Here is a 115,343-nt window from a genome sequence, read left to right as displayed (position 1 = left end):
TTCCAAGTCGACAAAGTTTTGCACATTCGGTAGCTTATCCGAGAATGGCTTGCCGAGTAACTCATTATCTTTAGCTGTCTTAAAATTTTCTCCGTTGATCCACATAATATCGATACTGCCTTCGTTTTTTCCTGCTGTCTTTTCATCCAATACTTGCGTTAAGATTTCTTTAGTATCTGTCACCGGAACTCGGTTCAAAGTGATGTCATAAGTCTCTTCGACTCGAGGAATCACCCAGTTATCAAAATACTGGTTGATGGAATCGCTTCCTCCCCACATATACAGGTTCACTTCTGTGCCCTTCGCTTGTTCTTCGAATGTCGACCATTCTTGATTGAGGTCAATTTCCTGTTGTGCAGTTTGTTCAGAGCAACCTGCGATAACTAGAACTGCGAGAGTTCCGTTTAGCACTACTTTTTTCATAAATCTCCTCCCCCATCTGCTTGTTTCGTCATACGCTTTTTTAATAACCAACTAGCCAGTGTAAAGAGTAAAACGACAAGGATTGCTGCTGAGATGACGCGCCAGTCTCCATCGAGTAAACTTCCACCCAAAAAGTTATAAGCGATCGTCCCTGGTAACATCCCTAAAATCGTGGCCGTGATATATGCCACCCATTTGACTCTTGCGGCTCCAGCCACATAACTGACCACATCAAAATTTAAAAATGGAACGAGACGGAACCACAGTACATATAAAAACCCGTTCGTCTCCATTTGTTGTTGAGCAGCTGCCAAGCGTTTTCCTGGGACAGCTTTTCCCCAAAGAGCACGGAGACGCTCGGCCATAATGTACCCTACAACAGCGCTTAAAGTGGCCCCAATTAAAGTGTAGAGCGTCCCAAACCAAGCTCCAAACAAAATCCCTCCCGTTAAGGTTAGAATCGATGCAGGAAAGAAAATGAGTGGCCGCAACGCATAAATCACGATATAGAGGACAGGCGCCCAGGGACCTAACGATTCAATCCATCCAGAGAGTTCTTCTGCAGAAAATGCGGGAACATTGTTCACAATAACCGCTACTAGTAGAAATCCGGCCAGTAAGCCGATGACAAGCTTTTTGGAGCGTGTCATTTTTGTTCATCCAAGTAGCGCGATCGAATACTTTCTAGTCGTTTTCGATTGACGCCCGCATCAGAATAGCCAATACGAGAACCAGAACGGACATGGATCACCTCTTCGCCTTCGACTACTGCAAACTCTAAATCATCTTTAAAGCGCATGAGTTTCGTAGTCGCTACTGCATGGATATATCGAGGTTCTTGCTTCATCACTTCAATCTCGTCAAAAGAATCTAGTGTCTCAACGAGACGTGCAATAGATTCACCTTCTGAACCTTGGAATGGGAATGGTTCAATGTAGCCAGACTCTTTATCAGTCTGTGAAGAGACAGCGTTTGGAGTGCTTGGTAAATCGCGCAATTTTCCATTTTCAGCACCTAAATCTTTAGGGGTTGCCCACATTTTCATCATGCCTCCTGTAAGTAAAATTCCTGTTAGAGCTGCTCCTACTTTCCAATTCATCTTAGTCACTCTCCTTTTCACGCCACTTCGTCACTTGTTTGATGATTGGCTTATTCAGTAAATTGTCGACTGCAATTTTTTTCCCGAGCTTCACGAGAACTTCGCTATATGTCGGATAGGGATGGATGACACTTGCCATCTTGCCCATATTGATGTCGAGCATTTTAATCGTTTGAATCTGGCTGATGATTTCACCTGCCCGGTCTCCGATAACACTCGCACCTAAAATATCGCCCTTTTTATCTAAGATGAGCTTCACACTACCTAAGTTCTCTGGCTTCGTCTTTGCGCGGTCAAGCTCGTCAAATGAGTGCGTATATACACGGATAGAATCTCCGTGCTTCTCCCGTGCTTCTTTTTCTGACAAGCCGGAATGTCCGACCTCTGGATCTGTATAAGTACACCAAGTGACATTCGCATAATCAATTTTCCGACGGATCGGCAAGATAGCGTCTTGTGCCGCCGTGATTCCTTGAGCATTCGCCATATGAGATAGCTGATAAGGTCCAACTACGTCTCCGATTGCGTAGACGCCTTTTACGGTTGTCTCCATATGGTCATCCACTTTGATTTTCTTAGCATCAAATTCGATTCCTGTTTTTTCAATACCAAACCCTTTTAGCGTAGCTTGTCGTCCAAGTGCCACTAAAATTTTATCTGCCTGGATTTCGAAGGTGGTTCCTTCTTTTTCGACAGTCAAATAGATTTTCCCTTCCTGTTCTTTTACAGACTTCGCTTCTGTGTTGACGTAGACTGTGACGCCTTCGTCTTCTAGACGCTTTTTGATCATGGCGGCATGTTCTGGCTCATCGTTAGTTAACAGTCCTGGAGCTTTTTCAATAAGGTGCACCTCCGTTCCAAGGCGGGCAATAGCCTGTGCCATTTCACTTCCAATAGGACCTCCCCCTAAAATCAGTAGCGAATCTGGTAATACGTCTTGCTGAAAGAGGTTTTCATTCGTCAAATAAGGCACGTCTTTCAATCCTTCAATAGGTGGAACTGCTGGTTTTGAACCTGTCGCAATAATGACCTTTTTGGCTTCAATTGTCTCTCCGTTCACAACAAGATGGTGGGCATCTTGAAATTCTGCTCTCCCTTGAATGAACTCAATTCCCGCTTTTGCGAGTACTTCAGGAGACTCATTTTCATAAACTTGTTCCATGACGTGGCGAACTTCTTCAAGTATTTTTGCAGTATCCGCACGGTGCTCCGGAACGTGTTTTCGAACATGATGTATTTCTTTTGCTCGGTTAATCAACGCCTTACTAGGGATACAGCCAGACCATGTACATTCTCCACCTGGCTTGTTTTGGTCGATTAAGATCACTTTTTTTGAAAATCCTGCTCCGGTGAACGCAGCGGTCAGTCCTGCTGCTCCAGCCCCAAGGATCACTAAATCTGCTTGTTTTGTCATCTAAGGTACCACCTCTCTTGTCAAATGTGTGTATAATGTAATCTATACCATAATTCCATTGGAAAGCGTGATGAATATGCTTGATACCCATGCACGAAAATATGTAGATCCGTTTATTGACCGCACCGCTACCTCGCTATTAAAAGTTGGTCTCACGGCTACTCAAGTAACTCATATAGCATTCGTGATTGGTGTCACATCGGGGATCTTTATCTATCTTGGCCAACCTTTCCTCGCATTAATCGTTTTATGGCTCTCTGGATTTTTAGATGCTGTCGATGGATCCATGGCTCGAAAGACGACATCATCTGCTTGGGGTACATTACTAGACATCAGCTATGACCGAGTGGTAGAGATCAGTGTGATTCTCGGACTAGCGTTCTTGTATCCAGACTCGATGTGGGCTCTTTTATTACTAGCGTGCTCTATCATCTGGGCGATGACCATTTTTTTGACAGTCGGTGCTTTGACTGAGAAAAAAGGGATGAAGTCGTTTTATTATCAAGCGGGCCTTGCAGAACGAACTGAAGGATTTATTCTTTTCTCACTTATGATTCTATTCCCTAGTTATTTGACTTTACTCACCCTAGTTTTTCTGGCGGTAGAATTATTTACTGCGTTTCAAAGACTGAGTGAAGCAAGAAAGATTTTAAAGGACGGTGTCTGATGAAGACGATTGTATTAGTAGGAGCTGGACATGCCCACCTTCATATCATCAAGGCATGGCAAAAAGAACCTCTTCCGGGTTGCAGACTTGTAGTCATCTCTGCATCGAAGTATCAATATTATTCGGGGATGTTCTCAGGGTATGCGGAAGGCCTGTATTCAGAAGAACAGACACGTGTCTCTCTCGTTCCGTTCTGCCGAATAGCAGGAGCTTTATTTTATGAAGATTCGATTGAACGTGTGGACTCGCGCGTACGCACACTCTTCGGAAAGAGCGGGACAAGTTACAGCTATGACATCGTGTCATTTGACATAGGATCTACGATTGACATACCTGAAGCATTTCAAGATGTGTCTCCACAAGTAAAACCGACCCATGAGATGATGGACACTATCAATAAAATCCGGTCGACTGCTCATCCCATAATAATTGGAGGCGGGGCCGCAGCTGTTGAGATGGCTCTTTCGATACAGCACTGGCGGATGAAAAATGGTTCGACGACTCCTGTTCAACTCGTGAGCGCTTCTCCCCTTCTAAAAGGAACTGGAGCAGAATCCGAACTCCACAAAGTGGTCCAGCAAGCAGGAATATCATTGATGGTAGAAGATGAAGTAATTCGAATGGAAAATGAAACTGTACATACAAAGAACGGGAATGTATTGGAAGCGACCACTCTATTTTGGTTAACTGGCGCCTCCAGTTTTTCGATATTTCGTGACAGTGGCCTTTCCACGACAGATGGTTTTTTGAATGTCACAAGTACCTTGCAGTCCACAGATGAACCGACAATCTTTGCTGCGGGTGACTGTGCGCATTTCACTGCGTCCAAAACGAGCCTTGCCAAAAACGGAGTACATGCCGTCAAGCAAGGCCCTATTCTTTGGTACAACTTACAGGCACTAGTTGGGAACCAAAAGTTGCGAGTCTACGAACCAAAGTCACCGCAACTCTCCATTCTTTCTATTGGAAACCGAGAAGGCCTTCTGCTCTATGGCAATTGGCACTTTAAAGGAAAGCTTGCTTGGCGGATCAAGCATCAAATCGACACTCGTTTTATGAATAAGTACAAATAAAAAGAGAAGGTGGAATTATTCCGCCTTCTCTTCGTTCTGTTCTACTGCTAATTCTTCAGCTTCACCTCCAACTTCCACTGGAGGTGTAGGTTGCACTTGGATTTTACCAAGCTTTTTGATCAAAAAATACGCACAGCCAAAATTACAAAACTCTAAAATGTAATCATGGATTGTTCCGATTTTAGTATCGAAAGTAGCTTTTGGATTTTTGTCTTCATAAAACCCCCGAAGTCGTAACTGACCATAGCCCCAATCTCCAAAGATGTAATCGTACTTTTGGAGAACATCACTATAGCGTTCTTCTAAAGTTTCTTGATTAAATCCTTCTCGGAACTCTTCGACCACTTCATATTGATAGCCATCTAAATGAATACGTGTCAAACGCGTCACCTATTTCTGTAAAGCGAGTTCTTCTTCACCCGCCGCTTGTCGTTGTTTCGCTGCTGCATTGACTTGCTCATCCGCATGATAACTGCTTCGTACCAGAGGGCCAGCCTCGCAATGAGAGAAGCCTTTTTCCATAGCGATTTTGCGTAGTTTCCCAAACTCATGCGGTGTGTAGTATTTTTGTACTTTTAAATGTTTTTTCGTTGGTTGCAAGTATTGTCCAATTGTCATGATGTCCACGTTGTTTGCACGCAGATCATCCATCACTTCAATAATCTCTTCCCATGTCTCTCCAAGACCTAACATTAGAGAGGACTTCGTTGGAATCTCTGGCTGCATCTCTTTAGCGCGACGTAAGAATTCCAGTGACCGATCATAAGTGGCACGTGCCCGGACTCTTGGAGTCAAACGACGCACTGTCTCAATGTTGTGGTTCAAGATGTCTGGTTTCGCATCCATCAAAGTGCGTAGGTTTTCTTCTACGCCTCCCATATCTGATGGAAGCACTTCTACCGTAGTAAATGGATTTTTACGGCGAATCGCGCGTACCGTTTCAGCAAACACTTGAGAACCACCGTCTTTTAAATCATCTCGTGCAACTGCTGTCACTACAGCATGCTTTAAGTTCATAATGACGACACTGTCTGCTACACGTTCTGGCTCGGCAAGATCCAGTTCAGTAGGTAAACCTGTCTTCACAGCACAGAAACGACATGCACGTGTACAGACGGCTCCTAGGATCATAAACGTTGCCGTACGTCGTGTCCCCCAGCATTCATGAATGTTTGGACAGCGTGCTTCTTCACAGACTGTATGTAAATTGTTTTCTCGCATTAGTTTCTTAAGACCTGTATACTCTTCGTTCGTATTCAGTTTGATTTTCAGCCATTCGGGTTTGCGCTCGCGCTCCGATGTGGGTTTACAAGATGTCATTGCGGTTGCCTCCATCCTTCTGTCTATCCTGATGTCAATATATCATACTTTAGACTTCCTCACAATTCACGCTGCTACTAAAAATACCAGCCCGGGGGCTGGTATTTAATCAAGCAGTTTGCGCTTGTGCTTTTTCTTTTGCTGTCCAAAAAACAAATAATACAACGAGTAATAAAACCACAACACCAAGGCCGATCCAAGCAGAACCCGTGAAGCCTAATACCAGATAACCTATAGTTGCAATCACCGCGCTGATGATGGCATAAGGAAGTTGTGTTGTCACATGATCATACAGATTCGAACCTGCTCCTGTCGCTGACATGATGGTCGTGTCTGAGATGGGTGAACAGTGATCTCCGAATACGGCTCCTGCTAAAACAGCAGATAAAACAGGAAGTAGTAGTTCAGGATTCACAGCCATCGCAATATCTGCCCCGATAGGAATCAAAATACCGAAAGATCCCCAAGACGTTCCAGTTGAGAACGCCATGACAGCCGTCAATACAAATAATAGTGCTGGCAAAATCCACTCAGGAATGTTGTTGTTATTGACTACGCCCGCTAAATATTCTCCCGTTTGCAGTTCAGAGATCAAATACGTCAATGCCCAAGCAAACACTAAGATTAAAACTGCTGGCATCATCGAACGAATTCCGGAGATGAACGCAGTTGTAATGTGAGTTGCATCTGCCTCAGGGTTTTTACCAAACTGGCGGAGATACAAGAACAAGGCAACAGCCACTCCAGAAAGTCCACCGATTAAAAGTGATTTTGGAACATCTGTATTTTCAAAAATCGTGAACAAGTTCCATGAACCACCTGCCTGATTACCAGTTACAAGCATGGCCCCAATCGTTGCCACGATAAGCGTGACAATCGGAATCACTAAATCTGTCACTTTTCCGTGATTGTGTACCGGGAATTCTTCTTTCAATTCTCCAGCAACATCCTTCTCAGGATCGTATAGCTCCCCTGTTTCAAGCGCGCGTTTTTCATGAGACTTCATAGCAAACAGATCAAAATCAGTTGCAGCAACAAAGAATACAACCGCTAGTGCAGCTACTACATAATAATTCATTGGAGCCATCAATACAAAGGCTTCAAGCGGTGTGTATGCCACAATCGCATACGTTGTGAAAATCCCTCCAAGAAGACTGATGAGATACGCTCCCCAGCTAGAAATAGGAGAGACTACACAAACAGGTGCTGACGTGGAGTCAATAAAGTACGCAAGCTTCGCTCTTGAGATTCTATGAGAATCCGTGATTGGTCGAGCAATCTGGCCTACTGCAAGAGCATTGAAGTAGTCATCGATGAAAATCAAGATTCCGATGAATGCAGTTAATAACTTGGCACCTCGGCGCGTCTTTACTCGCTTCATCGCCCATTCAGCAAAAGCTCTGCTGCCTCCAGATAACGTTACAAGTGCCGTGATAACTCCTAAACTTAAAATAAATAGAAGAATAAAGACGTTATACGCATTGAATCCTTCATCCCAGAATGACAACTGGAACGCTGTCCATAATGATTTGGCCGACTCTACCGGCGCAAATTCGTGTAACAATAATGCTGCCGAGACAATCCCGACTCCTAGCGATAACAGTACTCTTCTTGTAATGAGTACCATAGCTATTGCCAAGATTGGCGGCAATAGTGAAAAAATAGTGCTTTCCATTGGCTTTTCTCCTCCTTTTAGGCGGAGTTACAGATTTAAAAGTGAAACAAAAAGCCAGCCTAAAAACTATCTTTAGGCTGGCTAACACGGGAATTCCCTTAACTGTCTCAACTGACTGTAGCTCTCCATTTGCCGAATGCAAATGACAGTGTTATTTTTATTCAAAATAACCCCAATAGAAGGTGGTGACGACACACTTCCATTTCGGCAAAGCTTCCTTTTTAACACGATCTTAGCTGTCAAACTCCCGTATCATACTCTTAAGCTCTGCGGCCTCTACCTAGATAATATTCAATTCCTTTTAAGCTTAACAAGAAATGAAACGTCTGACAACCCCTTATTTCTCTTCTGCTTTCAAAGGCACCTCAACTGACAGCGCACCATCTTGCCCTTTATTATAAATCTGCGGAACCTAACCTTGAATTAAACCCATTGCCACGGGAATTTTTTGTTCCACCGCCGTGATTTTACTTGCAAGAGGGACAATGACCTGCACATTCACTTGTAAGAGAATACTGATTTCCACATAAGCGTTGTTAATGCCAAACTCCCGTATAGTTGATTCTACTATAGATTGAACGTTTCCTACTACATGAAAGCGAATGGGAATCTTAGGTCCCAAGTTTCCTATGATGGGTAAGTTCGCTGCTTGAGCAAGTGGAACAAAGAACACAACCCCGCCTTCTTCTTGCATCAGGTCTTCTGCATATTGTTCGTTTGCACTTCTGCATACCGCAAATAAGTGGGAGTCAAACGTTCATTGAACCAGTAAATCTGTGCACTCACCAACATCACAAAGACTACTATCCAAATCGTGAATTTTGGATAAACAAACCACCGTTTCAGACGAGGCTTTTGGATCACGGTATAGCTTCTTTATCTACTATATGCTCAGTTCTTGTCTTGTGATGAATAGGCGATAAAAACATCGCGAATCGTCTCGGGCATAAAATAGATTTTTGGAAGCTCTTTAAATCGAGGGAAGAAGTAGCCAAAAGTGAACATATCTACTGTAACAAGCTGATAGTGCTCTTTAAGCTCTAATGCTCGGTGATTCACGTAATAGGTATCTTCTCTCTTCTCAAAGTTTCGGAACAATAATTTACCGAGCTGTTTTCCACGAAACCCTAATCCCCTTACTTCCAGAGTGGGCCATTTGTTATTTTGCGCTACCTGATAGGCCTCGATGAGCTCCGCTCCAGACAATGTGACGACACAAGGATTAATGGGATGTGGAAGCAGATCATGCATCGCCTTGGATGATACGTCACCAGTATCGAGGTTTGTCAGTAACAATCCCGCAGGATAAAGAGCACAATCAGCACCTGTATATGATAACAGCGCATCTCCCAGACGGTCACTAAGATCTGTAGCTTGTTGTAGGCTTGCCTTCAGAAATTTTTCATTAAAAAATACAGGACCACTTAATAACTGTTCCCCTTCGATTTGCCAATGTTGAGACGCTGCTTCATTTTCTTTTGATATATGCAGCGGACTGTTTTGCACATCTACTAATCGTGTGGATGTCACTGGACCATTCTTTTCAAAAGCTACTTGTGCAACTCCTAAAAACTGACCCCATTTGCCTCCGGCAGCTAGAGATGTTTCCTGAATCTTAAAGTTATCTGGGTACTGATGATGTGTATGAGCCCCTAAGATTAAATGAATAGCTGGGAAACGGCTAACCAATTCTTCTTCGTGCGACCGTCCTATATGCGCCAAGCAGATAAGATAATCCACTTGATCACTTAACTGGTTCACAACTTCAGCAGCAGCTTCTAAGGGATCTTTCACATGCCACCCAAGTTGTTTGTAATAGTCATCATAAGCTGCCGTCACTCCAAAGATACCAATTCGTCTGTGGAAGGAGGTCTCATGAATGACGAACGGTTTTACCCAGCTCGGACGATTGCCTTCAGTATCAAAAAAATTCGCAATGACCACTTGAAAGTCAGCTTCTTCATATAAAGACTCCAACTGTTGGTGAGAAAGTGTGATGCCTTCATTGTTGCCTATCGTGACGTAATCATAGCCCGCCTGGTTCAACAAGAGAACATTTCCTTTTCCTTCAGTAGCCTCTGTATAAATATGAGAACGATCAAGATGGTCTCCAAGGTCCATAACAAGCAGGTCATCTTCTGCCGGTAGCTGTTGTTTATATAATTCCATCTCTTTTAAAATTGTTGGCCAGTTTTCTAAGTGACTATGTAAGTCATTCGTATGTAAAATATGGAGCATCGACATGTCTTCACCTCCTAGTAAATCCCTTCAAAGATAGAGCGGATTCCAAGTAGTAACAATACGATTTGTAGCACGACGACAAGACTGTCTGAATTTAAGCGGTGATTTAAATATGCTCCGATTTTCGCCCCGATATAGGCAGCAGGTACGACGGGAATCGTATAGATCCAGGGTACGTTTCCTAATGAAATATGGGTGACTGAGTTGACAAGAGCAGACAGAAACACCATGAACATGGAAGTGGCTACTGCCACATGTGGTGGGAATAAGAACAATAACAGCATTGCTGGAACTAGCATGGAGCCTCCACCAATACCAAATAGTCCTGAACTAAAGCCTATTCCAAACGTTAAAAGAAGAGCAAACCAAATTGGATAGCCATAGATATAAGTACCCGATGCATCCGTAAATGTCGTCTTTCTTCCGTGACGCACAAACCACTGAACGGGTTTCAAATACTTTCTCACGAGTAACAACAAGGCAAGAAAGACCATCATGATACCAAAATACAATTGGAATGAAGGCAAGTCGAGTCCTCTGTTTACAAATGCACCGATCACGGTTCCAGGAGCGCTACCGGCAAAGAAGATGGCTCCGCTTTTAAAATCAACGGTTTTCTTCTTCATATACGCAATCGTCGAAGAGAGTCCCGTAAAAATCATCATGATCACAGAGAGTCCTACGACCGTCTGTGGTGTGATGCCATCTATAAAACCTGCAGCTCCTAAATAGACGATGGCAGGAACTAAAATCACCCCGCCTCCAAGACCAACTAAAGCTCCCACTACCCCACTAAAAAGCCCTGCAATTACTAAGACTATCCACTCCATTACATGTCTCCTCCAAACAAATCAAGTTGTTTCGGTGCCAATCCTTCAAATGAAACAGCTAGTTTTTGTTGGAGCTGTTTAGCATTCGCAGCAGCGTGTCCCCCAGAGTTATTGTTGAACAACACCATCGTCTGCTTCGCTTTTGAATCTACTTGTTGAACAATTTTTGCTAGTTCCTCAAGCTCGGCGTTATTGTAGTCATAAAGATAGCGGATTTCTCGCCAGTTTTTTCGATTTACAGGTGCTTGCCAAGCGGCCACATTGCGTCCATGAAAGCGAAACAGCGCTTTCTCTGCTGTCACTTCCGGAACGAGTGGAATACTTCCTTCACCTGATTGTGGTTCATCACAAATACTATGAATAAAATCATGCTCTCTTAAAAATTCGAATGTTTTGTCTCGGAATCGCTCTTCATACCAAGACTGGTGTCTGAACTCAATTGCCACATCAAATCCGGCTAATTCTTCACGAAGCTGTCTCAGTACATCGACATTTTCTTTTGTACAATCGAACCAAGGTGGGTACTGGGCTAGAACTGCCCCAAGTTTACCCGCTTCTTGATAGGAACTAAGAGCGAGCCGGTACGCTTCAAACGCCTCTTTCAAGGAATCGAAGGGACTGTCTCCTCGTAGATGACCCGTTAGTTGCTGATAGGTTTTCACTATGAATTGAAAGTCTTTTGGAGTTTCTTCGATCCATTTGTCATTGTTGCGTTTAGGTTGGACTGCATAAAACATTGCGTCCAATTCAACGATAGGGAAATGAGCGCTATAGTCTTGTAACTTTTGTTTTGCATTTCCCTGATACAAATCTGGATGGTCTCCCCATCCCGTTAATCCGATTTGAATCATAGACTCACCTCTTTGTATTTAGTGTACCACTTCCTTTCCCTTCTCCGCTCTCTTTCACACTAGGTTTACTGTCTAATAAAACGGGTACTATTTCAATATAAGTAATGCACATCTCGTAACTCATGCTAAGTGTTCTTTCTTGAAGGAGCGTTTGGCGGGAGGTGACAAGATGGAGAGATTCTATGGAATCGATGCACTACTTGACTATTTGAATCAGCAAAGTGACGAACGGTTTTCAGAAGCAGAAATTTTATTTCTGATCGAAAAACGTCTGATACCGCATTATGTGTCTTTTGGTAAACGCTATTCTTTCCAAAAGGAATATATAGATAGCTGGCTCAATTCGTACAGTAAACAAAAAACTCTGTTTCCCGGGTTCTAGTCCGGGAGCAGAGTTTTTTTTTAGATCTTATTTCTTTCCTGGAGGCGTCACTATTACTTTGAAGGTGACGGTTTGTCCACCGTATGCCGCTGTTACCGTTGTCTCGCCCGGCCCTCGTGCGCTGAGCACTCCATTTTTAATCGCTACAGCATTCTTTTTCGTGAAGGAATATGTCGCTAAATTAGTAACATCCTTTTCTGTTACTGTCTCCCCCACTGTTGTCTTCTCAAAAATCTTGAAAGTAGTAGATTTACCAGGAGCAAGTTTAATCACTTCATCTTCTGCCACTAGTGTAACTACTGGCTCCGGCTCTTCAAGTTCTCGTTCAAACACTAACGATGTTTGAGAATTACCAGCTGCATCCGTGACTGTCACAGAAAGAGCTGTTGTCGTTTCTGTCACTGGTAATGTAAAGGTACCATCTTCGTTTAATAAGAAAGCTTCTGGAGCTTGTTGCTCTCCGTTTTCAGATAGTGTATAGCTTGCTTTCAATTTGTCATTCAGTTTGTAGTCTAAACCGTATAGAGCCAATACTTCATTGTAGTCAATGTATTTATCCATGACTTGTCCAATGACTTCTTCTCCATTAAGTTCAGCACTAATTTCAGGCTTCGTGGTTTTTACAATGAATGGTCCGTCATAAGCTTGTACTACCTCACCTGGTGTTAATCCAGTAAAGTCAATCGTATATAAGCCGTCTGGAATCGTAGTAGCTGGAGCAGCCCCCCATGGTTTATATTGTCCTCCAATTTGTAACGTATACGAGCCAGCTGCAAGTGAAGCACCTGAATGGAGATAACCAATGTACCCATCTCCATACTCTCCACCTGTAGGGTTTTCGATATCCCAAATTTCAATAAAGTTTGTTGTGACAGGTCCTGTTAATGTGAAGGCTAATGAAGAGCTATCTTTTATACCATCTCCATTGAAGGAAACATCTTTTTCTGATAAGCGATAATTTCGAATCTCAGTTCCTGCTGCTTTTGCGAAATCAGCTGCAAATGGAAGAGAAATTTCAGTCGTATCATTTTTCAAGACGACGTACCCTAAGATTTCATCACCAGCTTTTGTAGTAGCTGCTGATGCAGTCAATGTCACGTTTAATGTTGCTTCCCCGTCAACTGTCAATGTCGGCTGATCAACAGTTACTTTTGCATCACCAAATGTTTTTGTTGTTTTCACTTCAACGGAATACGTTCCACCATTTCCTGTGAAGTCTTTTACTTGTACTTGTTTTGTAACCGAAAGATTTTGATCTAATGAACGCGGTCCAAATGTAATTGTCCCTTTTAAGTTCTCAACAATCGCTCCAGTCGCATCCACTACAGCTGTATCTTGTGCATACGCTAAAATTTCAGGGTGCGCAGCTGCATAAGCATCAACACGTCCTGCTCCTTGCGAGAACACATCGTATTTTGTTGTATCTAAGATTTTAGCCGTATTGGAAAGCGCGACTTTCACATCAAATGCATTCCACTCAGGATTAGCTTGTTTAACTAGGGCAGCAATTCCTGCAATGTGAGGTGTCGCCATAGACGTTCCTGTTTTGCGATCGTATGCTTCTGCATAGCTCACTTCTGGGAAGTCGGCTTTGTACATCGGGATTGTTGACATGATATTTGTTCCTGGTGCTGTCACATCTGGTTTGATATCAAAGTTTGGTGTAGAGGGGCCACGTGAACTTGATGAATTCACATCATCCCCCGCAGTTTTTGTGGTTGTGAAATTGTTGAATGTCACTTTCCCCTCACCTGCTGTCAATGCTGAACGGATTTCAGTTGCATCTGTTAATGACATGTCAAATGTCGGAAGAAACCCGAATGAATCTCCTAAAAACACATTCGAAGGACCTGGTGCACCTGTTCCACCAGCAAAGTTATGAATAATTGTTGCTACTGCCCCGTTTGCTTTGGCATTTGCAATCTTATCTACAAACGGTAATTCTCCTCGCGCAATAAGCGCTACTTTGCCTTCAACATTTAAACCTTCAAAATCTTTTGGCGAACCAACACCTGGTACCGCAATAATCTCAAATTCGCCATCAAGCTGTTGTGCTAAATTTTGACCAAACGTCGTACTCATTAGATTAAGTTTTTTTGAATAATTGTAGTCTCCTACAGTAACACTCACTGTACCTGCATGCATTGTTTCTGGGTTTGTCGTATTTCCTACAGCTATTCCAAGTCGCGCTGTTGCAGGTGTTCCCATTGTGCCACGATTCGGGCCAGAATTACCTGTTGCAATAACACTGATCACGCCTGCCATCATTGCATTATTAATAGCAAAAGATCCAGCGTCAGTTTCAGAGTTCGCACCTCCACCAAGCGATAGATTGATAACATCCATATCTTCGACGACTGATGTCTCAATTGCTTTGACGATACCAGATGTTGCTCCACTTCCATATGCTCCAAGAACACGGTATGCGTACAAGTCTACTTTAGGAGCAATCCCTTTGATTCCAAAGTCATTGGCACCGATAGCAGCAATTGTACCTGCTACGTGTGTACCGTGAGACGTGTAGAAAGAACTACCATTTGCATTGAATTCTGGGACATTAGCAGGTCGCTCAGAAGGAAGTGTCTCTGAAGCATCATCGTCTGCTCGCGGTGTTGCATAGGTAGACGAATGAAGAATAAAGTTCTTTCCGCCTTTGTAGATGCCCGCAAATTCTGGGTGATCTGCATCGATTCCTGTATCTAGAACTGCGACTTTAATGCCTTGTCCTTCTAATCCTTCATTCCACAAACGCTCGATACCTAAAAATGAATTACTCGTATTCATGAGCGCATCATAAGATTGTTCCTCCGATACGACTGTCTCACTAGCCTCTGAAGCATACACAGTAGCATCAGGCTCAACTAATGTAACACCTTCAATTGTTAGAAGTTTTGGAAGATCTCCCGCTTTTACAGTAGCTGCAAATCCATTTAATACTGTATCAAATTCATAGATTGTATCAAACGCAACATTTTTAGCCGCGAATGCTTTTTTTACTTTTGTTTGCTGTGCTTTTACATTTGCCCGTACTTCATTAGCGCGTGCATTCGAAAACTTTTGTCCGCGTAGTTCACTTTTCCCTTGTTGCAAGGATACTGGGGCTTGTGATAAATGGACGATGACGTCAACTAGCTCGTCGTCTTTCAAATTCTTTAAGCGATCATCAAGAACTGGTCCATTTTGTCTAAGTCGCTCTTGTTCAGCAATTGCTGCCTTTAACGCTAATGTACTTTCTGATTGCCCGAGTGGCTTCTGCTGTACCGTAGTAGCTGAAGCAAATGGAACAAACAAGCCAAGTACCATGACGAAAGCAATAAACAAGGTGAAAATCTTCCTACTTCTGATTTTTCTCAATCTTCATTTCCCCTTTTTCAAAAGTTTCACAAGGGTTTCTTCAAACCCTATGTCTCCACTAATTTAACATGGTTTCATCAATCAATTTCGATGTATTTTATGTTTTCAGAAAAATGAGAAATGATGAGTAGCTTATCGAAACGTGTTCGACAACTTAAGACCTTTTTAAATAAAATTTCGTTATTTAAAGTGTTCTATTGGACTCAGACTAAAAAAATCCCCACCACAAATTGTGGCAGGGAAATTTATCAATTAACCGATAGAGCCTTCCATCTCGAACTTGATAAGACGGTTCATCTCTACTGCGTATTCCATTGGAAGTTCTTTTGTGAATGGTTCGATGAAGCCCATAACGATCATTTCTGTCGCTTCTTCTTCACTCAAACCACGACTCATCAAGTAGAACAATTGCTCCTCTGAGACTTTAGAAACTTTCGCTTCGTGCTCAAGAGAAATATTGTCGTTCATGATTTCGTTGTAAGGAATCGTATCTGAAGTCGACTGGTTATCCATAATCAATGTATCACACTCGATGTTAGCACGTGCTCCGTGTGCATTGCGTCCAAAACGAACGATACCACGGTACGTTACTTTACCACCTTGTTTCGAAATCGATTTCGAAACGATAGTAGAAGACGTGTTTGGTGCTAAGTGAAGCATTTTAGCTCCAGCGTCTTGATGTTGCCCTTTACCAGCTAAAGCGATTGAAAGGGTCATACCGCGAGCGCCTTCACCTTTTAAGATACATGCTGGATACTTCATAGTCAGTTTCGATCCGATGTTTCCATCGATCCATTCCATTGTACCGTTTGCCTCTACAACAGTACGTTTCGTTACTAGGTTGTATACGTTGTTAGCCCAGTTTTGAATCGTTGTGTAACGGCAATACGCATCTTTTTTAACAATGATTTCAACTACAGCAGAGTGTAGAGAATTCGTTGTGTAAACAGGTGCTGTACATCCTTCTACATAGTGCACTGATGCGCCTTCATCAACGATGATGAGTGTACGCTCAAACTGCCCCATGTTTTCAGAGTTAATGCGGAAGTAAGCTTGAAGTGGTGTATCTACTTTAATACCTTTTGGTACATAGATGAAAGAGCCACCTGACCATACAGCTGAGTTTAATGCAGAGAACTTGTTATCAGAGGCTGGAATTACAGTACCCCAGTACTCTTTGAAGATATCTTCGTTTTCACGAAGAGCCGAATCTGTGTCTTTAAAGACGATTCCTAGATCTTCAAGTTCTTCTTTCATGTTGTGGTAAACTACTTCAGATTCATACTGAGCAGAAACACCTGCTAAGTACTTTTGTTCAGCTTCTGGAATACCTAATTTATCAAACGTACGCTTGATTTCTTCAGGTACTTCATCCCATGAACGCTCTGTCTGTTCTGAAGGCTTTACATAATAAGTGATCTCGTCGAAGTTTAATTCGCCAAGCTCTCCACCCCATTGTGGCATTGGTTTTGCGTAGAAAATTTCCAATGCTTTTAGACGGTAGTCAAGCATCCATTGTGGCTCCTCTTTCATACGAGAAATTTCTTCAACAATTTCACGTGTCAAACCGCGTTTAGAACGGAAAATCGATACGTCTTTGTCATGGAAGCCATATTTGTAATCGCCGATTTCAGGCATTTTTTTAGCCATAGTTTATTCCTCCGTTCCTTGATTTTGGTGTTGTACTCCTTTTTCCATTGCTTTCCACGAAAGCGTCGCACATTTGATACGTGCTGGAAACTTAGATACACCACTTAAAGCTTCAATATCTTCTAAGTCAATTGAGTCATCATAGTCTTTGCCTGTCATCATGTCTGAAAAGATTTCCGAAAGCTTCATAGCTTCTTCTACCGTTTTCCCTTTGACAGCTTGGGTCATCATCGAAGCCGAAGACATCGAGATAGAACAGCCTTCTCCGTCGAATTTAGCATCACGAATGATGCCATCTTCCACTTGAAGAGTCAAGTGGATACGATCTCCACATGTTGGATTGTTCATATCAACTGTTAAGGCTTCTTCTCCAAGCGACCCTTTGTTACGAGGGTTCTTGTAATGATCCATAATGACTTGGCGGTATAGTTGGTCTAAGTTTGTATTAATAGACATCGTTGAAATACTCCTTTGCTTTCTGCAGACCCGCTACAAGACGATCAATATCTTCTTTTGTGTTGTACAAGTAGAAACTTGCACGAGCCGTCGCAGAAACGTTGAGCCACTTCATTAATGGCTGTGCACAGTGGTGACCGGCACGCACTGCAATTCCTTGCATATCTAAGACTGTCGCTACATCATGTGGATGCACATCATTTAAGTTGAATGTAACAATTCCAGCCCGCTTAGACGGATCTTTAGGGCCATAAATCGTCAATCCTTCAATTTTAGACATCTGCTCCATAGCATAAGCAGCTAGTTCATGTTCATGTTGTTCGATAGCTTCTAAACCAATCGATTCTAAATAATCAATGGCAGCAGCAAGACCGATAGCACCTGCTATGATAGGAGTTCCCCCTTCAAATTTCCACGGGAGCTCTTTCCATGTGGATTCTTGAAGATCGACGAAGTCGATCATCTCACCTCCGAATTCTACTGGCTCCATAGCTTCTAAATGGCGCTGCTTTCCGTAAAGAACACCAATTCCTGTTGGACCACACATCTTGTGACCAGAGAAAGCGTAAAAATCACAATCCAAATCTTGTACATCGACTTTGATATGAGGAGCAGCTTGTGCCCCGTCTACTACCATTACTGCACCATGTTCATGGGCAATCTTCGTGATGTCTTTAATTGGATTGACGACTCCGAGGACATTGGAAACGTGCATAACAGAAACGATTTTCGTTTTCTCTGTGATGGCTTTCCGTACGTTCTCAATAGTGATCGTTCCGTCTTCTTCTAAGTCGATGTATTTCAACACAGCATTTTTCCGCTTCGCAAGTTGCTGCCAAGGAATAATGTTAGAGTGGTGTTCCATATAAGTGATAACAATTTCATCACCTTCGGATACATTCGCATCTCCGTAGCTTGCCGCTACAGTATTGATCGCTGTAGTCGTACCACGCATGAAGATCACTTCTTTAGTGGAAGTAGCTCCAATAAAGTTGCGAACTTTCTCACGAGCGCCTTCATAGCCTTCTGTGGCACGATTTCCAAGTGTATGCACTCCGCGGTGCACATTGGAATTATCTTGCTCGTAATATGCTTTAAGTGCATCAATGACTACAGTCGGTTTTTGTGAAGTGGCGCCACTATCTAAATAAACGAGTGGATGTCCATTCACCTCTTGATTTAAAATGGGAAAATTGCTGAGGATCGTCTGATTCATTAGCGCACTTTCCTTTCAATGACCTCCGTGAGCTGCTTTTTAACACCTTCAACTGGAAGTGCTCGTACTACAGGCGCTAAAAAACCATGAATGATTAAGCGCTCTGCTTCGTGCTTCGAGATACCGCGGCTCATTAAGTAGTACATTTGCATTGGATCTACTCGGCCAACAGATGCAGCGTGACCAGCAGTTACATCGTCTTCATCAATCAAAAGAATCGGGTTTGCATCTCCACGTGCTTTTTCTGATAACATCAAGACGCGTGACTCTTGTTCAGCGTTTGATTTAGAAGCGCCGTGTTCGATTTTACCGATACCGTTGAAGATAGAAGAAGCTGAATCTTTCATAACTCCGTGCTTCAGAATTTGACCTTCTGAATTTTTACCCCAGTGGATGACTTTAGTTGTAAAGTTTTGTTTTTGATCTCCACGACCAACAACAACTGTTTTTACATGGCCTTCGGAGTTGTCGCCAACTAAGTGCGTTACGTTTTCAACAATTGTATCGCTATCATTCATTAAGCCTAGTGCCCATTCAATGACTGCATCACGGTGTGCTACACCACGACGGTTTACATAAGCTGTATAGCCTTTAGCTAATACATCAACTGCTCCGTACGTAATTTTCGCATTGTCTTTTGCAAGTACTTCAGAAACGATGTTGGCTTGGCCAGTCGCTGTTTCGAAAGTAGACAAGTAATTTTCAACATATGTCAATTTGCTGTTTGACTCTGCTACTACCAATGTATGGTTGAATAGAGAAACAGACTCGTCATCTTGTACATAAATAACTTGAACAACTTCATCCATTTCTACATTTTTAGGAATGTAGATGAATGCTCCACCATTTAATAGAGCTGCATGGTAAGCAGTCAGTTTGTGCTCATCTGGTTTCACAACATCTGTCATCAAGTATTGCTTTACAAGATCGCCATGATCACGAATAGCCGTGTGGATATCTGTAACGATGACACCCTTGTCTTGAAGTTCCTGTGAAACAGAAACATAAGCTGGTGTGTTGTTGCGTTGAATATATAGAGTTTTTTGGTTTTCTGTATCAATTAGAGACTGGATGTCTTGTGGTAGATCAGCAAGTGTAGAATAGCCTTCGCTCTCTACTGTGTGTGCTGAGAATGAAAGAAAGTCCCAGCTCTTAATGTTTGTCTTATCCGGTTCAGGCATTGGCAGGTCCGCTGCTTGCGCAAGTGCAGTTAAGCGGAAATCTGTCATCCATCCCGGTTCTTGCATTTTTTCAGAGTAAGCGCGAATGACTTGCTCTGTTACTGCTAAAGTCGTTTCAACCGTCATGCTGACTGTCTCCTTTCTTATGCTTCTTGCCCAACAGTTTCGTCTTCAATACCTAACTCTTCTTTGATCCAGTCGTATCCTTGAGCTTCTAGTTTATGAGCTAGTTCAGGACCACCAGATTTTACAACGCGACCTTGCATCATCACGTGAACATGGTCAGGAGTGATGTAGTTCAGTAGGCGTTGGTAGTGCGTGATGATTAGGCTTCCGAAGCCTTCTCCGCGCATTTCATTGATTCCTTTAGAAACTACTTTTAGTGCATCGATATCTAGACCAGAGTCAATCTCATCTAAGATAGCGAATGTAGGTTTGATCATCATTAATTGAAGGATTTCGTTACGTTTCTTTTCTCCACCTGAGAAGCCTTCATTTAAATAGCGCTGCGCCATATCTTGATCCATTTCAAGGAAGTCCATTTTGCTATCCATCTCACGGATGAATTTCATCAAAGAGATTTCATCGCCTTCTTCACGACGTGCGTTGATTGAAGAGCGTAAGAAGTCCGCATTTGTAACACCTGTAATTTCACTTGGATATTGCATTGCTAAGAATAGACCTGCTTTCGCACGCTCATCTACTTCCATCTCTAATACATCTTCGCCGTCTAATGTTACTGACCCTGAAGTTACTTCATATTTAGGGTGTCCCATAATTGCAGAAGCAAGAGTTGATTTACCTGTACCGTTTGGTCCCATGACCGCGTGGATTTCACCTGTATTCAGTGTTAAGTTCACACCTTTTAAAATTTCCTTGCCGTCGATTGAAACGTGCAAATCTTGAATCACTAGTGTTGACATTATATACCCTCCATATCTAAGCTTTGAACGGATAATCCCATTCTAAATTATTATCATTCTAATCTTACAGCAATTAGAGGTCGACTGCAAATCATTTAAACGCTTGTCATTCCTGCATTTTTCATTTTCAATAGAAACGTCCTAATTGAGAATAAGTATCATGACGAAAGGCAAAAAAAAGCCTGTAGAATCAAGGTTCTACAGGCTTTTTGTACAACTTCTATATTATCCTCTGTGGGCTTGAGCATCAATTTGAGCAGCAATACGCATGCTTTTTTCGTGATCACGTTGACGGCGTTGTTCCACCTTCATACGCAATTCTTCACTTTGTCTCATTTCATCATAACCGAAACCATGTACGTCACGAAAAGCCAAATTCATTTTTTCCGTGTAAGGCTGTCCTTCTGGTTTGATAACTATCATTCCCTTCAGTTAGTATCTTACGCTATTTAGTGTATACCCACTAGCTAGCGAATGAAACCGTAGGAAGGGAATTTGGCCCTTTTGTAGCACTGTCTAGTTATTCTGTCACAGGTACTACTGAACCGCCCCACTCTTCTAGAATCCAGTCTTGGATTTCTTGAGAGTGTAATGCCTCAACAAGTGCTACGATCGCTTCGTTCTCTTCATCTCCTGCATTAACTGCAATTACGTTTACATATGGAGAATTTGAATCTTCAATTGCGATAGAATCTTCAATTGGGTTTAGACCTGCATCTAGTGCATAGTTCGAGTTGATTAATACTGCATCGCCTTCTTCTTGCTCATACATTTGAACAAGTAGTGCTGCCTCGTAGTTTGGATCGAATTGAATGTTTTTTGGGTTTTCTACAACATCTTCAATTGTTGCAGAAGTTTTTTCTACGCTCTCATCAAGTTTGATAAGACCTGCTTGCTCAAGCATAGAAAGGACACGACCGTGGTCAGCTACTGAATTACTCATTAAAATCGTAGCACCATCTGGTAATTCATCGATCGAACCGAATTTTTTAGAATAAAGGCCGATTGGCTCGATGTGGATGCCACCAGCATTCACGAAATCATAGCCGTTATCAGCTATTTGAGATTCTAGGTAAGGAATGTGTTGGAAGTAGTTAGCATCCAAGTCACCTGAATCAAGATCTTGGTTTGGTAATACATAGTCTTGGTACGTTTCAATTTCAAGCTCAATGCCTTGTTCTTCTAAGATTGGTTTTACTTGCTCTAAAATTTCAGCGTGAGGCACGTTTGATGCTCCAACTGTTAGTGTTGTATCGTCCCCTGATGAAGATCCGCCTTCAGATCCACATGCTGCTAATGCTAAAATGCTTGCTCCAAGTGTTATTCCTGTCAGTACCTTTTTCATCTCAAATCTCTCCTCTGTTATCGTTTATCTAATCGGTTAGTTAACCAGTCACCGATCCACTGGATAATAAATACAATCAGTAGAATGATAATTGTAGCTACAATCATCACATCTGTTTGGTTGCGCTGGAATCCGTCTAAGAAAGCTAAAGTTCCGAGTCCTCCAGCACCGATTACACCCGCCATGGCCGTATAACCGACAAGGGCAATAGATGTAACTGTAATTCCTGACACGATGGCTGGCATCGATTCAGGAAGCAATACTTTGCGAATAATCGTCCACGTTGTAGCTCCCATTGACTTAGCGGCTTCTAAAACCCCACGGTCAATCTCTTTAAGGGCGATAAGTACCATGCGCGCATAGAATGGTGCGGCACCGATAATTAAAGCTGGGAAAGCTGCGTTAGGTCCACGAATACTTCCAAGTAACAACTTCGTGAACGGAATTAATAAAATAATCAAGATAATGAATGGGATAGAGCGGAAGATATTGACAAGTGCTCCAGTCAACCAGTTTGCAATTTTATTGGACCAAGCTTGATGGGGTCCGGTCAAAAACAGCAGCAGTCCGATAGCAAGACCGAATACAAAGGTCAAAGCTGTAGAAATAGCTGTCATGTATAGCGTTTCATATGTGGCTTCCCACATTTTTGGCCAATCAACATTCGGAAATAGATTCTCAATCATGCTGAATCACCTCCGATTGTACTTTTTGTGCGTGTAAGTAACCCAATGCTTCATCGATAGCTAACGCATCTCCATCGATGTGTAAAAGCAGAGTACCTAGCGCACCATTTTGAGTTTGTGTAATGTTCCCTTGAACAATCGTCACTTCTAAACCGTATTGCTTAATCAACCGAGCAATTAGTGGCTGATCCGTTTGATCTCCTACGAAAGTTAACTTCACTAGTTTTCCATTCGGATACATTTCTAAGAAATGATCCACTGTGTCTGAGAAGTGAGCTCCGTCTGAGATCTGTGAAACGAAGCGTTTCGTGATGGCTTGTTGTGGATTTTTGAAGACGTCGATGACTTGTCCTTCCTCCACAACTAATCCATTTTCCATTACAGCCACACGGTGACAAATTTTCTGAATCACGTGCATCTCGTGCGTAATCAAGACGATCGTCAATCCAAGTTGTTTGTTGATGGTGACTAGAAGGTCTAGAATTTGATCTGTAGTTTCTGGATCTAGAGCTGAAGTTGCTTCATCACAAAGGAGTACCTCAGGCCGATTGGCTAGCGCGCGAGCAATACCTACGCGTTGTTTTTGTCCTCCTGATAACTGAGAAGGATAAGCTTTCTCTCGTCCTTCTAATCCTACAAGAGCAATCAGCTCTTTCACTCGCTCCGCTCTTTTGTCCTTAGAAACTCCCGCAATCTCCAAAGGAAATGCGATGTTTTCTTCTACAGTTCGAGACCAAAGTAAGTTGAAGTGTTGGAAGATCATACTGACCTTTTGTCGGAACTGTCGCATGTCTTTAGAAGACAGTTTCGAAACTTCTCTACCGTTAACCTCGATTTGTCCAGCAGTCGGACGTTCTAGTCCGTTCAGTAGACGAATGAGTGAACTTTTTCCTGCACCACTATAGCCGATGATGCCGTAGATTTCTCCTTGAGCAATGGATAGTGAAACATGGTCTACAGCTACGACTTTTCCATTCCCTGTCGTGTATTGTTTAAAGACATCTTTTAATTGAATCATATGCGCGCCGCCTCCTTTCTTTACTTTTTCTGCGGAACCTTTTATATACAAAAAAACCCTTTCTGCGCACAGACAGAAAGGGTCATCGTTTTATCAACGGATATCCATTCTCTCATCTCTCAAAGCGCTAGCTTTGCGTGACTTGGCACCATTTCACTTTCGTGACGGTTGCCGGGCTTCATAGGGCACTTCCCTCCACCTCTCTTTATAAGAGCGACGCATATTCAATTAGTATTGTTGTCAGTAATCGAATAGTATCATAGCTATTTTATAGCGTCAACTAGTTTCTATCATAATTTTTTATTTTTTCTAGTAAGTAAGGTACAGACTGAAATGCATAGATCTTTTCAATAGGTTCTTCGCCTTTTTGAATCAATAAACAAGGCACACTTTCTATCTGATGTTCATGCATGAGCTCTGGTGCGTAGTTTGCATTGATCTGAGGAATCTCTTCATCAATCAACTGCTCACAGACACTTAACATTTTAGACGCAACTTGGCACGTGCCGCACATCGGAGTGTAGATGTAAAGCAGCGAATAACCGCTTTCTTGCCATTCTGTATTTGTGATTTCTTTCATGTTCGTTCTCCACCTTTACTTGCCTAAGGTAGCAAATCTCCCGCACAATCTCAAGAAAAAAGCCCGCCGTAGTGGCGGACTTCATTAGCTGATTAATTCTTCGTACTGTTCTGCAGTTAACAATGCATCCGTTTCAGCAGAGTCTGTTGGCTCTACTTTCACCATCCATGCATTTTCGTAAGGAGATTCGTTGACGAACTCCGGGCTGTCTTCTAAGGATTCGTTCACCGCTACTACTTTACCGCTTATCGGTGCATAAAGCTCTGAAACCGTCTTAACGGATTCCACGCTACCGAATGCGTCACCTGCTTTGATTTCGTCGCCTACCGCTGGAAGTTCAACGAATACGATGTCCCCTAGCTCAGACTGTGCGAAATCTGTGATACCGATTGTTGCTGTGCCCTCTTCATGCTTTACCCACTCATGGTCTTTAGAATAACGAAGTTCTTTAGGAATACTCATCATTAATCTCCTCTCGACATCTGCAATTTTCTCTTTAATAGTGACACAATTTGAAGCTTTCGACAAGCTCTTATTTTGTCCAAGTAGCTTCAAAATCTGGCTCTTTAAACCCAACCGTCACTTTCTCGCCATCAGTTGTGAACGGCCGTTTGATCAACATACCATCTGACGTGAGGACGTCTAGTTTCTCATCATCAGACATGGTAGCTAATTTGTCTTTCAAGCCAAGCTCACGGTATTTTTGACCGCTAGTATTGAATAATTTTTTCAATTCCAGACCATTCGATTCAGCCATATTCTTTAAAAGCTCTCGACTAGGCGGTTGTTCTACGATGTGATGATAGGTATAGTCGATACCTTGTTCTTTCATCCATTTTTCCGCTTTTTTACACGTTGTACAGTTCGGATAGCCATACATCTCAATTGCCATGTCCATTCCTCCTTCAGTCTCTCTAGTACTAGTATACCGAGAAATCGTCCACAAGAAAAATCCCTGCACGAATGCAGGGATGGACAAACACTTATACTACGTATTTTTCAGCGTCGATCAACTTCACAGAAGCTTCACGTTTCTTAGTCACCAAATTGTACGGTGTGTTGCGCGTCAACTTACGAAGAGCCGATAGCATCATGCGCTGGTTGTCGCCGTCAACAGCAGCAAGCAGTGTATCTTTAGCATACTTTTCGATTTCTTCGAAAGCCTCTTGGCAATAGATCTCTGTATAAAGGATCTTCTGAGCCGCTTTTTCAGCTCCTACTTTTTCTAAAGCTTTTTCAGAACGAAGCAATGCAGATTCCATAGCGAAGACATTGTTAGCGATATTCGCAATGTTCACTAAAACTTCTTGCTCTGCATCAAGTTTCGCGCCAAAGCGCTGTGCTGCAAGACCTGCTGCAAGTAAACCAATCTTCTTCGCATTCTTCACTAATACTTTTTCTTTTGCTAGTGGCTCGTCGCCCACTTCTTCTGGCATCATCATCAGAAGCTCTTCTTGAAGCTTCATAGCTTGCTGAAGTAATGGCAATTCACCTTTCATAGCTTTCTTCAAGAACGTACCAGGAACGATCATACGGTTGATTTCATTCGTACCTTCGAAGATACGGTTGATACGTGAATCACGGTAAATACGTTCTACTTCATACTCTTGCATGAACCCGTAACCACCATGTAATTGAACGGCTTCGTCTGCAATGTAATCCAACACTTCAGAACCGACAACTTTGTTAATTGAACATTCAATTGCATATTCAGCGATAGCTGCTGCAATTTCTTTCCCATCTTTTTGTGCTTCTTCTGAAAGCTCGTTCATACGGTCTTCAAAATAACCTACTGTACGGTAGATTAGGCTCTCCGTAGCATAAAGTTTTGAAGCCATTGTCGCTAGCTTCTGCTTCGTCAAGTTGAATGATGAAAGTGGCGTTTTGAACTGTTGGCGTTGGTTTGCATAAGAGATAGAAAGCTCAAGCGCACGCTTCGCTCCACCTACTGTACCTACACCCAGCTTGTAACGGCCGATATTTAAGATGTTGAAGGCAATGACGTGGCCACGGCCTACTTCACCTAATAAATTCTCTACAGGCACTTCAGCGTCTTCTAAAATCAATGTACGAGTTGATGAAGACTTGATACCCATCTTCTTCTCTTCCGCTCCAACAGAGACGCCTGGGAAGTCTTTTTCCACGATGAATGCAGTGAACTGCTCGCCATCGATTTTAGCGTATACTACGAACACATCCGCAAAGCCTGCATTTGTGATCCATTGTTTTTCACCGTTTAATACATAGTGAGTACCAGCTGCGTTCAACTTCGCAGATGTCTTCGCTCCAAGTGCATCTGAACCAGAACCTGGCTCTGTCAGTGCATAAGCAAAGATCTTTTCAGCAGTTGCTGAGTACGGAAGGTATTTTTTCTTTTGCTCTTCGTTACCGAAAAGAACGATTGGTAGTGAACCGATACCTACGTGTGCTCCGTGAGTGATCGAGAAACCACCTGCTACTGACATCTTCTCAGCAATCAAAGCTGAAGATACTTTATCTAATCCTAGGCCGTCATATTCTTCTGGAATATCCGCTGCAAGTAAGCCTAGTTCTCCAGCTTCTTTTAATAGACGTACAGAATGTTCAAACTCATGGTGCTCCAAGTTTTCAACTACTGGCAATACCGAGTTCTTTACATAGTCCTCTGTAGTTTTCGCAATCATCTTTTGCTCATCAGAGAAATCCTCTGGTGTAAATACACGATCAGCTGTTAAATCTTCGATTAAAAACGCTCCACCTTTTACTGCTTGTGACATGTGAATGTCCTCCTTTTATAGTAATTCGAATACGCCTGCAGCACCCATACCGCCACCGATACACATCGTGACAACACCGAACTGCTTCTGTTGACGTTTTAATTCATGGATCATTTTAAGAGTTAAGATAGCACCTGTTGCTCCAAGTGGATGCCCTAGTGCAATCGCGCCGCCGTTGATGTTGACTTTTGTTACATCTAGATTCAACTGGCGAATGATTTGAAGTGATTGAGAAGCGAAGGCTTCATTTAACTCCCAAACATCAATATCTTCAATAGAAAGCCCTGCAAGCTTCAATGCTTTTGGAATCGCTTCGACTGGCCCAATACCCATGATTTCTGGTGGAACTCCTGCCGTTGCGAACGAACGGAATTTTGCAAGTGGCTTCAAGCCTTGTGCTTCCGCTACTTCACGGTCCATAACTAGTAAAGCTCCGGCACCATCAGAAGTCTGAGAAGCATTCCCAGCAGTAACAGAACCACGAACGTTGAATGCAGGACGAAGCTTCGCAAGTGTTTCTACTGTCGTCCCTTTACGAACACCTTCATCCATTTCGAATAGACGCGTTTTCGTCTGTTGCTTGTTGTTCCCGTCTACAAAATGATGCGTCACTTCTACAGGAACGATCTCGTCTTTAAATTTGCCAGCTGCAATTGCCGCAGCTGCTTTTTTATGAGACTCCACAGCAAAAGCATCTTGGTCCTCACGGCTGATGCCGTACTTCATGGCAACTTGTTCTGCTGTGTGCCCCATCCCCATGTAATACTGAGGTGCCGTCTCTGCAAGAGTCGGGTTCAATCGAAGTGTGTTTCCTGTCATCGGAATCATACTCATCGATTCCACACCGCCGGCAATGATTGCTTGAGCATGGCCGACCATGATGCGCTCTGATGCGTAGGCGATGGATTGCAAACCAGATGAACAGAAGCGATTGATTGTGATCGCTGGTGTCGTATCCGGAAGACCTGCAAGCGCGCCGATATTACGCGCTACATTCATTCCTTGCTCCGCTTCAGGCATTGCACAGCCCATGATCAAATCATCGATTGGTCCTTCATAGCCTGCTCGTTGTAATGTTTCTTTTACCACTAGCGCCCCGTAATCGTCAGGACGTACAGTGGCCAGTGAGCCTTTTTTTGCTTTCCCAACAGGGGTACGGGCTCCTGCTACTAATACTGCTTCACGCATGGATTGTTTCCTCCTTTTGATTTCGGTTAGTTACGAAGTGGTTTGCCTTTGACAAGCATGTGCTGCATGCGCATTTGTGATTTCGGTTCTGCTACTAAGCTCAAGAACGCTTCGCGCTCCAAGTTCAATAGATACTCTTCATCAACTAGAGTGCCGTATGGAACTTCTCCACCTGCTAATACATAAGCAAGTTTCTTCGCAATTTTCATATCGTGTTCACTGATGTAACCAGACAAACGCAAGCCTTCAGCTCCTACGAGCATCGTTGCGTAACCTGGTGCACCAGATACAGGAACTTTCTGACGAATCGGTGCTTTGTAGCCCGCTTCATATAAATGTAAAGCCGCTTGTTTCGCATCGTAGATCAAGTGATCCGGGTTAACGCTGACGCCGTCTGCTTGGTTTAAGAAGTTGTTTTCACGTGTTTCTTCACCAGATGTCGATACTTTTGCCATAGCAATCGTCTCGAATACAGTCGTAGCGACTTCCACGTAGTCCACTTTGACGTTGTTTGGTAGAGAGCTCAAATGCTTGATGTAAAGCTCTTTGTTGCCTCCGCCACCAGGAATCAAACCAACACCTGCTTCTACAAGACCCATATAAGTCTCCGTCGATGCTTGAATGTGTGCAGTCGGTAAGCAAACTTCTGCTCCTCCGCCTAGTGTCATACCAAACGGTGCCGCTACAACAGGTTTAGAAGAATATTTGATTTTCAACATCGCTTGTTGGAACATGCGAACAATGAAATCCAGTTCAAAGATGTTGTCATCTTGCGCTTCCATCAAGATCATGCCAAGGTTTGCGCCGACACAGAAGTTCTTGCCTTGGTTCCCAATAACAAGTCCTTTGAAATTCTTTTCTACTTCATCTACTGCAAAGTTGATCATCTGTAGAATGTCCGGTCCAATCGAGTTCGACTGCGAATGGAATTCAAGAAGTGCAATCCCGTCTCCAAGGTCGATCAAGCTTGCCCCACTGTTCTTTTTGATGACGCCGTGTTTCTTTTTATATGCCTTTAAATCAATGACTTTTTCATTTGTCGGTACCTTCGCATAGTCAGAACCTGTAAAGAAGTACAACTCGCCGTCTTCTTCTTTATAGAAGGAACTATGTCCTTGATCAAGAAGTGCTTGTACGAATGCTGGAATCTCGTGGCCTTCTTCTTTCATGTGAGCCACTGATTTTTCTACACCGATAGCATCCCAAGTCTCAAATGGTCCTTGCTGCCAGCCGAAGCCCCATTTCATTGCTTGATCAATAGCTACGATATCATCAGCAATCTCACCGTGAAGCTCTGCAGAGTAGCGAAGTACTGGACTGAAGATGTTCCAAAGAAGCTCTCCTGTACGATCTTTCGCGTAAACGAGTGTCTTCACTTTGTTTGCGAGACCTTTTTCTTGTTTCGCAAGTTCAAGTGAAGGCGTTTTCAATTTTTTCACTGGCTCATAATCCAGAGTAGATGGGTTCAATTCAAAGATTTCTTTATCCTTCTTGACGAAGAACCCTTGGCCCGATTTTGCACCTAACCAGTTGTTCTCCACCATCTGCTTCATGAAAGCAGGTGGATCAAACACCTTTTGCTCATCACCTGTCGTCTTGTCGTAAACATTTTTAGCTACATGTAAGAACGTATCAAGACCTACTACATCTAATGTGCGGAACGTAGCTGATTTTGGACGACCGATTGCAGGACCTGTTACAGAATCCACTTCACCTACTGAATAGCCGCGTTCGACCATTTCACGCAGTGTCACGAGTAAACCGTAAGTTCCGATGCGGTTTGCGATAAAGTTTGGCGTGTCTTTCGCAACGACGACCCCTTTACCTAAAACGTCTTCCCCGAAGCGTTTCATAAATTCGATGACTTCTGGTTTCGTTGTTGACGCTGGGATTACTTCTAGCAGTTTCAAATAACGTGGTGGGTTGAAGAAATGAGTTCCTAAGAAGTGACTAGCAAACGCTTCGCTTCTTCCCTTTGTCATATCTTCGATGCTGATACCTGAAGTATTCGAAGTGACAATGGTACCCGGAGTCAAAATGTCATCGATTCGAGCGAACAAGTTTTGTTTTACTTCCAAGTTCTCGACGATAACTTCTATGATCCAGTCGACATCTTTTAATTTCTCTAAATCATCTTCTAAGTTTCCTGGTGTAATTAATTGAAGGTTCTTTTTAGACGTTAACGGTGCTGGTTTTTGCTTCAACAATTTTTCAAGCGCGCCCGTTGCTACTGAATTACGAAATGCAGGCGTTTCTTTTGTCCATCCTTTTTTTGCATCTGTTTCATTTACTTCCTTTGGAACGATATCAAGTAAGTACGTTGCAATCCCGCTATTTGCCAAGTGCGCTGCAATTCCAGACCCCATGACGCCGGATCCAATGACCGCTGCTTTTTTAATTTGATATGACACTGAGATGCCCCCTTCATATTTTGAATGAATACTCATTCATTTTCCCTTAGTCCTAGTGTAGAACATATTTTAAATTTTCGCAATACTATTGTTAGTGCTTTGGATTTGTCTTTTAGTGGCTTTATTGTAAACTAAGAGTACATACAGAAAGGGAGTTGCTTTATGGAACCTATCAAAACAGTGGATCAGTTTAACGAAGTCATTAATTCAGGAAAAGAAGTCATGGTCAAATTCCAAGCTGGCTGGTGTCCAGATTGCCGTCGTATGGATATGTTCATCGACCCAATCGTGGAAGAATACAATCAGTATACGTGGTATGATGTGAATCGTGACGAGCTACCAGAAATTGCTGATAAATATGAAGTTATGGGAATTCCAAGCCTTTTGATCTTTAAAGATGGAGAAAAGAAAGCGCATCTACACAGTGCAAACGCGAAGTCTCCGCAGCAAGTAACTGATTTCTTAGAATCCGTGAATGAGTAGGAGACCCATTATGACAACTGAACAAGAGGTGCTCCAGTTACGAGAAGAACTGGAGTATTACAAATCGATCGTTTTTAACATGTCGTCTCCCATCATTCCGTCTATTGTTCCAAAGACGATTATGGTACCTGTTGCCGGTTACATCTACCGTGAACGTTTCAACAACATTGAAACTCACGTCTTAAGCTATATCGCCGAACACCGTGAAGTGGAAAATGTAATTTTCGATTATACAGGAGTTTCTACTGATGATGTCTCAAACTTTGATTTCAATGAACTTGCCATAGCCATTTCAAGCTTGAACAGTTCGATGAAATTGATGGGAATGCGTCCAATTTATGTTGGCTTCCATCCAAAACTGATTCAAGAAATCGTTCGTGCAGGAGTGCATGTCGAGATTGAAACCTATCAATCCTTCCGTAGCGCGCTGCAAGGTTTATTGCATGAGTCCAATGGGAAATTAAAATAATACGATTACAAAACGTGCCCCTAGAAAGGCACGTTTTTTTGGAGGTGTCTCTAAATGAAAAGAATCTTACCGTTTGAAGGGATGTCTCAATACGATGAACGTATTGAACCTATGCTGCGCTCTTCAGCTTGCGGACCGACCACTGCACATCTACTACTCAAACATCTCGGCCTTCCCGCACCTTCTGTCAACAGCCTCTATATTCTATTAAAAGGGACACGCATCGGTCTTTTCACACATCGCTTTGTGATAAATTTAAATCGACTTGTGGGACCTGAGTGGACTGCAGAAACTTGTACCTTACATGAAGCTCTTCAAGAAATAAAAAAAGGACGGCCGGTAGCCGTCAAGTTTGATAAATACTTTTCATTTGAGTTCGATCTTCAGTCTACGTTCGCCTACCACTGGGTCCCTATGACGGGCTATTCCGTAGAACAGGGAAAGCTCTATCTTTATGTACATGACAATGGCGGACCGAACCGAGAAAGCAAGCTTCGCAAAATTCTATACGGTCCCAATCATTCCGTCCTAACATTCGTCAAACTAGCTCCGTCAAAGTAGCTGACGGAGCACTTGTTTGTAGCCATTCTGGTTACAGAACTCTTTTGCTGAATGCGGCGCAGTTTCCCAGTACAGTTGATCGAGAGTCACATCAATCGGCACATCATCGCGAATGACTGCAAGTTGTTTAGAGATGGCAAGTAGCTCGCCTGCTTCATCTATTTTCTTGCGCTGCCCTGGCTTTAGCTCTTCTTTTGCCGCTAGCACCCCATCCACACTTCCGTACGTTTGAATCAACTGAAGTGCCGTCTTCGGACCAATACCCTTCACTCCCGGATAGCCATCGCTGCTGTCCCCCATGAACGCTTTCACATCTGGAAATTGATGCGGTTCAATCCCATACTCTTCTCGGAAACGCTCTAGATGATACGAGTCATAGATGGAAAATCCTTTTTTCGTAAATTCGATGGAAACATCGGGTCTTAATAATTGAAGAAGATCTTTATCCCCGCTAACTATCGTAAAGCGCCCTTCCCCTTGCCACTTCTTCGTGACAGAAGCAATCGTATCGTCCGCTTCCATTCCGACTACCCCTAGGTTCGCCCACCCAAGCTGCTCCGAAAGCTCTTGCGCCATATCAAACTGAGGAATCATTTCTTGAGGCGGTGCCGGTCGATTGATCTTATAACCTTCGAACAATTCATTACGAAACGTGTGCATCCCCTTGTCCCAAGTGACAACTACGTGACTTGGTCCAAAAATATCCCTTGCGGTTAACACGTGTCTGGCAAAGCCTTGTACGGCATTTGTCGGCAACCCCTGCTCGTTTACAAAAAATTGTCCTGACATCGCCGTTGCAAAAAACGAACGGAACAATAAAGCCATGCCATCGATGACGAGTATATGTGGTGTTTGCATAATAAAATCCTCCTTTATACTTCTCTCTAGTTTAGCTTAAGATCCCTCACGGGTATAGTGAGCCTATATGACTAGAAAAGGAGAATGAGTATGCACATACATAACGGAAATCTCTACTGGCCTCAGACGACATCTCCATTTGAACCACAACCTGTACCTGAACGATTGGAACACTACGATACGCTAGTAGTTGGAGGTGGCATGTCGGGTTCATTGACTGCTTATCAATTAGTGAAAGACGGGAAGAAAGTTGCTGTGTTAGATAAGCGTCAGTTCGGAACGGGGAGCACGAGCGCGAACACGGGCCTTCTCCAATATTCAAATGACATCATGCTGTTTGAACTGATTGACCAAATCGGAGAACAAGACGCTGTCCGATTTTATCAGATGTGTTTAGAGGCTATGGACGAATTGGAGAAAGTGGCTTCTACGATTCCTGGAAATGGGGACTTTATAAGAAGACCTAGTATTTGCTATGCAAGTGTAGAAGACGATGTAGCAAAACTCCAAAAAGAATTTGCAGCGCTCACAAAGCACGGATTCCCTTGCGACTACTGGGATCAATCAGATGTCGAGAAACACCTTCCGTTTTCAAAGCCCGCTGCACTGATTACGCACCAAGACGCTGAAGTGAACCCGCTGAAGTTTGTTCAAGGGGTTCTTACTAACGTAGAAGAACTCGGTGGTCACCTATTCCCTTTCACGGAAGTGACCGAAGTTTTTGAAACACCTGACGGATTAGACGTTCGGACTTCTAATGGAACATTTTTTGCTTCGACGATCATTTATACAACCGGATACGAAACGGTTCCTGTAGGGAAACGAATCGGAGCAGACATCAACCGCTCCTATGCCATCGCTACAAAGCCTGTAGATGCGATTCCAGAATGGTATGAGCGCGCCTTAATTTGGGAGACGAAGCGACCCTACTTATACGCACGATTAACTGAAGAAAATGCCGTAGTAGTCGGAGGTCTGGATGAAGACAAGCCGGAAGCTCCTTATTCTGACGACTTAATTGAAGAACGTGGCGAGCGTCTGTTAGCAGCGCTAAGTGAGTTGTTCCCAGACCAAAATTTCGAGATCAATGCTTGCTACGCGGCAAGCTTCGGTGAATCTATTGATAACTTGCCGTTTATCGGAGAACACCCGACAAAAGCTAACCACTATTACTTGCTCGGCTACGGTGGGAATGGAACGGTCTACAGCATGCTGGGATCTGGACTACTCCTCGATTTAATAAATGGGAAACCGAATGCAGATGCAGAGATTGTACAACTTGAGCGGAAATACGGAGTGCGGTAATAAGGAACAATGGGAGGGCCAGTCAATCGACTGGTCCTTTTAAATACTCCCGTATTGTACTTGATTCAATCCCAAATGTGCGCTGTAAATACCGAAAATGCTTCAGAATCTCTTCTAAATCTTGTATGCCTTGATCCGTGCGCTCCGCTAAATTATGAGGATGAAAATAGAGATGGTAATCGCGTCCCTTCATCGCCGTTACCGTCACACCCTATTTTGAACCTGTGCACCAAACTAAAATAGAGACCCCCGAAGAGGTCTCTACTTAGATATGAGTCTTTATTCTGCTGCAGTAATCTTGTAAATCGAACCGCCATCCGTGATGGCAATAAGTGCACCATCTTCAGTTACAAGAATATCGCGGAAGCGTTGCCCTTCATCAGCCAACAAACGTTCTTCTCCAACGACAATGTCATCTTCAATAACCACGCGCACGATATAGCTCGACGCTAAACCGCCGATGAACAAGTTGTTCTCCCATTCAGGGATAGCGGTGTTATCGTAGAAGGACATCCCACTTGGAGCAGCTGTTGGATCCCAATAATAGACGGGCTCAACAAAACCTTGCGCTTCGTGTTCCGAAATCCCCTCATTGATCAATTCACCAGAATATTCGATACCATAAGAAACAATTGGCCATCCATAGTTGTTTCCTGGTTTGATGATATTCAGCTCGTCCCCAGCTTGTGGTCCGAATTCAACAATCCAAAGGTCTCCTGTTACAGGGTTGAAGTCCACACCTTGAATGTTTCGGTGACCGTAACTGTAAATACCGCCAAGAGCGCCTTCCTCTTCAATGAATGGATTCGAATCGACCGGTTCACCGTCTTGTGTAATGTGAATGACTTTACCTAAATACGCATCTAGGTCTTGTGCACGTTCACGAATCGGATCATCTGAACGCTCGCCCGTTGTTAAAAATAAGTTGCCATCCTCATCAAAGATAATACGTCCACCATAGTGTAAGTCCCCCTCATATGCAGGTGTTGCTTGGAAGATGACTTCAAAGTCTTCAAGTGAAGTTTCATCTTCTGATAAAACACCTTTCCCTAAAGCCGTGACCGTACCGCCATCAAGATCTTGAGAGAAGGTTAAAAATACAAGTCGTGATTCATCAAAGTCAGGTGCAACAGTAACATCCAGTAAACCACCTTGACCTGCGTTGTTTACTTCCGGTGTGCCTTCGATTGGCTCTGAAACAGATCCGTCTTCAAGATTTACAATTAGAAGTTCTGCTGTGTCTCGTTGCGTCATCAAAATGCGGTTTGGTTCAAACTCTTCCATCCCCCAAGAGATGCCAAGACCCTCAGCGATGACTTCTACGTTCAGTTCTGTTTCCGTCTCTACTGCAGGTGCTCGTGTCTGTTCTGGAAATGCCGGTTCAAAATCAGTAACTTTCGGCTCCGTTTCTGCAGAAGTGACTTCTTTAGTGTCCTCATCAGTACCTTCCTCAGTTGTAGTACCCGAGTCATTCATTGATGGTTCGTCTGCCGTCTCCTCGTTGCTACATGCTGCGAGTGTTAGTAACAATAGCAGCATTGCAAAGAACATGAATCTTGACCACGAAACTTTTGTCATTGTTTTGCCTCCCCTATTCTAAAATAATTTTGTTATGATACCAATTTCAATCCCCTGAAACCAAGATTAAAACCTGTTCAGAGTTCTATACCCTAATTGGAGCTATAAATTCCTTTGAATTAAAGATATCATAATTATGTTTGAGAAAATAATATTTTGCTTATATTCACGTGACAGAGAAAAACTAACATGATTTTAGTACACAAAAAAACCAACTCGATTATGAGTTGGCCGAAAGATTCTATTATTTTTTGTCTTGTTTCTCTTGTTTCTTCTTCAAATAAGCCTCGCGAATCTGATCCAGCTTTTCTTTTTTGTTCGAAACAGCTGGTCGTTTACCGTCTTGATATTTATTAGCTAATGCTTTACTTTTATCGTCTAATTGATATTTTCCCATTGTGGTCACCTACTTTTATCTTAAAAAAAATTTGCTCTATCCTTCTAGTAAACCATTTTTAGCCAATAAAGTACAGGTTTCCGCGGATTGTTAGTCTTTTCAGTTATCACATAATCGATATGTAAAAAATGAATTCCGAACAACGTCATGTCGTGTGTCGCATTTAAAGTTCCATTATGTTCTTCTATTATGAAGTACTCATGAAGAGGCAATTTAAATACATAACGACCGATGGCAAGGTATGTTCCTGAGTCCCCAATCCCCCTGCTAGTTAGATGAAGGTGTTCGTTCTTCGCAGTCAGTTCGAGAATTCCGTGCATGGAAGAGAACGGCAATGGTAAGGCGATGTTCATAAAAGTTAACCCATCTGTCTCGTGCTTCGAATAGATTGCAACAAAGACCGTCTCCGCTCCGATTCTTCTCTGCCAGACTCTCGGCATGTCTCTTCCATCGAGCTGTTCGTCTACTAGTAGAATGTCGCCTGTCATTTCTATTTGAGAGGAGGAATACGGCAGATTGAGCTGTCCCATTCTTCGACTTATAAATTGATAAACAAATGCGAGGGGCTTGAACCAAGTCGCCCAGTTGATCGAGGCCAGTAATTGAAAGTTCTCGGTGCGTTCGTAAAAGCGTTTAATTAGCGGAGATAGGTTCTGCACATCTACATAGTCACGGAGATCATCTACTAATCCAGGATGTTGTACACCGGTCTCTTTTAACTTCCCACGGATTTTGCTGACTGGAAAACTATACGGTCTTTGATCGGTTGCAGGGCCATGTAATGCCCAGCCGAGCACCGTAAAGGAACCAAACACCAAACAATTCAACAAGCCGTGAAAAGCCAGCATGTCTGGAATTGTTACGATTGTAGTTCCCGTGAAGTTTCCGAAGGCATAGAGAAGCGATCCTAAGATGGTTAAACATAAAGTGAGAAATGACAGTCGAATTAGAAACGATTGAGCTGGTTGTAGCTTCAAGCGGAATACATAAAACGTCAACGCATAAATGGCTACTACATAAAGCGAAACCGACAGAATCTCAATGGTATAGGAAAACGTGATTCCAATGGCCACCGTCATCGGACCTGTTGCAATGATCAGCGCACATAGCTTATAGAGTTTCGTCATTCGAATGCGGCCCAGCAGCCCGACTGAGATGCAAAGCATAAATGCGGAATAATGAAAGTGGATAGCTGTTAGCCAGTTAGTAAGAGGACTAAATCCGGTCTCAAATTCTCCGATAAACGCAAGAAACCACATGCCTCCAATTGCGATATAGATGAGTCCTACATCAATCATGATTTCAGGTGTGTTCGTGAATCCTCGATTTAAAAAGCGTTCCACGCCTTTCCACGCAATCAACAAAGTGCCTATCAGGTAAATGATTGCACATACCATTTCGAAAGAAGCCGCCACATCCAATTGCAATGCCGTGACAGCCAGCATGCCGAGCGCTAGTATCGACTTATCCAGTTTGCTAAGAGGCATGACAAGTTGCAATAACGTCGGTATAAAAATGAGCTGAGCACTTGTTAAATAATATGTATATCCTGCATGTTGGCCTAGTCCGAAACTAATAGAGAACAAGACGATTCCCAAAACAATGAGCGGGTTAACGAGAGCGTTCTTTAAATTTACCAGCATACATCAGTATCCTTCCTAACAAACTGTTGTAAATCGATACATGAATGGTGTAGACGTCTTTCTTTTCATCATACCCCTCTATCACCGTGACACGCCCCTGCAGCAGATTCGGGATGGCGACTTCCTTCTTACCTAGCACCACTTTTTGTGCTCCGGAAGTGATCATCAGAAACCCATCTTCTGTGACATCGAACAATAAATCTGAATAGAATAGAGGGGCGTCCCCTAAATAATCTTTCACGAGTCGTCTCTCAAAATCGACTGTCATCTTCGCGTTAAATTTTCGAGTGACCTCTGGAAAGAAAAATGTCCGTTCCCACTTCACTTCAGCTTCTCCAGCTTTATTGATGTCGCACTTGTTGACGATAGTAAACGGAATATCCTTGCCACTCTCAGGAAACAGAAAGTTTAATTTGGCTGCGAACTGATAGAACGGGAGAAGCAATTTGCTGCCATTTTGAATCTCGCTCATGACGCCCTCCGCATAAAACTCCTCATCTAAAGGCAATGCATAGCGATGCTGAAGTTTCGGGTGCAGTTTTTGAAATGACTCCCCTAACAAAGTCGAGTAAATGGTCATGCTACTTCCCTCTCTTCCGTTTGCAGCTTTTTGCAGTCGGCAATTGCTCGTGAAGTAGCAATCCGACGATCGAGACTATCCACAAGGTCACATTCAGTGTGATGACATTGAACGGTGCAATCGCTACAGCTGGTTCCGCAAGGATTGCGCTGAGCGTCAAAAATGGGAAAATAACGACTTGTAGTTGTAGTAAACGCTTCTGCAGGTTCGGAACAAGCCAGCAAAAGCCAAACAATATCTCCGCTATTCCTACCCAGATAATCGCAGTGGATGCTTGAGCATAGTTCAGGGGAGATAGTTGCAGTAACATTTGGATTTCCAGTGGTTGCTGCGTCAGCACCTTCGGAACGAGTCCTTGATAGAGCCAGACAAATGCAAATAGAAAACATATCGCGTAGAACGAAAAAAACCTGCGATACTGCGTTTTCGGACTTTCCCCTACTTCGATCCAGCGCTTAAGTACATCAAAACTTAAAGCAGTTCCCCACCCCATTACCGGGCGGAACAACCGATCAAACAGTCTCCCGAAAACTCCAAATCGTACTTGATAATCGTACTGCGTTAAAAACGTAGTCCCGTTTTCATGAGGAATGTACTTCCAGTGACCTTTTCCTTCAGCAATCGGAGAAATTAATTGCTCCGTCCCAAATTGTAACGAAGATGTCTTTTCGCCACTCGCTTTCTCGTGCGTGCCTTTACTTTCACCCCAACCTGTCACTTGAACTCCAGGCATCAACTTTGTGGAATAGGTGAAGGTTTGCACATCATCATCCGGCAGCTTGTCATTGTATGTAATTGAAGTAAACCGCAGATCCCATTGGTCGTGCAGCTTCGGATCTTGGCTGTATTCCCAGACCTTTTCAATGGTATCTTCTATTTCGATTTCGACGTAGATCGATTTTGCTGGCATGGGCTTCACATCGTTTCTCTGATAAGTGATTTTGTTTCTCTTCTTATACTGATATTACCATTTTTCATTGAGTGCCAACAAAACAGTCTCATTGAAACTTTGTTCAGAGACAGTTTCTTTTACCATTACAAAAGTTTCGTTAAGTCACTATACATGCATTTCTTCTAGAAAACATCGATAATAAAAAAGTAGATCAAGGTGGAAACCATTATCCCCACAATGAGGAGTGTTACGATGGAAACAATCAAAGGAAAGACAGCGATCATTACAGGCGGCGGACGCGGTATTGGCCGTGCAACAGCCATAGCGCTTGCGAACGAAGGAGTTAATGTCGGTTTAATCGGTTTGAATCAAGAGAATTTAGATAATGTGGCGAATGAACTGAAAGATACTGGTGTCCTAGTAGCGACTGCTTCTGCAGACGTGACGGATCTTTCTGCAATCGAGCAAGCAATCGAACAACTCAAAAGTGAACTTGGCGCAATTGATATTCTGATTAACAATGCTGGCATCGCAAAATTTGGAGGCTTTATGGATTTGTCTCCGGAAGAGTGGCAGAATATTGTCGACGTTAACTTAATGGGCGTTTATAACACAACGCGTGCTGTACTGCCAGGCATGATTGAACAAAGCTCAGGCGATATCATCAATATCTCGTCATCTGCTGGGCAAAAAGGAGCTCCAGTGACGAGCGCGTACAGTGCTTCGAAATTCGCAGTCTTAGGTCTTACGGAATCACTTGCCCTTGAAGTACGCAAGCACAATATCCGCGTAACGGCTATGACGCCAAGTACCGTGGCCACTGATCTTGCGCAAGAGTCTAATTTGATTACTGGCGATGTAGAACGCGTCATGCATCCAGAAGATCTCGCTGACTTAATTGTCGCAAGCTTGAAACTGCACCCACGTGTCTTCGTAAAAAGCGCAGGACTCTGGTCGACAAACCCGGCTTAAACGGAATAAGTATGCTTACCCATGATGATATAAATTGACTTGGTTTAATAGAAATAGAAACGGCATTTCCGAAAAGGAAGTGCCGTTTTTTTGGTTTGATCGAGAGATAAGTTTTTTTGTTGATCCATTGCGGCTTCGATTTGTATACCTATTGAATAATCTTGAATTCCGGATTTGTTTTGGGGACAGGTACCTTTATCTAAGTTCACATCGTTTCTTAGATAACTGAATCCATCACTTTTGGACACATATGCAATCACAAGTTCGTGAGTGAAATGCCAAACTCATCAATCAAATCTTTAAATGCCGGTCTATGATTTCCGTCTCGCCCAACAACCGCTTCGGCAGTTATTAACGAGTTTAATACCGCTTCTTCTGTGGCTTCTCGGATGGCTCTGAATGCCAAATCCAAATCCTCTTCGTGAATTTGAGGAATTTCCAGTAGTTTTTCAGGCTTATAGTGTGGAATTTTTGTTGCTGTGGAAAACCCTATAACGATTTCCCCGCTCCCATGCGTAATGATAGACCCTGTTCTCGATAGGCCAGTAACCGACCTTTTGATAATTCGATTTAGTTGTCTTTCGGAAACTGGAAGGTCCGTAGCCACGATCATCATAATGGAGCCCTTGTCCTCTTCCTTATCCGAGTCTTCAATGGCAGCCTTCAGTTCTTCGCCAACAGCCTTCCCTTTTATCAGCAAGTCACTTAAAATACCAAAGTTCGAAAGCACCAAAACACCCATCGTGTAGGTTCCATGACTCATCTCCATTATTCGAGAAGAAGAACCAATCCCTCCCTTTAACGAATAACAGAGCATTCCAGTTCCCGCTCCAACCGAACCTTCCTCAAATTCAGAAGATGCATTTTCAAGTGCTTGAAGAATATGTTCCGGTTTAACCGATTTGGCTCTTATATCATTCAAAAACATATCGTTGCATTCACCGATCACAGGATTGATCGTGCCTGTAGTCTTTCCAATCTCCGGATTTTTCTCTAACATATAATCTATTAACGTATCCGCAGCCACTCCAATACTTAACGTATTCGTCAATAAAATGGGAGATTCTAACGTGCCTAATTCCGAAATCTGAATGGTCCCCATCGTCTTTCCAAAACCATTGATCACGTGACTCGAGGCAATCAATTTATTTTCAAAGATATTGTCTTGATGAGGAATAATGGCTGTCACGCCAGTTTGCACATTTTTCTCACTGAGTGTCACATGTCCAACCGAAACTCCTGCTACATCTGTAATTGCATTTAATGGTCCCGTCCCTAACTTTCCAATTACTACTCCATAGTCTCTGATTCGTTTTGGGGTTAGCATTATAGTTTCCTTTCTTTCTATACCATTTTTTGTAATTAGCATGTATGAAAAAATACAAATTCCTCAATGCTCAATCATAGTATTGGTATTTACCAAATTTATAATAAATTTCACGGCTACTTTTAATAGGAACGACTAACTATTATTAATTGATAACTAAGATTGCAGTAATACATTTCCTTCTGTACTTCTAATGCTTATATCCCTAGCTCATTTACCTTTTTTCAATAATGTCTTAACGACATATGCTCCAACTGTACCCAGACCTGTCAGAGCAACTGCACCGCCATTTTTCATACCTTTTCCAACACATTCTTTGCATAGTAATCCCCTTTTTGTCATATTAGAGCAGTCTTTATTTATACAAATTTTAAATTCAGTCTGACATGAATCGCATCTAAATTTATTTTCCTTGATTGTATTAAACTTCCTTCTACGATTACAAATAGGGCAATTTGATTCAATCATCACTATCACTTCCCCAAATAATTTTCGGATCTACTAGATAAGAAACCTTCACATTTTTAAATTGAGTATCTGACAGTCTGTCATGCATTTGATTGGCACTTTCAATAATGACTTCATTTTCCTTAACGCTATCTATTAAAGGTAATTTTCTTGTTTCTAATTTTTCATGTATATCAGATAATGTTATTTTCTCATCAATGCTTATGTCTTTGATATTGAATATATATACCAGCTTGTTCGCTAATTCCAAGGAATATAATTTAACTTTCTCACTAAGCGTAGTATAGTATCTTTTTGAATTTTGATATTCACCAATTACTTGATAACACGTTCCGATTAATCCTAAAGTCTGAAAATAAATTTCTATTAGAAACCCAAATTCATCAATTAGTTCTTTTGACTTTTTAATATAATTGCTATTATATTCCGTTCTATTTTTATTGAATATATCCCATACTTTCAGTCCTTCGATAAAATCTTCTTTAAGGCTATGTTGAATTTTACGTTTTAAAATGTCTTCAATTGTCGCTTCGAAAAAATTTGATAAAATTATTAGCTCTGCTATACAAGCATTAACTCTTTCAATAGCTCTCTGATTAGGAAGTGAATCTATCGCTTCTTCAATTACAGATTTTATTCCATTTAAAGTTGAAACCTTTTCTCGCCATAGAAACTCATTTATATGCTCTATCTTTTCATCAATAGCTTCTAGTCTCCTTGAAATTTCTGCCGCCTGCATTTGACCTGATAAAGTGCATATACTTCTAGAAATGTTTGAAAGAGCAGTTGTTTGTTTAGCTTTTTCTAAATGTCTTTCAGCTTCTTGCAGCTTAGCTTTCCCTACAAACCTACCCGTTGCAGCGTTTCTTATTACAATTGATCCTTTCTTTATTATCAAGTCTCCATTTGAAATACCTTCTTGAAATTCGGGTGTTACTATTACTTCCCACAAACTCTGAGCTGTTTCTCCAACTGCTTGAATTTCTTGTTTGAATTTTTGTTTACCTTGCAATGCTTTTGCTACAGCATCCATGATTTCTGGTGGTAATTCAAAATCATGTTTATATTTCTTTACTGAAGTATCATTTCTAAAGCTTATTTCGCCATTTTCAAATTCGACTATATCTTTTTTCTCCTCCTTCAAAGTAAACTCTCCCCTCTTTTATTCTATTCAGACAATATGATAGTAAATTAAAAAGCAACCAAAACTTAGTTGTTTATTGGCTGCTCTTTTGTTGAAGTGAACTTCAATATCATTCTTCATTCAGATACTCTTCGGTTTTAATTATTACTTGCAGATTGTCACGACCGTTCTCAATTTTTGATAAGGTTTCTAGACCAATGCCCAGTTTCCAAGCTAGCGCTCTTTGTATTAGACCCTCGGCTTTACATTTACAATTGACATCCATTGCTCATGATGACGGCAACCGGTAAGCATTGATGTCCTCATCCCAATCTTTTGCCCAGTCGTCATAATCTTTATTAAACTTCATGTCTATCTATGCCTTTATACCCACTAGCGTTCAAAGTTCTTCTTCTGTTTCATACATGAATCTAGGATATAAATTGCTTTTCACACATATCCTACATCTCTTGGTCAAATTACAGACAAAGTGTATTGACTTCGTTTCATCTGCTAATTTGAGTAGAACAATTAGGTACTGATAAACAAGATTAACCTACAGATTTATATTTCCATTTTGAATTTTTCATAACTGTTAGCGAGCTTATATGTGACGCCGTTCTCAAGTGCAGCAAAATGCTTCCGACCACATCTGATCTTTCCATCCTCTTTCATTCGAAGATCTTCCTGTTCAGTGCTCCCCTTTGTCTCAACAACGAAGAATAAGGTTTCTACTCCTTCTTTTTCAACCAATACCGCCCAGTCGGGATTGTAGTTGCCCAGTGGAGTGTCTATTACGAATGATGAAGGAAGCTTAACAAATAACTTCACGTCTTCATCAGTATTAAGCTTTTCTGCGAATGCTCGCTCTACACTCGAATCATAGCGAATGTAATTATAGACTGATTTGTCATTAGAAACTTTAACGGCATTGGCTTTCATATACCCAACAAGCTCCTGATGCTCAAATAAAGATTGCTGATAAAAGGCATGGTCACCAATTCGCTCATATTTGATTCCATCGATAATTAGCTTTTTCTTTTCTCTGTTAATGATTTTCATGACAGCTTCCATGAATGCTTGTGGATTCTTTTCGAAGTCCTTCAAACGCTTGGAACCAATCAAGATATCAACAAGTGTACGTCTTTTTAAATTTGTTTGTTCTTGTAAATAACGAAGGATATCTGGCAAACGACGTTTCTCTTCTACCGCTTCATATACACGCATGGTCTGTCCCTCACCTGAAACTCCAGACTGATCCACTTTTAATAAGGCATTTTCTCGTTTTATTTTCCTAGCCTTAAAGGCGTCTAGCTTTTGTATTGCATCTATACAACGGCTTTTAAGTAAATTAGAATCCAAATCTACCGAATACGTCGTCTTGTACTTTATCTGGCTCCATAGTTGATTAAACTCATCACTCAAGAGAACTTCTTTATTCAGTTTGATTTCCACTTCATCTTTCTTATTGAAAATCGGTAACCTCTTAATGGATTTTCTTATGACTTCTTCAATATCATGCTTTATTTTTTTAAATTCATCAGGAACAGCGAAAGTATCAGCTGCAATTGCTTCCTTCAACTTCGTTTCAACTTTTCCTTTTTCATCAAGGTAGTTTTCTTTTACAAGGAAGGAGTACACTTTTGCAGAATACTCACAGCCTACTTCTATAGACTCTCCAGTAAGCTGATCGGTCATGATGATCGTAGAGAAGGATTGTTCTTCAAGATATCCAAACTTCACACCAGTTTCATCTTCCATTTCCTTTTGAAGTGACTCTGCGAAATCTTGGTACGACTCATTTGCAATTACTGTAAGAACATTGATATTTTCATCATACTGTCTTTGCCCATCTTGATTTACGGATAAGCGCAAGCCGCGACCAATTTTTTGCCGCTTAGTGAAAGGGTCCTTTGTTTCAACTAAAGTGCAGATTTGGAAGACGTTTGGGTTATCCCATCCTTCTTTAAGCGCAGAGTGGGAAAAGATAAATCGCAACGGCGTCTCAAAGCTTAGTAGCTTTTCTTTTTCTTTCATGATGAGTTCAAATGCAGATTCATCATCTTTATTCGACCGTAGGCTGCCATCTTTCGCAACATTACTATCTTTATAATTTCCGCTCTTATCCTGTGAAAAGTATCCGTCGTGGACTTCATCTGCACTCTGATTCGATATATATTGGTCTTCTTTAAACAGCGATTGGTATTTGGGTAACTTGATAAGGGAAGCATACTCTTCTTCAAAAATTTTGGCATACTTTCCTTTTTGCCAAGGCTGCCCTTTTGGATAAACTCGATAGTTCTCTACTTTGTCTATAAAGAAAAGAGTAAGTACTTTGATTCCTTGATGGACAAGCCTTTTCTCTTTATCTAAATGTGTACGGATCGCTTCTCTTATTTGATATCTCTTTAGTAAATCATCATCGATACCACCAATCGATTCTCCCAGTTTCAGTACCTTACCATTTTCGAATTCAATCATTTCGTTTCCGGGATAACAGTTAATGCCTTCAACAATATAACCACTATAGAGTTCCCGCTCACCTGATAATAAATATAAGTTATTCTTATTGTTAGGATTTATTTCCTTTTTCACTCTGGTTACAGTACCATTTTTCTTCTTCTCATCTATTTCAACAGTGGCCTTATATCCATTTTTATTTGAGACATTAACGAGTTTAATATATGGATCGTTATAATCGTCATCGGATTTGACGGATAGTACTTCTATTTTCTTAACGAGCTTCTTTTCATAGGCATCAACAGGGTCCAACTTGTACATCAGATTGTATGTGTCCCTATGAGTAGCAGAATATCGTAATTTACAAAGTGGATTTAATGAAGCGATAGCTTCCTTCGCTTTATCCGTGTTATCTACACTTTGTGGCTCATCAATAATTACGATAGGGTTAGTTTCTTGGATAAATTGAATCGGCTTTTTCCCGTTCATTGTGTCTCTTTCACGATGAATCAGGTTAGCCTTGTTTTCCTTTTCTGGATCATCAAAGCTTTTCTTAAACGCATCAATGTTAATAATCATTACTTCAATGTTGGTGCTTGTTGCGTATTCACGTACTTGTTCCAATTTTGAAGAATCATATTTAAAATAGTGACAATGTTGTCCAGGGTACTCTTCAGCAAAATGATCTTCGGTCATTTGAAGTGATTTATAGACCCCTTCACGAATGGCCACACTTGGCACAACAATAATGAATTTTGAAAAACCATATAGCTTATTTAATTCAAATATACTTCTTGTATATACATATGTTTTCCCAGTCCCTGTTTCCATTTCGACTGTAAAGTTCCAGTCTTGAATACTCGTGCTCTTTTGAAGATGATTTCTCACCTGTACTTTTTGAATATTTTCAAGGACTTCCGCTTCTGACAACTCCAGCTTGTTTCCAATCCCAAGCTCAGTTATTTCTTGTCCAACAATATCACCCATACTTACCGTAAAGTTAGATACTTTTACCGTTTGGTCTTTAAAGATATCAGTGACCGATTGAATGGCATCAAGTTGGTATTGTTGTTCATCGAACTTAATTTTCAAGTTGATATCCCCCCGATATTTTAAATCAGTATTTTAGTTCTTCTAGAATTTCAATAGTATCTAATGCCTTTTCAAAAGGTACTACTCTATAGATTGACTTCTCTTCAGCAACAGCATCATCTGGAATAAAATCTTTATCTTTAAATAAAGTTGAATCTGTCATCATATCCCACTTTGCTCCCCCTGTAAGGAAAAATTCTACTGAATCATTATTTAAAAAATCCATAAAGTCTTTTACATTGATTGGATACAAAGTTCTAACATAAAAATCTTTTGATGGTTCATTTACCTTTACACTATTTGTATATGGTCCAATTACATCAAACTGGTAAGTTGGGTCACATAATGCAAAGTTTACTCCATTCCTTGGGAAGGAGGATCTAACCTCTATACTTTTTCCTGAATGTATTACAAATAAGTCAATCTGATTTGAAGATTTGTCAAAGTTTGTTTCTGTTACAAAATTATGTTTGTAATACATATTAATACATTTTTTCCAACACACTTCGGCTAATATACCAGCAGCGCAGTTTATAAGTATTCTTTCCTTTGACCTTGTTTGAGTTGAATTATTTGCTGCTTGTTTATTTACAGAGGTAGCCAATTGCTTACTTTTGATTTTTAATAATTTTATAAAGTCTCTATCCTTGGCAAAATTATTGGATAATGTAACTTTAATAACTCTAAAGTTTCTACCTGTTGCATTGCAATACTCATTAACTAGTTCAAATTTCATTATAAACCCCCGCTGGAATTTTTTAAGTAGTCTACAACTTAAATTACACGAATATCATGCACTCCATATCTTTTCAGTATTTGTTGAGCATTGGTTCGAACGGTATCATCCTTAAACCCTTCATCGTAAAATACAATTCTTGCGGGACTAAGTTTTGCGAACTCTTCAATCTCATTCAACTCTAAATTTTGCTCTAAGCAGATTAGTAGATATCCCATGCCTACCAGATGGACACTTTTTCCAGCTATAACTTTCTCTTCTATAGGGACTGTTAGTTCTATTCCATATTTAAGTAAAATTTCGTACACAACATCCTCTTGAGTGCGATTTTCTTTTACAGGATCAATTAAATCTAATAAGTCCTTTTCAAGATTCAGAGACTCCTCATCCCATATCTTCAAATTAGTTTCATCTAGCTTGAATACCTTAAAGCCAGTATCAAGTTCATCAGTTAATGCGTGCTGTGTTTTAATTTTTTCTCCAGCCTTACGAATACGATCTTTACCTATTTCACAAATATTTTTATAACCTGCTTTGTATGCGTTTGACTTCTCATCAGTTAGTTCTTGTAGTTGTACCATAATGAATTTTCTAGTAGCTTGTTCTTCAGCATTAAGTTTCAACACAGCATGTGCAGTAGATGAGGAACCCGAAAAGAAATCTAAAACTGTGGCATTATCGTCTGATAACATTTTTAGTAATTCTTTAATAACTTCTGTACTTTTAGGGCTATCAAATGGGATTTCAAGATTTGAAATGCTCTCTGAAACTAATAAATCATTCCAGTTACTAGACCTCAGTATTCCTTCGCTTGGTGCTACCCAGTGCTCTACACCCATATTCTTTCCAGTTAGATGTTTACGTCTTCTTATAAATTTTAATTTTTTCCCTGTATTTTCCCAATACTCTTCTAAAGTGTATTTATCAGCAAAATTATTTAAATATTCAATGTAATTTTGCACAGCTTGTTCTGCAAGTTCTTTTCTCCACTTCCATTGACCACTTGTAGGTGTAAACCCTAAAATATCATATCTCATCGTAGGTCGATCGGCATCATTCCAAAACCCTTTCCAGTAACCATTCGCACTTCTTTCTTCATTAGATTTTCTAAAAACAGCATTTAAAGATGCAGACTCACTGTTTGAATATATTAAAATATGCTCGGACCCTACATTTAAGGACTTTAACCCCTTATCAACAAACTGATTATTAATATTTTTATCATATCTTCTAACCAGAATATCGTTTCTAAAGTTATTCTCACCAAATATTTCATCTAAGAGTTTTCTTAAGTTATGCAATTCTTCGTCTGAGATAGATACCGCAATAAATCCCTCTTCTTTGAGGAGACTTTTAGCTATTTTTAATCTTGGATACATCATATTTAACCAGTCAGTATGATACCTACCATTTGTTTCAGGATTAGATTTCATATTTTCATTACTTTTTATTTTATAATTGTTCAAGTTATCATGAAAATCATCCTTGTATACAAAATCTTTTCCAGTATTATATGGTGGATCTATATATATAATTTGGATCTTATTTCGATATGCACTTTGTAGAACACGAAGGACTTCAAGATTGTCCCCTTCTAAATATAAGTTTTGAGTAGTCTCCCAATTCAAGCTTTCTTTTTTACAAGGTAGTAGGGTACCTGTTGTTTGTTTTTGTGCAAGCTCAATTGATTGTGTTTTACCGTTCCAGGTGAATTCGTACCTTTCTTTATCTTTTTCCACATTATCCCCAAGAGCAAGACGCAATTTATCAATATCAATTTTGTTCTCCGTGAATACTTCTGGAAATAATCCTTTTAACTTTTCTATATTATCCTGCACTACATTGAAAGTTCGACCTTCTAGCTTTTGCAATTAACACAACTCCCTTATTTGTTGTAAATGAAGATTTATTTGCTGTTCTTGCTGCTTTATCTTTATATGCAATTCCATCTTATTACCAAAATCAATTTGGCCTTTCTGCTCAAGTTGCAATTGTTCGACATCTTTACAATGTTTCTGAACATTAATTAATATATTGACCACTTCTTCTCGCTTGACGGAATTTGTAGGTATGGTGCCTATTAACTGAATTAATTCTTCACATATTATCCAGAGATGAATATCCTCGTAAAAGCTATGTAGATTTTCAAAAGATAAATTTGAAACAATTAATGCGTTCAGTAAATTGGAATATGCGGTATTTTCTTCCCTTGGATTAAACCAGTCGGTAATGGCAGTTTGGTCGACAACAACTTTAGCTTTGTCATTTTTATTAAGTCTTTTGTGACTGGTACTCAAAAGAATTCGACCTTCCGAAGAACCAGCTACTAATACGACTGGATTGGGAATAGCCTTGTGAATAGCACTTGCAATTTTATTGATATTTTTAGTGATTCTTAAATCGACATATATCCAAACTACTTCTGAATAATTGAATTCGTCATCTTGAAAGCTGGGAATATTCATACTTTGTTGATTCATAACACTTATTAAGTGCATCCCCTCAATATCAGAAGTAAACAATTCCTTTTCCGTCGTAGAAAGGTCGGTTTGAGTAAAAAAGGCTTTCTTTGGTATTTTACGGTTTAGCACGGTCCGTTGCGGTATCTGCAATCGATTTATCAACCATTCTCTCATTCCATCACCTACTTCATCACTAAAAATGATATCAATTCAAAGTCATCTGAAGTTGTAGCCGTATTCTTTAATAGATTAGAATTTCCAAGACTGAATAATGACCCCATCCCTTGCTCTTCAACAATACCCAGAACGAATTCGACTGCCTTGTCCAGCAGATATTTATAAGAAGACATGTCGCTCAAGTTCTCTGTTTCTTGATTGAACTGGTCAACTAATTCATTGAGCACGTGTGCTTGACCATTAGCAACTTTACGGAAGAGATCCAATATCTGCTTTGTCTTTAAATGTCCTAGTCGAATCTCTCCATCCATATTCATATACACAAGATAATATGGATAGAGTGCACTTGTTTCTTTTACTTTTGCCTCTGTATTTCTTTGTTTGATACAGAATATTACTCCTGGTTCGGTATCAGAAGACGGAGCCAATTGAAGCGAGGCAATCGCATGTAACCCTAGCGGAGCTGTCTCAACCTTGTTCTCATTCGTTTCCATATAATCCAGTAAGTCCATTTTAAAATCATTCAAAGTTAAGTCAGTGATAGAGATACCTCCAGAGATGTCTTCTAAATCAACAACTTCTTCTTGGAGCTGCTTCAACTGTTTTTTACGGTATTCCAAATCGTTCATCTGTTTCTTTTCGTCATATTCGATCACGTTCTCTTCACCTGTAGCTGAAATATCAAGAAGCACCATCCTACCACTGACACGTGCTTCTAAGTTAATGTACTCATCCAGATCTAGGTTCGGCCAGAAGTTCACCAGTTGAATGACATCATTCTTGGAGCCTAATCGATCGATTCGACCAAAGCGTTGGATAATTCGAACTGGGTTCCAGTGGATATCATAATTGATAAGGTAATCACAGTCTTGTAGGTTCTGACCTTCTGAAATACAGTCAGTTGCAATCAAGATATCAATTTCATCCAGTATTTTTGAATCGACTTTATTTCTTTCCTTTGAAACAGGTGAAAAATTCGTCAGTATAGAATTTAAATCTTTCTGGATTCCTTTCAATGTAGTTTGATTTACTCCAGAACCCGTGACTAGCGCTGAGTTAACACCATGTTTTTTTGCAACCCATACTGATAACTCTTTATATAAATAAGTTGCTGTATCTGCAAAAGCTGTGAAAATGATGATTTTTTTGTTTTTTCTATTGATAGGATGCAGGAGCTTTTGATCAATCATGGCTTTAAGTTTATTTAACTTGGCATCCCGTGGAGCTTGTACTTTTGCTGATTCAATGAGTAACTGCTCTAGCTTCTGTCTATCATCCTCTAAATCTTGCTCCCACTTAATACGGTCGATATCTTGCAGCAGGACTTTCACCTTAGATCCAATTAGCATGTTTTCAATATCTTCATCATCAATATCAATTTCATTAATATTAATATCGGCATTGGAGTATTGCTGAATATTATCAAGCTTCAGTAACAAATCATCGATTTTTTTTAAAAGAGAAGCTACTGTCATACCAAATGAGTGAATGGAGCTTTCCATCCGTTTAAGCAAGTTTACCCTCATCAGATGAACAAGGCTGCGTTCACGGTCAATTTGTTTAAAGACTGAACCGCCTTTCACTTTCTTATCATATTTACGACTATACTCTTCTTGCTTTTCAGGCATTACATACTTCAGCGGTGAGTACGCACTTAGATTTAATCTGTTAATGAGCTTATTGACTTCCTTTATTTCAGGGAATTCATTGTACTCATCAATATCAGCATATACGTTGCCTGGCTTTAATCGATGTGGAAACTTACCAATCTCGGACATATCGTAGTATTTTTCAATATGCTTTCTTGAACGAGCGATGGTAACTGCATCAAGTAACTTGAAATAATCAAAGTTCAACATTTCCAAGAGATTGTCTGATTTTCGCTCGTTTTCATCTAACTTGAGCCATTTATTGAAGGACAGTTGTGCTTTTCTTAACGTTTGTTCAATACTTTCAATACCTGCTGACTCCAAAGCTTCATCTTTACCTTCTGTGATAAAGGCGACTTGGTTTTTCAAATCATTCATTTTGTTGTTTACAGGCGTTGCTGATAGCATTAGAACCTTTGTCTTAACACCCGCTTTAATAATTTGATTCATGAGTCTAGAATAACGAGTTTCCCTGTCATTTCTTGCCTGGTTATTCCTGAAATTATGTGACTCGTCAATAACGACTAAGTCGTAGTTACTCCAGTTCACAGTAGACAAATTAATATCTCCAGACAATCCGTCTGTACGACTCAAGTCGGTATGATTCAATACATCGTAGTTGAAGCGATCCGTTGAAAGAATGTTTCTCTTATCGTTTTGAGTATAGATTAACCAGTTTTCTCTTAATTTTTTTGGGCACAATACAAGTACTCGATCATTTCTCAACTCGTAATATTTAATAACTGCAAGAGCTTCGAATGTTTTCCCCAAACCTACGCTATCTGCAATGATGCAACCATTATGCTTTTCCAATTTATCAATGGCTCCTAGTACACCATCTTTTTGGAATTTATAAAGCTTATTCCAGATTGTAGTGTCTTTAAATCCTGTCTTTGACTTTACAATCGCATCCTCATCGAATTCTTCCAGGTAGTCACTGAAAATATTGTATAGCGTAACGTAATACAGAAATTCTGGAGAGTGATCTTCATAAATCGATGCGATTCTTTCCAAAACTTCTTCTTTCACTTCTTCAATAATTGCATCGTTGTGCCAAACGTCATTGAACCACTGAATATATTGTTTTGTTAATAGCGGCTCGTCCATTAAAGAATTCATATGAAGACTCGGGGAATATGTATAGCCTAATCCGCTGCTAGTAAAATCAGAGCTCCCTTGAATAGCTACTGATGAACCATCTTTGTTTTCAATATGGACTAGGCGATTCTGTGTTAATGGTGATGTCAGGGACTTCATCTTTACTTTTGAACTTATCCAGTCCGCACATTCTTTAGCGATCTTCGCCTGTGTAAGTTCATTCCGCATCTTAATTTCAAGTTCAGAACCAGACAACTTTTTTTCTCGGTCTGTTTTATCACTGTCAGTAGTTGTTTTTGTATATTTTTCTGAAGTAAATGTAGGCTCAATAAATAAAAATCGAACCTCTTCCACCTTCATTAATTCCTTCTTTAAAGCCTCGAACGCATAAATTGTAAAGTAAGATGACATGATTGCTACTTTGGCATTCTTCTTAAAGTAAGGCTTCAAAGCATCTCCGACAATACCAGTTTTTTTGTTATCTAACATTTTATTAAACAATAAGCTCACCGCCTTATAAGAAATTAAAAAGTAATAAAATCATTTGATTAGCATTTGAATATATTACTTATTTTATCATTCCAATATATTACTAACTAGAGGTTCTCAAGAGATTTGGTGATATTTTCTAGAAAATTTGATAATTTCATTTTCATAAATTTCAGTTTTACCTATCATTCAGCAATTTTTTGCACTGTACTCCACAGCTAATGTGTTATGAGAATTGTGTCTACATATTTTTTCTGATCCGTATAAAATTAGATCATCTTTCAAGCAAATCAAATCAAATGAAATCCACAACCGCTGTTCTAAACTGTATGTTAAAGCTATAAGAATAGGGCCTTGCTCCAGCACAGCCCGCCACTACTTAGTTATAGAGAGCATGCTTGTAGATATCTTCAACTACTATAGAGGCAGAGCAGACTCAGGAACTCTGACTTTCCACAATTTCCGGCAAAGTACTGGTAAACTTGTCTTGTTTCCTGATTTAGTATGGATTTTCTCCCGTACGATAAAGAAAGGTGCAGGACTCGCTCAAAAAGCGAGTCCTGCACCTTTGGTTTATTGTTCTTAGAGAAGATTCATAGTTTTGTAAGGGATGAAGACTTTATTGCCCCTCGATTCTGATGTATCCATACGGAGCCTGGCACAGCCACAATTCTAGATCGGCAGTTGAAGAGCCACACTTCTTCGACTCTGTCTCGAACTGAGTCTCATCAACTGCCAGAATTGAGTCTAAGACAGGCACCTCACCCAGGGTCTTTCCTCTAGGAGGAGTTTTTAAGCCATAAAGAAAAAGCCTCCCAATCTCAATGAGATTAAGAGGCTTTCTTGGAAGTAGAACTTCCGGTTATAAACCATTCATCACAGCCCCACCGGACTGCTGAAAAATGGAGACGGCGGGATTTGAACCCGCGTCCAGAAACTCCAACACTTGAGCTTCTACGCGTGTAGCTTACCTATTAAGATTCATCCGATCTTCTGCCGATAAGCAGGCGTCCGATGGACTAGTCTGGAAATCTCTTGTAGCTGACTCAGACTGCACCAGCTACCGTATCCCACTGAGAGTGAGCTCTACATAGCCACATGGGCGATGGATACATAGAGCAGATTCACGCTATTAAGCAGCGAATGCTAAGTTGTTGTTTGTTTTGCCTGTTATTATAGGTTCCGTTTTTACAGAGCCGAGCCTCTGACGCGCCACCCAAGCTTGAACCATTCCTGTCGAATCCATAACGTCCCCGATATGGAAAAAGTGAACTTGGTTGTTCTAGAGTTATTATACATCAGAGAAGGTCAAACTTCAACTGATTTACTGATTGCGGGCTTTGAAAGCACGTTCGATTTCACGCTTTGCTTCTTTTTTCTTCATGTCGCTGCGCTTGTCGTAGTCTTTCTTTCCTTTCCCTAAACCAATCAATAGTTTCGCATAGCCATTTTTGACATACATTTTAAGAGGCACAATCGTATAACCGTCTCGCTTCGTCTTGCCGATCAATTCATTAATCTGCTTCTTGTGTAACAACAATTTGCGGACACGTAACGGATCGTGATTGAACCGGTTTCCTTGCTCGTACGGGCTGATATGCATGTTGGAGATCCACGCTTCGTTGTTGCGAATGCGAACGAATGAATCTTTTAATTGCACACGGCCGTTCCGAATGGATTTGATTTCAGTCCCTTGCAAGACGATACCAGCTTCCATCGTATCTTCGATGAAATAATCGTGAGAGGCTTTTTTGTTTTGTGCGAGTACCTTGTCATCGTGTTTTTTTGCCATTGAACTCACCTACAGTAGAGGGAAGCACGAGCCTCCCTATTTTTTTCGTTTCTTTTTCTTCTTTTTGGCTACATCTTCAAAGAAGCGTTTCTTTTGAGATGGCTTGCCTTTTGCTTTCGGTTTGCCTTTTGTGTCCTTGTCGCCGCGTTTGCCACCGCGGTCAGGCTGCTTCGCCGAACGGCTCGCAATGATGACTTTTGGTGTTTGACGACGCTCACGTCCTGCTGCTTTTACCATGCCGACGATTTCAAAGTCGATGGACGACTCTTCTACCGTGACATTCGTGACTTTGACTTTCACTTCATCTCCAAGACGGAACTCGCGTCCTGTGCGTTCTCCGCGCATCATCATCTGACGCTCGTCGAAGTTATAGTAGTCATCTGACAGGTTCGTCACGTGGATCAAGCCTTCGATGGTGTTTGGAAGCTCTACAAAGATACCGAAGTTCGTGACAGAGCTAACAATTCCTTCAAACTCTTCCCCGATTTTATCGACCATAAACTGCGCTTTCTTCAGTGCTTCCACATCACGTTCTGCGTCCACTGCACGGCGTTCCATCTTAGAAGCATGTTCTGCGATGTCTCCAAGGTTGGCTTGCCAGTGACGGATTGTCGATTCCGAAAGGTCGCCTTTAATTAAATACGTGCGAATCAGACGGTGCACGATTAGATCTGGGTAACGACGGATTGGTGATGTGAAATGCGTGTAGTATTCAGTCGACAGACCAAAGTGACCTAAGCATTCTGGATCGTACTTCGCTTGCTGTAACGAGCGAAGGAGCATTGTCGAGATGACTGGCTCTTCTGGTAAACCTTCAATTGACTCGATGATTTCTTGAAGTGCTTTTGGATGAATATCATTGCTTGAGCCTTTGACAACCAGTCCGAATGACGTCAAGAACTCGAAGAAACGTTGCAGCTTCTCAGGTTTTGGATCTTCGTGAATTCGGTACATGAACGGGACGTCCATCCATTTGAAGTGCTGAGCGACCGTTTCGTTCGCAGCGAGCATGAATTCTTCGATCAGCTTTTCAGCTACCGTACGGTCACGATTGACGATTTCTGTTGGCCAGCCGTCTTCATTCACTAGAATCTTCGCTTCTGGGAAGTCGAAGTCGATCGCTCCGCGCTGTTCGCGTTTGTTTCGTAATACAGCAGCTAGCTCTGCCATTAGTTCAAACATCGGGACAAGCGGCTCATAACGAGTGCGCAGTTCCTGATCGTTTTCTTCTAAAATTAAGTAGACATCACGGTACGTCATGCGTTCCGCTGTATTGATGACACTTTCAAAGATTTCGTGATTTACAACTTGTCCTTGTGCGTCGATTTCCATCACACAAGATAATGTCAAACGGTCTACTTGCGGGTTCAACGAACATATCCCGTTAGAGAGACGGTGAGGCAACATCGGAATCACGCGATCAGCTAGGTACACACTCGTTCCACGCTCAAGTGCTTCTAAGTCGATAGGAGAATGTTCTGTCACGTAATGGCTGACGTCTGCAATGTGAACAGAAAGCTCGTAGTTGCCATTGTCGAGTTTCTTGACGGCTACGGCATCGTCCAAGTCTTTTGCATCCGCGCCATCGATTGTAACGATGACTTCTTCGCGCAAGTCGCGGCGTCCTTCAAGGTCTGCAGGGTCTACTGTATCTCCAGTAGCTTCTGCTTGCTCGAGGACGTCTTCAGGGAATTCTGTCGGAATCCCGTGTTTGTGGATGATAGAAAGAATATCGACACCCGGGTCATTTTTATGCCCAAGGATTTGCGAAATCTTTCCGGCAGCCGAGTTGCGTCCAGATGGCCAGTCAGTGATTTCAACGATAACCTTGTGCCCTTCAGCAGCGCCTAATGTGTCGCCTTTAGCCACAAAGATATCCATTGGCAGCTTCTTGTCATCTGGAATGACGAAACCGAAGCCTTTGTTGTCTTGGAACGTTCCGACGATGCGGTCGAGTCCACGTTTTGTGATTTTGATGATTGAGCCTTCGCGGCGGTCTCCGGATGAAGATGAGGACACGCGCACAAGGACCATGTCCCCGTTGAATGCTCCATTGATTTCAGTAGGTGGGATGAAAATATCATCCATGCCTTCTTCTTCTGGAGCTACGAATCCGAATCCACGAGCATGCCCGATGAATTTCCCAGCAATCAAGTTCATGCGTTCTGGCACACCGTAGCGGTTTGAACGTGAACGCACGATTTTGCCGTTTTCTTCGAGACGCACGAGCGTTTTGACGAATTCTTTGAAATCGTCAGCATCGTCTATTTGAAGATGCGCTTCTAATTCTTTAGTAGTCATCGGCTTGTAGTCGTCTTGTCGCATCAACTCAAGCAATATGGTTTCCAATTGTTCTAGTTCCATCTCGATCCCTCCCTTGTCTTACTATTTCCTAAAAGGAGCGGCATTACTCGCTCCAATCCAATTTATTTAAAAATGCCAAGATGTCTTCGTGCAGCTGTTCCTTTTCTTGGTCCAGCGTGATGACGTGTCCTGACTTTTCATACCATTTGATTTGCTTGTCTGTCGACTCCGCTGTTTCATGGATGATGTTGGCTGAGTTTGTGTCGATAACATCATCTAGACGACCTTGAACAACAAATAACGGCGCGTAAACGTGGTCGACGATTCCTCGCACGTCTTGAATCAGCTGTTGCAGCTCTGGCAGCGTCTGCATCGGCGTTTGTCTAATCGCTTCGACTTCGGCATCGATGACTTCTTGTGACTTGCCTTCATACTTTTTATATTCGCGAGCGTAGCCAAGAACTCCTTCAAACATCAGCTCCGTCGTCTTCATCGTCATCGGTGCACACATCGTGACAACGCCTTTGACTGGCATCTCAGACGCAACTTTCAAAGAAAATACGCCACCTAGCGACAATCCTGCGACAGCGATCTCCTCATAGCCTTTGTCTTTCAGTTCTTGATACGCTCCGACTACATCTTGCCACCAATCTTCTGGGCCCGTCGCAATCAGTTCCTCAGGAGGAACGCCATGACCTTTATAGTGTGGCGCAATCGATGTGTAGCCGTTCTTTTCTAGAAAGCGGCCGAGCATTCGGACATCGGACGAGTTGCCTGTAAATCCGTGAAGCAACAATACAGCGCGTTTTCCCGCTTCAAAGAAAAACGGCTTGGGTGTAGAAATTCGCATAAGCTTCCCTCCACTTTAGTTCAAACTTGAAAAAAACGCCCAACCACATAACATGCGGTCAGGCGATTAAAGTACATTTATAGTTTCATAACAGCAATTGTGAGAACAAAGAATAGTACAGAAAGTACGATTGTGGCACGGTGTAGAACCAGTTCCATTCCACGTGCTTTTTGTTTACCAAACAGTTGCTCTGCTCCACCAGAGATGGCTCCAGATAACCCGGCACTTTTCCCTGATTGCAATAACACAACTACGATTAATGCTAGCGATACGATGACAAGTAATGTCAATAGAAACGCGTGCATTCACTCCACCTCCTGATCAGAACATAGACAACAGAGTTAATTTTATCAGACTTCTCAGGTAGTGACAAGCTGACCTGTATTATTTTTTCAAATTATAGAAAGTTTCGCGGCCTAAATACTCAGCTGTTGAATCGAGCATATCTTCGATACGAAGCAACTGGTTGTATTTTGCCACACGGTCAGAACGTGATGGTGCACCTGTCTTGATTTGACCAGCGTTTGTAGCGACTGCGATATCTGCGATTGTTACGTCTTCTGATTCACCAGAACGGTGAGAGATGACTGCTGTGTAGCCAGCACGTTTCGCCATTTCGATTGCTTCAAACGTCTCTGTCAATGTACCGATTTGGTTTACTTTGATCAAGATCGAGTTCGCAATCCCTTTTTCGATACCGTCTTTTAGTTTTTTCGTGTTTGTAACGAATAGATCGTCACCAACAAGTTGTACTTTTCCGCCGATACGCTCTGTCAACAGCTTGAAGCCGTCCCAGTCGTTTTCGTCTAGACCGTCTTCGATAGAGACGATTGGGTATTTGTTGCAAAGCTCTTCGTAGAAGTCCACCATCTCTTCAGACGTTTTTACAACGCCTTCACCAGATAAGTGGTACTTGCCGTCTTCTTTGTTGAAGAGTTCAGAAGCCGCAACGTCCATAGCAAGAAGAACTTCTTCTCCTGGCTTGTAGCCCGCTTTTTCGATTGCTTCCATGATTGTTACAAGAGCTTCTTCGTTCGATTTCAAGTTCGGTGCGAAACCGCCCTCGTCACCAACTGCTGTGTTCAATCCGCGCTCTTTTAGTACAGATTTTAAGCTGTGGAAGATTTCAGCGCCCATGCGAAGTGCTTGACGGAACGATTCTGCTCCAACAGGCATAACCATGAATTCTTGAATATCCACGTTGTTGTCTGCGTGCTCTCCACCGTTTAAGATGTTCATCATCGGTACTGGCAATTGTTTCGCGTTGAAACCACCAAGGTACTGATAAAGAGGCATATCCAGGTAATCTGCTGCTGCATGTGCAACGGCCATAGAAACACCTAGGATTGCGTTCGCACCTAAGTTGCCTTTGTTTTCTGTGCCATCAAGTTCGATCAACGCTTGGTCGATTGCTACTTGATCTAATACTGTATAGTTGTCTTCCAATTCATCTGCAATGACTGTGTTCACGTGTTCTACTGCTTTTTGAACACCTTTACCTAAATAACGGCTTTTGTCGCCATCACGCAATTCTACTGCTTCATATTCTCCAGTAGATGCGCCAGAAGGAACGATAGCACGGCCGAATGCGCCGCTTTCCGTGAATACTTCTACTTCAATTGTTGGGTTACCGCGTGAATCAAGAACTTCACGAGCAAATACGTCTGTAATAATTGGCATTATCGTCTCTCCATTTCAAGTAATGTTTTTCCTGTCATATCGACAGGTTGTTCAATCCCCATTAAGTCTAGCATAGTTGGGGCTAAATCGGCTAAAATTCCATCATTGCGAAGCGCTATTTCGTTACGCGTAACAATGACAGGCACCGGGTTTGTCGTATGAGCTGTCATCGGATTACCTTCAGTCGTAATGACTTCGTCGGCATTCCCATGATCCGCTGTAATGATCGCTTCTCCACCTTTAGCAAGGAGGGCGTCTACAACACGACCTAAGCACTCGTCTACCGCTTCGATTGCTTTGATAGTAGGCTCGAGCATGCCGCTGTGACCGACCATGTCCGGATTCGCAAAGTTTAACAGAATCGCGTCAAAGCGGTCATTTTCAATCGCTTCCACCAACGCTTCCGTCACTTCATAAGCGCTCATCTCAGGCTGCAAATCATACGTCGCCACTTTTGGCGAGTTGATCAAAATACGCCCTTCGCCTGGGAACTCTTCATGACGGCCACCGCTCATAAAGAACGTGACGTGTGGGTACTTCTCGGTCTCCGCAATACGGAGCTGCGTCTTGCCGTGAGCAGACAACACTTCGCCGATTGTGTTTTTCAAATCTTGTTTCTCGTAAGCGATCTCTCCGATGACCGTATCGCTGTATTCCGTAAAGGATACAAACGGCAGGTTCTCAAAGAAATGCGCGCCACGGTCAAATTCTGCAAAATGCGAATTGGTCAGAGCTGTTGCCAGTTGAATTGCACGGTCTGGACGGAAGTTGAAGAAGATGACGCCGTCTCCCTGTTCAAAGACTTCCGTGGGACCTTCTTCTGTTCCTACTGTAAACGGAATCACAAATTCATCGACAATGTTGCCTTCGTACGAAGCTTGAATTCCTGATCCAGCATCCGCATAACGAGGACCTTGTCCATTGACGATCGCATTAAAAGCAAGCTGCACTCGTTCCCAGCGCTTGTCGCGGTCCATCGCATAATAACGACCACTGATCGTCGCAAACTTCCCGTAAGCAAGTTCTGACATGACACGTTCTGTTTCTTCGACATAAGGTATCGCAGTCGCCGGTCCGACATCACGTCCATCTAAGAAGCCGTGGACGAATGTCTCAGAGACACCGCTATCTTTTGCTAAGCGAAGTAACGCGTGCAAGTGTTCATAGTGACTGTGTACGCCGCCATCTGATAGAAGACCCATTACATGAAGTCTTCCGCCTGCTGCTCTCACTTTCTCAAGTAGGGCAAGGAACGTAGGGTTCGTGAAAAAGTCGCCTTCACGAATCGACTTGTTGATGCGTGTTAGGCTTTGGTAAACGACTCGTCCGGCACCAATATTTAAGTGCCCGACTTCCGAATTCCCCATCTGCCCTTCTGGAAGACCTACCGCTTCCCCTGAAGCCGTCAGTTGGCTATGAGGGAACTGGTTCCAGTAGCGATCAAAGTTCGGTTTGTTGGCTTGTGCAACGGCGTTACCTACCGTTTCATTCCGGCAAGCAAAGCCGTCCAAAATAATTAAAGCAGTTGGCTTTGTCATTTCTGAGCCGCCTCCACAAGTTGCAGATACGACTCTGCTTCAAGACTTGCGCCACCTACTAGAGCTCCGTCGATATCTTCTTTCGTTAGAAGTTCGTCGATGTTTGCAGGCTTCACGCTACCTCCGTAAAGGATGCGTGTTGCGTTTGCCGCTTCTTCCCCGTGAAGGTCAAGAAGTGTTTCACGGATTGCTTGGCATACTTGGTTGGCATCGTCCGCTGTAGCTGTCTTGCCTGTCCCAATTGCCCAGATTGGCTCGTACGCAACGATAGTTTTTTCTACTTGTTCTTCCGTTAGACCTTCGAACGCTGCAGCTACTTGATTCGACACGATAGTCTCTGTGTCACCAGCTTCACGCTGTTCTAAGCTTTCACCTACACAGACGATAGGAGTCAGTCCCTGCTCTAGTGCTGCCTTCGTTTTCGCATTGACAGAGTCATCCGTTTCGTTGAAATACTGACGACGCTCTGAGTGACCGATGATGACGTGAGTGACACCAAGGTCTTTCAACATCGCGCCACTGATTTCGCCAGTGAACGCGCCTTCTTGTTCCTCGTGCATGTTTTGTGCTCCGATATGAAACGCGGAGCCTGAAGCCGATTGAACAAGTGATGGGAGTTGCAAGTAAGGTGCACAGATGACCGCTTCTACTTTCTCTGTGTCAACTGTCGCTCCACTTACCGCTTCCCAAAACGAGTTCGCTTCTCCAACGGTTTTAAACATTTTCCAGTTTCCTGCAATAACGGGTTTACGCATAGTGAGTGCCTCCTATTCTTTATCGTGAAGTGCGGATACGCCAGGAAGTTCTTTGCCTTCCATGAACTCAAGTGACGCACCGCCACCAGTCGAGATGTGATCCATCTTGTCAGCTACGTCGAACAACTCTACTGCTGCTGCTGAATCGCCACCACCGATGACTGTGTAGCCTTCTGTAGCTGCCATTGCATCTGCGACTGCACGCGTACCTTTAGAGTACGGCTCCATCTCGAACACACCCATTGGGCCGTTCCAGATAATCAACTTGCTGTCTTTGATGATAGACGCATAGTGTTCTGCCGTTTTCGGACCGATGTCTAAGCCCATCCAGTCAGACGGAATCGCATCCGAAGAAACGACTTGTGTTTCCGTGTCTGCTGAAAATTCTTTTGCAATCACAGCGTCTTGTGGCAAGTGCAGCTTGACGCCTTTTTCTTTTGCTTTGTCGATGAACGACTTCGCAAGTTCGATCTTGTCTTCTTCTAAAAGAGACGTTCCGATCTCATGGCCTTGAGCTTTCAAGAACGTGTATGAAAGACCTCCACCGATGATCAAGTGGTCTACTTTTTCAAGTAAGTTTTCGATAACACCAATTTTGTCTTTTACTTTCGCTCCGCCAATGATGGCTGTGAACGGACGGTCCGGCTCGGATAGAGCTTTTCCTAATACATCTAATTCTTTTTCAAGCAAGAGTCCAGATACAGCTGGAAGATGCTTTGCGATTCCTGCAGTTGTCGCATGCGCACGGTGCGCAGCACCGAATGCGTCGTTGACGAAGACGTCCGCAAGCTTTGCAAATTGCTCCGCAAGTTCTGGATCATTTTTTTCTTCCCCTGCATGGAAGCGAACGTTTTCTAGAAGGACGACATCTCCGTATTGCATCTCGGAAATCTTCGCTTCTACGTCTGCTCCTACAGATTCATCTAATTTAGTTACCGGTTGGTTCAACAGCTCACTTAGACGCTCTCCTGCAGCCGTTAAGCGCAGGTCTTCATTCACTTCGCCTTTTGGACGGCCAAGGTGACTTGCTAAAATGACTTTAGCTCCTTGTTCGATCAAGTGCTTGATTGTTGGTAGTGCTGCACGAATACGTGTGTCATCTGTGATCTTTCCGTCTTTCATTGGCACGTTGAAGTCGACGCGACAAAATACGCGCTTTCCATTCAGTTCTACGTCTTTCATTGTCTTCTTTGCTAGCATGTAAAAACCTCCCAGGATATGGTCACTTTTTAATGTGGGCAAATAAAAAGAGTAAGGGTAGCCCTTACTCTTGTTTACCCTCTGCTCTTATTATAGAGGTTCATGTGCATCGATGCACGGGATATTAAAGACCTTTTGAAGCCATGTATACAGCTAGGTCGATACAACGTGCAGAGTATCCTGACTCGTTATCGTACCAAGAAAGAACTTTCACCAAGTTGTCTCCGATAGCCATTGTGGAAGCCGCATCTACGATTGAAGAGTGCGTGTTTCCGTTGTAGTCAGTAGAAACTAACTCAAGCTCTTGGTACTCAAGGATACCTTTCAAGTCGCCAGCTGCTGCTTCTTTAAGAGCTGCATTGACTTCTTCGATTGTTACGTTTTTGTCGAGTTCTGCAACAAAGTCAACTAGTGACACGTTTGGAGTTGGAACACGAACTGCCATGCCGTCGATTTTACCTTTTAGCATTGGAAGTACTTTACCTACTGCTGCAGCTGCACCAGTTGATGTTGGAATCATGTTCTCAGCTGCTGCACGTGCACGACGGTAGTCGCTGTGTGGCAAGTCAAGAATGCGTTGGTCATTTGTGTACGAGTGAATTGTTGTCATCATACCGCGTTTGATACCGAACTTGTCGTTCAATACTTTCGCTACAGGTGATAGACAGTTTGTTGTACATGAAGCATTTGATACGATGTTTTCGTTAGCTGCATCATACTCTTCGTGGTTAACACCCATTACGTATGTTGGCATTCCGCCTTCACCAGGAGCAGAAACGATAACTTTTTTAGCGCCAGCATCGATGTGAGCTTGTGCTTTTTCAGGTGAACGGAAGATACCTGTAGATTCGATAACGATATCTACACCAAGCTCGCCCCATGGAAGAGCTGAAGGATCTTTTTCTGCGTATACTTTGATTTTACGACCGTCTACTACGAATCCATCTTCTTCAGCAGTTACTTCTGCATTTAATGTTCCGTGTACTGTATCGAATTTTAATAAGTGAGCTAGCATTGCAGCATTTGTTAAATCGTTAACTGCTACTACTTCTACTTGATCGTTTGTTAGTGCCTCGCGGAATACTTTTCGTCCAATACGTCCAAAACCGTTGATTGCTAATTTGATTGTCATACTAATTTCCTCCTAATAAGTTGTAGAATTTATAAGATGATCGGCTGCCCCTTCGTCTGTAATCAATACAGTCTGTTTAGGTGCCTGTTGAAAATAGGAATCAAGTGCTTGTGCTTTTTGAGCGCCACCAGCTACTGCCACAATAAATGGAGTCTGTTCGAGTTGCTCGAGTTGAACTCCTATCGTGCGGATGCGGTGGACGACTTCGCCTTTGGCATTGAAATAATAACCGAACGCTTCACTGACAGCTTGTTGCGACTTTAACAGCTTGAGTTCTTCTGAACTTGAGCTGCGGCGCCTCGCCATTTCTGCTGCGTCACCGATTCCGTGAACGAGGATAGACATCTGTTCATACAGATCCATCATCTCTCGAACAAAAGGCTCTTGCTGCATAGCGTCATAAGCGGATTCACTTAGTCTGTCCGGGATATAGAGCGTCTTATACGAGCCATTCATCTTTTCTGCGAACATGGCAGCGATGGTGTTGGCTTGTAATTGAACATCTTTCCCGATTCCGCCACGAGCGGCAATAAACTGAAGCTCTTGATACTTGGTTGTAAGTGGTAACTGATCAGCGATTTTCGCAATCGTTGTCCCACCTGTAACTGCCGTAATCATTCTAGAGTCTAAATGCGACACAATCCATCTGGCTGCTTCATCTGCAAGGAGTGTTTGACTTTGAATCGAATCGTCACTGTTCCCAGGAACGATGTGCACTTCTGCAATTCCAAAACGTTGTTGCAGCTTGCGTTCTTTTTCGTGTCTACCTGACCACTCGTCGACCAGTGCTTTGAGAGACGTCAATACGAGGTGACCCGATTCTGTGATTTCTGCGCCATCGCGCGAAATGTGAATCAAACCCTGCCCTCTTAGTTGATCGAACTCTTTTCGGACTTCTCGTTCCGAGAGCTGTAAATTCTCTGCGAGTGTCCGTCGGCCAATTCCTTTAGATAAAGCGATGGTGTATAAGATGTGATAGCGTTGCTGAAGCATGTCTTTCCACTCCGGCATCAGAGTTAGCTGTGCCTGTAGAACTTCCATAGGACACCTCCTGACAACTTCTATTGGGAACGTTTTTGTCCCTATGAAGAATTTTCGTTCCCACTAGGGCAAAAAAAATAATTCCTTCTCGTTCATAATAATAGATTACCCCGAAACAATCAATCCTAAACTCTTGAAATGCAGAAAAAGCATCAGAGAGACTCCTCTAATGCTTCGTAAAGTGTAGCGTAATCAATGTTTCCATATTGAATGATACTTCCCTCATATTCAATTACGGGAATCATCAACATATATTTTTCATGGATCTGTTCATCAGATTCAATATTGATTTCCTGGATGTGAAGTGGAATGTCTTCTGCCACGAGTTCAAGCATACGCTTCCCCTCTTCACATAATGGACATCCTTGACGTGTATAAAATTGAACTTCCTTTACCACCCGCGTCCTGCACCTCCCCCACCTGAGCTACCGCCACCGAATCCACCAAATCCTCCACCCATTCCGCCTCCAGATGAGCGTCCTCCGCCCATGCCTGGACCAAAGATGAAGGGACCCCCTCGTCCTCCACGACCTCTTGGGCCGCCACCTCTTCCATTGTTGCTAAACATCGTGACGATGACGTAGAAGATGATGACGATCATGATAATGGTAAGTGGTGAAATCCCTCCATCATTTGAAGAAGGTCGTGCCGGTGCGACTTGTTCACCAGTGTAATTATACTCTGCAGAAACTTCTTGATAAAGCATTTCATAGGTGGATTGCACAGCACCAGCTACATCGCCTGATTGCAAGAAAGGTAGTGTGTATTCATCTAGGATACGACCGATTTTCCCATCAGGTAAACGACCTTCTAGTCCTTGACCTACTCCGATGTAGACGTCTCGGTCACCTGCTTTATTCGGGTCCATCTCAAGAAGAAAGACGAGTCCATTATTTTCTTCCGCACTCCCGATCCCCCATTCTCGAATCAATTCTACGGAATAGCTATTCGGATCTTGGCCTTCAAGGGATTCTACTGTGACGACTACAATTTGGGCTCCCGTCGCTTGATCAAGCCCGAGTCCGAGCTCCTCGATATGCTGTTCCACGTCTTCAGGGATTACATTATAAAAGTCATGTACGTACGATTCACCCGGAAGAGGATCTGGTACTTCTGCTACTGCTGATAAAGGGATGACGAATAAAAAGAACAAGATCAGGAGAACACGATTCATTCTCCATCACTTCCAAAGTCGACCTCTGGCGCGTCTTCTGCACCATCTTCCGCTTCAAAGTATTCTCTTTCATCAAATCCAAAGATACCTGCGATTAAAGCCCCCGGCATCCGGTTCACTTTTCGGTTATGTGAAGATACGGCTTCATTGTAATCTTGGCGAGCTACAGACAACCGGTTCTCAGTTCCTGCAAGCTCATCCATCAATTGACGGAAGTTAGCATCTGATTTGAGGTCTGGATAGTTCTCCACAATGACTAACAGTCGCGATAATGCTCCGCCTAATTCATTGTTTGCCTCTGCTTGCTCAGCAGGTGAATCCGCTCCTGATAGGCGCGCTCGAGCATCTGCAATTTCCGTCAAAATCTCTTTCTCTTGAGCAGCGAAGCCTTTGACTGTCTCAACTAAGTTCGGGATCAAATCCACTCGGCGTTGAAGCTGAGTTTCAACTTGTGCGTAGGCTTGGTTAACGTTTTCGTTCGAGTCGACAAATCCGTTATAACTTGGAATAAGTAGGGCTGCAATCAAAACAATGATGCCGACCACAATAAGTATAGGGACTAATGCTTTTTTCATGGGACTCCACCTTTCTGGTTTTATACGATACTTTCCCCTAATTGGGGGTTGATTGAAACATCGAGTTAGCTAAATGTAAAAGATGGGACGCGTTCCGGAGGAGGGACTCTGAGTCTCCTCCTTACGTCCGGGGTCTCCGAAATCCCTCTACTACTCTCGGAGTCACCCAACTTTTACTTACTGTTGAGACCTCAGCCAGTTCAAATAATGAAAAAAAGACACCGCGCGTGCGGTGTCTGGGAAATACTTAGTTTTCTTTTTTGTCGCTACGGTCGATAATTTGATCAATCAAGCCGTATTCTTTAGCACGTTCTGCTGTCATGAAGTTGTCGCGGTCTGTATCTTTCGCAATGACTTCGATAGGTTGACCTGTGCGCTCAGCAAGAATTTGATTTAACTTCTCACGTAGGAATAGAATGCGTTTCGCAGCAATCTCGATTTCAGTCGCTTGACCTTGTGCGCCACCAAGTGGTTGGTGAATCATGACTTCTGCATTAGGAAGAGCGTAACGCTTTCCTTTAGTACCTGCAGCTAATAAGAAAGCACCCATAGATGCTGCCATACCGATACAGATTGTTTGAACGTCTGGTTTGATGAACTGCATTGTGTCGTAGATCGCCATACCAGCTGTGATACTACCACCTGGGCTGTTGATGTAGATCGAGATATCTTTCTCTGGATCTTCTGCTTCTAAGAATAACAACTGAGCAACGATTGAGTTTGCCACGTTGTCATCGATTGCGCTTCCTAGCATGATGATGCGGTCTTTCAGAAGACGTGAATAGATATCGTAGGCACGCTCGCCACGGTTTGTTTGTTCAATAACTGTTGGAATTAAATTCATCGTTCATTCCTCCGTTTTTTGTATTAGGTTATGTGTAACCTGCTGTCTGTATGTTTATGATACACATGAAGGTCAAGAAAGGTCAAATCTGATGCACTGCTTTTTTTGAGGTTGTATTTTCATGATTGCAAAGCTATAATAATAAAGTCGCTTGCCCCCGTAGTTTAATGGATATGACGCAAGATTCCGGTTCTTGAGATGGGAGTTCGATTCTCTCCGGGGGCGTACCTAACACCTGATAGCTTATGCTATCAGGTTTTTTGTTTGGAAATGTGAAGAACGTCACTTTAACGCTAGAATCGTGCCTGACTTGGGCTACTCAGGTGAAACTAGCTTCGCCGCTCCAAAGAACCAAACAAAAAAGCATCCGGAGTCGATTCGGATGCTTCTGCATTAATTTTCAGTAATGAATTTTGTTAACGTGTCGATTGCCGCTTCTTCATCAGAACCTTCTGCATACAACACGACTTCTTCCCCACGACCTACAGCCAAGCTCATGATGCCCATGATACTTTTCGCATTGACTTTCTTACCGTCTTTTTCTAAAAAGATCTCACTCGCAAAACGGTTGGCTTCTTGTACAAACAAAGCCGCTTGACGTGCTTGCAAGCCGTTTGATAATCCTACATCCATCGTCTTTTCCATCGCAAACCAATCCTCTCTATCAAATCGTTTCGCCTCTACGGAGTGCTTCAGCGATTTCATCCAATTTCCGCAACCGGTGATTGACACCGGATTTACTTACAGAGCCGGCCGAGACCATCTCACCGAGTTCCTTGAGCGTTACGTCTTGGTACTCTACACGCAATCTTGCAATCTCTCGCAACTTTTCTGGAAGCTGGTCGAGTCCGATAGCGTTTTCAATAAACCGGATATTCTCCACTTGTCTGAGAGCCGCTCCAATCGTTTTGTTCAGATTGGCCGTTTCACAGTTCACTAAGCGATTGACGCTGTTGCGCATATCTCGAATAATCCGGACATCTTCAAATTTTAATAGAGCTTGGTGGGCACCTACTAGACTTAAAAAGTCAGCGATTTTCTCTGCTTCCTTTAAGTATGCCACAAATCCTTTTTTACGTTCAATGGTTTTCGCATTTAACTCGTAGCCATTCATCAGTTGGACTAGAGCGTCGCTATGCTCTTTATACAATGTGTAGATTTCTAAATGATACGAAGACGTCTCAGGATTGTTGACGGATCCTCCTGCTAAAAAAGCCCCTCGCAAGTAAGAGCGTTTGCAGCATTCGTTAGAAATCAGCTCGTCATGAATTTCGTTGGAGAATTCATAGCCATCATTCATGATGTGAAGGTCTCCTAAAATTTCTCGAGTGCCTTCTCGAATCCGTGTGATGTAGACATTGTTTTTCTTTAGCTTCATCTTTTTCCGCACAAGCAGTTCGACTTGAATCGAATAGACACGTTTGATCAGTGTATAGATGCGACGGGCGATCGCTGCGTTTTCTGTTTGAATGTCGAGACTCAAGTTCTTGTTACTAAATCCAAGAGTTCCATTCATCCGAATGATGGCAGACAATTCCGCTCGCGCACAGCAAGCGTCGACTTCTGCCTGGGTCATTTCTTTTTTTGTTTCAGAAGCAAATGACATCTTCATTCCCCCTTTCCTCAGAAGTTGTCACTTTATTTTTTTATTAGAAAGCGCCTCGTACACAAGCCACAGCGCTACTTTTTCTGCATTATGTCGCACACTGCCATTGCGAATCACAGCAATGTCACGTTTGATCACTTCTACACCGAGCGACTCGATTTTCTCGACATCGACCACTACAGGTGCGGCATGTTCTTCTGAATACTGATCCATAATTTGATCAGGCAAGTCATAGTCTGATGCGAGCACCACATCGATAATATCTGGCGCGGTATGATTCAGAATCGCTTGCAAGTGGTGGGATGCCTTATAGGCTTCTGTCTCGCCCGCCTGTGTCATCAAATTGCACATATAGACGCGGAGTGCATCCGACTCTCGAATGGCTTGTTGAATCTCAGGAACAAGTAAGTTCGGCAAAATACTAGTGTACAGAGAACCGGGGCCAATGACAATTAAATCCGCTTTTTTAATTGCTTGAATCGTCTCTGGTAAAGGTTGCACGTCTTCTGGTGTAATCATGACGCTGCGAATCGGTTTGTCGACGAGTGGAATCTTGGACTCTCCCGTCACGATTGACCCATCCTCATACACAGCATGTAAAGTGACCACTTGGTTCGCAGCAGGCAAGACTTTCCCATTGATATTGAGGACGCGACTCATCTCACTCACCGCATGGCCAAAATCACCTGTAATGGCAGTCAACGCAGCTAACATCAGATTCCCGAGAGAATGCCCCTCTAAATCTTTGGAATGGTTGAAACGGTATTGGAACATCGCTTCAACTAATGGTTCGACATCAGAAAGTGCCGCAATCACATTGCGGACGTCACCCGGTGGAGGAATATCGTAGTCTTCACGCAGACGACCCGAGCTTCCTCCATCGTCAGCAACGGTCACGATCGCCGTGATGTCGACCGGTAATTTCTTTAGCCCTCGCAGTAATGTGGATAACCCAGTCCCACCGCCGAGGACGACAACTTTTATACGCTCACTTGGCTTAGGCACGCAGGGCCCTCCCATCGGTTTATTTTACATCTCGGTGCCGGATGACTGTCGGTGCTTCTTTTTGAAGATAGTCTCCAAAATATTCAGCAAGCGTCACCGAACGGTGCTGGCCCCCCGTACAACCAAAGGCAATGACGAGTTGGCTCTTCCCTTCACGCTTATAATGAGGAATCATAAATTCGAAAAGATCCGTCAGTTTCTCAACTAACTTTTTCGTCTCCGACCATTTCATGACATAACTGGACACTTCATGATCTCGACCTGACATCGGTCGAAGTTCTTCTATATAAAATGGATTCGGTAAAAAACGAACATCGAAGACTAAATCTGCATCGATTGGCAGTCCGTGTTTAAAGCCAAATGACATCACATTGATGATGAACGGCGAGTGCAGATCTGTAGAGAAGATCTTTTCAATCTCTTCACGCAGCTGCTTCGGTTTGAGATTGGATGTGTCAATGATATGCTGCGCGCGACCTTTGAGCTCTTCAAGCATCAGACGCTCTTTGCTGATTCCTTCAAGAGGTAATCCCAGTTTTGCAAGCGGGTGCGACCGGCGAGACTCTTTATAGCGACTGACTAGAGTCTGATTATCTGCCTCTAAAAACAAGATGCGGGGACTGATGTTGCGGCTCTCTTGCAAGTGATTTAGAGTCTGAGAAATTGGCCCAAACACCTCACCACCTCGCACGTCCATAACGAGTGCAATCTTTTGGAGCTGCTTATCTGAATCCACTAATAAGTCTACAAACGTGGCAAGAAGATCCGGAGGCAAATTGTCAATGCAGTAATAGCCCATGTCTTCAAAGCTTTGAATAGCCACAGACTTTCCAGCCCCAGACATTCCTGTGATGATGACAATATCCGTTTGGGGTTGCGGTGTTTCTAGATTCATGATGAATGCACCTCCTGAGATGATTGCAAACGATATTCTAACAGCTCAAAGTCTTCTGTATAGACGAAGGTCCCGTACTGCATGCCAGGTTGTGTAGCCGCGAATACTAGATTCATGCGATCCCCTTCTGCCATCGGCAAGTCATGAAGCGCTTCAATAGGGTGCCACTCTAAAACACCCTCATGATTTTCTTCAAGAGGTGTCCCTGTAAGGTCATAGGCAACCAATGTAGAGAGCAGCCACTCCGATACAACGTGACCGTCTCGTTTGATAACAATTGTGTAACTTCCTTTTAAATGAGGAGCACTTGGCGTCGTAGCAGTTTCTTCTGAAAATTCGCGGATGCCCGCTTCATAAACAGATTCTCCACTTTCCGTTTTTCCGCCTGGTGCTACGTACCAATTTCTTCGAGGTTTTTTGAGTAGAAGGACGTTGCCATCCTTGATTACTAGTAAATTGACGATCCGTTGCATCGATTCTCTCCATCTCTTCTATTAATATCTTTTAGTATACTATACTTCGGGAATCTACATAAAAAAAGAGGCTGCCTCCTCGACTTAATAAGCGAGAAAACAGCCTTTCAAAGAAAACCTATATAAAAAGGGGGTCAATTTATAGTTCTTATTATACACGACCTTTGTTGCATTCCGGTTACAACCACGTTAAGAAATGATTAAGAAAGTTGATCTTCTAATTTCTCAATGTAATGTTGAGCCGACTGTGCTGCAATCGAACCGTCGCCAGTAGCAGTGACAATTTGACGTAACATCTTCTCACGCACATCTCCTGCTGCAAAAATCCCAGGAATTTTTGTCTGCATTTTGTCGTCAGTCACAATATACCCGTCACTGTTTAAAATACCTAGGTTTTCAAAAGGTTTCGTTAACGGTAGCATACCGATGTAAATGAATACACCGTCTGCTTTAAACTCACGTTCTTCTGCGCTGTCAGTCGAAACTAGCGTGACACTACCTACTTTTCCGTTTTCTTCATGGATTTCTTTAACTGTTGTATTCCAAATAAAGTCGACTTTATCGTTCGCAAATGCACGATCTTGTAAGATTTTCTGTGCACGTAATTGGTCGCGTCGGTGTACGATGGTCACTTTGTCTGCAAAGCGTGTCAAGAACACACCTTCTTCAACAGCAGAGTCTCCCCCACCTACGACAACAAGCTCTTTTCCTTTAAAGAAGGCTCCGTCACATACAGCACAGTAGCTGACACCGCGTCCTCCAAGCTCCGCTTCTCCTGGAATCCCCATTTTCTTATATTCAGCACCAGAAGAGATGATGACCGCTTTAGCACGGTATTCTTTTCCGCCAGCTTTCACAAGTTTTAAGTCGCCTTCGTCGACAATCGACTCGACATCTCCGTAAGCATATTGAGCACCGAATTTCTTCGCGTGTTCAAACATTTTCGTCGAGAGTTCAGGGCCTAAGATCGTTTCAAATCCTGGGTAGTTCTCTACTTCTTCCGTGTTGGCCATTTGGCCGCCTGGAATTCCACGCTCTAGCATTAGAGTAGATAAGTTTGCGCGTGATGTATAGACAGCTGCCGTCATACCTGCTGGGCCGGCACCGATAATAATAACGTCAAATTGATTTGTTGTTTCAGACATGGGAGTTCCTCCTAAATCATTTCATTCTCACTATAATCTAGCTGATTTGACACAAGCGTTCAACATATTTGCCCATCAAGCATCAAAGAAAGGGAAAAATGCCATGAGCTCGTTCACATATTTGGTCAATGTCGGAACCGACACTTCATAATGCTCAGCAAATTGCTTTTTCGTCGCTTCCTTTGAACGAGACGAGGCATACATGTAGGCCGTAGCTGCAGCGAGCGCCTTTGTATTTTTAAATGGATAGCCCTGTTGAAGCCCGCGCTCCATCATGACAAACCACATCTCGTACATATACGCATGCTGGTACGTTAGTGGATGGTGCAACTCATAAAACAGATCGGCCACTTTCATCGCTTGGACAAAATGTTTCTCAGCAGGAACTTTCATGGAAAACTCATGATTCAATGAATAGCCAACAATGAGTTTTTCGATTGCTGTTAGTTTCTCTACTTGAATTAATTTGGGATGTGCCACCAAATCATGCAAGTGCACGGATTTTCCCATTAAGTAGAGAGCCACTGCGCGAGATGGCGCGGAATCGCTCTGAATCTTTTCTTTCAAAAAGTCCGCGTCATTTTCGACTCCAGCAGGTCCTTCCTCTTCTTGCAGCTTCCAAGGCTCAAACCCTTCTTTAGTCGGATCTAAGCGAATCAGTTCAAGCCACGCCTGATGTGCGCGATCTTTCTTTCCTGAGAAGTACGCAGAGTGAGCAAGCCAGAAGTAAAAGCTCGGGTCTTCCCCGAATCCCATTTTCTGAAGTTGACGCAGCGTACGATACCCTTCTTCATGTCTTCCAAGAAGTGCAAACGTCGCACCAAGCTTGAAGCGTTGGTCGATAGCAATCGGTTTGATTTTTTCAAGGACCCCAAGGATTTCTTGAAGTTCCCGGTACGACTGCTTGTAATGAGCGAGGACAGCCAGATTGCACAAAGCATGTAGATTTCCTTGGTCGTTTCGCAGTACTTCATGTAAGAGCGCTGTTGCTTGCTCTTCTTCACCAATATAGAAATAAGCGAGGGCAAGGTTGTTAAAAGCTGGCCAGAATGTGTCATTCTCAGCCACAATCGTTTCGAGTAGCGCCACTGCTTCATCAAAACGCCCTCGTTCCATCATCTTGCGAGCTTTTTCTTGCAAGTATACTACGTCCGAAGAAGGCCCGTCTTCTTGATAGTCGAGAGCTCCTTCAACTTCTGTAAAATCGAGAATTTCCATCGCTTCTTCAACATACATGCCTTCTTCATCCATTTGCATGTATTTTGTCGCAAAACGGTTCGCTTCTGCAAAATGACCGAGATGTGCATTGATTTCTGCTAAGAAAAACACGATATCGGAGTCGTTTGGGTCCATGGAGTGCGCACTCTGAAGGAGCTCGTAAGCTTCATCAAAATTCTCTGCTTCCATCTGTAAGATGCCGTACTGCATTAAGATCAACGGATCATCGGGGCTTAGTTCTACGGCTCGTTTCAAATATTTTTGCGCTTTAGCAAATTGTTCTTTCTTCAATTCGCCAAGCGCTTTCTGATAATAGTATTCGCCCGTTGGGATAAACGAGACGACATTTTCTTGTTTGGATTTACGTGATTTTTTCAAAGTATCCTCCAGTTGCCGGGTCGTATTCATCAAGAAAGAACAGGAACGCGGCGTACACGTTCCTGTTTCGTTTATTCTTCAGTATAGCATACCTACGTATGAATTTGTCCCTATGAATGACTTTACTTGGAAGCGCGTTGTTCCAGAATCTCGAGCACATTCGCAAACGGTACTTTCTGATTTTCAAGCATCACCATCAAGTGATAGATAAGGTCGGCTGCTTCCATGGAGAGCTCTTCTGCGTCATTGTTTTTCGCTGCAATGACCACTTCTGTCGCTTCTTCTCCAATCTTCTTCCCAATCTTGTCGACACCTTTTTCAAACAAGTACGTCGTATACGCACCTTCTGGTTTTTCCACGAATCGCGTCTTAATCACTTGCTCTAAACGAGTGATGGCCTCGACGCTTGCTACCTTATCATTTTCAACTACCGTTTCATTGAAACAAGAACGAGCGCCCGTATGGCACGCAGGTCCGTTTGGGAGTACGGAAACGACAAGAGCGTCTTGATCACAATCTGCTGTAATCGACACCACTTGTTGCGTGTTCCCAGAAGTCGCTCCTTTATGCCAGAGCTCTTGACGGCTGCGGCTGTAAAACCACGTTTCTCCCGTTTCTTTCGTCTTCTCTAATGATTCTTCATTCATATAGGCAAGCGTCAGTACTTCTTTTGTTCGCGCATCTTGGACAATGGCAGGAAGCAGTCCGTTATCATCAAACCGAATCGTCATCCCACTACCTCCTTGGCTTCCGCTACTGTGAAGCGGCCACTATAAATCGCTTTTCCGACAATCACTCCAGAAATCGTCGAGTCCTCAGCTTGCTCTTTAACTGCACGAATATCATCAAGGGAACTGATGCCTCCAGAGACGATGACTTGAAGGCCCGTCGCATCTGCAAGTTCACGTGTCGCCTGTAAGTTCGGCCCTGACAAAGTCCCGTCCATCGCAATGTCTGTGAACACGATATGTTTCGCACCAACAGCCGCAAAGCGTTTTCCCACTTCGATTGCCGTGAGCTCAGAAGTCTCTAGCCAGCCATGAGTCGCGACAAAACCATCTTTCGCATCTAGTCCTAAGACGATTCGGTCGCCACCGTAACTTTTCAACATCGCTTCTACAAGCTCGGGCTGCTTGACTGCGAGGCTGCCAATAATCACTCGGTCCACACCTCGGTCTAAGTAGAACGCAGCGTCTTCAATAGAACGAATCCCTCCGCCGATCTGTACGGAAACTCCAAGCTCGTCTTTGATACGAAACACATACTCTGCGTGCGGTTTCGTGCCATCTTTTGCACCGTCCAAATCGACTAAGTGGATCCAGTCGGCGCCTTGCCCCACAAAAGATTTCGCCATATCAAACGGCGAGTCTCCGTAAACAGTTTGTTGATTGTAATCGCCTTGATAAAGACGGACACACTTGCCATCTTTCATATCAATAGCTGGGTAAAGTTGTACCATAGCTGCTCCTCCTTATGATAAAGACCCTTTTGTAGAAGGAACTCCTGTTACACGAGGGTCAATCTGAGTTGCTTCGTCTAGTGCACGTGCGAGACCTTTGAAGATGGCTTCAATCATGTGGTGCGTATTGTGTCCGTAATGGACGATGACGTGCACATTCATTCGAGACTCTAGAGCGAATTTCCAAAGAAACTCATGAACTAGCTCCACATCAAACGTTCCTACTTTTTCTTTTGGGAACTCTGCACGAAACTCTAAGTGCGGTCTGTTGGAAACATCCACGACTACTTGAGCGAGTGCATCATCCATAGGAATGAACGAACTACCATAGCGTTTGATCCCTTTTTTGTCTCCTAACGCTTGTTGGACGACTTGCCCTAACACAATGCCGACGTCTTCTGTCGTATGGTGATCATCGATATGCGTGTCGCCTTTTGCAGTGATCGTCCCGTCAAACAACCCGTGACGGACAAACAGGTCAAGCATGTGGTCTAGAAAAGGCACTCCTGTATCGACAGTCGATTTTCCGGAACCATCTATAGCAAGCTCCACTTCTACAAACGTTTCACTCGTTTTTCGCTTTTGATGCGCTTTGCGTTCAGTCATGATTGATTTCCTCCTGGTCCTTACGAATCTCTACAGCGCGTGCATGCCCTTCAAGTTGTTCCATGCGGGCAAGACGGGCAATCTTCGGATAGTTTTGATTCCACAACTCTTTTGTATAGTAGATGACACTTGTTTTCTTCTGGAAGTCTTCCACACTCAGACCGCTCGAAAAACGAGCCGTACTGTTCGTTGGTAAGACGTGGTTGGTGCCTGCAAAATAGTCGCCGATTGGCTCTGATGAGTAGCGACCAAGGAAGATGGCTCCTGCGTGGCGAATTTGTCGGCTAAGCTTTTCTGCATCTTCTGTCAAAATCTCTAAATGCTCAGGAGCCAATTGATTGACTGCTTCAATAGCCTGCTCCATCGACTCCGTCACATAGATCATGCCGTAGTCTTCAATAGACGCGCGGGCAATGTCTTGTCTTGGAAGCGTTGACAGTTGTCTCTCGACCTCTGTTTTAACTTGGTCTGCTAACGACTGGCTTGTCGTGATCAAGATCGAGCAAGCCAATACATCGTGTTCCGCTTGTGCAATCAAATCCGCCGCGACATCTGCTGCTCGTGCTGTGTCATCTGCAAGAACCGCAATCTCACTTGGACCGGCTATACTGTCAATTGACACCGTACCAAAAACTTCTCGCTTCGCAAGAGCGACAAAACGATTTCCTGGTCCTGTGATCTTGTCGACTTTCGGAATCGATTCCGTCCCGTACGCGAGAGCGGCAATGGCTTGTGCTCCGCCCACTTTATAGATTTCATCTACTCTGGCAATTGAAGCAGCAACTAACACTCCTACTGGGATAGACCCATCCGGATTTGGAGGCGTTGTAATGACAAGCTTCCCAACTCCTGCTACTTTCGCTGGGATAGCATTCATCAATACGGAAGACGGATACGCTGCAGTCCCACCTGGAACGTAAAGTCCTGCTGCATCCATGGGTAAGAATCGGTACGACAGGTAGCTGTCGTGCTCGAGAGGCAACCTTAGCTCGTCACGCAATTGAAGTTCATGAAACGCGCGAATATTGTCAGCCGCTTCTTGCAGATCTTGCTTGAGTTGCGGATCAATCGTTTGCAGAGCCTGTTCGATTTCTTTCTTGCTCACCCGGAGTGTCGTGAGCTCTGCCCGGTCCCATTTTTTCGTGTAGGCGAAGAGTGCCGCATCCCCATTTTGTCGAACATCTTGGATGATGCTTTGAACGGTCTGGCGGTCCTGTTCTGAACCTTGGTCGACAGAACGCTGGATGGTCATGCTATTGTTCCATTCTGTGATGTTCATCGTTGCATCTCTCCTACTGCTTGTTGAAGTCGTTTGGCCATATCCCGAATTCGTGCTTGTTTGACACGATAGCTTACAGGGTTTGCGACGAGGCGAGACGTGATGTCAGCAATCTTTTCGTATTCTACGAGTCCGTTCTCTTTTAACGTACGTCCCGTCGAAACGATATCGACAATTCGGTCTGCAAGTCCGATCATTGGCGCGAGTTCAATCGAACCGTTCAGTTCAATGATTTCAACTTGTTCTCCCTTTTCTTTAAAGAATGTAGTAGCAATCGTCGGATATTTTGTCGCAACGCGTGGTGCCACATCATTCATCACGGTATCCGGAAGACCGGCCGTTGCCATGTAGCAATAGCTGATTTGAAGGTCAACAAGTTCCATCACACTGCGTTGTTGCTCAAGTAACACGTCTTTTCCAGCCACCCCTAAGTCCGCTACGCCGTGTTCTACATACACCGGAACGTCCATCGGTTTTGCTAAAATAAAGCGCAATTGTTCTGAAGGTACTTCTACAATCAGTTTGCGGGAGTCTTCCATTTCATTCGGAAGATCATACCCTGCAGCTTTCAATAATTCTAAAGCTTCTTCAAAAATGCGGCCCTTTGGCATCGCAATCGTCAAGTACTCCATTAGCGAGCCTCCTTCGTCAAATCAATCACATCATCGAAGTTCTGTTCAAACGCTTTTGTATCAAGCACGCTTTCTTTGAACTGAACCGTCACATAATTTCCTTGCGTACGTAGTGCGGTAGCTTGTTGATTCGCCTCTCGAGTTGAATTTTGGTCCGTGTACACTAGAGTTCGAGTAGGAGCTTCGACAGCAATCGGTAAAATCTCTAGTAAATAATCTAAGCGAATACTAAAGCCGGTTGCTCCGACTTTCATTCCGAACTGCTCGAGTAAATCATCGTAGCGCCCACCGTTTCCTAGTGCGAAGCCGCTTCCTTCTGCATACACTTCAAATACCATTCCCGTGTAATAGTGCATGTGGCTGACTACTAACGGATCCAGCTGGAAGTGTTCTTTAAGTTCAGGTAAGTCGTCTATCCAGTTGCTGACGGCTAAGAACTGTTCTGCCGCTTCTGTTTGAAGGACTGGGAACTGTTCCAACAATTCTTTCAGTGTCATCCCACGAATCGACTGTTGGAAGAATGCGAAGAATTCTTTCGAATCGGGATAGGTTGCTGCCCAACGGTCAATTCCGACAAAGTTCTTGTCTACTAAAAAGTGTCGGACACGATCTCGTTCTTTCACATCAGGAATCATCTGATCAATTGCATGATTGATCAGTCCTGCATGTCCTACTGTAATCGTGAAGTTTTGAAGGCCAAGTGACTTTAAAAGTCCCGCTGCCATTTGCAGCATCTCACTATCTGCTAGAGCACTCGTGTCTCCAAGGAGTTCTAGTCCAAGTTGTTCGAATTCTGCTGGTCGTCCCCCTTCACGTTGCTGAGCGCGGAACACGGTCGAACTATAAGCTAGACGAAGTGGGTTTTTCTCTTTCAACAGTTTTGCAGCCGCAATACGAGCGATCGGTGTGGTCAGATCGGGACGCAACACCAACATCTCTCCTTGATTGTCGACTAATTTAAACAGGGCCGCTTCATCTAACGAGCTGATTTTTCCAATGGTCTCGAAGTACTCGAGAGAAGGTGTTTGGATGAATTCATAGCCATGCTTGCGCATGTAGTCCATGGCCTCGGCACGGATGGTATGTTGTTGGGCGTAAAGGCGCGGAAGTGTATCTCGCATGCCCAGTGGTTTTTCGAAAGGTTGGATGGTCGACATGTTGTTCGCCTCACTTTAATTACTTTAGTCTGCTAGAGTAGTAGAGTAATGAATTATTGTTTTAGTGTACGGCATGCTGTACTATTCGTCAACCTTCCCGTCTTTTCCTTCCATACCCTGTTTGGGTGAGGTTCAATTATAGTTTAGCTAGTTTCACCTGAGAAGCCTTTTTCCTAAGGGAGAACTCCGTAGCTTTTTGAGTTAGTCCATAAAATTAGAAAAGGTTGGCTGAGAGTGTTCGGAAAAGATCCGCTTATCTGTGGGAGCGACCATCAGAATCTTCGCGGCATACCAATGCTTACGCTTTGGCCTCCGCTGTGGGTTCTTCAAACCACTCTGATACCACGGAACGCGTATCTTTTCTTTCACACTCTCCCAATCTAGATTTTAGGTTAACAGATTCAATGGTTTTTGAACCTGAGACGCCTTTTTCCCAGGGAATAAAGAGGTTCTCGGAGACCCCGCAGTCGCCCGTAATCCAAGCATTGTATTTTAGAACTCTTGCATGAGAGACTGCATCCCTTCACCGAGGTGCAGCGAGGAGGCTTCGAGGTTCTCCCCTTGGAAAGAGGCTTCTCAGGTGAAGATAGGCACGATTCAAACGCTAAAAAGGCAGCCTCTCGTTTGAGAAACTGCCTTTACTAAATTCTACATGAAACTTTAAGATCGTATGATTTGCATCGGATTGCCGCCAACAAAGGCACCAGCCGGCACATCTTTATGAACAAGAGTCGCCGCGGATACTGTAGCACCATCTCCAATAGTCACACCAGGTAGGATCGTGGTATTGGCACCAATTAACACATTATCTCCAATAATGACATCCCCGAGTCGGTATTCATCAATCAGATACTCATGAGCCAGAATGGTCGTATTGTAGCCAATGATTGCATTTTTACCGACTTTGATTCGTTCAGGAAACATGACGTCCACCATCACCATTAGCGCAAAAGCTGTCTGGTCCCCCACTTCCATTTTCAAAAGGTTGCGGTAAAGCCAGTTTTTCATACTTAGAGACGGGCTGTAACGAGCTACTTGAATCACAATGAAGTTCTTCATCACTTTCCAAAAAGGAACCGTCTTGTAAATCTGCCAAAGTGAGTTGCTTACTGTCACTGGATACCGTTCGGTGTTTCTCATGATTCTTCACCGAAAGTGATGGTCACCAGCTCAGACATATCATGAATCGCATAGACCGGCTCAAACGCCATCAAATAATCTAGACCTTTGATAGACCAGGCAACAGCTACTGAATCTACACCAGCAGCTCGTGCTGCGACGATATCATGGAAATTGTCTCCGACCATTAGAGCGTGTCCTGGTTCTACTCCAAGTTTCGAAAGTGCCAGTTGCACAGGTTCTGGGTCCGGCTTTGCGTTCTTCACATCGTCTAGACCAATGACTGCAGCGAAATTCTGTCGGACATTCATCAGCTTTAAAGCACGCTCTATCATTTCGTTTCGTTTTGTAGAGACGATAGCCAGCTTGATCCCTCGACCATGCAACTCTGCAAGTGTCTCTGCAACACCAGGAAATGCTTGAACCATTGCATCATGGTTCTCCACATTCCATTTCCGGTAAGCTGCAATCAGCTCGTCCACTTGAGTAGGATCGACTTGTTGAAACGTCTCATAAAGAGGGGGACCTAAGAACGGTAGGATGGTTTCGCGAGAATACTTCCCAGGAAATCTTTCATCCAGGACCGTCTGGAATGTCTGGATAATCAGTTCATTGGTATCAATCAATGTTCCATCTAAATCAAATAAAATTGCTTGTATGTGTTGTGTCATCCTTGTTGGGTCACCTCGTTCCGTTGTGTTCGTTCTGCCCGTCTCCAGACATATGCTACTGCAATCGTCAAGACAAAGGCTGTCACTAAACGAATCGCCAGTAGCGGTAAAATTGGGATGCCGAGTGGAATAAAGATCAATGTATCTTCAACTACTGCGTGACATGCTACTAAAAAAATGAAGACAAGTGTCGCATCTTTCTTGCTCACTCCATCTTCTTGTACAGCTTGAATCATGACACCCGCCCCATACGCAAGTCCGATCACCAATCCAGCTACTAGAGTGGAAGCTGCATTTTCTTGCACACCAAGCACTCGTGTAAGGGGGCCCATTCGGTCACTCAATTTCGCCATATAGCCCTTTTCACGTAAATACTGAATGATGATCATCAACGGGATGACGATAAGAGCTAGTTGCAACACACCGCTACTTGCTTTTTGCAGTCCAAGTAGTAGGATTTCTCCCCAACCTTCTGGAGTAGCTGCTGACGATTGAATGACGCCGTACTGCGCAATTTCGCCTCCCCCCTTCCACAACCAATTGATTAGGACAGCAGAAAGAATCGCTAATCCGAAGCGAACGACGAGGACGACCCAAAGGCGAACTCCTACTCGAAGAGCTACACCCGTCTCGATGAAAATATTATGCGAAAAAGAAAGCATGACAGCCAAAATAAACACCTCTTTAACTGTCATCTCAAGTGATAAAATCCCCGCAATCCCTGCATACAAATTCAATGCATTCCCTAACACGAGCGGGATAGCTGCTTCTCCGGGAAGACCAATCAGCTGCATGAGTGGTGCAATCGCTTTAGTAACCCATGGTAAGACCGGAGTAAACTGCAGAATAGTTAATAGCAATGTAATAGGAAAGATGATCTTCCCTAGAGTCCATGCCGTCTTGAGTCCCGCCTGTAGTCCGCGCTTTAAGATTCCCACGAAATTGCCTTCTTTCTTAATCTTGATAACGTACCTTCACTTTTAAAATGAAACGACGGTAAACAAATACACTAATAGCGACTACAATGGTCACTAGTGAGACCACTTGAGCAGCACGAAGGTCTCCTACTATGTAGAGACTGTCCGTACGAAGGCCTTCAATGAAGAAACGACCTACCGAATACCAGGTTACGTAGAACAATAACATCTCTCCACGCAATAAGTTCACTTTACGAAGCAAAATCAAGATAATGACGCCTGTCAAATTCCAGATAGATTCGTATAAAAATGTCGGATGGTAGTATTTCCCGTCGATATTCATCTGTTCAATGATCCAATTCGGGATGAACAAGTTTTCTAGGAAGCTTCGAGTCACTTCTCCACCGTGTGCTTCTTGGTTGATAAAGTTCCCCCAACGTCCCACAGTTTGTCCTATTAAAATACTCGGTGCCGTGATATCTGCTACTTTTAAGAAAGAATCGTTACGACGTTTTGTAAAAAAGTAAGCCGTCAAAAATGAAGCGATGAGCGCTCCGTGAATGGCGATACCGCCTTCCCAGATTTTAAAGGCATCTATCGGATTATCCGCATAGTTTTCCCATTGGAAGATAACGTAGTAAATCCGAGCTCCAATGATGGCGAGCGGAATTGCCCACAATAAGAGATCCGTTAAATATTCTTGATGAAACCCACGTTTCACCATTTCTTTCTGCGCTACGAGAAACGCTAGTACAATTCCTAACGCAATGATTACACCATACCAGCGCACCGTTAATGGCCCTAACTGAAAGGCGATCGGATCAATGGCTAGTAATACACTGTCCCACATGCTAAATTCCTGCTTTCTATTTAGAGTTGATTACGGAATCGAGACGATTCGCGAAATCTTCTGCCGCGTTCATCCCCATCTTTTTAAGGCGATGGTTCATAGCAGCTACTTCGATGATGACGGCCAAGTTTCGACCTGGACGAACAGGTACCGTCAATTTGGTGATCTCCGAATCGATGATTGGCATCTTTTCTTCTTCAATTCCGAGACGATCGTAATTTTTTTGTCCATCCCAAAGTTCGAGCTCGATGACAAGGGTGATGCGTTTTTGACTCCGAATAGCAGAAGCGCCAAACAGTGTCATGATATCGATGATTCCGAGACCACGGATTTCTAGTAGATGCTCAATAAGTTTCGGGGCCGAGCCAATCAAGACACCTTCCCCTTCTTGACGGATTTCTACACAATCATCTGCTACTAGGCGGTGTCCGCGCTTCACCAGTTCAAGGGCCGTCTCACTTTTCCCGACTCCTGATTTCCCGATGATTAACACGCCGACTCCGTGAATGTCCACAAGTACTCCGTGTACGGCAGTAGTCGGTGCCAACTCACGCTCCAAGAAATTGGTCAATTGGCTAAAGAATCGAGTGGTCGGTACATGGGTCGTAAAAACTGGGACCGATTTTTCATGAGAAGCAGCAAGCAATTCCTCTGGCACTTCGTGATTATGCGCTACGATGATTGCCGGTGTATCCGATGCACAGAGCTTTAACATGCGCTCTCGTTTCTCGTTCGGTTCTAATAATTCAAAGAAAGACAGCTCTGTCTTTCCGAGAAGTTGAATTCTTGATGATGGATAATGCGTAAAATAACCCGCCATCTCAAGCCCTGGACGTGAAATGTCGATGATGGAAATATGTCTGCCGATGCCTTCCTCTCCACTGACCAGTGTGAGTGGAAACTGATCGAGCAAATCTTTTGCGGTGACGTGGGCCATAAGGTTCCCCCTCTCAAAACATATCTCTTATTGTAGCATGACTGGGAAAGCGAAATGTATCCTTGTGACCTGTTTTTCTCTATTTATTCAGAAAAGGAGGGAACACAATGATAGTTGTTTTAGATGCAGGACATGGGCCACATACAGCTGGCAAGCGTTCGCCTGACGGGAGACTTCGAGAGTATACAGTCAATGCCGCCATCGTTCGTTATTTGATCAAGGAGTTGCAAGATGTAGCGACATTTCACCTCACCACTACAGGTTTACGAGATGTGCCTCTTTGGGAACGTTCGCAACTCGCCAATACTGTCGGGGCTGATTTATTTGTGTCCATACATGCCAATGCCTACGGTTCTAACTGGAATGCGGTTTCCGGAATTGAAACGTACATCGCTCCACACGCAAGTCGCAGGTCGGAAAAAGTAGCTGCTGCAGTGCAGAAGGAGTTGGTTAGTAAAACGGGAAGGCTGGACAGAGGTGTTAAACGAGGCAACTTCCACGTGCTTGTCCGGACAAAAATGCCCGCTATTTTAGTGGAAGTAGGGTTCATGACGAATCGTCTAGAATGCGACTTACTCCTGTCACCTGCGTACCAAAAATGCTGTGCCAAAGCAATCGCTACGGCTATCAAGAATTCAATGAAGTAATTTATAGAGTGTAGGGGTGACTCCAGCGGGATTAAAAGCGGAAGCTGAGACCGAGGCTCAGCCCGCGCCCGCGGAACGCTTCCCCTACACTCACTATTCATCATAAATAACAAAAAACCTTGGAAGTCATAGGACTCCCAAGGTCTTTGCTGTGTTAGCTATTTAATTCCGGATCCACTGATGGTGTCCCAGACGTCGGTTCGTCCGTCGTCGTATAACGTACAATCACTGTTCCAGTCTTCGCTTCTCCTGATACGTATAGTGGAGCTTGATCATCCTCGAGTGCTTTCGTGAACGAAACTTTCTTATTCATGAACTGCTCCGAGTGATTGCTCTGTGTCACATCCGCAAGCTGCACATCAAGTTGGCCAAGTTGTGTCGTCGCTTCTCCTTTTAGAGGGATATGACGCGGTACATACAATTCTACGTTTCCAGAAAGTGCAGAGCCTTCTAACTTGCGAGGCGACAGGTGCTTCGTCGTCAAGATTAAGTTCCCATTTACAGAACTTGCTTCAAGGTCTCGAATCTTTCCTTCTACATAAATACGTCCGTTCACAGCTTCTACATCAACCGCTTCTCCGTTCACATCTTTCAACTGGACTGCTCCGTTGACCGTTTCCACGTCGACTTCTTCAATTTCCATATGGTGCAACGATACTTTTCCATTCGTAGTCTTCACTTTGATATGTTTCGCGTCGAATGATCCAGCCGTAAAGTCTCCGTTGAACAAGCGGACTGTCAATTGCTCATAGTGTTCTTTTGGCACTTTAAGTGTCATGTGAACGGCGATTGTCTTCATATCACTGAAGATACGCAAACGGCCATCCTCTTCTTTAAAGACAAAATCCGAATGCAATTTTTGGCGAAGTTCTTCTTCTGCCATACCACGGTAGGATTTCACCGTTACATCTGCTGTTACATGTCCGTCTTCAGAAGGATAGATCTCGGCTTTCCCGTTTGCAATATCTACGGTAATAGAACGCAGGTGTTCTGGCTGTAGTGTATAGCTATCTTTAATTGTGACCGCATCTCCAAATGGATTTTCAAAATCAAATTGGCGAAGCTTGTCGACCGTCCCTTGCATCATCTGCATGACACGTTCTCCGATCACTGTAAAATCTCTCTTGGCATCTTCAATGAAGTCACGATTGCGATTCGTTGACTGATTGGTTGAATGTTGGTGATCCGTGAATGTCGTATGTGTCTGTTCTTGTTGTTTTGATAAAGCGTCCAGCAGTCCCATTGCCTCTTGTGCAGTAATTTGTCCGTTTTCTAGCATATCCAATATACGTTTACGTTCATCTTGCATGGTGTGGCCTCCTCTTTCTACTGGTAGTCTTTCTCTTACAGTATCTCATACGTATTTCAAATGAAAAAGTTTCAAGCAATCGTCACGCTTTTACTTTGGTCGCCTTTTTTAGCGCTTCTTCCATACGAGCCTTGTCACGTTCAAGAACAGGTTTCAAGTAGCGTCCCGTATAGGATTCTGACACTTCACAAACTTCTTCCGGAGTTCCAGTTGCGACAAGAGTCCCTCCTTTGTCCCCGCCTTCAGGTCCGAGATCAATCATGTAGTCAGCCGTTTTGATGACATCTAAGTTATGTTCAATCACAAGTACACTGTCGCCATTGTCTACTAAGCGTTGCAAGACAACTAGTAATCGTGCGATATCATCAACATGCAATCCAGTCGTCGGCTCGTCCAAAATATAGAAGCTCTTACCGTTTGAGCGTTTGTGAAGTTCACTCGCCAATTTGACTCGCTGTGCCTCACCACCTGAAAGAGTTGTTGCCGGCTGACCTAATGTCATGTATCCGAGTCCTACATCTACAATGGTTTGCAGCTTGCGAGAGATTTTCGGATGATTTTCGAAGAATACAACGGCATCTTCAATCGTCATCTCTAAAATATCTGAGATGTTCTTGCCTTTGTATTTCACTTCAAGAGTCTCTCGGTTATAGCGCTTCCCATGACACACTTCACAGGGTACGTAGACATCCGGTAAGAAGTGCATTTCAATTTTTAAAATCCCGTCCCCGCGGCACGCCTCACAACGGCCTCCTTTAACATTAAAACTGAATCGACCTTTTTTATATCCGCGCACTTTTGCTTCATTGGTAGAAGCATAGACATCACGGATATCGTCAAAAACGCCTGTATAAGTTGCCGGATTAGATCTTGGAGTTCTTCCAATCGGAGACTGGTCAATATCAATGATTTTCTCGAGTTGTTCGATTCCCGTGACGCCTTTGCTGGCACCCGGTTTCGTTTTTGCGCGGTTGATCTTTTGTGCTAGGGACTTGTACAAGATTTCATTGATCAATGTACTTTTCCCTGAACCAGACACTCCCGTTACTGCAGTGAAAACACCTAAAGGAATGTCGACAGTGACGCCTTTTAAATTGTTTTCAGTTGCATCTTTAATTGTCAATTTTCTTCCGTCTGATACTCGGCGTTCTGTAGGAACTGGAATGAACTTCTTCCCGCTCAAATAGTGACCCGTGAGGGATGCTTTGTTTTTCATCACTTGTTTCGGAGTACCCGCTGCTACAATTTCACCACCGTGGACCCCTGCTCCAGGGCCGATGTCAATCAAGTAATCTGCCGCCATCATGGTATCTTCGTCATGCTCGACGACAATCAGTGTATTTCCGATATCACGCATGCTCTGGAGCGTTCCAATCAAACGGTCGTTGTCTCGTTGGTGAAGTCCAATCGATGGCTCATCCAAAATGTAGAGCACTCCAGTTAAGCGTGAGCCAATTTGAGTAGCCAATCGAATACGCTGTGCTTCTCCACCTGAAAGAGTTCCTGCTGCACGGCTTAAGGTCAGGTAATCCAATCCCACATTTACAAGGAATCCAAGCCTCTCTTCGATTTCACGTAAGATCAGACGGGCAATTTGCATATCTTTCTCTGATAAAGAGAGGGAATTGAAGAAGGCCTGAGCCTCTTCAATAGAAAACTCGCTCACTTCACCGATGTGCATGTCGCGTACTTTCACGGCACGAGATTCTTCTTTTAAACGGTAGCCACTACATGTCGGACAGGCATGCTCCGCCATGTATTTTTCCATCTGTTCACGAATGTAATCTGAAGAAGTATCTTTATAGCGTCGTTCTATGTTCGCAAGTACGCCTTCAAAATAAATCATATTGTCCCGTACTTGGCCGAACTCATTCACATAACGGAATCGTAGTTTTTCTTTGCCAGACCCCTTCATGATTTTCTCCCATTGGTCTTTTGGCAAATCCTTTACTGGCTTTTTCATTGAAATCTTGTAATGCTTGGCTACAGCTTCTAAAAGCTTCGGATAGTAGTTGGAACTTGTCGGTTGCCAAGCTACAATCGCTCCCTGTTCAAGTGACAGTGTCATATCTGGAACGACAAGTTCTGGGTCCACTTCAAGCTTGACTCCAAGTCCGTCACAATCTGGGCATGCACCGAACGGACTGTTAAATGAAAACATCCGAGGCTCTAGCTCCCCGATGGAGAACCCACAGTAAGGGCACGCATGGTGTTCGGAGAACAGCAATTCCTCTTCTCCGATTACATCAATGATGACATTCCCTTCTGCGAGACGAAGAGCTGCTTCTAATGAATCACTTAAGCGCGCTTCCACGCCTTCTTTGATCACGATCCGGTCAATCACAACAGAAATCGTATGTTTCTTGTTCTTTTCTAATTCAATATTATCGTCTAAGTCAATCAGGTCTTCGTTGACACGCACGCGGACATAGCCTTGTTTGCGCAGGTCATCAAGTAACTTGACATGTGTCCCTTTTCGGCCAGACACCACTGGTGCTAGCACTTGTAGCTTTGTGCGTTCCGGATATTCCATAATTCTGTCTACCATCTGTTCGATAGTTTGAGATGTGATTTCAATCCCGTGATTCGGACAGATGGGCTTTCCTACTCGCGCATATAAAAGACGTAGGTAATCATTGATTTCTGTCACTGTACCTACTGTAGAACGAGGATTTCGACTTGTCGTTTTTTGGTCGATTGAGATGGCTGGAGACAATCCTTCAATGGTATCTACATCCGGTTTATCCATCTGTCCTAAAAATTGTCGGGCATAAGCAGAAAGCGACTCCACATAGCGGCGTTGCCCCTCTGCATAGATTGTATCGAAAGCAAGTGAGGATTTTCCTGATCCTGAAAGTCCCGTCATGACGACGAGCTTGTCACGAGGAATCGTCACACTCACATTTTTCAAGTTATGGGCACGAGCCCCTTCAATTCGAATCTCTTGATGTTTCATCTAGTTTCCTCCCTCCAGCTTCAATTCTAGAAGTGCATCTCGCAGTTCAGCCGCTCGCTCGAAGTTGAGAGCACGTGCAGCATCTTTCATTTCTTTTTCTAAGCTGGTGATGAGAGTGGCACGCTCTTCTTTGGAAAGCTGCTTACCGGAAACTAATTGCTGTGCATAAGTTTCGGTCTCTTCTGCAGTTTGAGTAGCTCGAATGACCTCGCGCACTTTCTTAGCAATAGTTGTTGGTGTAATACCATGTTTCTCATTGTATTCCATTTGAATGGTGCGACGACGCTTCGTCTCATCAATGGCTTTTTGCATAGAATCCGTGATCTTATCCGCATACATAATGACTTCACCGTTTGAGTTACGTGCCGCGCGACCGATTGTCTGAATCAGCGATCGCTCCGAACGCAAGAAACCTTCTTTATCTGCATCTAAAATCGCTACAAGAGAGACTTCCGGAATATCTAAACCTTCTCGTAATAAGTTGATTCCAATCAATACATCGTAAGTTCCAAGACGCAATTCTCGAATGATTTCAATCCGTTCTAGCGTCTTAACCTCCGAGTGTAAGTACTGGACTTTAATTTGCAGTTCCTTCAAATAATCCGTTAGATCTTCCGACATCTTCTTCGTCAATGTCGTAATTAACACACGTTCATTGCGTTCTGCTCGTAGATTGATTTCGTGAATCAAATCATCAATCTGTCCATGAATTGGTCGAATAGTAATGACCGGGTCCAGCAGTCCCGTCGGACGAATGATTTGCTCAACCATTTCTGGCGAGTGTTCGAGCTCATAAGGGCCTGGTGTCGCCGATACATAGATAGCTTGATGGATGCGGTCTTCGAACTCTTCAAACTTCAATGGACGGTTGTCTAAAGCTGAAGGCAAACGGAAACCATGTTCCACTAGTACTGATTTACGAGCTTGGTCACCGTTATACATGCCGCGGACCTGTGGTAAAGAGACGTGACTTTCATCTACGACTAGCAAGAAGTCATCTGGGAAGTAGTCGAGTAGCGTATAAGGAGTCGCACCCGCTTCCCGGAGTGTCAAATGGCGGGAGTAGTTCTCAATTCCTGAACAGAAGCCCATCTCTCGCATCATTTCAAGATCGTAATTGGTACGTTGCTCTAGACGTTGGGCCTCGAGTAACTTGTCTGCCCCGCGCAATTTCTCCAACTGCTCTTCCAGTTCTCTCTCGATATTCCCGATGGCAATTTGCATCTTCTCTTCTCGAGTGACGAAGTGGGATGCTGGGAAAATAGCAACATGGTCGCGCTCTGCCACAATCTCACCGGTCAACGCATCCACTTCCCGAATTCGATCAATTTCGTCCCCAAAAAATTCGACTCGAATACATTTTTCGTCTCGAGACGCAGGGAAGATCTCGACTACATCTCCTCGAACACGGAAAGTCCCTCGAACAAAGTTGATATCATTGCGCTCGTATTGTACATCTACAAGACGGCGAAGCAATTGATTGCGTTCAATTTCCATTCCTGTACGCAAGGAAACGACCATCTCTTTATATTCTTCCGGATTCCCTAAACCATAGATACAAGAAACGGAAGCGATGATAATGACATCTTTACGTTCAAATAAAGCTGACGTCGCCGAGTGACGTAGCTTGTCAATTTCATCGTTAATGCTGGAATCCTTTTCTATATAAGTATCCGTCTGAGGAACATAGGCTTCAGGTTGGTAGTAGTCGTAATAACTAACAAAGTATTCCACTGCGTTATTTGGAAAAAATTCTTTGAACTCACTATAAAGCTGTCCTGCAAGTGTCTTGTTGTGGGCCATGACAAGGGTAGGACGATTGATTTCTTTTATTACGTTTGAAACGGTGAACGTCTTACCTGTACCCGTTGCACCGAGAAGTGTCTGATGACGTTTGCCCTGTTGGACACCTTCAATCAGTTCTTGAATTGCATTGATTTGATCCCCTGCAGGTTCGTATGGGGCTTGCAGATCAAAGAGGGATTCTTCGGCCATGTGTCACACTTCCTTCTATTAATAAGTCTTTCCATTTATCGTTGGTATGCTATACCCTTTTTAACTAGCAGTTAAAAACGAACGTATGTTTTTATAGTAGTCCTTCCTGTTTATTTTCGCAATTGATAACCTTTTATAAACGAAAAAAAACTGCACATCGGCAGTTTTTAATCGTTTTTATGTAGCTCTTTGAGCTGATTTGTATACAGCATGAACTTTTCTCGATCCCCCAAGTCCAAGGCTTCATCGATGCGCTTCTCTAGTCTCTCTATGAGCTGCTCTCGGTGAATATGGTCTAAGAACATATCCAGATAGATTTCTTGCAGCAGCGCGGCCGATGTGTTCTCTGTTCCCGTGTCTGACATAGCTTTTAGAAAATCTGTGTATGAATAGTACTTATCCATAATATTCACCTCTTTTGATTTCTATTATAGCAACACTTTCTTTATTTGCAATCACTTTTTAGAAAATTCAAACTAAATGAACTAGACTTTGTTTTTTAAATAATCCAATAATAACAGTTGTCTCACTTCCATTTATCGGTATAATAGGAAGTAATATAAGACGAAGGGGCTATGTTATTTGAACGGAAAACGAGTAGATAAAGATACATACTTAACGCTGGATACAGCCATTGTGCGCCCAGTCTTCAGCGATTTGCGTTTACAAGCAGAAGTGATCACCTTATCAGGCACAAAAACCATTTATGCCGCCGACTGTTTTACATTAGTAAAAAACACATTTGAATTTTGCGGAAAATCTATAGGTTATGCAATTAAAGAAGCAAATGAATTACTTGGCCCGTATCATAAAATTCCCATTGTGGTAGAAAATGTAGCTGGACAATTGTTTGTATTAGTTCCTCTGTTGTCCCCCCGCTCTCCTTTAAACACTTGGGTGGCACTCCATGCCATTGCCCTTCATAAAAAGTCAGCGGTCGCCAACGGATTTACGGATATTCACTTAACCAACGGAGAAATTGTCACAGTCAATTCTTCTTTCACGACTTTGAACAGGCAAATTGTACTTGCTAATGCTCTACGGGCCGCTTATTTAAAAAACGTAGAAGACAGGCATCAATTTTTGTCGTTTGCCTCTCCTTTCTTACCTAAATAAAGTTGTAAATATTCTTCTACTTGGTTACGAAGACGTACGTTTAAATAACGACGATGCTCTTCGTATCCTTGATGGAAGAAGATATATTCTGTAAACAACTCATCTCCTTCCCCTCTCACGACTTTAAGTCCCTGGCTTCGAATCACTTGATGCACCTGTTTCAATTCTTGCTGCACTGCTCTGTCCGCCTGATCCAAAAGCTCTAAATAAGGTCTTGGCAATTTAAAGCCAGCTTTGCGAAACAACTCGCGATCTTTTGCCAGTACTGTCATCACCATTGGCAAATAAATGAGTTTTTCAAGAGCATCCAACATCTCTTCTGACAAAACAGGCATTTTACTCACTCCTTAATCGAACAAATGTTCTATACCTATTATTGTACAGCGAACAACAAAAAAAGCAACTTCCAATTTCTTCGGAAGTTGCTTTTTGTTATTTTGTGAATTTCAAGAAGTTGAGTAGCGGTCGGTAATTCTTGCCTGCTAAACCAATAATTTCGACAAACAACTCTATCACGACTAACATGACTGCTACAAGGAGAAGAGCACCCCAAAGTGTCGCTTGAGAGAAAATTAAAGCTGTCATACCAAACAAAGAAGCAATCGCATAAATAATCAAAACCGTTTGACGGTGTGTAAATCCGACATTTAACAAACAGTGATGCAAATGGGATTTGTCTGCTGCAGATAATGGCTGCTTCTCACGGAGGCGTCTCACGATAGCAAAGAACGTATCGGATACAGGTACGCCTAGCATGATGACTGGAATGATCAAGGCGAACATCGTAACTCCTTTAAAACCAAGCAACGCGAATACGGAGATCATAAATCCGAGGAACAAGGCTCCGGTGTCCCCCATAAAGATGCGCGCTGGATAGAAGTTAAATACTAAGAAACCAAGTGTACTAGCTGCTAGTATTGCGGTTACAGTAGCTACAAATGGATTCCCCATTAAAATCGCCATAGCAGATAAAGTTACTAGTGCAATTGTAGAAACACCTGCTGCAAGACCATCTAATCCGTCAATCAAGTTTACTGCATTGGTAATTCCTACGATCCAAATGATAGTGAGGGGAATCGCAAAATAACCAAACTCTAAATTCCCATTAAACGGAAGATTAATAAATTCGATTTGAATCTCACCATACACAACGATGACAACAGCAGCGGCAAGTTGACCCAGCATTTTCGCTTTCGCTGTGATTTCTAACATATCATCAAGGACACCCGTGATGATAATGATAGTAGCTCCTATTAATAACGCTTTATCAAAATCGCCGTCTGGACGATAGATTAAATAAGTTACGATAAACGACAAATAGATGGCAAGACCACCAAGGCGCGGCATGATGCGCGCGTGAACTTTACGATAATTGGGACGATCCACAGCTCCGATACGGTAAGCAAGACGCTTTACGAGCGGAGTAAATACGATGGATGCGACAAATGCCAAGACCAATGCATAGGCTAGCATGTCTCTCCTCCTCTTTCTACTTAGAACTATAATTTTCACAGAACTCTGGTTCTATAACTAGACGTGGTTTACATACAAGAAGTTTCAGCTAAAACACTGAAACTCTAGGAAAGTATATAGGATGCCTATTTAATTGTCAAAAGACGGACGACCTATTTCTTAAAGTATACCCACAGTCATAGAAAATAAAGCCTTTACCTAGACATCTTCCTAATTTTCAGAATCATCGTTTTCAGAAGCGATATATGATATACTTTTAGTAATTTGAATAGATAGGGGAATCGCCATGTTAAGAGATTTTTTTATCGCGTTATCTGAGAACCAAGCGTTGAATGCTGCAGCTAAACGTTATGGTCTGAAAATGGGCGCACAACACGTTGTTGCTGGAACTACTGTCGAAGAAACCATTGAAAGCATCAAAAAATTAAACGCTATGGGAATTTCCGCTACAGTGGACAACCTAGGTGAATTTGTATTTGAACGCGAGGAAGCTCTTGCAGCCAAAGAACAAATCTTAGCTGTTGTCGATGCAATCAACGAGCACCAAGTAGACGCTCACATTTCATTGAAGCCTTCTCAACTTGGTCTTGATATCGATTATGACTTTGCTTTAGAAAATCTACGTGACATCGTAGCACACGCTAGCAAAACGGATATCTTTATCAACATTGATATGGAATCCAACAAACACTTACAACCGTCATTTGATATTCTAGACGAACTATCAAAAGACTATGACAATGTGGGAACTGTAATTCAAGCTTATTTCTTCCGTGCTGAAGAAGATATTCAGAAATACAAGAACTTCCGTCTTCGCATTGTAAAAGGCGCTTACAAAGAGCCTGCTGAAGTAGCGTACCAATCAAAAGAAGAAATCGATGCAAATTACATCCAGTTAATCGAATACCATCTATTGAATGGAAAGTTCACCTCTATTGCGACTCATGACCACAACGTGATCAATCATGTGAAGCAATTTGTGAAAGAAAATGATATCCCAACTGACAAGTTCGAGTTCCAAATGCTTTATGGATTCCGTACAGATATGCAGAAAGAATTAGCTGATGAAGGCTACAACTTCTGTGTGTACGTGCCGTTTGGTCAAGACTGGTATGGCTACTTCATGCGTCGTCTTGCAGAGCGTCCACAAAACATGAACCTTGTCGTGAAGCAAGTGTTCACGAAAGATACGAACAAAATGATCGGATTAGCTGCAGCTGCTTTTGCAGTCGGCCGTTTATCTAAACGCAACAAACGTAAGTAACAATTGAAATTGGGATAAAACCCAATAAAGGGAGTTTCTCGTAGTGAGAGACTCCCTTTTTTTATGTTCTATTGTGTGTAGGGGAAGCGTTCCGCGGGCGCGGGCTGAGCCTCGGTCTCAGCTTCCGCTTTTAATCCCGCTGGAGTCACCCCTACACACTTTACACTCTTTTGTTTTTAACTTCACTTGTGCACTAATAAATTATGTGGAAGCTGGATTATTCAAACTCAATTGTCCAACCGAATGGATCTGGCATTTCTCCCGTCTGTAATCCCGTGATTGTATCGTAAAGACGCGCCGATAACTCACCCGTCTGCCCATTGTTTACGTAAAACAGTTCATTCTGCCACTTGAATTCTCCAATAGGAGAAATGACTGCCGCAGTCCCTGTTCCCCAAGCTTCTTCGAGCTTCCCAGTTCGGTGAGCTTCACGAATCTCTTCCATAGAAATGCGACGCTCAATGACAGGAACTTCCCAATAACGAAGAATGTCGATGATGGAGCGACGAGTGATCCCATCTAGAATGCTGCCATTAAGTGCAGGGGTGTATACTTTGCCGTCAATCTTGAAGAACACATTCATACTTCCTACTTCTTCAATGTACTTTCTTTCAACACCGTCTAGCCACATCACTTGCGCGTAACCTTCCGAACCTGCAGCTTGTTGCGCTTTTAAACTTGCAGCATAGTTCCCGGCCGTCTTAGCAGTGCCCGTACCGCCAGCGACTGCACGCACATATTGGCTCTCAACTAAAATTTTTACAGGTGCAATGCCTTCTTTATAGTAAGATCCGACCGGAGACAAAATGATCATAAACTGATACTTCTGTGAAGGTGCAACTCCTAAATAAGCTTCTGTCGCAATCATAAAAGGACGAATATATAAGCTTGTACCTGGGGCAGTAGGAATCCAGTCTTTTTCAAGTCGCAACAATTCAACTAGCGAATCGAGCATGGCATCTGGATCGACCGTAGGCATACACATTCGAGTACACGATTCATTCATTCGCTCAAAATTTAGTCGAGGGCGGAATAGACGAACTTTGCCTGTAGGCGATTTATAAGCTTTCAAACCTTCGAACACGGTCTGACCATAGTGCAGAACAATGGCAGAAGGGTCGAGCACTAGAGGTTGATAAGGTTGAATACGAAAATCGTGCCACCCTGCACCTTCTGAGTAATCCGCCACAAACATATGGTCTGTAAAAGTGCGTCCAAAGACGAGCTGTTGGTCCGGCACTTTCGCTTTTCTATCTTGGCAGATTGAAGTTTCCACATGAACAGTCATAAAAAATTCCACCTTTCTCGAAATGCAGTATATTGCAATATATTATATGCAATTATACGCTCAATCGAAAAAAATGGAAGCTATTTTTCTAATTTTCTCAAAATATTAAGATTGGCGGCCGTAGTTCATGCGTTCGTAGCGACCTCGAATGATTTGATAAATCCCATAAAGAATGAATCCAGCAGATACAATAGCGAGAATCACCATTCCATAAGGTTGGGACGCTAGTTCATCTAAGGCTCCTTCCACTCCTTTTGACTCTTCTGGGTTATGTGTCCATGCTGTACGAATAAAGAAGAATCCGATCATACTTAGCACCACACCACGTGCTATCAATCCAACGCGACCGGCTTTTTCTGCTGCATCTTTCTCTTTTGCACTCATCTCATGAGTTTTTAATTGTTCCATAAACTTTAAACGGGCACCGCTTTGAAGCTCGTAAATCCCATAAATTATAATAATAAGTCCTAGTAGTCCTACAAGCCATACTCCGAAAGGTTGTTCCATGAGACGCGCTGAGATTTCTTTTTCAGATTCTCCACCTGAGGAAGATTTTTGACGAAGCGCTAACAATATTGCTGCAATAGCCAAGTTGCCATAAATGATGGCGCTAACAAAATAGCCGATTCGCTTGATCCAGCCTTTCGTATCACTCCCTTCTCCTTGAGGATCTTTGATAGCTTTAATCAAATTCCAAGTGATATAGCCAAATAAACCGATTCCAATGATCCAAAGCAGTAATTTCCCAAATGGCATTGTGGAAATGCTCTCTACGGCACCTGTTGTTCCCGTCGTCTCACCACCTGTACCAAAAGCGGCTAACAGTGCCAATATCCCAATGATCATGTAGACGAGTCCCTTGGTCATATAGCCCACTCGACTGAACCGACGTACCCACGGTTTTGTTTCTTCCATTGCACTTCCCCCTTAGTAGGTTTTGTTCTTCTATTCCCTGAGTAGAATTGTTTAGAAACCTGCTATACTACTTGAAAGGGGGAGACATATGAAAAAATTTTTATTTCGACTAAACGAGAGCATTTGGTTCACACCCACTGTGTTCACTATATTTTCTGCTTTGCTAGCAATCGCTACCGTTTTACTCGACACCCTTTACATCGGAGAACTTGTCGATACACTACCGTATTTCATGTTGACTACAGTGGACCTGGCACAAACGATACTTGGCACGATTGCTGGGGCTCTATTGACGATGACGACGATTACCTTTTCAACGATCATGGTCGTGTTAACAACCTATTCAAGTCAGTTCTCGCCACGTGTGCTAAAAAACTTTATTTCAGATAAAGTGACGATGCGAGTTTTAGGAATCTTTATGGGTGGATTTGTTTATTCCATATTGTCCTTGTTATTTATGAGAGAAGCCTCCATAGATCATAATGTCATCTCGGCAGTTGTGGGAGTGGTGTTTGCAGTAGTCTGTTTAGCGTTTTTTGCATATTTCATCCATAATGTTGCTACTTCAATTCAAGTAAGCAATCTTGTCGCTGATTTAACCGCGGATGCTGAAGGAGTGCTAGAACGTTATAACAAGCTTTACACGAACTATTCACATGCACTTCTAGGAGAACGTCCCACTGTATCTGAACGCTCAGTCCAGTACATATCTTCACCAGCTTACGGCTATATTCAATTTGTCGAGTTTGAAAAATTACTCGACTTCACTAAAAAGAATCAGGCTCATGTAGAGATTCACTTTCCAATAGGAGGTTTTGTCACTTCCTCAGACAGATTAGTGACTCTATACTCCGATAGAGAGTGCGAGCTAGACCTAAAAGAGTATTTTGCAATTGGACCAGAGCCTTCGGCGGATCAAGACATTGCCTATAGTATCCAAAAGCTAGTGGAGATTGCATTGCGCGCCATTTCTCCCGGCATTAACGATCCGAACACGGCAATTCTATGTATACGTCATATCGGGGCGCTACTGCCTGGCGCACTTAGCTTATGTAGTTCTTATACGCAACTCACTAATGAAGAAGGCCGTCTAGTGATTCCTAATCATCAAGCGCGCCATCTATTGCATCAAACGTTTTCTGGAATTGCTCATTACGGACGAGAAGACGTGAATGTATTAGTAGCAAGTTTAGATGCGCTCGAACGAGTCCCCGATCATGTGCTGCGTGAAGAATTCGCTCATTATCTAATGGCCCACTTCAACGAAGACTGTCTAGTGCCGCTTGATCAGGAGCTTGTGACGTCTACACTAAGTCGAATCCTAGTGTAGATTTAATATAAATAGAATGGGTCAAAATCCAGCAAAGGGAGTTTCTCGTTATTATTGAGAAACTCCCTTTTGTATATTCTATTTGTGTAGGGGAAGCGTTCCGCGGGCTGAGCCAAAATCGAGTTGCGAACGCCAGAAATCCCCATCAAAACCATTCACCCCAACCGAGGCAAAGAGCGCCTCAATTGGGGCGCCTGGTTTTGATGAAATTTCTAGAGTGGCGTTCTTCACATCTTAGAAAAGGTCTCAGCTTCCGCTTGTAATCCCGCTGGAGTCACCCCTACACTCTTTTCATTTTGTTATCTTTATTTTCATTTGTAGAACTAGATAAGTTACGTCCCAGCCTCTATGCTGTTTATTTTCCTTCAAGTTTTGCTGAAATGATTCCAAATACAGTTCCAAGTAGCGCACCAGCTACTACTTCAACTGGTTGGTGGCCGAGCAGTTCCTTTAGTTCTTTCTCGCGCTCGATATATTGATAACTTGGGAATTCCCCACTGATTTTAGCAAATTGATCTTCTAGGTCATTGACTAGTTGTGCAATCTCTCCTGTATGACGGCGAATCCCTTGAGCATCATACATAACAATGATACCAAAAGTTACTGCCAGAGCTGTTTCTGTGTGGCGAAATCCTTTATTGGCTGCCACGTAAGATGCTAGAGCGGTAACTCCTGCTGAGTGAGAACTTGGCATCCCGCCAGTTGAGATGGCTTTTTTCACATCCCAATCTCCTGTCACTTTTTTATGAGTTAAGATTTTTAATCCTTGTGCCAGCCCAATGGCTCCAATCGCTGTCAGGATACCTCGGTTCATCTTATAATCAGGTGTAGGTCGTTTCATAAAATAGCCTCCTATGTAACTGAGATTTCCTCTACTATACCCTCAGTTTCCAGTCGACTAAACGACAAAAGCAAAAAAGGACGCTAAGCGCCCTTCCTCATCGTTAGTCATCATCTCGGTCGTTGTCTTGTTCTTGATCAAACTCTAAAATGTCTCCAGTAACTTTATGAATCTCAAAATCATACTCTTGATTCCCGTCACGAATCTCCACCTCAAAATGATCATCGTCTTGTTCAAACTTTGTTACTTCCCCAGAAGCGACTTCTTTTCTAGCAATTGCGATCACTTCCTCTTTTGTAAGGACTGGACCTTGTGCGCTTGTTGAGGAATCGTCATTTGAATCGTCATCACGGTCATCATCGTCATCTAATCGTTCTTTATCAAAGTCATAGACGTCTCCAGTCACGGCATCGATATCAAAATCATACTCGTGTGTGGCATCTTTCATCTCTACATCAAAGTGAGCGCGACGGCTGTCTGTGTATAGATACAACTCTAAAATCTCACCATCCACTTTTTCATTTGCAATTTTAGTGGCTTCTTCTTCTGTGATGAATTCTGCATTAGCAGGCTGTTGATTGACTGGAAGGTACTCCATGACATCGTCTCGATCGTCGGCAAGTGCGACTCCTCCAATTACAAGTGCTCCAGCGGCTGCGGGAAGTAAGAACCATTTGTTGAATTTCATTTGTAACGCCTCCTGTTTTTTAAGTTACTCTTATCATATCCCACGTAGATGAGAGTTTTATGTGAGCCACATTAGAAATTGATGAGAAAGCATGCGGATAAAAAAAGAGCCTTATCGGCTCTTTAGTCATCCCACACTATAGATAAGACTTCACCTGTTATGGCTTGAATTTGAACCGTCGCTTCTTGACCATCTTCATCACCTTGCCCAGGTTGCTCGATCTCGATAAGATAAAAACCACCTTGTTCAGAATCCTCAAAATCAACATCTTCAAGAGTTCCAGAGACTTCTTTTAGTGCGAGTTCCACCGCCTGTTCTTCCGTCAAGCGAGACTCCGGTTGCTGTGGTTCTGACGGTTCTTCCGTGTCTGTAGGTGTAGTAGTTGGTTCTGTTGTCTCTGTAGTTGTCAGCCGAGTGATCTGCGTAACATTTCCGTAAGTCGCGTTCGCTTCAATCTCATAAATCCCATCTTCTTTTTCAAGCTCTACGAGAAAGGAGTCTTGTTGCTGCTCCATAGACAGCACTTTCCCCCCATAGACCCGCTCAAGCTGTGCTTGAATTTCAGCGGGCGTCTGCTGCTCTTCCCCTGTCACTTGCAGTTGAAAATAAAGGAGACTCGCTATGACAATGACAGCTGCGACAATCACCGGTATCAGCCAAGGCTTTGAAGTTTTGGCCTGCATAGTCTTCAGCCCTTTCATCAGTTTTCTTTAGTATAGACGGGAAATATTAAAATTTAATGAGAAGGGTCTTCATGAAAATGAAGGGTCACTGTAGTTCCCTTATTTAACTCACTTGTTATAGAAATGTCCAAGTTTAGCTGGGTGGCCAGTTCTTTAGCAATCGCTAGACCGATGCCGCTTCCACCCGTCTCTCGTGCTCGTGCCTCATCCACGCGATAAAAGCGGTCAAACACATGGGGAATATCCTTTTCTGGAATGCCGACACCTTGGTCCTTCACTTCAATCTGCATGGAATCTACAGATACAACAATAGCCGACTCACTATATTTTTTTGCATTGTCGATCAATACCGTCAGCAACTGCCGTAATCTTGCACTATCTGAATATTTCCAGACTTCTCCGGTCGCCTCCACCACAATCTCTCGGGAATAAAGTCGTTCAAGTTGTAGTGCCAGGTCTTGAACGAGTGCTACTACATCCAAAGAATGACGTTCGATTTCAATTGCCTGTTGGCTTCTTGCAAGCTCTAAGAACTGCTCGACCATCTGCTTCATTCTCGCCGTCTCAGAAGTGATGGCTTCTATTGCCTCTGCTGTAACCTCTACATCCCTAGTGCCACGGCGCTTCAGTAGATTTGCGTAACTTTCAATGATGGTAAGAGGCGTCTTGAGTTCATGGGCTGCATTTGCTACGAACTGCTCTTGCTTGTTGTAGTTTTCTCCGAGCCTTTCCATCATCGAGTTAAATTCACGAGCTAGCACCGCTGTCTCTTCTTTCTTGTGGTCATCTACTGAAATTACACGGTATGATCCGCGTTCTCGATTGCCTTGGATATGACGGATCAACTGTTCAATCGGAGCCGTCACTTGGCGACCTAGTAAAAAATTCGAGCTAAATAATAACAGTGCTCCTAACAAAGTCGCGATGACGAAAGTGCGGAACAATAGAGAAAGGGTCGCATCGAGTGAGCTCGTTAACTGATGGAGTGTAATGGTCACAATCTCACCAGAGCCAAGTAAAGCCGTTGTCGCGGCACTTAAGACCGTGCCATTTTCCGTATCGACTTTGGTGAAAGCTTGATTTAAATTGACATCTGTCTCATAGCCTCTCAAAAGAGGTTCTGTCTCTACCGCATAAGAAATCGCACCTTCTCCGTCCACTCGAAGAGCACCATTCTCAGGTGCATAGGCGCGAAGAATTGTAGGAATCTCGGTCTGCTCTTGAATCTGAGAAAGCGCTGCGGCCACTTGTTGGACATCCGTCCGTAGTGGATTCGCGGCATTAGAATACGAAAAGGTCTCAAACAAATAATACGACAAACCATTCACTGCTAGGAGTGTCAAGATGGCCAGAAGTGTGGAAAACAGATGAATCTTAGCTTTCAGTTTCATGGGAGCTCTCCTTCAACATATAGCCGACTCCTCGCACTGTTTGAATGTACCGAAACTGAGACGTTTCAATCTTTTTTCTAACGTAACGGATGTAGACGTCGACCACATTGGTATCTCCATAATAGTCATAGCCCCAGACTGCATCTAAAATTTGTTCGCGTGTAAGGACTTGCTCTGGATTTTTCACCAAGAATGCAAGCAACTCAAATTCGCGAGGAGTCAGTTGCACCGATTCATCATGGACTTTGACCTCATGCCGCGCCTCATCAAGGAGGATGGTCCCGACACGAACTCCTTGCTGTTTTTCAAGGCTCGCCCTACGAAGTGCAGAACGAATACGTGCAAATACTTCTTCCATCTCAAATGGCTTCGTAATGTAATCATTTGCACCAAGATCTAAACCTTCCACTTTGTCTTTCACTGCACTTTTAGCTGTTAGCATTAGAACAGGTGTCATGTCGTCTGTCGCACGGATTCGTTTCAGTACTTCAAATCCGGACATCTCCGGCAAATTCACATCGAGTAACACAAGATCTATTTGTCCTTCACGAAATGCGAGCAGTCCATCCATTCCGGTATGAGCAAGCTGTGTCCGGTACCCTTCATATTCAAGCTCTAACTGAAGCAATCGAGCAATTTTCAATTCATCTTCTACTATTAAAATGGTTTCGCTCATAGCTGATTCCCCACTCTGCTGGTTTTTACTTATCGTATCAGAAAATTTGAAAAAACGGGAACTTGCACCCCCCAAAACCTTCGACATTCGAATTATACAGTGATACACTTTAGGATACAGAAAAGGAGGGTATCACTCTATGTATGTAGTTACCTCAACATTTGTTGTGCCTTCAGAAAAGGCACAAGAAGTGATCGAGATTTACAAGAAACGGTCACGTAAAGTTGATCAACAACCGGGATTCCTTCGTTTTCAATTGCTTCAGAATGCGAAAAAGTTGGGAGAAATCAGTGTCTATATGGAATGGGACACGAAAGTTTCTTATTTACAATGGGTTCGTAGCCAACAGTTTAAAGATATTCACGAATTAGAAAAACATTATCCGGACCAAGAACTTGCCGGAATAATTCCTACAATTCATCAATATGAGGTGGTGGCGACATGACGACTGAATGGAAAAATAAGATTGCGGAGCAAGTAACGGAAGAAATCTATTCCTCTAACCCTTGGCTCCATGAGAAGTTTGGAGAGCACGGAAAGGAAAATACGTTAAAAGACAACTATCACCACCTCGACTATTTGGAGACCGCTTTTTTAACGCAATCGTTATCGGTTTTTGAAAAATACACCAACTGGTTGATTGATGTTTTATCTTCGAGACAAGTTCCTGTACACTTAATTGAAGACAATTACTCACGTCTTGCCAACCACCTTCCTCACGTTCAAAATGAACATCAACGAGAGTTCATGCATCAATGTCTGGAACATGGCATGCAAGTGGTTAGAGAAAGGAGTTCGGTCAATTGAACAAGATAGATCAGCTCGCTTCCCTGCTACTGCAAGGAGACGAAGAACAAGCGATGCAGCTGATTGAGAAAGAATTAACGCACTCGTCTAGGCATCACATGATGAATGATTTATTAACACCAGCGATGCAGCGAATTGGGCAGCTATGGGAAAACAACGAAATAACCGTTGCAGACGAACATTTAGCGACAGCTATCTGTGACTTTATTCTTTCTAAACTTGATATTCAGATTCAACCTGAAAAACGACAGGAAAAGACGGTTTTGCTAATGGGTGTTCAAGATGAGGAACATTACATCGGTTTAAAAATGGTTAGCAGTGTATTTAAACAACACGGATGGCGCGTTCGCTACTTAGGCCCTAACATGCCAGAAACGCATGCACTAAAAGCCATTGAACGATGGAATCCAGATGTAATCGCTATTTCAGCGGCTTTAGTTCATAGAATCATGGCGATCCAGAGTCTCGTACTCAAATTAAAAGAAGATCATCCTACTCTTCCTGTTGTGATTGGTGGAAGAATTACAGAATTGCTTGATTTAAATACACTCCTGCCGTCAAATGTGCATATCATGTCATCTCTACCTGCACTTGAGGAATGGATTACACAAGGAGGGCCGAATGGGAAAAAGATTTCGTGATTTTTCTTTACCAGCTGTCGTTATCAATCATGAGTTTGAAATCATCGACGCATCCGACGCGTTTTTGCATAAGTATGGCTGGGCACGAACTTTTCTTTCCATCGTGGATAGCGGCAGTCAATCCAAGGTAGCCAAATTTTTACCTTCACTGACAACAGGAACTCCCTTAGAAATCAGCCTACAAGAAAAACAAGGGAAACTGGATTTTGTAGACCTTTTTGTCACATGGACGAAAGAAGATGGAATCGTGACAGTCGTCCCGAAATCTTCTCAGTATTCCTTAGTCAGTTCAAAGCTGAGCTTATTACAAGCTGAACTGTCTATCAGAAATAATGAGCTTGTTGAAGAGAAAGATCGTGTCCAGTCTCTACTTGTTGAGATGCAAAACCTCTCTGCGCCAGCTATTGTGATCAGAGAAGGAGTCTCATTGGTGCCAATCTTTGGCTCTATTGATACAGGTCAGATGACCCTAATTTTTACTCGTTTGTTAACGCATTTCATGGATGAAAAGACGGAGATTGCTATCATCGATTTCACGGCTTCTATCGATTTTGCTTCGTCCAATTGGCAAGGAGTAGATGAGTTCGTCAGAGCTGCATCTATTATGGGAGTAGAAATCATCGTTTCCGGACTCCACCCATCCCAGGTAAAAGCATTGAACGACCTACAAATTCAACCCGCATCCATCCGATTCTACGCTAAACTTGCAGCAGCCCTGCAAGCAATCAACTAAAAAGATGCCACTACTGACCAAGTCGGTCAGTAGTGGCATCTTTTTATTGATATTTTTCATCTGTGATATAGGAAAAAGCTTTTTCAAAATCGCCTTTTTCTTTATAATAGCGGACGAGCATCTCGGAGAAGATGAGATTCACTGTTTTCTCTGTAGGTGTTGAATTCGTGAAGGGCAATAAGACTTCTTCTAAGTAGCGCATCGCCTCTTCTTCATCACCTGTTAAATAGTAATGATAATACGTCGCATAAATTTTAAAGTTCTCTAGTTTTAACTTATCGGCAACATCGTATAAACGATTAAATGTAATTCTAGCTTCTTCAGTTTTCCCGAGCTTAAGCTCAGTTAATCCTAAATTGAACAGACAGCTACCAAACTGACTATCCTCTTTTGAAAAATGATTCGCCGCCATGTTAAAGTAGGCAAGCGCCATTGAATAACTCTCCATCTTAAAGTACAAATCGCCCATGTTGTGATAAATGTGAGGAATTAGTTCTTGCTGATTCAACAACTGTGCATTACGTAATAAATGATCATAATATTCAGCTGCATCTTCATAAATTTTTGCATAAGCACAATTGATGGCTAGTGACATTTGGGCATGAAGAATTCGTTTGTAATTATACTGTTGGTTTAAATAATCAAGCGCCTTCTTACCATAATAGATAGCTCGACTCGGCTCTTCTAGATAAGTCTTTACTATACTTAAGTGATAATAGACTTCTCCTTCAAATCCATATAGTGAAGGTGTATTTTGAATCACATGATTCAAACGAGTATTGGCTGATTCTAAATCCCCTTGAAGCATCTCTTGTATACCTAGAAGATACTCAAACAGTAATTCTTCTAAAGGTGTAAATTGTTTTTTCAATTTCTTCACTTGTCTAAGCAGTGGAGGAATTTTATCTAATTGAGACTTAGCAATATGAAACCTTATCTTTAGTAACAACGCCATTCGATGACTTTTTGTATAGGGCAGAAAGCTGTCGTATGCGGTCACTTCAGAATAGACAAATTCTGCTTTATCATAATCTGTATAGATCAAATGCTTCGTAAGTAAATTAAGTAAATTTTTTATGTGATTTAACTTCTGCTCAATCATCGATTTGGTGTAACCAATGCGTTTAAGCAATAATTCAAGCTCTTTCTCAGTCAATTCCTCATCACTTGTAAGCTTTACATATGCATTCGCATTTGGATCATAATAGAGGGACTGGGCATCCAGTTCGTCTAGAATGTATTGTTTATAGTTCATGTACATGCCTACTTTGTGTTTTCTTTTAATAATAGTAGAAAATAGTCATCGACACAAAGCAAATTTTTCCTTTTTTCTATCGAATTAGCCTTTAGGAAGACAAAAAAAAGAGGCCAAGGCCTCTTAGAATCAATCTACTGGTGGAAGAATTGGAATTGTCGGTGGTTTAGAACCCGATGGTGAGAAAAATTCAGGTGCTGATAACATAGTTACGTCTTGTGAAATAGTTGCAAATAAAGCAAAAGCCAATAATGCGCCAATAAAAATTCCTTTTTTCATTATTAACACTCCTCTTAATTTAATTTATTAATTCTAATGCTTTATCATATTGCCCTCGCTCTTTATAATATTCAGAGAGCAGATGAGCAAAATGATGATGAGATTCTTTTAGTTCGGAATGCTTCTTTGTATATGGAAGAATTTTATTCTCCAAATATTCCATCGCATCAGTCTCTTTATCATTAATATAAAGGGAATAAAACTTTGCAAAGAGCTGATAATGAAGAATTTTAGACTTCGAAGCAATTTGATAAAGTTGATCGAAGTTAGCCTCACTTATTTCGAGTCTATTTAACTGGCTTTCAGATATCGCTTTATTATATAAGCACAACATGTACAGTTCAGACTCTTCTGGTAACAGGCTCATCGCCTTTTCGAAATACATACATGACTTCTCATAATCGCTCATTGTATGATATAAATCACCCATATTATGGAATATACGAGGTAGATGATTTGTCATTTTAAGAATTCGAGTATTACGAATTAAATGTTTGTAGATCTCCTCCGCTTCATTAAACATGTTTGCTCGAGAATAGTTGACTGCCAACAACATTTGAGTATTTACTATACGAATGAAATTAAAATCCTCTTTAAATTGTTGCAGTGCATTTTTCCCATAATAAATTGAGGGGCCATATTGACTTAAACTAGATTTCACTAAAGAGAAGTTGTAATTCAACTCTCCGATGTAATCTGGAGTAAGTACCGCATTTTCAATTAGATAGCCCAATTGTTTGTCGGCCTCTTCCATTTTCCCCCTTAATATTAAAGCTATAGCACCAACATACAAATGTAAATATTGCTCTTGTTGGGAAAAGTTCTGTTTATGTGCACTTAACCATTTCAGTTGTTTTTCAGCTTCATCTAAATCATTTGTAAATAAAAAATAGCGAGTTTTATATAATTCATAGAGATATAAATATTCAGTGAACGGAATCAGTTCTTTTTTTTCTTGTAAGGCCTTATAGGATTTATGAACTTCTTCTCTCTCCAAATAATACATCTGATCAGTAAACTGCTTTAAAAGTTCTTTAATCTCTTCTTCCAACTTTTCTACGTCTTGTAGATCTATGCTTAGGCGCTCTAAGAGTAGGCGTATCGTCTCTTCATTAGCTTCTTTGCTATTGTTCTCAATTTTACTCAAATGAGGAACGGAACAGATTCCATCTGCAAGGGTTTGTTGTGTCAATCCTTGCTTTGTTCGGTGGAACTTAATTAATGATCCTATCTTCAACTTGCCTCTACCTCCTCTCGGCTCCCTTCTATTTTAGAACAAATTTTCGGAATTAACAAAACAAATAATGGAATGTATAGACAGGGAATAAGCGGAAAATGTTGGGAAAAGAGAACGTACATTCCCCTTTAATTTTTCCCAATAAACAAAATATTCTGTCCATGATATAGTCAATTTAGCAACACCCCCGCGAAAACCTTTGCAAAGGGAATGGGAAACATTCTGTAAGTATTGGATATGATAAGTGCTTTATGTTCTGCGCAAAACATACTTCTTATCAATACATAATCCAGCTTACCGCAGCCGACTTGAGATCGGATGGTACATAGAAAACGGATTAGACTTGATTCAAATGATGGTTGGACATCAGTTGAATAGTAGGAATTCTAATCCCCAATTTTCGAAAGTCCCATGAACCTCAAACAATCAGACAATGGTGGAGGAGAAGAAATCGATGAAAATGAACAAAGCAAAAGCATTGGTAATGAGTGGTTTGTTAGCAATTTCTATGGTAGGAACTGTCGGTGGAGCTTCGGCTGCAGAACTAAACGCAAATGCAAACGTTGGAGATAAGGTTCGTGTTCTTATTGAAGCATCTTCTACTCAAGGAGTTTCTACAATGAGCCAATCGAAGTCTCAATTAAATGCCGCTAAAGCACAATACGGCAAACGTTGGGAGTTCTCAAACGGAAATGCATTCACTACTGAAATGACAGAGAAACAATTTGCAGCTCTTCAGAAAAACAAGAACTTAAAAGTTTCTCTAGTTGATGAAGTAACAGTAGCAGCGGATGTACGTGCAGCGAAAAAACCAGGTACAGTACAACCTCTTGCTGAATATCCTACTCAACAAGTGCCTTGGGGTATCAAAGCGATCTATAACAACAACAGCTTGACATCAACTTCTGGTGGAGCAGGAATCAATGTAGCGGTTCTAGACACAGGCGTTAACGTCAATCACTTGGACCTTGTAAACACAGTAGAACAATGTAAAGATTTCACAACTTCTGCTGGATTAACAAACGGTCAGTGTAATGATGCAAACGGTCATGGAACTCACGTTGCAGGTTCTGCGCTTGCAGATGGTGGTAGTGACGGCGCTGGAGTTTACGGAGTTGCTCCTGATTCAGATCTATGGGCTTACAAAGTACTAGGTGATGACGGCTCAGGTTACTCGGATGATATCGCAGCTGCGATTCGCCATGCAGCAGACCAAGCTTCTGCTACTGGAACAAAAACAGTAATCAACATGTCTTTAGGTTCATCAGCAAACAACAGCTTAATCTCAAGTGCAGTAGACTATGCATATGGTAAAGGTGTATTAGTGGTTGCAGCAGCAGGAAACTCAGGTTACCGTGCTGGTACAATTGGATACCCTGGCGCACTTAAAAATGCCATTGCCGTCGCAGCTCTTGAAAACCGTCTTGAAAATGGCACATTACGTGTAGCAGACTTCTCTTCCCGTGGATATACGGCAACTGATGGGGACTACGTGATTGGTGTAGGTGACGTAGAAATCTCAGCTCCAGGTGCAGCTATCTATTCTACTTGGAACAACGGTGGCTACAACACAATCAGTGGTACATCTATGGCTTCTCCTCACGTGGCTGGTTTAGCAGCAAAAGTATGGGCTCAAAATCCATCTTGGACTGCAGCTCAATTACGTACAAACTTACAAAACCGTGCAAAAGCGAACGACATCTTAGGTGGTCGTGGTGCAGCAGTTGGCGATGACTATGCATCTGGTTTCGGATTTGCTCGTGTACAATAAGAACTAAGCAAAAGGCTCCCCTGCTATTTTAGCGGTGGGAGCCTTTTCCTATTTTTGCTTCATTTGATAGCCGATCACACTATACATACGGCTGCATTGTTTTTCTAATAAAGAAATAGAGACTGCTACTTCCAATTGCTGACCATCACCAAAGATAATGAGGGTTCTGGTTTCCGAAATCTCCACAAACGACATAGGTTGATTAAAGATCCATACACAATCGAGATGCGAAGGAGAACATGTAGGAAAAGCGGCAATATCCGGTGAAGCAATTAATACGGGAACTTTTTTATTGAAGCGAAAGTTACTTAATATTCGTGTCGCCTCTTCTCTTCCTTTGTATGACGCCCCATGTAACACACAGAACAACTGCATAACTTCACTTGGCTTCAATTCTGAATAGATGGGTCCATCAGAAGTAAGGATTATCGACTTAAAAGGGTGTATGTACCATCCTGCAACAGCATAAATGGACCGTTTGTCTAAGGTCCAAAGCGCTAAATGTTTATCTAATTCCATTCACGTGGCTCCTCCATAATCAACTAGTTTCAGTATAACGTTCCATTTTTAGGCAGTAAATAGTTTTATCTGAATTTTCCTCATTTTATGAAAGTTTCATTTTGGAAAAGCACTGTTTTGTAAGACAAACGTACTCGTTTCGTTCTTATTACCGTATTTATCACCTTTCGTCACTTCGCGCTTGTTCTAATAAACTAAAGCTACCTAGGAATTTCCGTTTGCGCAAACGATTGAGGATACATCACATGCAATTTGAATTACTTGCTGAAGCGTACCAACCGATGATTTCGAGTATACTACGAAAAACATCCATCTATAGAGATCATGAACTTTTTCGTCAGACCGCATTGATTGCTTTATGGAAAGCATGGGAAAACTACGAAGAGTCAAAGGGCTCGTTTGCCGGTTATGCGTACCGGTCGATGTATGGAGCAGTCTTGGATGAATTGAAGAAATCGACGAAAGATGTTCCTATGGAAGACTCTTTCTTTGCGAATGCGAGCAGTGTACTCCCTACACAGAAGTTTCACGAACTGGTTATAGAATTGCCTCCCTTGCTTCAAGAGGTTTTACTATTGAGTTACTATGAAGGCTATACAGCTGAAGAGATTTCTGAGAGGATTGGCTTGTCGGTTCCTGGAGTCAAGAAACGCAAGAAGACAGCTCTAGTAAAGCTGCGGGAACTTGCCAAATTTGATTAGTTTCACCTGTGACGCTTTTTTCCAAGAGGAGAACCCCGAAGCCACTTTAATAAACCAAATAAGTCTTTGAGAAGTATGTTTATGCTGCTAGAATCGTGCCTGACTTGGGACTATTTCCAAAAGGGCCGCGCCGAATCTTCCCAATCACTTCACACTAGAAAAGTGGAACCGGCTTGGTCAGAAGTTTCTCGGGAATCGGACGGACACAGTGAGGCGTTTTGTGCCTCATTGGGTGTGGCCGATTTCCGAGTGGGTTTCTAGCCGGTGTAACTAGACATCTAAGCGACACGGGTGATATCCGGCATCGACCTGATCCTTCAGGAAACAGCCCCAAGATCTACGGCACGCTTTTACACAACATTCTCTGTAGCTTTCAATAGAGGAGAGTGTGAAGGAAAAAATGCGCGTTCCGTGGCTTCAGAGTGATTTGAAGAACCCGCAGCGGAGGCCAAAGCGCTACGAAAAGAGGAACCGGCTTGGTCAGAAGTTTCTCGGGAAATGGACGGACCCGGTGAGGCGTTCTTTGCCTTATTGGGTGTGGCCGATTTTCGAGTGGGTTTCTAGCCGGTGGAACTAGACAAGCTTTGATATGCCGCGAGGATTCTGATGGCCGCACCCACAGATAAGCGTGTCTTTTCCGAGCACTCTTTAATTTTTCAAGTTGAAAAATTGTTGTAAAAAGAGTTCCTGAAAAAGTTGTAGCGCATTCAAAATAAAAAACGACCTGCTCGTAAAGTCACAAGCAGGTCAATTTGGGGGTCTTATTTAAATTGAAGCACCATGATACCTCGGCGCAATAACACATAGCCTTCTTTTTCAAGTTGCTTTAAGATTTGTGAAGCGAAATAAAGAGTGAGTCCTGCACGTTCAGCAATCTCACTTTTGGAAGCCTCGACCACACGTTCCTGATTCATCAGATCAAACACTGCTTGAATCACTGCATGGACTCGATTCGGTGCATGGCTTGCAAAAATCATTGATTCTTCTTTTAACGTTTCCAGAAAACGTTTCTTTAATCCAGTTACGTAGAGCTGATCCATCGGTCTTGTTGTTAAGATTGAGTTTGCATTCACGATAAGTTCCTCCTCGGTCATTTCGTTAACCTAATTATAGCAACCGAGTTTTTAAATAGATAGGTCTCTGGGGTTGGGAAAGTTTAGAGTTCCAATTTCGTTTTCATCCAACTTTCTACCCAACCCGAAACAATTTCCACGTTCTTTAGTGCTTGCTCTTTTGAATCTTTTCGGACTCCAATATAATATTTGACCTTAGGTTCCGTCCCACTAGGGCGTAAACACACCCATGTACCATCAGTTAGCATGAATTTGATAACATCTGCTTCAGGTAAGTGGAGTTTCTCAGAACCCTGCTGGGACTTTCGGACTTGGGAAAGATAATCTTCTATCACCTCCACAGAAATACCAGCTATCGCTTCAGGTGGATTCTTTCTTACATCTTCTAGAGCATGTTTGATTTGTTTAGCTCCACCGGCACCTTTCACAGTGACCGAAATCAGCTTTTCTTTGAAAGCTCCGTACTTGGTATATAGTGCGTCTAAAGCATCTAATAAAGTCATACCTTTTTGCTTGTAGTGTGCAGCCATCTCTACAAGCAAGACCACGAGTTGCACAGCATCTTTATCTCTGGCAAAAGGTTTCGCAAGATATCCATAGCTCTCTTCGTACCCGAACAAAAACGTATAATCAGGATTCGCCTCATTCTCACGAATCTTTTCACCGATAAATTTGAACCCTGTTAAGACATCTTCCATCTCCACACCAAATGACTCCGCAATCACTCTTCCCAGTTCAGATGTAACGATAGTTTTGTATGCAACTCCTCCTGACGGAAGTGTCCCACGCTGTTGATGTTGGGAAAGAACGAAATGAAGTGCAAGCGCTCCTGTTTCATTCCCGTTTAACAATTTGTACTCTTGCCCATCCCTAACAGCTAAGCCTACACGGTCGCCGTCCGGATCCACTGCAATGAGTAATTCGGCTTGTTTAGCGGCGCCAAGTTCCATTGCCTTTTCAAATGCACTGTGATCCTCGGGATTTGCAGAGACTACAGTTGGAAATTCTGGATCCGGCTCCATCTGCGACTCCACAAAATAGCGATTGGTAATCCCCAGGTCTTCCATTAATAAACGAACCGTTCCACCTGAAGCACCGTGAAGCGGTGTGAAAACTACTCGTAAGTCTGTAGTTTGGAAGAGCTCTTTATCAAACACTACCGTTTTCACTTGTTGCTGATATTCTTGGTCCAGCTTCTCGCCGATGAACTGAATTCGTCCAGAGTTTAAATAAGTCTGGAATGAGGCAGGCTCTAAAGTCTCAGCCCCATCTAATTGATTAATTACATCAACCACTTGTTTGGCATCTTCTAAATTCAGCTGTGCCCCGTCTTCACCATAAACTTTTAACCCATTATACTCAGGAGGATTGTGACTAGCTGTAATCATCATTCCCATGAACGTGTTCAATGCTCGCACAGAATAAGACAATTGTGGTGTTGTTCGAGGTTCTTCATATAGATAGACACGAACACCCGCGTCAGCAACTACTGACGCTACTTCACGAGAAAACTCTTTGGACATCCGTCGGTTATCAAAGGCAATCACGAAACCACGTTGCTTAGCTGCCTCCCCTTGCGTTTCTATGTACTGAGCTATTCCTCTCGCTGCTCTGCGCACAGTCAATAGGTTCAATCTATTGGTGCCAGGACCAAGCACTCCGCGCATCCCACCCGTACCAAATTCTAAATTTTGATAAAAGGCATCCTGGCGTTCTTCAAGTGACATCGCTTGTAACTGCTGCTTCATGTCCTCGTCTACAAATGGAGAGGTACTCCAAGATGTATACGGATCAGTCATGTTTCATTCCTCCAAAGTTCACTGTAGTTTCTATACAAATGCGGATAGCCTCGACTAGATCTTGATGAGACCAACTTGGGATACGCCCATGTTCAATTGCGAGTTCATGAGATGCTGGAATATGAATAAATCCTGATGGCATCTGGCCTCCATGCTCTTCTGCATACTTGCGGCCTACATACATAATGTTGTTGCACAAATACGTACCTGCCGTGTTGGAAATCGAGGCCGGATAACCAGCCTTGTTCATAGCGTCCACCATAGCCCGAATAGGAAGTGTGGAAAAATATCCTTCTCGTCCGTTAGGATCAATAGCTTCATCTTGCGGTTTATTGCCTTCGTTATCTGCATCACCATCTTTAACGTTGATAGCAATCCGTTCCGGTGTGATTTTAGAACGTCCACCCGCAAGGCCTAAAGAAATATGAATATCCGGCTGAACTGTGTCCAGTAGCTTCACTAACTCGACTTCTGATTTTTTGAAATCAACAGGTAAAATATGTCCTTCAATTATGTAATCTTTTACTGTGCTACCATGCAACTCTTTGACAATCTGCATCGTCGGATTAAGTGAAAATGATAAAAAAGGCTCAAAGCCCGTAAGTAAGATTTTTTTCATCGTATTCCTCCTAAACGTTCCCTTTTAGTATACAGGAAAGCGATAAAAAAATCAGATAGCTATAGGGAAAATCTAGCAGTATACTTAGCTTAGGAGGTGGGACAAATGAACGATTGGCAACACAAAGTTCGTGAGTGGCATCAGGCGGGACTAGTTGACCAGGCAACAGTTGACGCCATTACCAGTTATGAACAGAAGCAACCGCAGAAACGTAAAATTCCGCTGTTATTGACCGTTGGACTTATCTTTTTAACTCTTGCTGTGTTTAGTTTCATCGCTGCCAACTGGGGCGCCATCCCTGATGTATTGAAAACCATCACTTTCCTACTATTCATGTGGGTGGCTTATGGTATCGCCGCTTTTTCTGAAAAGAGAAGAATGGGTCAGCCTATTCTCTTTTATGTCACAGGATATGCTTTTTTTATTGCGGCCGTTCTCGTAACGTTGCAGACCTTCCATTTACCAGTAGCCAATTCTGTATTACCCTGGCTCGCATACCTGGCTGCGCTAGCACATATTTATTTGATTAAACATCCTGTATTTTCAA

The 115,343-nt window shown here is 42.7% G+C and carries 113 protein-coding genes, 1 tRNA gene, 1 other RNA gene, 1 pseudogene and 2 riboswitches (2 of these 118 running past the window's edge); of the genes and pseudogenes, 20 read left to right on the top strand and 96 right to left on the bottom strand.

Annotated features, from left to right (window positions below; genetic code table 11):
- The 4 genes in view from CQS04_RS08805 to CQS04_RS08795 are tightly spaced (at most 1 nt apart) and all read right to left on the bottom strand, a layout consistent with a single transcriptional unit that may run on beyond the window.
- Nucleotides 1–423: the start of an ABC transporter substrate-binding protein gene (locus CQS04_RS08805; protein ID WP_100353768.1), read on the bottom strand. It extends 804 nt beyond the left edge of the window; the window shows 423 of its 1,227 coding nt (coding positions 1–423); the start codon lies at nucleotides 421–423; the stop codon falls past the left edge of the window.
- Nucleotides 420–1,073, bottom strand: coding sequence for a TVP38/TMEM64 family protein (locus CQS04_RS08800; RefSeq protein ID WP_100353767.1), 654 nt, complete (start codon nucleotides 1,071–1,073; stop codon nucleotides 420–422). The genes CQS04_RS08805 and CQS04_RS08800 overlap by 4 nt, the downstream gene beginning before the upstream one ends.
- A complete protein-coding gene (locus CQS04_RS13935; RefSeq protein ID WP_245858786.1) occupies nucleotides 1,070–1,522 on the bottom strand; it encodes a DUF1499 domain-containing protein in 453 nt (150 codons plus the stop codon). The genes CQS04_RS08800 and CQS04_RS13935 overlap by 4 nt, the downstream gene beginning before the upstream one ends.
- A 1-nt stretch (nucleotide 1,523) precedes the next feature.
- A complete protein-coding gene (locus CQS04_RS08795) occupies nucleotides 1,524–2,936 on the bottom strand; it encodes a dihydrolipoyl dehydrogenase family protein (protein ID WP_245858785.1) in 1,413 nt (470 codons plus the stop codon).
- A 76-nt stretch (nucleotides 2,937–3,012) separates the two neighbouring features.
- Here CQS04_RS08795 and CQS04_RS08790 point away from each other — a divergent pair, with 76 nt between their 5' ends.
- Nucleotides 3,013–3,603, top strand: coding sequence for a CDP-alcohol phosphatidyltransferase family protein (locus CQS04_RS08790; protein WP_100353836.1), 591 nt, complete (start codon nucleotides 3,013–3,015; stop codon nucleotides 3,601–3,603).
- The gene (locus CQS04_RS08785; RefSeq protein WP_100353766.1) at nucleotides 3,603–4,676 is read left to right on the top strand and encodes an FAD-dependent oxidoreductase; all 1,074 of its coding nucleotides are present in this window, start codon (nucleotides 3,603–3,605) and stop codon (nucleotides 4,674–4,676) included. The genes CQS04_RS08790 and CQS04_RS08785 overlap by 1 nt, the downstream gene beginning before the upstream one ends.
- A gap of 15 nt (nucleotides 4,677–4,691) precedes the next feature.
- On the opposite strand, the gene CQS04_RS08780 is transcribed toward CQS04_RS08785, so the two are convergent.
- From CQS04_RS08780 to CQS04_RS08750, 7 genes and pseudogenes are all read right to left on the bottom strand, one after another.
- On the bottom strand, nucleotides 4,692–5,066 hold the full coding sequence (locus CQS04_RS08780) for a YutD family protein (RefSeq protein WP_245858784.1): 375 nt from the start codon (nucleotides 5,064–5,066) through the stop codon (nucleotides 4,692–4,694).
- Nucleotides 5,067–5,996, bottom strand: coding sequence for a lipoyl synthase (lipA, locus tag CQS04_RS08775; RefSeq protein WP_100353765.1), 930 nt, complete (start codon nucleotides 5,994–5,996; stop codon nucleotides 5,067–5,069). It abuts the gene before it with no gap.
- 109 nt (nucleotides 5,997–6,105) lie between these two features.
- Nucleotides 6,106–7,671 carry a Na+/H+ antiporter NhaC family protein gene (locus CQS04_RS08770; RefSeq protein ID WP_100353764.1) on the bottom strand — a complete coding sequence of 522 codons (1,566 nt, stop codon included), beginning with the start codon at nucleotides 7,669–7,671 and terminating at the stop codon, nucleotides 6,106–6,108.
- Between the two features lie 110 nt (nucleotides 7,672–7,781).
- Nucleotides 7,782–7,958: riboswitch (Lysine riboswitch) on the bottom strand.
- 50 nt (nucleotides 7,959–8,008) lie between these two features.
- Nucleotides 8,009–8,383, bottom strand: a pseudogene (locus CQS04_RS08765) (sporulation protein YunB); the annotation flags it as partial.
- Nucleotides 8,384–8,562: 179 nt separating this feature from the next.
- Complete coding sequence (locus CQS04_RS08760) at nucleotides 8,563–9,915, bottom strand: bifunctional metallophosphatase/5'-nucleotidase (protein WP_100353763.1); 1,353 nt, start codon at nucleotides 9,913–9,915, stop codon at nucleotides 8,563–8,565.
- An 11-nt stretch (nucleotides 9,916–9,926) separates the two neighbouring features.
- Entirely contained in the window at nucleotides 9,927–10,742 is an 816-nt protein-coding gene (locus tag CQS04_RS08755; RefSeq protein ID WP_100353762.1) for a sulfite exporter TauE/SafE family protein, read from the bottom strand.
- Nucleotides 10,742–11,593 (bottom strand): DUF72 domain-containing protein, encoded by an 852-nt coding sequence (locus CQS04_RS08750; RefSeq protein ID WP_100353761.1) that lies wholly within the window; start codon nucleotides 11,591–11,593, stop codon nucleotides 10,742–10,744. Before CQS04_RS08750 ends, CQS04_RS08755 begins: the two co-directional genes overlap by 1 nt.
- Before the next feature lie 169 nt (nucleotides 11,594–11,762).
- On the opposite strand from CQS04_RS08750, the gene CQS04_RS08745 reads away from it, so the two are divergent.
- A complete protein-coding gene (locus CQS04_RS08745) occupies nucleotides 11,763–11,975 on the top strand; it encodes a hypothetical protein (RefSeq protein WP_100353760.1) in 213 nt (70 codons plus the stop codon).
- Nucleotides 11,976–12,002: 27 nt separating this feature from the next.
- Here the strand turns inward: CQS04_RS08745 and CQS04_RS08740 are convergent, their stop codons facing one another.
- From CQS04_RS08740 to CQS04_RS08665, 16 genes are all read right to left on the bottom strand, one after another.
- Nucleotides 12,003–15,329 (bottom strand): S8 family serine peptidase, encoded by a 3,327-nt coding sequence (locus tag CQS04_RS08740; protein WP_342745766.1) that lies wholly within the window; start codon nucleotides 15,327–15,329, stop codon nucleotides 12,003–12,005.
- A gap of 252 nt (nucleotides 15,330–15,581) precedes the next feature.
- Nucleotides 15,582–16,979, bottom strand: a complete 1,398-nt coding sequence (gene sufB / locus CQS04_RS08735) for a Fe-S cluster assembly protein SufB (RefSeq protein WP_100353759.1) — start codon at nucleotides 16,977–16,979, stop codon at nucleotides 15,582–15,584.
- A gap of 3 nt (nucleotides 16,980–16,982) precedes the next feature.
- Nucleotides 16,983–17,435, bottom strand: coding sequence for a Fe-S cluster assembly sulfur transfer protein SufU (gene sufU, locus CQS04_RS08730; RefSeq protein WP_100353758.1), 453 nt, complete (start codon nucleotides 17,433–17,435; stop codon nucleotides 16,983–16,985).
- Nucleotides 17,425–18,651, bottom strand: coding sequence for a cysteine desulfurase (locus CQS04_RS08725; protein WP_100353757.1), 1,227 nt, complete (start codon nucleotides 18,649–18,651; stop codon nucleotides 17,425–17,427). Before CQS04_RS08725 ends, sufU begins: the two co-directional genes overlap by 11 nt.
- Complete coding sequence (sufD, locus tag CQS04_RS08720) at nucleotides 18,651–19,958, bottom strand: Fe-S cluster assembly protein SufD (RefSeq protein ID WP_100353756.1); 1,308 nt, start codon at nucleotides 19,956–19,958, stop codon at nucleotides 18,651–18,653. Before sufD ends, CQS04_RS08725 begins: the two co-directional genes overlap by 1 nt.
- A gap of 17 nt (nucleotides 19,959–19,975) precedes the next feature.
- Nucleotides 19,976–20,755 carry a Fe-S cluster assembly ATPase SufC gene (sufC, locus tag CQS04_RS08715; protein WP_094944347.1) on the bottom strand — a complete coding sequence of 260 codons (780 nt, stop codon included), beginning with the start codon at nucleotides 20,753–20,755 and terminating at the stop codon, nucleotides 19,976–19,978.
- 225 nt (nucleotides 20,756–20,980) lie between these two features.
- Nucleotides 20,981–21,178, bottom strand: coding sequence for a YuzK family famiily protein (locus CQS04_RS08710; protein WP_094944345.1), 198 nt, complete (start codon nucleotides 21,176–21,178; stop codon nucleotides 20,981–20,983).
- Between the two features lie 97 nt (nucleotides 21,179–21,275).
- Nucleotides 21,276–22,100 carry a MetQ/NlpA family ABC transporter substrate-binding protein gene (locus tag CQS04_RS08705; RefSeq protein WP_100353755.1) on the bottom strand — a complete coding sequence of 275 codons (825 nt, stop codon included), beginning with the start codon at nucleotides 22,098–22,100 and terminating at the stop codon, nucleotides 21,276–21,278.
- Nucleotides 22,101–22,117: 17 nt separating this feature from the next.
- Nucleotides 22,118–22,786: a methionine ABC transporter permease gene (locus CQS04_RS08700; protein WP_094944342.1), complete on the bottom strand. Its 669-nt coding sequence runs from the start codon at nucleotides 22,784–22,786 to the stop codon at nucleotides 22,118–22,120.
- On the bottom strand, nucleotides 22,779–23,804 hold the full coding sequence (locus CQS04_RS08695; RefSeq protein ID WP_100353754.1) for a methionine ABC transporter ATP-binding protein: 1,026 nt from the start codon (nucleotides 23,802–23,804) through the stop codon (nucleotides 22,779–22,781). Before CQS04_RS08695 ends, CQS04_RS08700 begins: the two co-directional genes overlap by 8 nt.
- A 109-nt stretch (nucleotides 23,805–23,913) precedes the next feature.
- A riboswitch (SAM riboswitch) is annotated at nucleotides 23,914–24,018 on the bottom strand.
- A 66-nt stretch (nucleotides 24,019–24,084) separates the two neighbouring features.
- Nucleotides 24,085–24,384 carry a thioredoxin family protein gene (locus tag CQS04_RS08690; RefSeq protein ID WP_100353753.1) on the bottom strand — a complete coding sequence of 100 codons (300 nt, stop codon included), beginning with the start codon at nucleotides 24,382–24,384 and terminating at the stop codon, nucleotides 24,085–24,087.
- An 84-nt stretch (nucleotides 24,385–24,468) separates the two neighbouring features.
- Nucleotides 24,469–24,846 (bottom strand): glycine cleavage system protein GcvH, encoded by a 378-nt coding sequence (gene gcvH, locus CQS04_RS08685; RefSeq protein WP_094944338.1) that lies wholly within the window; start codon nucleotides 24,844–24,846, stop codon nucleotides 24,469–24,471.
- 70 nt (nucleotides 24,847–24,916) lie between these two features.
- Nucleotides 24,917–25,276: an arsenate reductase family protein gene (locus CQS04_RS08680; RefSeq protein WP_094944337.1), complete on the bottom strand. Its 360-nt coding sequence runs from the start codon at nucleotides 25,274–25,276 to the stop codon at nucleotides 24,917–24,919.
- Between the two features lie 91 nt (nucleotides 25,277–25,367).
- Nucleotides 25,368–27,140 (bottom strand): acyl-CoA dehydrogenase family protein, encoded by a 1,773-nt coding sequence (locus CQS04_RS08675; protein ID WP_100353752.1) that lies wholly within the window; start codon nucleotides 27,138–27,140, stop codon nucleotides 25,368–25,370.
- A 15-nt stretch (nucleotides 27,141–27,155) separates the two neighbouring features.
- On the bottom strand, nucleotides 27,156–28,328 hold the full coding sequence (locus tag CQS04_RS08670; RefSeq protein ID WP_100353751.1) for an acetyl-CoA C-acetyltransferase: 1,173 nt from the start codon (nucleotides 28,326–28,328) through the stop codon (nucleotides 27,156–27,158).
- Nucleotides 28,329–28,354: 26 nt separating this feature from the next.
- On the bottom strand, nucleotides 28,355–30,739 hold the full coding sequence (locus CQS04_RS08665; protein WP_100353750.1) for a 3-hydroxyacyl-CoA dehydrogenase/enoyl-CoA hydratase family protein: 2,385 nt from the start codon (nucleotides 30,737–30,739) through the stop codon (nucleotides 28,355–28,357).
- A gap of 162 nt (nucleotides 30,740–30,901) precedes the next feature.
- Here CQS04_RS08665 and CQS04_RS08660 point away from each other — a divergent pair, with 162 nt between their 5' ends.
- The 3 genes from CQS04_RS08660 to CQS04_RS08650 are packed head-to-tail and all read left to right on the top strand — an operon-like array spanning nucleotide 30,902 to nucleotide 32,252.
- Nucleotides 30,902–31,222, top strand: a complete 321-nt coding sequence (locus CQS04_RS08660; RefSeq protein ID WP_094944331.1) for a thioredoxin family protein — start codon at nucleotides 30,902–30,904, stop codon at nucleotides 31,220–31,222.
- Between the two features lie 10 nt (nucleotides 31,223–31,232).
- The gene (locus tag CQS04_RS08655) at nucleotides 31,233–31,691 is read left to right on the top strand and encodes an STAS domain-containing protein (protein ID WP_100353749.1); all 459 of its coding nucleotides are present in this window, start codon (nucleotides 31,233–31,235) and stop codon (nucleotides 31,689–31,691) included.
- A gap of 54 nt (nucleotides 31,692–31,745) precedes the next feature.
- A complete protein-coding gene (locus tag CQS04_RS08650) occupies nucleotides 31,746–32,252 on the top strand; it encodes a C39 family peptidase (RefSeq protein WP_100353748.1) in 507 nt (168 codons plus the stop codon).
- Here CQS04_RS08650 and CQS04_RS08645 read toward each other — a convergent pair.
- Nucleotides 32,244–33,110, bottom strand: coding sequence for a 5'-3' exonuclease (locus CQS04_RS08645; protein WP_100353747.1), 867 nt, complete (start codon nucleotides 33,108–33,110; stop codon nucleotides 32,244–32,246). The two genes, CQS04_RS08650 and CQS04_RS08645, sit on opposite strands and share 9 nt — an antisense overlap.
- A 90-nt stretch (nucleotides 33,111–33,200) precedes the next feature.
- On the opposite strand from CQS04_RS08645, the gene CQS04_RS08640 reads away from it, so the two are divergent.
- Complete coding sequence (locus CQS04_RS08640) at nucleotides 33,201–34,415, top strand: NAD(P)/FAD-dependent oxidoreductase (protein WP_100353746.1); 1,215 nt, start codon at nucleotides 33,201–33,203, stop codon at nucleotides 34,413–34,415.
- A 22-nt stretch (nucleotides 34,416–34,437) separates the two neighbouring features.
- On the opposite strand, the gene CQS04_RS13795 is transcribed toward CQS04_RS08640, so the two are convergent.
- The 6 genes from CQS04_RS13795 to CQS04_RS08615 all read right to left on the bottom strand — a co-directional run bounded on the left by CQS04_RS13795 (nucleotide 34,438) and on the right by CQS04_RS08615 (nucleotide 39,523).
- The gene (locus CQS04_RS13795; RefSeq protein WP_165775502.1) at nucleotides 34,438–34,608 is read right to left on the bottom strand and encodes a hypothetical protein; all 171 of its coding nucleotides are present in this window, start codon (nucleotides 34,606–34,608) and stop codon (nucleotides 34,438–34,440) included.
- Between the two features lie 86 nt (nucleotides 34,609–34,694).
- Nucleotides 34,695–35,993 (bottom strand): PQQ-dependent sugar dehydrogenase, encoded by a 1,299-nt coding sequence (locus CQS04_RS08635; protein WP_100353745.1) that lies wholly within the window; start codon nucleotides 35,991–35,993, stop codon nucleotides 34,695–34,697.
- Nucleotides 35,994–36,237: 244 nt separating this feature from the next.
- Nucleotides 36,238–36,390, bottom strand: a complete 153-nt coding sequence (locus tag CQS04_RS08630; RefSeq protein ID WP_100353744.1) for an alcohol dehydrogenase — start codon at nucleotides 36,388–36,390, stop codon at nucleotides 36,238–36,240.
- A gap of 44 nt (nucleotides 36,391–36,434) precedes the next feature.
- Nucleotides 36,435–38,033 (bottom strand): YndJ family protein, encoded by a 1,599-nt coding sequence (locus CQS04_RS08625; protein ID WP_100353743.1) that lies wholly within the window; start codon nucleotides 38,031–38,033, stop codon nucleotides 36,435–36,437.
- Nucleotides 38,002–38,613 carry a DUF4166 domain-containing protein gene (locus CQS04_RS08620; RefSeq protein WP_100353742.1) on the bottom strand — a complete coding sequence of 204 codons (612 nt, stop codon included), beginning with the start codon at nucleotides 38,611–38,613 and terminating at the stop codon, nucleotides 38,002–38,004. The genes CQS04_RS08625 and CQS04_RS08620 overlap by 32 nt, the downstream gene beginning before the upstream one ends.
- 1 nt (nucleotide 38,614) lies before the next feature.
- Complete coding sequence (locus CQS04_RS08615) at nucleotides 38,615–39,523, bottom strand: DoxX-like family protein (RefSeq protein WP_100353741.1); 909 nt, start codon at nucleotides 39,521–39,523, stop codon at nucleotides 38,615–38,617.
- Between the two features lie 234 nt (nucleotides 39,524–39,757).
- Between CQS04_RS08615 and CQS04_RS08610 the strand changes: the two genes are divergently transcribed.
- A complete protein-coding gene (locus CQS04_RS08610; protein WP_100353740.1) occupies nucleotides 39,758–40,477 on the top strand; it encodes a 3-ketoacyl-ACP reductase in 720 nt (239 codons plus the stop codon).
- 256 nt (nucleotides 40,478–40,733) lie between these two features.
- Here CQS04_RS08610 and CQS04_RS08605 read toward each other — a convergent pair whose 3' ends face one another.
- The 24 genes from CQS04_RS08605 to clpP form a co-directional block, all read right to left on the bottom strand.
- Entirely contained in the window at nucleotides 40,734–41,804 is a 1,071-nt protein-coding gene (locus tag CQS04_RS08605) for a DmpA family aminopeptidase (protein ID WP_100353739.1), read from the bottom strand.
- Nucleotides 41,805–42,014: 210 nt separating this feature from the next.
- On the bottom strand, nucleotides 42,015–42,272 hold the full coding sequence (locus CQS04_RS08600; RefSeq protein ID WP_100353738.1) for a hypothetical protein: 258 nt from the start codon (nucleotides 42,270–42,272) through the stop codon (nucleotides 42,015–42,017).
- Nucleotides 42,265–43,416, bottom strand: a complete 1,152-nt coding sequence (locus CQS04_RS08595) for a hypothetical protein (protein ID WP_100353737.1) — start codon at nucleotides 43,414–43,416, stop codon at nucleotides 42,265–42,267. Before CQS04_RS08595 ends, CQS04_RS08600 begins: the two co-directional genes overlap by 8 nt.
- A gap of 109 nt (nucleotides 43,417–43,525) precedes the next feature.
- Nucleotides 43,526–43,681, bottom strand: a complete 156-nt coding sequence (locus tag CQS04_RS14055; protein WP_100353736.1) for a helix-turn-helix domain-containing protein — start codon at nucleotides 43,679–43,681, stop codon at nucleotides 43,526–43,528.
- A 278-nt stretch (nucleotides 43,682–43,959) separates the two neighbouring features.
- Nucleotides 43,960–46,947 carry a type III restriction-modification system endonuclease gene (locus CQS04_RS08585; protein WP_100353735.1) on the bottom strand — a complete coding sequence of 996 codons (2,988 nt, stop codon included), beginning with the start codon at nucleotides 46,945–46,947 and terminating at the stop codon, nucleotides 43,960–43,962.
- A 25-nt stretch (nucleotides 46,948–46,972) separates the two neighbouring features.
- Nucleotides 46,973–47,683, bottom strand: coding sequence for a hypothetical protein (locus CQS04_RS08580; protein ID WP_100353734.1), 711 nt, complete (start codon nucleotides 47,681–47,683; stop codon nucleotides 46,973–46,975).
- 38 nt (nucleotides 47,684–47,721) lie between these two features.
- Nucleotides 47,722–49,554 (bottom strand): site-specific DNA-methyltransferase, encoded by a 1,833-nt coding sequence (locus CQS04_RS08575; protein ID WP_100353733.1) that lies wholly within the window; start codon nucleotides 49,552–49,554, stop codon nucleotides 47,722–47,724.
- Nucleotides 49,555–50,319, bottom strand: a complete 765-nt coding sequence (locus CQS04_RS08570; RefSeq protein ID WP_100353732.1) for a DUF4391 domain-containing protein — start codon at nucleotides 50,317–50,319, stop codon at nucleotides 49,555–49,557.
- Between the two features lie 8 nt (nucleotides 50,320–50,327).
- Nucleotides 50,328–53,558 carry a helicase-related protein gene (locus CQS04_RS08565; protein ID WP_100353833.1) on the bottom strand — a complete coding sequence of 1,077 codons (3,231 nt, stop codon included), beginning with the start codon at nucleotides 53,556–53,558 and terminating at the stop codon, nucleotides 50,328–50,330.
- Nucleotides 53,559–54,458: 900 nt separating this feature from the next.
- Nucleotides 54,459–54,813: a transfer-messenger RNA gene (gene ssrA / locus CQS04_RS08560) on the bottom strand.
- A gap of 69 nt (nucleotides 54,814–54,882) precedes the next feature.
- The gene (gene smpB / locus CQS04_RS08555) at nucleotides 54,883–55,350 is read right to left on the bottom strand and encodes an SsrA-binding protein SmpB (protein WP_100353731.1); all 468 of its coding nucleotides are present in this window, start codon (nucleotides 55,348–55,350) and stop codon (nucleotides 54,883–54,885) included.
- Between the two features lie 36 nt (nucleotides 55,351–55,386).
- A complete protein-coding gene (rnr, locus tag CQS04_RS08550) occupies nucleotides 55,387–57,714 on the bottom strand; it encodes a ribonuclease R (protein ID WP_100353730.1) in 2,328 nt (775 codons plus the stop codon).
- Between the two features lie 43 nt (nucleotides 57,715–57,757).
- Complete coding sequence (locus tag CQS04_RS08545) at nucleotides 57,758–58,504, bottom strand: alpha/beta hydrolase (RefSeq protein ID WP_100353729.1); 747 nt, start codon at nucleotides 58,502–58,504, stop codon at nucleotides 57,758–57,760.
- A 77-nt stretch (nucleotides 58,505–58,581) separates the two neighbouring features.
- Nucleotides 58,582–58,809, bottom strand: coding sequence for a preprotein translocase subunit SecG (gene secG, locus CQS04_RS08540; protein WP_094942280.1), 228 nt, complete (start codon nucleotides 58,807–58,809; stop codon nucleotides 58,582–58,584).
- Nucleotides 58,810–58,888: 79 nt separating this feature from the next.
- Complete coding sequence (gene eno, locus CQS04_RS08535) at nucleotides 58,889–60,184, bottom strand: phosphopyruvate hydratase (protein WP_100353728.1); 1,296 nt, start codon at nucleotides 60,182–60,184, stop codon at nucleotides 58,889–58,891.
- On the bottom strand, nucleotides 60,184–61,722 hold the full coding sequence (gene gpmI / locus CQS04_RS08530) for a 2,3-bisphosphoglycerate-independent phosphoglycerate mutase (RefSeq protein WP_100353727.1): 1,539 nt from the start codon (nucleotides 61,720–61,722) through the stop codon (nucleotides 60,184–60,186). Before gpmI ends, eno begins: the two co-directional genes overlap by 1 nt.
- Nucleotides 61,719–62,477: a triose-phosphate isomerase gene (gene tpiA, locus CQS04_RS08525; RefSeq protein ID WP_100353726.1), complete on the bottom strand. Its 759-nt coding sequence runs from the start codon at nucleotides 62,475–62,477 to the stop codon at nucleotides 61,719–61,721. Before tpiA ends, gpmI begins: the two co-directional genes overlap by 4 nt.
- Nucleotides 62,478–62,489: 12 nt before the next feature.
- Nucleotides 62,490–63,677, bottom strand: a complete 1,188-nt coding sequence (locus tag CQS04_RS08520) for a phosphoglycerate kinase (RefSeq protein WP_100353725.1) — start codon at nucleotides 63,675–63,677, stop codon at nucleotides 62,490–62,492.
- Nucleotides 63,678–63,801: 124 nt separating this feature from the next.
- Entirely contained in the window at nucleotides 63,802–64,809 is a 1,008-nt protein-coding gene (gap, locus tag CQS04_RS08515; protein ID WP_094942285.1) for a type I glyceraldehyde-3-phosphate dehydrogenase, read from the bottom strand.
- 12 nt (nucleotides 64,810–64,821) lie between these two features.
- Nucleotides 64,822–65,850: a sugar-binding transcriptional regulator gene (locus CQS04_RS08510; protein ID WP_100353724.1), complete on the bottom strand. Its 1,029-nt coding sequence runs from the start codon at nucleotides 65,848–65,850 to the stop codon at nucleotides 64,822–64,824.
- 152 nt (nucleotides 65,851–66,002) lie between these two features.
- Complete coding sequence (locus CQS04_RS08505; protein ID WP_100353723.1) at nucleotides 66,003–66,248, bottom strand: glutaredoxin family protein; 246 nt, start codon at nucleotides 66,246–66,248, stop codon at nucleotides 66,003–66,005.
- Nucleotides 66,242–67,024 (bottom strand): TPM domain-containing protein, encoded by a 783-nt coding sequence (locus tag CQS04_RS08500; RefSeq protein WP_100353722.1) that lies wholly within the window; start codon nucleotides 67,022–67,024, stop codon nucleotides 66,242–66,244. The genes CQS04_RS08505 and CQS04_RS08500 overlap by 7 nt, the downstream gene beginning before the upstream one ends.
- Complete coding sequence (locus CQS04_RS08495; protein ID WP_100353721.1) at nucleotides 67,021–67,599, bottom strand: LemA family protein; 579 nt, start codon at nucleotides 67,597–67,599, stop codon at nucleotides 67,021–67,023. The genes CQS04_RS08500 and CQS04_RS08495 overlap by 4 nt, the downstream gene beginning before the upstream one ends.
- Before the next feature lie 247 nt (nucleotides 67,600–67,846).
- Nucleotides 67,847–68,443, bottom strand: coding sequence for an ATP-dependent Clp endopeptidase proteolytic subunit ClpP (gene clpP / locus CQS04_RS08490; protein WP_100353720.1), 597 nt, complete (start codon nucleotides 68,441–68,443; stop codon nucleotides 67,847–67,849).
- A 153-nt stretch (nucleotides 68,444–68,596) separates the two neighbouring features.
- Here clpP and CQS04_RS08485 point away from each other — a divergent pair.
- Nucleotides 68,597–68,668, top strand: a tRNA-Arg gene (locus tag CQS04_RS08485).
- A 168-nt stretch (nucleotides 68,669–68,836) separates the two neighbouring features.
- On the opposite strand, the gene CQS04_RS08480 is transcribed toward CQS04_RS08485, so the two are convergent.
- The 18 genes from CQS04_RS08480 to hprK form a co-directional block, all read right to left on the bottom strand.
- Nucleotides 68,837–69,088, bottom strand: coding sequence for an HPr family phosphocarrier protein (locus CQS04_RS08480; RefSeq protein ID WP_094942291.1), 252 nt, complete (start codon nucleotides 69,086–69,088; stop codon nucleotides 68,837–68,839).
- 19 nt (nucleotides 69,089–69,107) lie between these two features.
- Nucleotides 69,108–70,049 carry a DNA-binding protein WhiA gene (gene whiA / locus CQS04_RS08475; protein WP_100353719.1) on the bottom strand — a complete coding sequence of 314 codons (942 nt, stop codon included), beginning with the start codon at nucleotides 70,047–70,049 and terminating at the stop codon, nucleotides 69,108–69,110.
- A 27-nt stretch (nucleotides 70,050–70,076) separates the two neighbouring features.
- A complete protein-coding gene (locus tag CQS04_RS08470; protein WP_245858782.1) occupies nucleotides 70,077–71,054 on the bottom strand; it encodes a gluconeogenesis factor YvcK family protein in 978 nt (325 codons plus the stop codon).
- Nucleotides 71,055–71,073: 19 nt separating this feature from the next.
- Nucleotides 71,074–71,949, bottom strand: coding sequence for an RNase adapter RapZ (rapZ, locus tag CQS04_RS08465; protein WP_100353717.1), 876 nt, complete (start codon nucleotides 71,947–71,949; stop codon nucleotides 71,074–71,076).
- On the bottom strand, nucleotides 71,946–72,422 hold the full coding sequence (locus CQS04_RS08460; RefSeq protein ID WP_100353716.1) for an NUDIX domain-containing protein: 477 nt from the start codon (nucleotides 72,420–72,422) through the stop codon (nucleotides 71,946–71,948). Before CQS04_RS08460 ends, rapZ begins: the two co-directional genes overlap by 4 nt.
- Nucleotides 72,423–72,622: 200 nt before the next feature.
- A complete protein-coding gene (gene trxB, locus CQS04_RS08455; RefSeq protein WP_100353715.1) occupies nucleotides 72,623–73,567 on the bottom strand; it encodes a thioredoxin-disulfide reductase in 945 nt (314 codons plus the stop codon).
- A 75-nt stretch (nucleotides 73,568–73,642) separates the two neighbouring features.
- A complete protein-coding gene (locus tag CQS04_RS08450) occupies nucleotides 73,643–75,163 on the bottom strand; it encodes a tetratricopeptide repeat protein (RefSeq protein WP_245858781.1) in 1,521 nt (506 codons plus the stop codon).
- A gap of 122 nt (nucleotides 75,164–75,285) precedes the next feature.
- Entirely contained in the window at nucleotides 75,286–75,894 is a 609-nt protein-coding gene (gene hisIE / locus CQS04_RS08445) for a bifunctional phosphoribosyl-AMP cyclohydrolase/phosphoribosyl-ATP diphosphatase HisIE (protein ID WP_100353713.1), read from the bottom strand.
- Entirely contained in the window at nucleotides 75,891–76,622 is a 732-nt protein-coding gene (gene hisA, locus CQS04_RS08440; protein WP_100353712.1) for a 1-(5-phosphoribosyl)-5-[(5-phosphoribosylamino)methylideneamino]imidazole-4-carboxamide isomerase, read from the bottom strand. Before hisA ends, hisIE begins: the two co-directional genes overlap by 4 nt.
- A 12-nt stretch (nucleotides 76,623–76,634) precedes the next feature.
- Nucleotides 76,635–77,228, bottom strand: a complete 594-nt coding sequence (gene hisB / locus CQS04_RS08435) for an imidazoleglycerol-phosphate dehydratase HisB (protein ID WP_100353711.1) — start codon at nucleotides 77,226–77,228, stop codon at nucleotides 76,635–76,637.
- Nucleotides 77,221–78,507 carry a histidinol dehydrogenase gene (gene hisD, locus CQS04_RS08430; protein WP_100353710.1) on the bottom strand — a complete coding sequence of 429 codons (1,287 nt, stop codon included), beginning with the start codon at nucleotides 78,505–78,507 and terminating at the stop codon, nucleotides 77,221–77,223. The genes hisB and hisD overlap by 8 nt, the downstream gene beginning before the upstream one ends.
- Complete coding sequence (gene hisG / locus CQS04_RS08425) at nucleotides 78,504–79,139, bottom strand: ATP phosphoribosyltransferase (protein WP_100353709.1); 636 nt, start codon at nucleotides 79,137–79,139, stop codon at nucleotides 78,504–78,506. Before hisG ends, hisD begins: the two co-directional genes overlap by 4 nt.
- Entirely contained in the window at nucleotides 79,139–80,296 is a 1,158-nt protein-coding gene (locus CQS04_RS08420) for an ATP phosphoribosyltransferase regulatory subunit (RefSeq protein WP_100353708.1), read from the bottom strand. The genes hisG and CQS04_RS08420 overlap by 1 nt, the downstream gene beginning before the upstream one ends.
- 660 nt (nucleotides 80,297–80,956) lie before the next feature.
- Complete coding sequence (locus CQS04_RS08415; protein ID WP_100353707.1) at nucleotides 80,957–81,436, bottom strand: acyltransferase; 480 nt, start codon at nucleotides 81,434–81,436, stop codon at nucleotides 80,957–80,959.
- Nucleotides 81,433–82,086: a pyrophosphatase PpaX gene (gene ppaX, locus CQS04_RS08410; protein WP_100353706.1), complete on the bottom strand. Its 654-nt coding sequence runs from the start codon at nucleotides 82,084–82,086 to the stop codon at nucleotides 81,433–81,435. The genes CQS04_RS08415 and ppaX overlap by 4 nt, the downstream gene beginning before the upstream one ends.
- Complete coding sequence (locus CQS04_RS08405) at nucleotides 82,083–83,024, bottom strand: nucleoside recognition domain-containing protein (protein ID WP_100353705.1); 942 nt, start codon at nucleotides 83,022–83,024, stop codon at nucleotides 82,083–82,085. The genes ppaX and CQS04_RS08405 overlap by 4 nt, the downstream gene beginning before the upstream one ends.
- Before the next feature lie 16 nt (nucleotides 83,025–83,040).
- On the bottom strand, nucleotides 83,041–83,853 hold the full coding sequence (gene lgt / locus CQS04_RS08400) for a prolipoprotein diacylglyceryl transferase (protein ID WP_100353704.1): 813 nt from the start codon (nucleotides 83,851–83,853) through the stop codon (nucleotides 83,041–83,043).
- Between the two features lie 16 nt (nucleotides 83,854–83,869).
- Nucleotides 83,870–84,790, bottom strand: a complete 921-nt coding sequence (gene hprK / locus CQS04_RS08395; protein WP_100353703.1) for an HPr(Ser) kinase/phosphatase — start codon at nucleotides 84,788–84,790, stop codon at nucleotides 83,870–83,872.
- Between the two features lie 107 nt (nucleotides 84,791–84,897).
- Between hprK and CQS04_RS08390 the strand changes: the two genes are divergently transcribed.
- Nucleotides 84,898–85,437, top strand: a complete 540-nt coding sequence (locus CQS04_RS08390) for an N-acetylmuramoyl-L-alanine amidase (RefSeq protein ID WP_100353702.1) — start codon at nucleotides 84,898–84,900, stop codon at nucleotides 85,435–85,437.
- Between the two features lie 154 nt (nucleotides 85,438–85,591).
- On the opposite strand, the gene CQS04_RS08385 is transcribed toward CQS04_RS08390, so the two are convergent.
- The 4 genes from CQS04_RS08385 to CQS04_RS08370 all read right to left on the bottom strand — a co-directional run bounded on the left by CQS04_RS08385 (nucleotide 85,592) and on the right by CQS04_RS08370 (nucleotide 92,101).
- Nucleotides 85,592–86,746, bottom strand: a complete 1,155-nt coding sequence (locus tag CQS04_RS08385; protein WP_100353701.1) for a DUF4097 family beta strand repeat-containing protein — start codon at nucleotides 86,744–86,746, stop codon at nucleotides 85,592–85,594.
- An 82-nt stretch (nucleotides 86,747–86,828) separates the two neighbouring features.
- Nucleotides 86,829–89,702 carry an excinuclease ABC subunit UvrA gene (uvrA, locus tag CQS04_RS08380; protein WP_100353700.1) on the bottom strand — a complete coding sequence of 958 codons (2,874 nt, stop codon included), beginning with the start codon at nucleotides 89,700–89,702 and terminating at the stop codon, nucleotides 86,829–86,831.
- Nucleotides 89,703–91,697: an excinuclease ABC subunit UvrB gene (uvrB, locus tag CQS04_RS08375; protein ID WP_100353699.1), complete on the bottom strand. Its 1,995-nt coding sequence runs from the start codon at nucleotides 91,695–91,697 to the stop codon at nucleotides 89,703–89,705.
- Nucleotides 91,698–91,864: 167 nt separating this feature from the next.
- A complete protein-coding gene (locus CQS04_RS08370; protein ID WP_100353698.1) occupies nucleotides 91,865–92,101 on the bottom strand; it encodes an IDEAL domain-containing protein in 237 nt (78 codons plus the stop codon).
- 178 nt (nucleotides 92,102–92,279) lie between these two features.
- Between CQS04_RS08370 and CQS04_RS08365 the strand changes: the two genes are divergently transcribed.
- Nucleotides 92,280–92,813 (top strand): competence protein ComK, encoded by a 534-nt coding sequence (locus tag CQS04_RS08365; RefSeq protein ID WP_100353697.1) that lies wholly within the window; start codon nucleotides 92,280–92,282, stop codon nucleotides 92,811–92,813.
- On the opposite strand, the gene CQS04_RS08360 is transcribed toward CQS04_RS08365, so the two are convergent.
- Nucleotides 92,774–93,148, bottom strand: coding sequence for a YhjD family protein (locus CQS04_RS08360; protein ID WP_100353696.1), 375 nt, complete (start codon nucleotides 93,146–93,148; stop codon nucleotides 92,774–92,776). The two genes, CQS04_RS08365 and CQS04_RS08360, sit on opposite strands and share 40 nt — an antisense overlap.
- Before the next feature lie 97 nt (nucleotides 93,149–93,245).
- Nucleotides 93,246–94,286: a glycosyltransferase family 4 protein gene (locus CQS04_RS08355; protein WP_100353695.1), complete on the bottom strand. Its 1,041-nt coding sequence runs from the start codon at nucleotides 94,284–94,286 to the stop codon at nucleotides 93,246–93,248.
- 286 nt (nucleotides 94,287–94,572) lie between these two features.
- On the opposite strand from CQS04_RS08355, the gene CQS04_RS08350 reads away from it, so the two are divergent.
- Nucleotides 94,573–95,550 (top strand): proline dehydrogenase family protein, encoded by a 978-nt coding sequence (locus CQS04_RS08350; RefSeq protein WP_100353694.1) that lies wholly within the window; start codon nucleotides 94,573–94,575, stop codon nucleotides 95,548–95,550.
- Between the two features lie 217 nt (nucleotides 95,551–95,767).
- Here CQS04_RS08350 and CQS04_RS08345 read toward each other — a convergent pair whose 3' ends face one another.
- A complete protein-coding gene (locus CQS04_RS08345) occupies nucleotides 95,768–96,838 on the bottom strand; it encodes a branched-chain amino acid aminotransferase (RefSeq protein ID WP_100353693.1) in 1,071 nt (356 codons plus the stop codon).
- Nucleotides 96,839–96,943: 105 nt separating this feature from the next.
- Nucleotides 96,944–97,753 (bottom strand): DUF1206 domain-containing protein, encoded by an 810-nt coding sequence (locus CQS04_RS08340; RefSeq protein WP_100353692.1) that lies wholly within the window; start codon nucleotides 97,751–97,753, stop codon nucleotides 96,944–96,946.
- Nucleotides 97,754–97,841: 88 nt separating this feature from the next.
- Between CQS04_RS08340 and CQS04_RS08335 the strand changes: the two genes are divergently transcribed.
- Entirely contained in the window at nucleotides 97,842–99,083 is a 1,242-nt protein-coding gene (locus tag CQS04_RS08335; protein WP_100353691.1) for a DUF2254 domain-containing protein, read from the top strand.
- Nucleotides 99,084–99,438: 355 nt separating this feature from the next.
- Here CQS04_RS08335 and CQS04_RS08330 read toward each other — a convergent pair whose 3' ends face one another.
- The 5 genes from CQS04_RS08330 to CQS04_RS08310 form a co-directional block, all read right to left on the bottom strand.
- Nucleotides 99,439–99,924: a divergent PAP2 family protein gene (locus CQS04_RS08330; protein ID WP_245858780.1), complete on the bottom strand. Its 486-nt coding sequence runs from the start codon at nucleotides 99,922–99,924 to the stop codon at nucleotides 99,439–99,441.
- Nucleotides 99,925–100,027: 103 nt separating this feature from the next.
- Complete coding sequence (locus tag CQS04_RS08325; RefSeq protein WP_100353690.1) at nucleotides 100,028–100,612, bottom strand: PepSY domain-containing protein; 585 nt, start codon at nucleotides 100,610–100,612, stop codon at nucleotides 100,028–100,030.
- A gap of 122 nt (nucleotides 100,613–100,734) precedes the next feature.
- The gene (locus CQS04_RS08320; protein WP_100353689.1) at nucleotides 100,735–101,313 is read right to left on the bottom strand and encodes a PepSY domain-containing protein; all 579 of its coding nucleotides are present in this window, start codon (nucleotides 101,311–101,313) and stop codon (nucleotides 100,735–100,737) included.
- A gap of 35 nt (nucleotides 101,314–101,348) precedes the next feature.
- Complete coding sequence (locus CQS04_RS08315; RefSeq protein WP_100353688.1) at nucleotides 101,349–102,686, bottom strand: sensor histidine kinase; 1,338 nt, start codon at nucleotides 102,684–102,686, stop codon at nucleotides 101,349–101,351.
- Entirely contained in the window at nucleotides 102,670–103,362 is a 693-nt protein-coding gene (locus CQS04_RS08310) for a response regulator transcription factor (RefSeq protein WP_100353687.1), read from the bottom strand. The genes CQS04_RS08315 and CQS04_RS08310 overlap by 17 nt, the downstream gene beginning before the upstream one ends.
- A gap of 139 nt (nucleotides 103,363–103,501) precedes the next feature.
- On the opposite strand from CQS04_RS08310, the gene CQS04_RS08305 reads away from it, so the two are divergent.
- Genes CQS04_RS08305 through CQS04_RS08290 form a run of 4 tightly spaced genes read left to right on the top strand, consistent with a single transcriptional unit; the run spans nucleotide 103,502 to nucleotide 105,543 of the window.
- Nucleotides 103,502–103,807, top strand: a complete 306-nt coding sequence (locus CQS04_RS08305) for an antibiotic biosynthesis monooxygenase family protein (protein ID WP_100353686.1) — start codon at nucleotides 103,502–103,504, stop codon at nucleotides 103,805–103,807.
- Nucleotides 103,804–104,169 carry a hypothetical protein gene (locus tag CQS04_RS08300; protein WP_100353685.1) on the top strand — a complete coding sequence of 122 codons (366 nt, stop codon included), beginning with the start codon at nucleotides 103,804–103,806 and terminating at the stop codon, nucleotides 104,167–104,169. Before CQS04_RS08305 ends, CQS04_RS08300 begins: the two co-directional genes overlap by 4 nt.
- The gene (locus tag CQS04_RS08295; protein WP_100353684.1) at nucleotides 104,166–104,810 is read left to right on the top strand and encodes a cobalamin B12-binding domain-containing protein; all 645 of its coding nucleotides are present in this window, start codon (nucleotides 104,166–104,168) and stop codon (nucleotides 104,808–104,810) included. Before CQS04_RS08300 ends, CQS04_RS08295 begins: the two co-directional genes overlap by 4 nt.
- Nucleotides 104,791–105,543: an STAS domain-containing protein gene (locus tag CQS04_RS08290; RefSeq protein ID WP_100353683.1), complete on the top strand. Its 753-nt coding sequence runs from the start codon at nucleotides 104,791–104,793 to the stop codon at nucleotides 105,541–105,543. Before CQS04_RS08295 ends, CQS04_RS08290 begins: the two co-directional genes overlap by 20 nt.
- A 43-nt stretch (nucleotides 105,544–105,586) precedes the next feature.
- Here the strand turns inward: CQS04_RS08290 and CQS04_RS08285 are convergent, their stop codons facing one another.
- From CQS04_RS08285 to CQS04_RS08280, 3 genes are all read right to left on the bottom strand, one after another.
- Nucleotides 105,587–106,798, bottom strand: a complete 1,212-nt coding sequence (locus CQS04_RS08285; protein ID WP_100353682.1) for a tetratricopeptide repeat protein — start codon at nucleotides 106,796–106,798, stop codon at nucleotides 105,587–105,589.
- Between the two features lie 129 nt (nucleotides 106,799–106,927).
- Nucleotides 106,928–107,077 carry a hypothetical protein gene (locus CQS04_RS13790; RefSeq protein WP_165775501.1) on the bottom strand — a complete coding sequence of 50 codons (150 nt, stop codon included), beginning with the start codon at nucleotides 107,075–107,077 and terminating at the stop codon, nucleotides 106,928–106,930.
- 19 nt (nucleotides 107,078–107,096) lie between these two features.
- Entirely contained in the window at nucleotides 107,097–108,314 is a 1,218-nt protein-coding gene (locus CQS04_RS08280) for a helix-turn-helix domain-containing protein (protein WP_100353681.1), read from the bottom strand.
- A gap of 460 nt (nucleotides 108,315–108,774) precedes the next feature.
- On the opposite strand from CQS04_RS08280, the gene CQS04_RS08275 reads away from it, so the two are divergent.
- Nucleotides 108,775–110,085, top strand: a complete 1,311-nt coding sequence (locus CQS04_RS08275) for a S8 family peptidase (RefSeq protein ID WP_100353831.1) — start codon at nucleotides 108,775–108,777, stop codon at nucleotides 110,083–110,085.
- Nucleotides 110,086–110,133: 48 nt separating this feature from the next.
- Here the strand turns inward: CQS04_RS08275 and CQS04_RS08270 are convergent, their stop codons facing one another.
- Nucleotides 110,134–110,604, bottom strand: coding sequence for a competence protein ComK (locus CQS04_RS08270; protein WP_100353680.1), 471 nt, complete (start codon nucleotides 110,602–110,604; stop codon nucleotides 110,134–110,136).
- Between the two features lie 245 nt (nucleotides 110,605–110,849).
- Here CQS04_RS08270 and CQS04_RS08265 point away from each other — a divergent pair, with 245 nt between their 5' ends.
- Nucleotides 110,850–111,305: an RNA polymerase sigma factor gene (locus tag CQS04_RS08265; RefSeq protein WP_100353679.1), complete on the top strand. Its 456-nt coding sequence runs from the start codon at nucleotides 110,850–110,852 to the stop codon at nucleotides 111,303–111,305.
- A 761-nt stretch (nucleotides 111,306–112,066) separates the two neighbouring features.
- Here CQS04_RS08265 and CQS04_RS08260 read toward each other — a convergent pair.
- The 3 genes from CQS04_RS08260 to pcp all read right to left on the bottom strand — a co-directional run bounded on the left by CQS04_RS08260 (nucleotide 112,067) and on the right by pcp (nucleotide 114,796).
- Nucleotides 112,067–112,378, bottom strand: coding sequence for a cyclic nucleotide-binding domain-containing protein (locus CQS04_RS08260; RefSeq protein WP_165767471.1), 312 nt, complete (start codon nucleotides 112,376–112,378; stop codon nucleotides 112,067–112,069).
- A gap of 83 nt (nucleotides 112,379–112,461) precedes the next feature.
- A complete protein-coding gene (locus tag CQS04_RS08255) occupies nucleotides 112,462–114,177 on the bottom strand; it encodes a phospho-sugar mutase (protein WP_100353678.1) in 1,716 nt (571 codons plus the stop codon).
- Nucleotides 114,170–114,796: a pyroglutamyl-peptidase I gene (gene pcp / locus CQS04_RS08250; protein ID WP_100353677.1), complete on the bottom strand. Its 627-nt coding sequence runs from the start codon at nucleotides 114,794–114,796 to the stop codon at nucleotides 114,170–114,172. The genes CQS04_RS08255 and pcp overlap by 8 nt, the downstream gene beginning before the upstream one ends.
- A gap of 105 nt (nucleotides 114,797–114,901) precedes the next feature.
- On the opposite strand from pcp, the gene CQS04_RS08245 reads away from it, so the two are divergent.
- Nucleotides 114,902–115,343, top strand: partial view of a DUF2157 domain-containing protein gene (locus CQS04_RS08245; protein WP_100353676.1) — the start only. 731 nt of this gene lie beyond the right edge of the window; the window shows 442 of its 1,173 coding nt (coding positions 1–442); its start codon is at nucleotides 114,902–114,904; its stop codon lies beyond the right edge, outside the window.

The organism is Chryseomicrobium excrementi (assembly GCF_002798305.1).
In the GTDB taxonomy this organism is placed as follows: domain Bacteria; phylum Bacillota; class Bacilli; order Bacillales_A; family Planococcaceae; genus Chryseomicrobium; species Chryseomicrobium excrementi.
Note: the sequence above shows the minus strand (reverse complement) of the source record. Positions and strands in the feature narration are given on the sequence as shown.

Coding starts and splice junctions, on each gene's coding strand:
- CQS04_RS08800 (WP_100353767.1), bottom strand. CDS start 1,073: ATGACACGCTCCAAAAAGCTTGTCATCGGCTTACTGGCCGGATTTCTA.
- CQS04_RS13935 (WP_245858786.1), bottom strand. CDS start 1,522: ATGAATTGGAAAGTAGGAGCAGCTCTAACAGGAATTTTACTTACAGGA.
- CQS04_RS08795 (WP_245858785.1), bottom strand. CDS start 2,936: ATGACAAAACAAGCAGATTTAGTGATCCTTGGGGCTGGAGCAGCAGGA.
- CQS04_RS08790 (WP_100353836.1), top strand. CDS start 3,013: ATGCTTGATACCCATGCACGAAAATATGTAGATCCGTTTATTGACCGC.
- CQS04_RS08785 (WP_100353766.1), top strand. CDS start 3,603: ATGAAGACGATTGTATTAGTAGGAGCTGGACATGCCCACCTTCATATC.
- lipA (WP_100353765.1), bottom strand. CDS start 5,996: ATGACATCTTGTAAACCCACATCGGAGCGCGAGCGCAAACCCGAATGG.
- CQS04_RS08770 (WP_100353764.1), bottom strand. CDS start 7,671: ATGGAAAGCACTATTTTTTCACTATTGCCGCCAATCTTGGCAATAGCT.
- CQS04_RS08760 (WP_100353763.1), bottom strand. CDS start 9,915: ATGTCGATGCTCCATATTTTACATACGAATGACTTACATAGTCACTTA.
- CQS04_RS08755 (WP_100353762.1), bottom strand. CDS start 10,742: ATGGAGTGGATAGTCTTAGTAATTGCAGGGCTTTTTAGTGGGGTAGTG.
- CQS04_RS08750 (WP_100353761.1), bottom strand. CDS start 11,593: ATGATTCAAATCGGATTAACGGGATGGGGAGACCATCCAGATTTGTAT.
- CQS04_RS08745 (WP_100353760.1), top strand. CDS start 11,763: ATGGAGAGATTCTATGGAATCGATGCACTACTTGACTATTTGAATCAG.
- sufB (WP_100353759.1), bottom strand. CDS start 16,979: ATGGCTAAAAAAATGCCTGAAATCGGCGATTACAAATATGGCTTCCAT.
- sufU (WP_100353758.1), bottom strand. CDS start 17,435: ATGTCTATTAATACAAACTTAGACCAACTATACCGCCAAGTCATTATG.
- CQS04_RS08725 (WP_100353757.1), bottom strand. CDS start 18,651: ATGAATCAGACGATCCTCAGCAATTTTCCCATTTTAAATCAAGAGGTG.
- sufD (WP_100353756.1), bottom strand. CDS start 19,958: ATGACGGTTGAAACGACTTTAGCAGTAACAGAGCAAGTCATTCGCGCT.
- sufC (WP_094944347.1), bottom strand. CDS start 20,755: ATGTCAACACTAGTGATTCAAGATTTGCACGTTTCAATCGACGGCAAG.
- CQS04_RS08710 (WP_094944345.1), bottom strand. CDS start 21,178: ATGATAGTTATCAAACCAGAAGGACAGCCTTACACGGAAAAAATGAAT.
- CQS04_RS08705 (WP_100353755.1), bottom strand. CDS start 22,100: ATGAAAAAGGTACTGACAGGAATAACACTTGGAGCAAGCATTTTAGCA.
- CQS04_RS08700 (WP_094944342.1), bottom strand. CDS start 22,786: ATGATTGAGAATCTATTTCCGAATGTTGATTGGCCAAAAATGTGGGAA.
- CQS04_RS08695 (WP_100353754.1), bottom strand. CDS start 23,804: ATGATTCAATTAAAAGATGTCTTTAAACAATACACGACAGGGAATGGA.
- CQS04_RS08690 (WP_100353753.1), bottom strand. CDS start 24,384: ATGAAAGAAATCACAAATACAGAATGGCAAGAAAGCGGTTATTCGCTG.
- gcvH (WP_094944338.1), bottom strand. CDS start 24,846: ATGAGTATTCCTAAAGAACTTCGTTATTCTAAAGACCATGAGTGGGTA.
- CQS04_RS08680 (WP_094944337.1), bottom strand. CDS start 25,276: ATGGCAATTGAGATGTATGGCTATCCGAACTGTACAACGTGTAAAAAA.
- CQS04_RS08675 (WP_100353752.1), bottom strand. CDS start 27,140: ATGTCACAAGCAGTAAAAGGTGGAGCGTTTTTAATCGAAGATTTAACA.
- CQS04_RS08670 (WP_100353751.1), bottom strand. CDS start 28,328: ATGCGTGAAGCAGTATTAGTAGCAGGAGCCCGTACCCCTGTTGGGAAA.
- CQS04_RS08660 (WP_094944331.1), top strand. CDS start 30,902: ATGGAACCTATCAAAACAGTGGATCAGTTTAACGAAGTCATTAATTCA.
- CQS04_RS08655 (WP_100353749.1), top strand. CDS start 31,233: ATGACAACTGAACAAGAGGTGCTCCAGTTACGAGAAGAACTGGAGTAT.
- CQS04_RS08650 (WP_100353748.1), top strand. CDS start 31,746: ATGAAAAGAATCTTACCGTTTGAAGGGATGTCTCAATACGATGAACGT.
- CQS04_RS08645 (WP_100353747.1), bottom strand. CDS start 33,110: ATGCAAACACCACATATACTCGTCATCGATGGCATGGCTTTATTGTTC.
- CQS04_RS08640 (WP_100353746.1), top strand. CDS start 33,201: ATGCACATACATAACGGAAATCTCTACTGGCCTCAGACGACATCTCCA.
- CQS04_RS13795 (WP_165775502.1), bottom strand. CDS start 34,608: ATGAAGGGACGCGATTACCATCTCTATTTTCATCCTCATAATTTAGCG.
- CQS04_RS08635 (WP_100353745.1), bottom strand. CDS start 35,993: ATGACAAAAGTTTCGTGGTCAAGATTCATGTTCTTTGCAATGCTGCTA.
- CQS04_RS08630 (WP_100353744.1), bottom strand. CDS start 36,390: ATGGGAAAATATCAATTAGACGATAAAAGTAAAGCATTAGCTAATAAA.
- CQS04_RS08625 (WP_100353743.1), bottom strand. CDS start 38,033: ATGCTGGTAAATTTAAAGAACGCTCTCGTTAACCCGCTCATTGTTTTG.
- CQS04_RS08620 (WP_100353742.1), bottom strand. CDS start 38,613: ATGACCATTTACTCGACTTTGTTAGGGGAGTCATTTCAAAAACTGCAC.
- CQS04_RS08615 (WP_100353741.1), bottom strand. CDS start 39,523: ATGCCAGCAAAATCGATCTACGTCGAAATCGAAATAGAAGATACCATT.
- CQS04_RS08610 (WP_100353740.1), top strand. CDS start 39,758: ATGGAAACAATCAAAGGAAAGACAGCGATCATTACAGGCGGCGGACGC.
- CQS04_RS08605 (WP_100353739.1), bottom strand. CDS start 41,804: ATGCTAACCCCAAAACGAATCAGAGACTATGGAGTAGTAATTGGAAAG.
- CQS04_RS08600 (WP_100353738.1), bottom strand. CDS start 42,272: ATGATTGAATCAAATTGCCCTATTTGTAATCGTAGAAGGAAGTTTAAT.
- CQS04_RS14055 (WP_100353736.1), bottom strand. CDS start 43,681: ATGGATGTCAATTGTAAATGTAAAGCCGAGGGTCTAATACAAAGAGCG.
- CQS04_RS08580 (WP_100353734.1), bottom strand. CDS start 47,683: ATGAAATTTGAACTAGTTAATGAGTATTGCAATGCAACAGGTAGAAAC.
- CQS04_RS08570 (WP_100353732.1), bottom strand. CDS start 50,319: ATGAGAGAATGGTTGATAAATCGATTGCAGATACCGCAACGGACCGTG.
- CQS04_RS08565 (WP_100353833.1), bottom strand. CDS start 53,558: ATGTTAGATAACAAAAAAACTGGTATTGTCGGAGATGCTTTGAAGCCT.
- smpB (WP_100353731.1), bottom strand. CDS start 55,350: ATGGCAAAAAAACACGATGACAAGGTACTCGCACAAAACAAAAAAGCC.
- rnr (WP_100353730.1), bottom strand. CDS start 57,714: ATGGAACTAGAACAATTGGAAACCATATTGCTTGAGTTGATGCGACAA.
- CQS04_RS08545 (WP_100353729.1), bottom strand. CDS start 58,504: ATGCGAATTTCTACACCCAAGCCGTTTTTCTTTGAAGCGGGAAAACGC.
- secG (WP_094942280.1), bottom strand. CDS start 58,809: ATGCACGCGTTTCTATTGACATTACTTGTCATCGTATCGCTAGCATTA.
- eno (WP_100353728.1), bottom strand. CDS start 60,184: ATGCCAATTATTACAGACGTATTTGCTCGTGAAGTTCTTGATTCACGC.
- gpmI (WP_100353727.1), bottom strand. CDS start 61,722: ATGACAAAGCCAACTGCTTTAATTATTTTGGACGGCTTTGCTTGCCGG.
- tpiA (WP_100353726.1), bottom strand. CDS start 62,477: ATGCGTAAACCCGTTATTGCAGGAAACTGGAAAATGTTTAAAACCGTT.
- CQS04_RS08520 (WP_100353725.1), bottom strand. CDS start 63,677: ATGCTAGCAAAGAAGACAATGAAAGACGTAGAACTGAATGGAAAGCGC.
- gap (WP_094942285.1), bottom strand. CDS start 64,809: ATGACAATCAAATTAGCAATCAACGGTTTTGGACGTATTGGACGAAAA.
- CQS04_RS08510 (WP_100353724.1), bottom strand. CDS start 65,850: ATGGAAGTTCTACAGGCACAGCTAACTCTGATGCCGGAGTGGAAAGAC.
- CQS04_RS08500 (WP_100353722.1), bottom strand. CDS start 67,024: ATGAATCGTGTTCTCCTGATCTTGTTCTTTTTATTCGTCATCCCTTTA.
- CQS04_RS08495 (WP_100353721.1), bottom strand. CDS start 67,599: ATGAAAAAAGCATTAGTCCCTATACTTATTGTGGTCGGCATCATTGTT.
- clpP (WP_100353720.1), bottom strand. CDS start 68,443: ATGAATTTAATTCCAACAGTTATTGAACAAACAAACCGTGGCGAGCGT.
- CQS04_RS08480 (WP_094942291.1), bottom strand. CDS start 69,088: ATGGAAAAGACGATGGATGTAGGATTATCAAACGGCTTGCAAGCACGT.
- whiA (WP_100353719.1), bottom strand. CDS start 70,049: ATGTCATTTGCTTCTGAAACAAAAAAAGAAATGACCCAGGCAGAAGTC.
- rapZ (WP_100353717.1), bottom strand. CDS start 71,949: ATGAATCTAGAAACACCGCAACCCCAAACGGATATTGTCATCATCACA.
- CQS04_RS08460 (WP_100353716.1), bottom strand. CDS start 72,422: ATGCAACGGATCGTCAATTTACTAGTAATCAAGGATGGCAACGTCCTT.
- trxB (WP_100353715.1), bottom strand. CDS start 73,567: ATGTCTGAAACAACAAATCAATTTGACGTTATTATTATCGGTGCCGGC.
- hisIE (WP_100353713.1), bottom strand. CDS start 75,894: ATGACGATTCGGTTTGATGATAACGGACTGCTTCCTGCCATTGTCCAA.
- hisA (WP_100353712.1), bottom strand. CDS start 76,622: ATGGTACAACTTTACCCAGCTATTGATATGAAAGATGGCAAGTGTGTC.
- hisB (WP_100353711.1), bottom strand. CDS start 77,228: ATGACTGAACGCAAAGCGCATCAAAAGCGAAAAACGAGTGAAACGTTT.
- hisD (WP_100353710.1), bottom strand. CDS start 78,507: ATGAACATCACAGAATGGAACAATAGCATGACCATCCAGCGTTCTGTC.
- hisG (WP_100353709.1), bottom strand. CDS start 79,139: ATGGAGTACTTGACGATTGCGATGCCAAAGGGCCGCATTTTTGAAGAA.
- CQS04_RS08420 (WP_100353708.1), bottom strand. CDS start 80,296: ATGTCGACCATCCAACCTTTCGAAAAACCACTGGGCATGCGAGATACA.
- CQS04_RS08415 (WP_100353707.1), bottom strand. CDS start 81,436: ATGAGAAACACCGAACGGTATCCAGTGACAGTAAGCAACTCACTTTGG.
- ppaX (WP_100353706.1), bottom strand. CDS start 82,086: ATGACACAACACATACAAGCAATTTTATTTGATTTAGATGGAACATTG.
- lgt (WP_100353704.1), bottom strand. CDS start 83,853: ATGTGGGACAGTGTATTACTAGCCATTGATCCGATCGCCTTTCAGTTA.
- hprK (WP_100353703.1), bottom strand. CDS start 84,790: ATGGCCCACGTCACCGCAAAAGATTTGCTCGATCAGTTTCCACTCACA.
- CQS04_RS08390 (WP_100353702.1), top strand. CDS start 84,898: ATGATAGTTGTTTTAGATGCAGGACATGGGCCACATACAGCTGGCAAG.
- CQS04_RS08385 (WP_100353701.1), bottom strand. CDS start 86,746: ATGCAAGATGAACGTAAACGTATATTGGATATGCTAGAAAACGGACAA.
- uvrA (WP_100353700.1), bottom strand. CDS start 89,702: ATGAAACATCAAGAGATTCGAATTGAAGGGGCTCGTGCCCATAACTTG.
- uvrB (WP_100353699.1), bottom strand. CDS start 91,697: ATGGCCGAAGAATCCCTCTTTGATCTGCAAGCCCCATACGAACCTGCA.
- CQS04_RS08370 (WP_100353698.1), bottom strand. CDS start 92,101: ATGGATAAGTACTATTCATACACAGATTTTCTAAAAGCTATGTCAGAC.
- CQS04_RS08360 (WP_100353696.1), bottom strand. CDS start 93,148: ATGCCTGTTTTGTCAGAAGAGATGTTGGATGCTCTTGAAAAACTCATT.
- CQS04_RS08355 (WP_100353695.1), bottom strand. CDS start 94,286: ATGCTAGCCTATGCATTGGTCTTGGCATTTGTCGCATCCATCGTATTT.
- CQS04_RS08350 (WP_100353694.1), top strand. CDS start 94,573: ATGTTAAGAGATTTTTTTATCGCGTTATCTGAGAACCAAGCGTTGAAT.
- CQS04_RS08345 (WP_100353693.1), bottom strand. CDS start 96,838: ATGACTGTTCATGTGGAAACTTCAATCTGCCAAGATAGAAAAGCGAAA.
- CQS04_RS08340 (WP_100353692.1), bottom strand. CDS start 97,753: ATGGAAGAAACAAAACCGTGGGTACGTCGGTTCAGTCGAGTGGGCTAT.
- CQS04_RS08335 (WP_100353691.1), top strand. CDS start 97,842: ATGAAAAAATTTTTATTTCGACTAAACGAGAGCATTTGGTTCACACCC.
- CQS04_RS08330 (WP_245858780.1), bottom strand. CDS start 99,924: ATGAAACGACCTACACCTGATTATAAGATGAACCGAGGTATCCTGACA.
- CQS04_RS08325 (WP_100353690.1), bottom strand. CDS start 100,612: ATGAAATTCAACAAATGGTTCTTACTTCCCGCAGCCGCTGGAGCACTT.
- CQS04_RS08320 (WP_100353689.1), bottom strand. CDS start 101,313: ATGAAAGGGCTGAAGACTATGCAGGCCAAAACTTCAAAGCCTTGGCTG.
- CQS04_RS08315 (WP_100353688.1), bottom strand. CDS start 102,686: ATGAAACTGAAAGCTAAGATTCATCTGTTTTCCACACTTCTGGCCATC.
- CQS04_RS08310 (WP_100353687.1), bottom strand. CDS start 103,362: ATGAGCGAAACCATTTTAATAGTAGAAGATGAATTGAAAATTGCTCGA.
- CQS04_RS08305 (WP_100353686.1), top strand. CDS start 103,502: ATGTATGTAGTTACCTCAACATTTGTTGTGCCTTCAGAAAAGGCACAA.
- CQS04_RS08300 (WP_100353685.1), top strand. CDS start 103,804: ATGACGACTGAATGGAAAAATAAGATTGCGGAGCAAGTAACGGAAGAA.
- CQS04_RS08290 (WP_100353683.1), top strand. CDS start 104,791: ATGGGAAAAAGATTTCGTGATTTTTCTTTACCAGCTGTCGTTATCAAT.
- CQS04_RS08285 (WP_100353682.1), bottom strand. CDS start 106,798: ATGAACTATAAACAATACATTCTAGACGAACTGGATGCCCAGTCCCTC.
- CQS04_RS13790 (WP_165775501.1), bottom strand. CDS start 107,077: ATGAAAAAAGGAATTTTTATTGGCGCATTATTGGCTTTTGCTTTATTT.
- CQS04_RS08275 (WP_100353831.1), top strand. CDS start 108,775: ATGAACAAAGCAAAAGCATTGGTAATGAGTGGTTTGTTAGCAATTTCT.
- CQS04_RS08270 (WP_100353680.1), bottom strand. CDS start 110,604: ATGGAATTAGATAAACATTTAGCGCTTTGGACCTTAGACAAACGGTCC.
- CQS04_RS08265 (WP_100353679.1), top strand. CDS start 110,850: ATGCAATTTGAATTACTTGCTGAAGCGTACCAACCGATGATTTCGAGT.
- CQS04_RS08255 (WP_100353678.1), bottom strand. CDS start 114,177: ATGACTGATCCGTATACATCTTGGAGTACCTCTCCATTTGTAGACGAG.
- pcp (WP_100353677.1), bottom strand. CDS start 114,796: ATGAAAAAAATCTTACTTACGGGCTTTGAGCCTTTTTTATCATTTTCA.